General features: G+C 69.1%; 118 protein-coding genes, 5 tRNA genes and 1 pseudogene (1 of these 124 running past the window's edge). 70 read left to right on the plus strand and 54 right to left on the minus strand.

Annotated elements, in window-relative coordinates:
- Positions 1-51: 51 nt before the first annotated feature.
- The 9 genes from ACXJJ3_RS24750 to ACXJJ3_RS24790 all read left to right on the plus strand — a co-directional run bounded on the left by ACXJJ3_RS24750 (position 52) and on the right by ACXJJ3_RS24790 (position 7,748).
- On the plus strand, positions 52-456 hold the full coding sequence (locus ACXJJ3_RS24750) for a glutaredoxin domain-containing protein (protein ID WP_458164226.1): 405 nt from the start codon (positions 52-54) through the stop codon (positions 454-456).
- A 50-nt stretch (positions 457-506) separates the two neighbouring features.
- Positions 507-995 carry a SigE family RNA polymerase sigma factor gene (locus tag ACXJJ3_RS24755; protein ID WP_458164227.1) on the plus strand — a complete coding sequence of 163 codons (489 nt, stop codon included), beginning with the start codon at positions 507-509 and terminating at the stop codon, positions 993-995.
- A complete protein-coding gene (locus ACXJJ3_RS24760; RefSeq protein ID WP_458164228.1) occupies positions 988-1,596 on the plus strand; it encodes a hypothetical protein in 609 nt (202 codons plus the stop codon). The genes ACXJJ3_RS24755 and ACXJJ3_RS24760 overlap by 8 nt, the downstream gene beginning before the upstream one ends.
- Before the next feature lie 15 nt (positions 1,597-1,611).
- A complete protein-coding gene (purB, locus tag ACXJJ3_RS24765; RefSeq protein ID WP_458164229.1) occupies positions 1,612-3,048 on the plus strand; it encodes an adenylosuccinate lyase in 1,437 nt (478 codons plus the stop codon).
- Positions 3,049-3,051: 3 nt separating this feature from the next.
- The gene (locus ACXJJ3_RS24770) at positions 3,052-3,408 is read left to right on the plus strand and encodes a hypothetical protein (RefSeq protein ID WP_458164230.1); all 357 of its coding nucleotides are present in this window, start codon (positions 3,052-3,054) and stop codon (positions 3,406-3,408) included.
- Position 3,409: 1 nt separating this feature from the next.
- Entirely contained in the window at positions 3,410-3,802 is a 393-nt protein-coding gene (locus ACXJJ3_RS24775; RefSeq protein WP_458164231.1) for a hypothetical protein, read from the plus strand.
- A 63-nt stretch (positions 3,803-3,865) separates the two neighbouring features.
- Complete coding sequence (locus tag ACXJJ3_RS24780) at positions 3,866-5,128, plus strand: glycosyltransferase (protein WP_458164232.1); 1,263 nt, start codon at positions 3,866-3,868, stop codon at positions 5,126-5,128.
- Positions 5,129-5,130: 2 nt separating this feature from the next.
- A complete protein-coding gene (locus ACXJJ3_RS24785; protein ID WP_458164233.1) occupies positions 5,131-7,170 on the plus strand; it encodes an ArnT family glycosyltransferase in 2,040 nt (679 codons plus the stop codon).
- Between the two features lie 2 nt (positions 7,171-7,172).
- Entirely contained in the window at positions 7,173-7,748 is a 576-nt protein-coding gene (locus ACXJJ3_RS24790; RefSeq protein ID WP_458164234.1) for a hypothetical protein, read from the plus strand.
- A 23-nt stretch (positions 7,749-7,771) separates the two neighbouring features.
- Here the strand turns inward: ACXJJ3_RS24790 and ACXJJ3_RS24795 are convergent, their stop codons facing one another.
- Entirely contained in the window at positions 7,772-7,984 is a 213-nt protein-coding gene (locus ACXJJ3_RS24795; RefSeq protein ID WP_458164235.1) for a hypothetical protein, read from the minus strand.
- Positions 7,985-8,149: 165 nt separating this feature from the next.
- On the opposite strand from ACXJJ3_RS24795, the gene ACXJJ3_RS24800 reads away from it, so the two are divergent.
- Positions 8,150-8,584 (plus strand): hypothetical protein, encoded by a 435-nt coding sequence (locus ACXJJ3_RS24800; protein WP_458164236.1) that lies wholly within the window; start codon positions 8,150-8,152, stop codon positions 8,582-8,584.
- On the opposite strand, the gene ACXJJ3_RS24805 is transcribed toward ACXJJ3_RS24800, so the two are convergent.
- Positions 8,568-9,140, minus strand: a complete 573-nt coding sequence (locus ACXJJ3_RS24805; protein WP_458164237.1) for a TetR/AcrR family transcriptional regulator — start codon at positions 9,138-9,140, stop codon at positions 8,568-8,570. The two genes, ACXJJ3_RS24800 and ACXJJ3_RS24805, sit on opposite strands and share 17 nt — an antisense overlap.
- 53 nt (positions 9,141-9,193) lie before the next feature.
- Here ACXJJ3_RS24805 and ACXJJ3_RS24810 point away from each other — a divergent pair, with 53 nt between their 5' ends.
- Positions 9,194-10,249, plus strand: a complete 1,056-nt coding sequence (locus tag ACXJJ3_RS24810; protein ID WP_458164238.1) for an FAD-dependent monooxygenase — start codon at positions 9,194-9,196, stop codon at positions 10,247-10,249.
- Positions 10,250-10,385: 136 nt separating this feature from the next.
- Positions 10,386-11,255, plus strand: coding sequence for a phosphoribosylaminoimidazolesuccinocarboxamide synthase (locus tag ACXJJ3_RS24815; protein WP_458164239.1), 870 nt, complete (start codon positions 10,386-10,388; stop codon positions 11,253-11,255).
- 91 nt (positions 11,256-11,346) lie between these two features.
- Here ACXJJ3_RS24815 and ACXJJ3_RS24820 read toward each other — a convergent pair whose 3' ends face one another.
- The 5 genes from ACXJJ3_RS24820 to ACXJJ3_RS24840 form a co-directional block, all read right to left on the minus strand.
- A complete protein-coding gene (locus tag ACXJJ3_RS24820) occupies positions 11,347-11,838 on the minus strand; it encodes a hypothetical protein (protein ID WP_458164240.1) in 492 nt (163 codons plus the stop codon).
- Positions 11,839-11,917: 79 nt separating this feature from the next.
- Complete coding sequence (locus tag ACXJJ3_RS24825) at positions 11,918-12,538, minus strand: CDP-alcohol phosphatidyltransferase family protein (protein ID WP_458164241.1); 621 nt, start codon at positions 12,536-12,538, stop codon at positions 11,918-11,920.
- Positions 12,538-13,863: a hypothetical protein gene (locus tag ACXJJ3_RS24830; RefSeq protein WP_458164242.1), complete on the minus strand. Its 1,326-nt coding sequence runs from the start codon at positions 13,861-13,863 to the stop codon at positions 12,538-12,540. Before ACXJJ3_RS24830 ends, ACXJJ3_RS24825 begins: the two co-directional genes overlap by 1 nt.
- Positions 13,863-14,534, minus strand: a complete 672-nt coding sequence (locus tag ACXJJ3_RS24835; protein ID WP_458164243.1) for an ABC transporter ATP-binding protein — start codon at positions 14,532-14,534, stop codon at positions 13,863-13,865. Before ACXJJ3_RS24835 ends, ACXJJ3_RS24830 begins: the two co-directional genes overlap by 1 nt.
- Positions 14,534-15,052 (minus strand): PadR family transcriptional regulator, encoded by a 519-nt coding sequence (locus tag ACXJJ3_RS24840; protein ID WP_458164244.1) that lies wholly within the window; start codon positions 15,050-15,052, stop codon positions 14,534-14,536. Before ACXJJ3_RS24840 ends, ACXJJ3_RS24835 begins: the two co-directional genes overlap by 1 nt.
- 112 nt (positions 15,053-15,164) lie before the next feature.
- On the opposite strand from ACXJJ3_RS24840, the gene purS reads away from it, so the two are divergent.
- From purS to ACXJJ3_RS24865, 5 genes are all read left to right on the plus strand, one after another.
- A complete protein-coding gene (gene purS, locus ACXJJ3_RS24845; RefSeq protein WP_458164245.1) occupies positions 15,165-15,416 on the plus strand; it encodes a phosphoribosylformylglycinamidine synthase subunit PurS in 252 nt (83 codons plus the stop codon).
- Positions 15,416-16,084 (plus strand): phosphoribosylformylglycinamidine synthase subunit PurQ, encoded by a 669-nt coding sequence (purQ, locus tag ACXJJ3_RS24850; protein ID WP_325038778.1) that lies wholly within the window; start codon positions 15,416-15,418, stop codon positions 16,082-16,084. Before purS ends, purQ begins: the two co-directional genes overlap by 1 nt.
- Positions 16,084-18,144 carry a hypothetical protein gene (locus tag ACXJJ3_RS24855; protein WP_458164246.1) on the plus strand — a complete coding sequence of 687 codons (2,061 nt, stop codon included), beginning with the start codon at positions 16,084-16,086 and terminating at the stop codon, positions 18,142-18,144. Before purQ ends, ACXJJ3_RS24855 begins: the two co-directional genes overlap by 1 nt.
- A gap of 1 nt (position 18,145) precedes the next feature.
- Positions 18,146-20,407 (plus strand): phosphoribosylformylglycinamidine synthase subunit PurL, encoded by a 2,262-nt coding sequence (gene purL, locus ACXJJ3_RS24860; RefSeq protein WP_458164247.1) that lies wholly within the window; start codon positions 18,146-18,148, stop codon positions 20,405-20,407.
- Positions 20,408-20,567: 160 nt separating this feature from the next.
- Entirely contained in the window at positions 20,568-21,062 is a 495-nt protein-coding gene (locus ACXJJ3_RS24865; protein WP_458164248.1) for a DUF1707 SHOCT-like domain-containing protein, read from the plus strand.
- Here ACXJJ3_RS24865 and ACXJJ3_RS24870 read toward each other — a convergent pair.
- Complete coding sequence (locus ACXJJ3_RS24870) at positions 21,051-22,034, minus strand: LacI family DNA-binding transcriptional regulator (protein ID WP_458164249.1); 984 nt, start codon at positions 22,032-22,034, stop codon at positions 21,051-21,053. The two genes, ACXJJ3_RS24865 and ACXJJ3_RS24870, sit on opposite strands and share 12 nt — an antisense overlap.
- A gap of 175 nt (positions 22,035-22,209) precedes the next feature.
- Here ACXJJ3_RS24870 and ACXJJ3_RS24875 point away from each other — a divergent pair, with 175 nt between their 5' ends.
- From ACXJJ3_RS24875 to ACXJJ3_RS24890, 4 genes are read left to right on the plus strand one after another with little or no spacing between them, the layout of a single operon-like run.
- Entirely contained in the window at positions 22,210-24,627 is a 2,418-nt protein-coding gene (locus ACXJJ3_RS24875) for a beta-L-arabinofuranosidase domain-containing protein (protein WP_458164250.1), read from the plus strand.
- Between the two features lie 48 nt (positions 24,628-24,675).
- Positions 24,676-25,644 carry a DprA-like winged helix domain-containing protein gene (locus ACXJJ3_RS24880; RefSeq protein WP_458164251.1) on the plus strand — a complete coding sequence of 323 codons (969 nt, stop codon included), beginning with the start codon at positions 24,676-24,678 and terminating at the stop codon, positions 25,642-25,644.
- Positions 25,645-25,653: 9 nt separating this feature from the next.
- Positions 25,654-26,196 carry a GNAT family N-acetyltransferase gene (locus ACXJJ3_RS24885; RefSeq protein WP_458164252.1) on the plus strand — a complete coding sequence of 181 codons (543 nt, stop codon included), beginning with the start codon at positions 25,654-25,656 and terminating at the stop codon, positions 26,194-26,196.
- A complete protein-coding gene (locus ACXJJ3_RS24890; protein ID WP_458164253.1) occupies positions 26,193-26,843 on the plus strand; it encodes a hypothetical protein in 651 nt (216 codons plus the stop codon). The genes ACXJJ3_RS24885 and ACXJJ3_RS24890 overlap by 4 nt, the downstream gene beginning before the upstream one ends.
- Here the strand turns inward: ACXJJ3_RS24890 and ACXJJ3_RS24895 are convergent.
- The 6 genes and pseudogenes from ACXJJ3_RS24895 to ACXJJ3_RS24920 form a co-directional block, all read right to left on the minus strand.
- Entirely contained in the window at positions 26,822-28,708 is a 1,887-nt protein-coding gene (locus ACXJJ3_RS24895; RefSeq protein ID WP_458171942.1) for an HPr family phosphocarrier protein, read from the minus strand. The genes ACXJJ3_RS24890 and ACXJJ3_RS24895 overlap by 22 nt on opposite strands.
- Positions 28,706-29,116, minus strand: a pseudogene (gene dhaM, locus ACXJJ3_RS24900) (dihydroxyacetone kinase phosphoryl donor subunit DhaM); the annotation flags it as partial. The gene ACXJJ3_RS24895 and the pseudogene dhaM, both read right to left, overlap by 3 nt.
- Positions 29,113-29,733: a dihydroxyacetone kinase subunit DhaL gene (gene dhaL, locus ACXJJ3_RS24905; RefSeq protein ID WP_458164254.1), complete on the minus strand. Its 621-nt coding sequence runs from the start codon at positions 29,731-29,733 to the stop codon at positions 29,113-29,115. The pseudogene dhaM and the gene dhaL, both read right to left, overlap by 4 nt.
- Positions 29,730-30,734, minus strand: a complete 1,005-nt coding sequence (gene dhaK, locus ACXJJ3_RS24910; RefSeq protein ID WP_458164255.1) for a dihydroxyacetone kinase subunit DhaK — start codon at positions 30,732-30,734, stop codon at positions 29,730-29,732. The genes dhaL and dhaK overlap by 4 nt, the downstream gene beginning before the upstream one ends.
- Before the next feature lie 27 nt (positions 30,735-30,761).
- Positions 30,762-31,994, minus strand: coding sequence for an MFS transporter (locus ACXJJ3_RS24915; protein ID WP_458164256.1), 1,233 nt, complete (start codon positions 31,992-31,994; stop codon positions 30,762-30,764).
- Between the two features lie 64 nt (positions 31,995-32,058).
- Complete coding sequence (locus ACXJJ3_RS24920; RefSeq protein ID WP_458164257.1) at positions 32,059-32,619, minus strand: RNA polymerase sigma factor; 561 nt, start codon at positions 32,617-32,619, stop codon at positions 32,059-32,061.
- A 94-nt stretch (positions 32,620-32,713) separates the two neighbouring features.
- Here ACXJJ3_RS24920 and ACXJJ3_RS24925 point away from each other — a divergent pair, with 94 nt between their 5' ends.
- Positions 32,714-34,201: a serine/threonine-protein kinase gene (locus ACXJJ3_RS24925; RefSeq protein WP_458164258.1), complete on the plus strand. Its 1,488-nt coding sequence runs from the start codon at positions 32,714-32,716 to the stop codon at positions 34,199-34,201.
- Between the two features lie 74 nt (positions 34,202-34,275).
- Here the strand turns inward: ACXJJ3_RS24925 and ACXJJ3_RS24930 are convergent, their stop codons facing one another.
- Positions 34,276-35,469, minus strand: a complete 1,194-nt coding sequence (locus tag ACXJJ3_RS24930; RefSeq protein ID WP_458164259.1) for an MFS transporter — start codon at positions 35,467-35,469, stop codon at positions 34,276-34,278.
- Between the two features lie 65 nt (positions 35,470-35,534).
- Between ACXJJ3_RS24930 and ACXJJ3_RS24935 the strand changes: the two genes are divergently transcribed.
- Positions 35,535-36,263: an ArsR/SmtB family transcription factor gene (locus ACXJJ3_RS24935; protein ID WP_458164260.1), complete on the plus strand. Its 729-nt coding sequence runs from the start codon at positions 35,535-35,537 to the stop codon at positions 36,261-36,263.
- A gap of 1 nt (position 36,264) precedes the next feature.
- Here ACXJJ3_RS24935 and ACXJJ3_RS24940 read toward each other — a convergent pair whose 3' ends face one another.
- Positions 36,265-36,978: a hypothetical protein gene (locus ACXJJ3_RS24940; protein WP_458164261.1), complete on the minus strand. Its 714-nt coding sequence runs from the start codon at positions 36,976-36,978 to the stop codon at positions 36,265-36,267.
- 101 nt (positions 36,979-37,079) lie between these two features.
- Entirely contained in the window at positions 37,080-37,799 is a 720-nt protein-coding gene (locus ACXJJ3_RS24945; protein WP_458164262.1) for a hypothetical protein, read from the minus strand.
- Between the two features lie 301 nt (positions 37,800-38,100).
- Here ACXJJ3_RS24945 and ACXJJ3_RS24950 point away from each other — a divergent pair, with 301 nt between their 5' ends.
- From ACXJJ3_RS24950 to ACXJJ3_RS24960, 3 genes are read left to right on the plus strand one after another with little or no spacing between them, the layout of a single operon-like run.
- On the plus strand, positions 38,101-39,387 hold the full coding sequence (locus ACXJJ3_RS24950) for an ABC transporter substrate-binding protein (RefSeq protein WP_458164263.1): 1,287 nt from the start codon (positions 38,101-38,103) through the stop codon (positions 39,385-39,387).
- Complete coding sequence (locus ACXJJ3_RS24955; protein ID WP_458164264.1) at positions 39,384-40,262, plus strand: carbohydrate ABC transporter permease; 879 nt, start codon at positions 39,384-39,386, stop codon at positions 40,260-40,262. Before ACXJJ3_RS24950 ends, ACXJJ3_RS24955 begins: the two co-directional genes overlap by 4 nt.
- Positions 40,259-41,080 (plus strand): carbohydrate ABC transporter permease, encoded by an 822-nt coding sequence (locus ACXJJ3_RS24960; protein WP_458164265.1) that lies wholly within the window; start codon positions 40,259-40,261, stop codon positions 41,078-41,080. Before ACXJJ3_RS24955 ends, ACXJJ3_RS24960 begins: the two co-directional genes overlap by 4 nt.
- Positions 41,081-41,185: 105 nt before the next feature.
- Here the strand turns inward: ACXJJ3_RS24960 and ACXJJ3_RS24965 are convergent, their stop codons facing one another.
- Entirely contained in the window at positions 41,186-42,589 is a 1,404-nt protein-coding gene (locus ACXJJ3_RS24965) for a glycoside hydrolase family 43 protein (protein WP_458164266.1), read from the minus strand.
- Between the two features lie 122 nt (positions 42,590-42,711).
- Here ACXJJ3_RS24965 and ACXJJ3_RS24970 point away from each other — a divergent pair, with 122 nt between their 5' ends.
- From ACXJJ3_RS24970 to ACXJJ3_RS25045, 16 genes are all read left to right on the plus strand, one after another.
- Positions 42,712-42,927, plus strand: a complete 216-nt coding sequence (locus ACXJJ3_RS24970; protein ID WP_458164267.1) for a hypothetical protein — start codon at positions 42,712-42,714, stop codon at positions 42,925-42,927.
- A gap of 58 nt (positions 42,928-42,985) precedes the next feature.
- Positions 42,986-43,633 (plus strand): excalibur calcium-binding domain-containing protein, encoded by a 648-nt coding sequence (locus ACXJJ3_RS24975; protein WP_458164268.1) that lies wholly within the window; start codon positions 42,986-42,988, stop codon positions 43,631-43,633.
- 220 nt (positions 43,634-43,853) lie between these two features.
- Entirely contained in the window at positions 43,854-44,147 is a 294-nt protein-coding gene (locus ACXJJ3_RS24980; RefSeq protein WP_458164269.1) for a hypothetical protein, read from the plus strand.
- 140 nt (positions 44,148-44,287) lie between these two features.
- Entirely contained in the window at positions 44,288-45,622 is a 1,335-nt protein-coding gene (locus tag ACXJJ3_RS24985; protein WP_458164270.1) for an FGGY-family carbohydrate kinase, read from the plus strand.
- On the plus strand, positions 45,619-46,236 hold the full coding sequence (locus ACXJJ3_RS24990) for a histidine phosphatase family protein (protein WP_458164271.1): 618 nt from the start codon (positions 45,619-45,621) through the stop codon (positions 46,234-46,236). Before ACXJJ3_RS24985 ends, ACXJJ3_RS24990 begins: the two co-directional genes overlap by 4 nt.
- A complete protein-coding gene (locus ACXJJ3_RS24995; protein WP_458164272.1) occupies positions 46,233-47,033 on the plus strand; it encodes a DeoR/GlpR family DNA-binding transcription regulator in 801 nt (266 codons plus the stop codon). The genes ACXJJ3_RS24990 and ACXJJ3_RS24995 overlap by 4 nt, the downstream gene beginning before the upstream one ends.
- A 38-nt stretch (positions 47,034-47,071) precedes the next feature.
- A complete protein-coding gene (locus ACXJJ3_RS25000) occupies positions 47,072-48,532 on the plus strand; it encodes an FGGY family carbohydrate kinase (protein ID WP_458164273.1) in 1,461 nt (486 codons plus the stop codon).
- On the plus strand, positions 48,529-49,548 hold the full coding sequence (locus tag ACXJJ3_RS25005) for a 2-hydroxyacid dehydrogenase (protein WP_458164274.1): 1,020 nt from the start codon (positions 48,529-48,531) through the stop codon (positions 49,546-49,548). The genes ACXJJ3_RS25000 and ACXJJ3_RS25005 overlap by 4 nt, the downstream gene beginning before the upstream one ends.
- A 21-nt stretch (positions 49,549-49,569) precedes the next feature.
- Positions 49,570-50,265 carry an MgtC/SapB family protein gene (locus tag ACXJJ3_RS25010; RefSeq protein WP_458164275.1) on the plus strand — a complete coding sequence of 232 codons (696 nt, stop codon included), beginning with the start codon at positions 49,570-49,572 and terminating at the stop codon, positions 50,263-50,265.
- A gap of 75 nt (positions 50,266-50,340) precedes the next feature.
- A complete protein-coding gene (locus tag ACXJJ3_RS25015) occupies positions 50,341-51,168 on the plus strand; it encodes an inositol monophosphatase family protein (RefSeq protein WP_458164276.1) in 828 nt (275 codons plus the stop codon).
- Complete coding sequence (locus ACXJJ3_RS25020) at positions 51,165-52,115, plus strand: carbohydrate ABC transporter permease (protein WP_458164277.1); 951 nt, start codon at positions 51,165-51,167, stop codon at positions 52,113-52,115. The genes ACXJJ3_RS25015 and ACXJJ3_RS25020 overlap by 4 nt, the downstream gene beginning before the upstream one ends.
- Positions 52,112-52,924: a carbohydrate ABC transporter permease gene (locus tag ACXJJ3_RS25025; RefSeq protein ID WP_458164278.1), complete on the plus strand. Its 813-nt coding sequence runs from the start codon at positions 52,112-52,114 to the stop codon at positions 52,922-52,924. Before ACXJJ3_RS25020 ends, ACXJJ3_RS25025 begins: the two co-directional genes overlap by 4 nt.
- A 2-nt stretch (positions 52,925-52,926) precedes the next feature.
- Positions 52,927-54,243, plus strand: a complete 1,317-nt coding sequence (locus ACXJJ3_RS25030; RefSeq protein WP_458164279.1) for an ABC transporter substrate-binding protein — start codon at positions 52,927-52,929, stop codon at positions 54,241-54,243.
- Positions 54,240-54,914: a glycerophosphodiester phosphodiesterase gene (locus ACXJJ3_RS25035; protein WP_458164280.1), complete on the plus strand. Its 675-nt coding sequence runs from the start codon at positions 54,240-54,242 to the stop codon at positions 54,912-54,914. The genes ACXJJ3_RS25030 and ACXJJ3_RS25035 overlap by 4 nt, the downstream gene beginning before the upstream one ends.
- A 64-nt stretch (positions 54,915-54,978) precedes the next feature.
- Complete coding sequence (locus ACXJJ3_RS25040) at positions 54,979-56,169, plus strand: Gfo/Idh/MocA family protein (protein WP_458164281.1); 1,191 nt, start codon at positions 54,979-54,981, stop codon at positions 56,167-56,169.
- A 121-nt stretch (positions 56,170-56,290) separates the two neighbouring features.
- A complete protein-coding gene (locus ACXJJ3_RS25045) occupies positions 56,291-57,865 on the plus strand; it encodes a phosphodiester glycosidase family protein (RefSeq protein WP_458164282.1) in 1,575 nt (524 codons plus the stop codon).
- A 68-nt stretch (positions 57,866-57,933) separates the two neighbouring features.
- On the opposite strand, the gene ACXJJ3_RS25050 is transcribed toward ACXJJ3_RS25045, so the two are convergent.
- Together ACXJJ3_RS25050 and ACXJJ3_RS25055 are read right to left on the minus strand one after the other, a co-directional pair.
- On the minus strand, positions 57,934-58,341 hold the full coding sequence (locus ACXJJ3_RS25050; RefSeq protein ID WP_458164283.1) for a hypothetical protein: 408 nt from the start codon (positions 58,339-58,341) through the stop codon (positions 57,934-57,936).
- Positions 58,338-59,018 carry a GntR family transcriptional regulator gene (locus ACXJJ3_RS25055; RefSeq protein ID WP_458164284.1) on the minus strand — a complete coding sequence of 227 codons (681 nt, stop codon included), beginning with the start codon at positions 59,016-59,018 and terminating at the stop codon, positions 58,338-58,340. Before ACXJJ3_RS25055 ends, ACXJJ3_RS25050 begins: the two co-directional genes overlap by 4 nt.
- A gap of 120 nt (positions 59,019-59,138) precedes the next feature.
- Between ACXJJ3_RS25055 and ACXJJ3_RS25060 the strand changes: the two genes are divergently transcribed.
- The 8 genes from ACXJJ3_RS25060 to ACXJJ3_RS25095 all read left to right on the plus strand — a co-directional run bounded on the left by ACXJJ3_RS25060 (position 59,139) and on the right by ACXJJ3_RS25095 (position 70,830).
- Positions 59,139-61,853, plus strand: a complete 2,715-nt coding sequence (locus ACXJJ3_RS25060) for a UxaA family hydrolase (protein WP_458164285.1) — start codon at positions 59,139-59,141, stop codon at positions 61,851-61,853.
- Between the two features lie 11 nt (positions 61,854-61,864).
- Positions 61,865-62,758, plus strand: coding sequence for a fumarylacetoacetate hydrolase family protein (locus ACXJJ3_RS25065; RefSeq protein ID WP_458164286.1), 894 nt, complete (start codon positions 61,865-61,867; stop codon positions 62,756-62,758).
- A complete protein-coding gene (locus ACXJJ3_RS25070) occupies positions 62,755-64,233 on the plus strand; it encodes an aldehyde dehydrogenase (NADP(+)) (protein WP_458164287.1) in 1,479 nt (492 codons plus the stop codon). Before ACXJJ3_RS25065 ends, ACXJJ3_RS25070 begins: the two co-directional genes overlap by 4 nt.
- Positions 64,230-66,017: an IlvD/Edd family dehydratase gene (locus tag ACXJJ3_RS25075; RefSeq protein ID WP_458164288.1), complete on the plus strand. Its 1,788-nt coding sequence runs from the start codon at positions 64,230-64,232 to the stop codon at positions 66,015-66,017. Before ACXJJ3_RS25070 ends, ACXJJ3_RS25075 begins: the two co-directional genes overlap by 4 nt.
- A gap of 83 nt (positions 66,018-66,100) precedes the next feature.
- Positions 66,101-67,339, plus strand: a complete 1,239-nt coding sequence (locus ACXJJ3_RS25080) for a nickel pincer cofactor-dependent isomerase, group 22 (RefSeq protein WP_458164289.1) — start codon at positions 66,101-66,103, stop codon at positions 67,337-67,339.
- A complete protein-coding gene (locus tag ACXJJ3_RS25085) occupies positions 67,336-68,202 on the plus strand; it encodes a U32 family peptidase (protein ID WP_458164290.1) in 867 nt (288 codons plus the stop codon). Before ACXJJ3_RS25080 ends, ACXJJ3_RS25085 begins: the two co-directional genes overlap by 4 nt.
- Positions 68,192-69,559 carry an FAD-binding oxidoreductase gene (locus ACXJJ3_RS25090; RefSeq protein ID WP_458164291.1) on the plus strand — a complete coding sequence of 456 codons (1,368 nt, stop codon included), beginning with the start codon at positions 68,192-68,194 and terminating at the stop codon, positions 69,557-69,559. Before ACXJJ3_RS25085 ends, ACXJJ3_RS25090 begins: the two co-directional genes overlap by 11 nt.
- The gene (locus tag ACXJJ3_RS25095) at positions 69,559-70,830 is read left to right on the plus strand and encodes an alpha-L-fucosidase (RefSeq protein WP_458164292.1); all 1,272 of its coding nucleotides are present in this window, start codon (positions 69,559-69,561) and stop codon (positions 70,828-70,830) included. Before ACXJJ3_RS25090 ends, ACXJJ3_RS25095 begins: the two co-directional genes overlap by 1 nt.
- 14 nt (positions 70,831-70,844) lie before the next feature.
- Here the strand turns inward: ACXJJ3_RS25095 and ACXJJ3_RS25100 are convergent, their stop codons facing one another.
- The 7 genes from ACXJJ3_RS25100 to ACXJJ3_RS25130 all read right to left on the minus strand — a co-directional run bounded on the left by ACXJJ3_RS25100 (position 70,845) and on the right by ACXJJ3_RS25130 (position 73,398).
- Complete coding sequence (locus ACXJJ3_RS25100; protein WP_458164293.1) at positions 70,845-71,039, minus strand: hypothetical protein; 195 nt, start codon at positions 71,037-71,039, stop codon at positions 70,845-70,847.
- A gap of 58 nt (positions 71,040-71,097) precedes the next feature.
- Positions 71,098-71,188, minus strand: a tRNA-Ser gene (locus ACXJJ3_RS25105).
- Between the two features lie 41 nt (positions 71,189-71,229).
- Positions 71,230-72,420 (minus strand): RtcB family protein, encoded by a 1,191-nt coding sequence (locus tag ACXJJ3_RS25110; protein ID WP_458164294.1) that lies wholly within the window; start codon positions 72,418-72,420, stop codon positions 71,230-71,232.
- Positions 72,421-72,449: 29 nt separating this feature from the next.
- Positions 72,450-72,522, minus strand: a tRNA-Gln gene (locus tag ACXJJ3_RS25115).
- Between the two features lie 33 nt (positions 72,523-72,555).
- Positions 72,556-73,002 carry an HNH endonuclease gene (locus ACXJJ3_RS25120; RefSeq protein ID WP_458164295.1) on the minus strand — a complete coding sequence of 149 codons (447 nt, stop codon included), beginning with the start codon at positions 73,000-73,002 and terminating at the stop codon, positions 72,556-72,558.
- Between the two features lie 154 nt (positions 73,003-73,156).
- Positions 73,157-73,230, minus strand: a tRNA-Arg gene (locus tag ACXJJ3_RS25125).
- Positions 73,231-73,322: 92 nt separating this feature from the next.
- Positions 73,323-73,398 (minus strand) — tRNA-Pro (locus ACXJJ3_RS25130).
- A 626-nt stretch (positions 73,399-74,024) separates the two neighbouring features.
- On the opposite strand from ACXJJ3_RS25130, the gene ACXJJ3_RS25135 reads away from it, so the two are divergent.
- Positions 74,025-74,097, plus strand: a tRNA-Thr gene (locus ACXJJ3_RS25135).
- 88 nt (positions 74,098-74,185) lie between these two features.
- On the opposite strand, the gene ACXJJ3_RS25140 is transcribed toward ACXJJ3_RS25135, so the two are convergent.
- From ACXJJ3_RS25140 to ACXJJ3_RS25185, 10 genes are read right to left on the minus strand one after another with little or no spacing between them, the layout of a single operon-like run.
- Complete coding sequence (locus ACXJJ3_RS25140; protein WP_458164296.1) at positions 74,186-75,454, minus strand: tyrosine-type recombinase/integrase; 1,269 nt, start codon at positions 75,452-75,454, stop codon at positions 74,186-74,188.
- Positions 75,454-75,636 (minus strand): helix-turn-helix domain-containing protein, encoded by a 183-nt coding sequence (locus ACXJJ3_RS25145; protein WP_458164297.1) that lies wholly within the window; start codon positions 75,634-75,636, stop codon positions 75,454-75,456. The genes ACXJJ3_RS25140 and ACXJJ3_RS25145 overlap by 1 nt, the downstream gene beginning before the upstream one ends.
- Before the next feature lie 14 nt (positions 75,637-75,650).
- Positions 75,651-77,303, minus strand: coding sequence for a replication initiator (locus tag ACXJJ3_RS25150; protein WP_458164298.1), 1,653 nt, complete (start codon positions 77,301-77,303; stop codon positions 75,651-75,653).
- On the minus strand, positions 77,300-77,500 hold the full coding sequence (locus ACXJJ3_RS25155) for a hypothetical protein (protein ID WP_458164299.1): 201 nt from the start codon (positions 77,498-77,500) through the stop codon (positions 77,300-77,302). The genes ACXJJ3_RS25150 and ACXJJ3_RS25155 overlap by 4 nt, the downstream gene beginning before the upstream one ends.
- Positions 77,497-77,889, minus strand: coding sequence for a WhiB family transcriptional regulator (locus tag ACXJJ3_RS25160; protein ID WP_458164300.1), 393 nt, complete (start codon positions 77,887-77,889; stop codon positions 77,497-77,499). The genes ACXJJ3_RS25155 and ACXJJ3_RS25160 overlap by 4 nt, the downstream gene beginning before the upstream one ends.
- A complete protein-coding gene (locus ACXJJ3_RS25165; protein WP_458164301.1) occupies positions 77,886-79,325 on the minus strand; it encodes an FtsK/SpoIIIE domain-containing protein in 1,440 nt (479 codons plus the stop codon). The genes ACXJJ3_RS25160 and ACXJJ3_RS25165 overlap by 4 nt, the downstream gene beginning before the upstream one ends.
- 2 nt (positions 79,326-79,327) lie before the next feature.
- Positions 79,328-79,615, minus strand: coding sequence for a hypothetical protein (locus ACXJJ3_RS25170; protein ID WP_458164302.1), 288 nt, complete (start codon positions 79,613-79,615; stop codon positions 79,328-79,330).
- A 6-nt stretch (positions 79,616-79,621) separates the two neighbouring features.
- The gene (locus tag ACXJJ3_RS25175) at positions 79,622-79,894 is read right to left on the minus strand and encodes a hypothetical protein (RefSeq protein ID WP_131335758.1); all 273 of its coding nucleotides are present in this window, start codon (positions 79,892-79,894) and stop codon (positions 79,622-79,624) included.
- On the minus strand, positions 79,894-80,247 hold the full coding sequence (locus tag ACXJJ3_RS25180) for a hypothetical protein (RefSeq protein ID WP_458164303.1): 354 nt from the start codon (positions 80,245-80,247) through the stop codon (positions 79,894-79,896). Before ACXJJ3_RS25180 ends, ACXJJ3_RS25175 begins: the two co-directional genes overlap by 1 nt.
- A 2-nt stretch (positions 80,248-80,249) precedes the next feature.
- Positions 80,250-80,657 (minus strand): plasmid replication, integration and excision activator, encoded by a 408-nt coding sequence (locus ACXJJ3_RS25185; protein WP_458164304.1) that lies wholly within the window; start codon positions 80,655-80,657, stop codon positions 80,250-80,252.
- A gap of 141 nt (positions 80,658-80,798) precedes the next feature.
- Between ACXJJ3_RS25185 and ACXJJ3_RS25190 the strand changes: the two genes are divergently transcribed.
- From ACXJJ3_RS25190 to ACXJJ3_RS25200, 3 genes are all read left to right on the plus strand, one after another.
- On the plus strand, positions 80,799-81,644 hold the full coding sequence (locus tag ACXJJ3_RS25190; protein WP_458164305.1) for a GntR family transcriptional regulator: 846 nt from the start codon (positions 80,799-80,801) through the stop codon (positions 81,642-81,644).
- Positions 81,641-82,327, plus strand: a complete 687-nt coding sequence (locus tag ACXJJ3_RS25195; protein ID WP_458164306.1) for an HAD family hydrolase — start codon at positions 81,641-81,643, stop codon at positions 82,325-82,327. The genes ACXJJ3_RS25190 and ACXJJ3_RS25195 overlap by 4 nt, the downstream gene beginning before the upstream one ends.
- A gap of 1,037 nt (positions 82,328-83,364) precedes the next feature.
- Complete coding sequence (locus ACXJJ3_RS25200; RefSeq protein ID WP_458164307.1) at positions 83,365-84,153, plus strand: phosphotransferase; 789 nt, start codon at positions 83,365-83,367, stop codon at positions 84,151-84,153.
- On the opposite strand, the gene ACXJJ3_RS25205 is transcribed toward ACXJJ3_RS25200, so the two are convergent.
- Both ACXJJ3_RS25205 and ACXJJ3_RS25210 read right to left on the minus strand, forming a co-directional pair.
- Positions 84,150-84,764, minus strand: a complete 615-nt coding sequence (locus ACXJJ3_RS25205) for a hypothetical protein (RefSeq protein WP_458164308.1) — start codon at positions 84,762-84,764, stop codon at positions 84,150-84,152. The two genes, ACXJJ3_RS25200 and ACXJJ3_RS25205, sit on opposite strands and share 4 nt — an antisense overlap.
- Positions 84,765-84,806: 42 nt before the next feature.
- Complete coding sequence (locus ACXJJ3_RS25210; RefSeq protein WP_458164309.1) at positions 84,807-85,373, minus strand: TetR/AcrR family transcriptional regulator; 567 nt, start codon at positions 85,371-85,373, stop codon at positions 84,807-84,809.
- A 95-nt stretch (positions 85,374-85,468) separates the two neighbouring features.
- Between ACXJJ3_RS25210 and ACXJJ3_RS25215 the strand changes: the two genes are divergently transcribed.
- Positions 85,469-86,410, plus strand: a complete 942-nt coding sequence (locus ACXJJ3_RS25215; RefSeq protein ID WP_458164310.1) for an NADP-dependent oxidoreductase — start codon at positions 85,469-85,471, stop codon at positions 86,408-86,410.
- Positions 86,411-86,420: 10 nt separating this feature from the next.
- Here the strand turns inward: ACXJJ3_RS25215 and smpB are convergent, their stop codons facing one another.
- Complete coding sequence (smpB, locus tag ACXJJ3_RS25220; protein WP_458164311.1) at positions 86,421-86,900, minus strand: SsrA-binding protein SmpB; 480 nt, start codon at positions 86,898-86,900, stop codon at positions 86,421-86,423.
- Between the two features lie 75 nt (positions 86,901-86,975).
- Here smpB and ACXJJ3_RS25225 point away from each other — a divergent pair, with 75 nt between their 5' ends.
- Complete coding sequence (locus tag ACXJJ3_RS25225; RefSeq protein WP_458164312.1) at positions 86,976-87,284, plus strand: hypothetical protein; 309 nt, start codon at positions 86,976-86,978, stop codon at positions 87,282-87,284.
- Between the two features lie 247 nt (positions 87,285-87,531).
- On the opposite strand, the gene ACXJJ3_RS25230 is transcribed toward ACXJJ3_RS25225, so the two are convergent.
- A complete protein-coding gene (locus ACXJJ3_RS25230) occupies positions 87,532-87,993 on the minus strand; it encodes an NUDIX domain-containing protein (RefSeq protein WP_458164313.1) in 462 nt (153 codons plus the stop codon).
- A 34-nt stretch (positions 87,994-88,027) separates the two neighbouring features.
- Here ACXJJ3_RS25230 and ACXJJ3_RS25235 point away from each other — a divergent pair, with 34 nt between their 5' ends.
- Positions 88,028-88,573 (plus strand): AAA family ATPase, encoded by a 546-nt coding sequence (locus tag ACXJJ3_RS25235; RefSeq protein ID WP_458164314.1) that lies wholly within the window; start codon positions 88,028-88,030, stop codon positions 88,571-88,573.
- Here the strand turns inward: ACXJJ3_RS25235 and ACXJJ3_RS25240 are convergent.
- From ACXJJ3_RS25240 to ACXJJ3_RS25250, 3 genes are read right to left on the minus strand one after another with little or no spacing between them, the layout of a single operon-like run.
- Complete coding sequence (locus tag ACXJJ3_RS25240) at positions 88,563-89,093, minus strand: GNAT family N-acetyltransferase (RefSeq protein ID WP_458164315.1); 531 nt, start codon at positions 89,091-89,093, stop codon at positions 88,563-88,565. The two genes, ACXJJ3_RS25235 and ACXJJ3_RS25240, sit on opposite strands and share 11 nt — an antisense overlap.
- Complete coding sequence (locus ACXJJ3_RS25245) at positions 89,077-89,625, minus strand: AAA family ATPase (protein ID WP_458164316.1); 549 nt, start codon at positions 89,623-89,625, stop codon at positions 89,077-89,079. Before ACXJJ3_RS25245 ends, ACXJJ3_RS25240 begins: the two co-directional genes overlap by 17 nt.
- A 40-nt stretch (positions 89,626-89,665) precedes the next feature.
- Positions 89,666-90,022 (minus strand): YciI family protein, encoded by a 357-nt coding sequence (locus tag ACXJJ3_RS25250; RefSeq protein ID WP_458164317.1) that lies wholly within the window; start codon positions 90,020-90,022, stop codon positions 89,666-89,668.
- A gap of 132 nt (positions 90,023-90,154) precedes the next feature.
- On the opposite strand from ACXJJ3_RS25250, the gene ACXJJ3_RS25255 reads away from it, so the two are divergent.
- Positions 90,155-90,715: a GNAT family N-acetyltransferase gene (locus ACXJJ3_RS25255; protein WP_458164318.1), complete on the plus strand. Its 561-nt coding sequence runs from the start codon at positions 90,155-90,157 to the stop codon at positions 90,713-90,715.
- 1 nt (position 90,716) lies between these two features.
- Here the strand turns inward: ACXJJ3_RS25255 and ACXJJ3_RS25260 are convergent, their stop codons facing one another.
- The gene (locus ACXJJ3_RS25260) at positions 90,717-91,181 is read right to left on the minus strand and encodes an NUDIX hydrolase (protein ID WP_458164319.1); all 465 of its coding nucleotides are present in this window, start codon (positions 91,179-91,181) and stop codon (positions 90,717-90,719) included.
- 349 nt (positions 91,182-91,530) lie between these two features.
- Here ACXJJ3_RS25260 and ACXJJ3_RS25265 point away from each other — a divergent pair, with 349 nt between their 5' ends.
- Positions 91,531-92,115: a mycothiol transferase gene (locus tag ACXJJ3_RS25265; protein ID WP_458164320.1), complete on the plus strand. Its 585-nt coding sequence runs from the start codon at positions 91,531-91,533 to the stop codon at positions 92,113-92,115.
- Positions 92,116-92,217: 102 nt separating this feature from the next.
- Here ACXJJ3_RS25265 and ACXJJ3_RS25270 read toward each other — a convergent pair whose 3' ends face one another.
- The 3 genes from ACXJJ3_RS25270 to ACXJJ3_RS25280 form a co-directional block, all read right to left on the minus strand.
- Positions 92,218-94,110 (minus strand): heparinase II/III domain-containing protein, encoded by a 1,893-nt coding sequence (locus ACXJJ3_RS25270; RefSeq protein WP_458164321.1) that lies wholly within the window; start codon positions 94,108-94,110, stop codon positions 92,218-92,220.
- 195 nt (positions 94,111-94,305) lie between these two features.
- A complete protein-coding gene (locus ACXJJ3_RS25275) occupies positions 94,306-95,052 on the minus strand; it encodes a hypothetical protein (protein WP_458164322.1) in 747 nt (248 codons plus the stop codon).
- 60 nt (positions 95,053-95,112) lie between these two features.
- Entirely contained in the window at positions 95,113-95,922 is an 810-nt protein-coding gene (locus tag ACXJJ3_RS25280; protein WP_458164323.1) for a hypothetical protein, read from the minus strand.
- 159 nt (positions 95,923-96,081) lie between these two features.
- On the opposite strand from ACXJJ3_RS25280, the gene ACXJJ3_RS25285 reads away from it, so the two are divergent.
- Positions 96,082-96,456, plus strand: a complete 375-nt coding sequence (locus ACXJJ3_RS25285) for a nuclear transport factor 2 family protein (protein ID WP_458164324.1) — start codon at positions 96,082-96,084, stop codon at positions 96,454-96,456.
- 45 nt (positions 96,457-96,501) lie between these two features.
- On the opposite strand, the gene ACXJJ3_RS25290 is transcribed toward ACXJJ3_RS25285, so the two are convergent.
- Positions 96,502-96,876 carry a VOC family protein gene (locus ACXJJ3_RS25290; protein WP_458164325.1) on the minus strand — a complete coding sequence of 125 codons (375 nt, stop codon included), beginning with the start codon at positions 96,874-96,876 and terminating at the stop codon, positions 96,502-96,504.
- Positions 96,877-96,997: 121 nt separating this feature from the next.
- Between ACXJJ3_RS25290 and ACXJJ3_RS25295 the strand changes: the two genes are divergently transcribed.
- Positions 96,998-97,402, plus strand: a complete 405-nt coding sequence (locus ACXJJ3_RS25295; RefSeq protein WP_458164326.1) for a VOC family protein — start codon at positions 96,998-97,000, stop codon at positions 97,400-97,402.
- A gap of 137 nt (positions 97,403-97,539) precedes the next feature.
- Here the strand turns inward: ACXJJ3_RS25295 and ACXJJ3_RS25300 are convergent, their stop codons facing one another.
- The gene (locus ACXJJ3_RS25300; protein ID WP_458164327.1) at positions 97,540-98,025 is read right to left on the minus strand and encodes a carboxymuconolactone decarboxylase family protein; all 486 of its coding nucleotides are present in this window, start codon (positions 98,023-98,025) and stop codon (positions 97,540-97,542) included.
- A gap of 157 nt (positions 98,026-98,182) precedes the next feature.
- Here ACXJJ3_RS25300 and ACXJJ3_RS25305 point away from each other — a divergent pair, with 157 nt between their 5' ends.
- On the plus strand, positions 98,183-99,067 hold the full coding sequence (locus tag ACXJJ3_RS25305) for an RNA polymerase sigma-70 factor (protein WP_458164328.1): 885 nt from the start codon (positions 98,183-98,185) through the stop codon (positions 99,065-99,067).
- On the opposite strand, the gene ACXJJ3_RS25310 is transcribed toward ACXJJ3_RS25305, so the two are convergent.
- Entirely contained in the window at positions 99,064-99,564 is a 501-nt protein-coding gene (locus tag ACXJJ3_RS25310; protein WP_458164329.1) for a hypothetical protein, read from the minus strand. The genes ACXJJ3_RS25305 and ACXJJ3_RS25310 overlap by 4 nt on opposite strands.
- 160 nt (positions 99,565-99,724) lie before the next feature.
- Here ACXJJ3_RS25310 and ACXJJ3_RS25315 point away from each other — a divergent pair, with 160 nt between their 5' ends.
- Positions 99,725-100,102 (plus strand): hypothetical protein, encoded by a 378-nt coding sequence (locus tag ACXJJ3_RS25315; protein WP_458164330.1) that lies wholly within the window; start codon positions 99,725-99,727, stop codon positions 100,100-100,102.
- On the opposite strand, the gene ACXJJ3_RS25320 is transcribed toward ACXJJ3_RS25315, so the two are convergent.
- A complete protein-coding gene (locus ACXJJ3_RS25320) occupies positions 100,091-101,053 on the minus strand; it encodes a 2-hydroxyacid dehydrogenase (RefSeq protein WP_458164331.1) in 963 nt (320 codons plus the stop codon). The two genes, ACXJJ3_RS25315 and ACXJJ3_RS25320, sit on opposite strands and share 12 nt — an antisense overlap.
- Before the next feature lie 151 nt (positions 101,054-101,204).
- On the opposite strand from ACXJJ3_RS25320, the gene ACXJJ3_RS25325 reads away from it, so the two are divergent.
- From ACXJJ3_RS25325 to ACXJJ3_RS25340, 4 genes are read left to right on the plus strand one after another with little or no spacing between them, the layout of a single operon-like run.
- Complete coding sequence (locus tag ACXJJ3_RS25325; RefSeq protein WP_458164332.1) at positions 101,205-102,206, plus strand: magnesium and cobalt transport protein CorA; 1,002 nt, start codon at positions 101,205-101,207, stop codon at positions 102,204-102,206.
- Positions 102,107-102,484 carry a VOC family protein gene (locus ACXJJ3_RS25330; protein WP_458164333.1) on the plus strand — a complete coding sequence of 126 codons (378 nt, stop codon included), beginning with the start codon at positions 102,107-102,109 and terminating at the stop codon, positions 102,482-102,484. The genes ACXJJ3_RS25325 and ACXJJ3_RS25330 overlap by 100 nt, the downstream gene beginning before the upstream one ends.
- A gap of 14 nt (positions 102,485-102,498) precedes the next feature.
- The gene (locus ACXJJ3_RS25335) at positions 102,499-102,927 is read left to right on the plus strand and encodes a nuclear transport factor 2 family protein (RefSeq protein WP_458164334.1); all 429 of its coding nucleotides are present in this window, start codon (positions 102,499-102,501) and stop codon (positions 102,925-102,927) included.
- On the plus strand, positions 102,924-103,472 hold the full coding sequence (locus ACXJJ3_RS25340) for an AAA family ATPase (RefSeq protein WP_458164335.1): 549 nt from the start codon (positions 102,924-102,926) through the stop codon (positions 103,470-103,472). Before ACXJJ3_RS25335 ends, ACXJJ3_RS25340 begins: the two co-directional genes overlap by 4 nt.
- On the opposite strand, the gene ACXJJ3_RS25345 is transcribed toward ACXJJ3_RS25340, so the two are convergent.
- Positions 103,410-104,726: a Gfo/Idh/MocA family protein gene (locus ACXJJ3_RS25345; protein ID WP_458164336.1), complete on the minus strand. Its 1,317-nt coding sequence runs from the start codon at positions 104,724-104,726 to the stop codon at positions 103,410-103,412. The genes ACXJJ3_RS25340 and ACXJJ3_RS25345 overlap by 63 nt on opposite strands.
- Positions 104,727-104,804: 78 nt before the next feature.
- On the opposite strand from ACXJJ3_RS25345, the gene ACXJJ3_RS25350 reads away from it, so the two are divergent.
- A complete protein-coding gene (locus ACXJJ3_RS25350) occupies positions 104,805-105,764 on the plus strand; it encodes a LacI family DNA-binding transcriptional regulator (protein WP_458164337.1) in 960 nt (319 codons plus the stop codon).
- Here ACXJJ3_RS25350 and ACXJJ3_RS25355 read toward each other — a convergent pair.
- On the minus strand, positions 105,761-106,249 hold the full coding sequence (locus tag ACXJJ3_RS25355; RefSeq protein ID WP_325039028.1) for an Lrp/AsnC family transcriptional regulator: 489 nt from the start codon (positions 106,247-106,249) through the stop codon (positions 105,761-105,763). The two genes, ACXJJ3_RS25350 and ACXJJ3_RS25355, sit on opposite strands and share 4 nt — an antisense overlap.
- A 199-nt stretch (positions 106,250-106,448) precedes the next feature.
- Here ACXJJ3_RS25355 and ACXJJ3_RS25360 point away from each other — a divergent pair, with 199 nt between their 5' ends.
- Together ACXJJ3_RS25360 and ACXJJ3_RS25365 are read left to right on the plus strand one after the other, a co-directional pair.
- On the plus strand, positions 106,449-107,540 hold the full coding sequence (locus ACXJJ3_RS25360) for a thiamine pyrophosphate-dependent dehydrogenase E1 component subunit alpha (RefSeq protein WP_458164338.1): 1,092 nt from the start codon (positions 106,449-106,451) through the stop codon (positions 107,538-107,540).
- Position 107,541: 1 nt separating this feature from the next.
- Positions 107,542-108,298, plus strand: the 5' portion of a protein-coding gene (locus ACXJJ3_RS25365) for an alpha-ketoacid dehydrogenase subunit beta (RefSeq protein WP_458164339.1). Its footprint extends 230 nt past the window's final position; the window shows 757 of its 987 coding nt (coding positions 1-757); it begins with the start codon at positions 107,542-107,544; the stop codon falls past the right edge of the window.

Genomic DNA, 108,298 nt, shown 5'->3' on the forward strand with positions numbered 1-108,298 from the left:
TTTCGACCCTCTGATTTGATGGCGGTCGTGTTGCGAAGTTGGACCTCCGCTTTGGCGGTACTGGCTGCCGGGATCGTGCTTGCGGTCGTCACGTTCACGGGTGGATCGGCAGGCGGTGCTGTGACGCAGCTGGTGCTGTTCGCCGCGCTGGCAGCGGTGTTCTCGCCGGTGGTGTTCCCGCGGTCGGTCAGCGCGGCGGAGGCTGCGCGGGCGGGCAAACCGATCGTCTACTGGCGGCCCGGGTGTCAGTTCTGTCTACGGCTGCGGTTCTCGCTGCTCGGTTCGGCGCACCACGCGTCCTGGGTGAACATCTGGGCCGATCCCGACGCGGCTGCGGCGGTACGGGCGGTGGCCGCCGGGAACGAAACTGTTCCGACCGTGGTGGTCGACGGCGAGAGTAGGGTCAATCCGAGTCCGCGGTGGGTCCGGGAGCGGTTGACAGGGCGCTCCGGATGATCCCGGAAATTCGATGGAACCGGATCGGCGGGTCGGGGGTGTAGGTGGGTATGGAGACCGAGGGGCTGCGAGAGTTCTACAGCGCCCACCAGCCGCGGCTGGTGGGCGTCGTCTCGCTGCTGACCGGATCGCGCGCCGAGGCCGAGGACATCGTCCAGGAGGCGTTCGTCCGGTTGGTGCCCCGCTGGGAGAAGGTGTCGCGGTACGACTCTCCGGAGGCCTGGGTGCGGCTGGTCGCGATGCGGCTGGCGGCGAACAGGCACCGCGACGGCAACCGGGTCAGCCAGCTGTTCCACCGGCTGCCCACGGAGCACGTCCCGGACCACGCCGACGGATATTCGGGCGATCTCGAGCAGGCTCTCGCCGGCCTGCCGATGCCGACCCGGCAGGCCGTCGTCCTCCATTACGTCTGCGATCTGAGCGTGGCTCAGGTCGCAGACACGCTCGGGATCGCGGAAGGCACGGTCAAGTCGCGCCTGTCCCGCGCCCGGGACGCCCTGTCCGAATCTTTGCTGTTGAGGAGTGACGACCATGCCTGAGCTGCAGGAAGACCTGCAGGCGCTGGCCGACCGCCGCGCCGCCGAGTCCACCGGGGACTTCGAGTCGGTCCTGGTCGCGGCCCGGACCCGCAAGCGCCGCCGGACCGCCGGCCTGACTGTGATCGGAGCAGCCGCGGTGGTCGCGGCGGTGGCCATCATCCCTACGCTCCGCCCGGCTTCTAGCAACGCTCCGGTGGCCGGGAGCCCGGTGCCGACCAACGCGGTCGTGCCGCCGACGGTCGAGACGCACCCGAACGCGCAGCAGCTGCCGAAGATCGTCGGCCCGCTGGCGATGCGGACGACCGCGCTGGCGGCCGGTGCCCAGTTCGTGGCGGGGCTCCCCGACAAGGTGGCCCGCGGCGCCGCGTTCTCGCTGGCCTCGGTCTCGCAGCCGGACAAGTCGCTGTACACGCTGGTGGCCAAGGTCGGTTCGGCCGCGCCGTACGCGATCCCGATGACCGGTGAGCTGGGCGTCGCGATGCCGACGTACAACGGCACCGGTCCGTTCACGCTGGCCCTGCCGAAGGAACTGCCGGCCGGTTCCTACCAGGTCTGCACGCTGTCGGGTGCCCGGCTCTGCAGTCTGGTGACCGTCAAGTAGTCGCCGTCTGGGAGAATGGGGTTCGTGACCAAACCCCGGATCCCCAACGTTCTCGCCGCACGCTACGCCAGTCTCTCGATGGCGGAGCTGTGGTCGCCGGAGCACAAGATCGTGCTCGAGCGGAAGCTCTGGGTCGCCGTTCTGAAGGCCCAGAGCGCGCTCGGCGTGCCGGTTCCGGACGGCGTGGTCGAGGACTACGAGCGGGTGATCGACCACGTGGACCTGGGGTCGATCGCCGAACGCGAGCGCGTCACGCGGCATGACGTGAAGGCGCGGATCGAGGAGTTCAGCGCGCTCGCCGGGCACGAGCACATCCACAAGGGGATGACCAGCCGTGACCTGACCGAGAACGTGGAGCAGCTGCAGATCCGCGCCGGTCTCGAGCTGGTCCGGGACCGGGCGGTGGCGACCGCCGCCAAGCTCGGGCAGCTGGCCGCCGACAACGCCGCGCTGGTGATGACCGGCCGCTCGCACAACGTCGCCGCGCAGGCGACCACGCTGGGCAAGCGGTTCGCCTCGGCCGCGGACGAGTTGCTGGTCGCGATCGCGCGCCTCGAGGAGCTCATCGAGCGGTACCCGCTGCGCGGCATCAAGGGCCCGGTCGGTACGTCGCAGGACATGCTCGACCTGTTCGGTGGCGACGCCGACAAGCTCGCCACGCTGGAGACCACGATCGCCCAGCACCTCGGGTTCAACAACGCGCTGACCAGTGTCGGGCAGGTGTACCCGCGGTCTCTCGACTACGAGGTCGTCTCCGCCCTGGTGCAGCTGGCCGCCGGGCCGTCGAGCCTGGCGACCACGATCCGGCTGATGGCCGGGCACGAGCTCGTCACCGAGGGGTTCAAGGAGGGCCAGGTCGGGTCCTCGGCGATGCCGCACAAGATGAACACCCGGTCCTGCGAGCGGGTGAACGGCCTGACCGTGATCCTCCGCGGGTACGCGTCGATGGCCGGCGAGCTGGCCGGCAACCAGTGGAACGAGGGCGACGTCTTCTGCTCCGTCGTACGGCGGGTCGCGCTGCCGGACGCGTTCTTCGCGCTCGACGGGCTGTTCGAGACGTTCCTGACCGTGCTCGACGAGTTCGGGGTGTATCCGGCGGTCGTGGCCCGTGAGCTCGAGCGGTACCTGCCGTTCCTGACCACGACCAAGGTGCTGATGGCCGCGGTGAAGAACGGCGTCGGCCGGGAGACCGCGCATGAGGTGATCAAGGAGCACGCGGTCGCCACCGCGCTCGACCTCCGCAAGGGTCTCGCGGCGAACGACCTGTTCCACCGGCTCGGCACCGACGGCCGCCTCGGCCTCACCGAGGAGCAGATCGTCGGCATCGTCGGCGAGCCGCTGTCCTTCACCGGCGCGGCCGTTGCCCAGGTCGGCGCGGTCGTCGCGAAGATCGACGAACTCGCCAAGCGCCACCCGGAGGCGGCCGCCTACACCCCGGGTGACATCCTCTAGTTCGTGTTCGCACCGCTGACCTGGTTCATCGTCGCGCTGTCGCTGGCGGCGATGGTGTACGCCGTTGTGCTGGCCGCGCGGGACAAGCGGATCGACTGGCCGGTGCTCGGCGCGCTCGGGGTCCTCGAGGTGGGGCTGCTGGCCCAACTCGTGGTCGGGATCGTGCAGTTCAGCGGTACCGATCGGCACGTGTCCGGGCCGTTCTTCATCGGGTACCTGATCGGGTCGCTGATCATCCTGCCGATCGGGGCGTTCTGGGCGCTCGCCGAGAGCAGCCGCTGGGGCGCCGGCGTACTGGCGATCGCCTGCCTGGTGATCCCGATCCTCGAGCTCCGGCTGCACGACGTCTGGACGGCCTGAGGTGAGCGATCCGGCAGCCACCAAGCACGGACCCGGGCGGATCCTGATCGCGGTGTACGGCGTCTTCGCGCTGGCCGCGACCGCGCGGGCCGGCGTCCAGATCGCGACCAAGTTCCACGAGGCGCCGATCGCCTACGTGCTGTCGGCCGTTGCCGCGGTCATCTACATCGCGGCGACGTTCGCGCTGGCGAAGGCGACGACGGTGTCCCGCAAGGTCGCGACCGCGGCGATCGCGATCGAGTTGGTCGGCGTCATCGGGGTCGGCATGTTCAGCTACGCCGCACCGGACGACTTCCCGGACGCGACCGTGTGGTCGCACTTCGGCCAGGGCTACGGGTTCGTCCCGCTGGTGCTGCCCGTGCTCGGCCTGCTCTGGCTCCGTCGCACCCGGTAACTGCCAGGAAACTGCCAGCCACACGCAGGGGCTGACTCAGGTTCACCGGACAGCATCGGTGGCATGGAGATTCCAGGTCACCCCAGTGGCTCGCGGTGGAGGTTGTCCGGCGCTTCCGACGCCCAGACAGTCGAGATCGTCGTACCCGTCAAGAACGAGGAGAACGACCTCGGACCGAACATCAGGCGGCTCCGTGAGTTCCTCGACACCGCCTTCCCGTTTCCGGCCGAGGTCTGCATCGCGGACAACGGAAGTACGGACGCGACATATGAGATCGGCATGCTGCTCGCCAGTGAGCTGCCCGGGGTCCGGATCGTCCGGCTCGAGCAGTCCGGGCGCGGCCGCGCACTGAAACAGGTCTGGTCCGCGAGTACCGCCGAGGTGCTCGCGTACATGGACGTCGACCTGTCCACGAACCTGAACGCCCTGCTGCCGCTGGTCGCGCCGCTGCTCGCCGGGCACAGTGATGTTGCCATTGGCACCCGATTGGCGAAGAGCTCCCGGGTGGTCCGGCGGCCGAAGCGGGAGTTCATCTCGCGCTCGTACAACCTGTTGCTGCGGGCAACGCTGAGCGCGCACTTCTCGGACGCCCAGTGCGGGTTCAAGGCGATCCGCGCCGACGTGGCGCGGGAGCTGCTGCCGCTCGTCGAGGACACCAGCTGGTTCTTCGACACCGAGCTGCTGGTGCTCGCCGAGAAGGCCGGGTTGCGGATCCACGAAGTACCGGTGGACTGGATCGACGACCTGGACTCCCGGGTGGCGATCGCGAAGACGGTGGGCGAGGATCTGCGGGGGATCGCCCGGCTGATGCGCAGTCGCGTCGACCTGGAGCCGGTCCGGCAGAAGTACGGCCGGCCGCGGATGCTCGATCCACGGACCGCCTTCGCCGCGCGGCTGCTGCGCTTCTGCGCGATCGGTGTGCTGAGTACGGCGGCGTACGCGCTGATCTACCTCGTGCTCCGCCAAGGCATGCCGGCGCAGGTCGCGAACCTGCTCGCGCTGCTGATCACCGCGATCGGCAACACCACGCTGAACCGGCGGATCACGTTCGGCGTCCGCGGCGGCGAGGGCCGGTGGCGGCACCAGTTCCGCGGCCTGGTCGCCTTCGGGATCGGCTGGAGCCTGACCGCCGCCTCGCTGTGGCTGCTGCACACCGCGGTCACCGCGCCGCACCAAGCGGTGGAGATCACCGTGCTGACCCTGGCGAACCTGGCCGCGACCGTGGTCCGGTTCAGCCTCTTCCAGACGTGGGTGTTCGACGACGACGCGCCTACCTTGCCTGCCTTCGAACCCCCAGCGGTTCTCGACCAGACCCGGAGCCACTGACGATGACCGCAGTCTCCGATCCCGTCGAGGCGACCCGGCCTCGCGCGATCACCACGCAGTACACCCTGAGCCGCGACAAGATCCTGTACGGCGGCCTGCTGGCGCTGACGGCGATCGCGTACCTCTGGGGATTGTCCAAGAACGGGTACGCGAACGAATACTACGCGGCCGCCGTACAGGCCGGATCGAAGAGCTGGAAGGCCTGGTTCTTCGGGTCGTTCGACTCGTCGAGCTTCATCACCGTCGACAAGACCCCCGCCTCGCTGTGGGTGATGGGGCTGTCCGGGCGGATCTTCGGCTTCAACAGCTGGAGCATGCTGGTGCCGCAGGCGCTGATGGGCGTCGCGAGCGTCGGCTTCGTGTACGTGTCCGTACGCCGCTGGTTCTCCGCGAACGCCGGCCTGCTCGCCGGGGCGATCCTCGCGCTGACGCCGGTCGCGGTGCTGATGTTCCGGTTCAACAACCCGGACGCGCTGCTGATCCTGCTGCTCTGCGCCGGCGCCTGGGCGGTGACCCGGGCGATCGACTCGACCAAGTATGCGGCACGCTGGATGATCCTGGCGGGTGCCCTGGTCGGCTTCGGGTTCCTGACCAAGATGCTGCAGGCCTTCCTGATCCTGCCGGCGTTCGGCATCGCGTACCTGGTGGCCGGCAAACCCAAGCTGGGCAAGCGGCTGCTGCATCTGCTGCTCGCGACCGTGTCGCTGGTCGTGAGCGCCGGCTGGTGGGTTGCGATCGTCGAACTGCTGCCGGCGTCCGCGCGGCCGTACATCGGCGGCTCGTCGGACAACAGCATTCTCGAACTGACCCTCGGGTACAACGGTCTCGGCCGGTTGAGCGGCAACGAGACCGGATCCGTCGGCGGCGGTGTCGGCAACCCCGGCTGGGGCGGTGCCACCGGTCTGCAGCGGCTCTTCGGCGGCGAGTTCGGGTCGCAGATCTCCTGGCTGATGCCGGCCGCGCTGCTGTCCACCGTCGTCCTGGTCGTTGCCGCGGGCAAGGCCCCGCGCACGAACCGGACGCGCGCGTTCGCGTTGCTGTGGGGCGGCTGGCTGGTCGTGACCGGGCTGGTGTTCAGCTACATGCAGGGCATCATCCACCCGTACTACATGATCGCGCTGGCGCCCGCGTTCGCGGCCGTCATCGGTGGGGCGATGTCGCTGCTGTGGCGGCGTCGCGACGAATGGTTGCCGCGGGCAACTCTTGCCGGTGGTGCGCTGCTGACGGCCGGGTGGAGCTTCCACCTGCTGGATGCCACTCCGACCTGGCAGCCGTGGCTGCGCTGGGTGGTGCTGATCACCGGTGTCCTCGCGGCCGGTCTGGTGATGCTGCTGCCGGAGCTGAAGCTGCACCGGACGGCGGCCCGGCGGGCCGGTCTGGCCGCGGCCGCGGTGCTGACGATCAGCGCGCTGGCCGGGCCGACGGCGTACTCGATCGACACGATCAGTTCGGCGCACTCCGGCGCGATCCCCACCGCCGGGCCGGCCGGCTTCGGTGGGATGGGCGGCGGCCGCGGCGGCTTCCCGGGCGGGCGGATGGGTACGCCGCCCACCGGTACGACGCAGCCGGGGACCGGTACGACGCAGCCGGGTGCGGGTACGACGCAGCCCGGGGCCGGTACTACTGCGCGGCGTGGTGGTGGCGGGATGGGCGGGTTCCTCGGCGGTGACGGCACCAGCGGGGTCTCGAGCGAGTTGGTGACGCTGCTGCAGCAGGGGTCGAAGGGGTACACCTGGACGGCCGCGGCGGTGACCGCGATGGGTGCCGCGCCGATGCAGATCGCCTCGGGCGAGCCGATCATGGCGATCGGCGGCTTCAACGGTACCGACCCGGCGCCGACGCTGGACCAGTTCAAGCAGCTGGTTGCCCAGGGCAAGATCCACTACTTCATCGGTGGTGGTGGCGGGTTCGGCGGCGGGTTCGGTGGGCGCGGTGGGGACTCGAACTCGAGTGACATCTCCACCTGGGTCAGCCAGAACTTCACGTCGCAGACCGTTGGCGGCACCACCGTGTACGACCTTTCGAGTGGAACAGGAGCATGAATATGAAGCAGTCCCCAGAAGCGCAATTCCAAGCCGCCAGAACAGCTGCGGACCAGCAGACGGGTCAGCACGCCGGTACGGCGCAGCCGGGTGCGGCGGCGCCACAGCCGGGTGGTGCGCCTGAGGCGGGCCGGGAGCAGGCGGCGGCCGGTGCGCAGCATGCCGGTGGGGTGGGGGCCGGGGCTCAGTCGGGAGCGGGGCAGCAGGCGGGGGCGGGGCAGTACGTCGGGGTGGTGCCTGGTGGGGGTGAGACGGCCGGCCGGAAGCGGCCTGGCAACTTGGTGTTGGCCGGGGCTGGGTCGATTCTTGCGGTGCTGGCGTTCTTGGGTGGGATGGCTGTCGGGCATTCGTGGGATGGGAGCAGTAATCAGCAGGGCCAGTTCGGTGGGCCCGGTGGGCGTGGCGGATTCCCGGGGAACGGCCAGGGCTTCGGCCAGGGCAACGGCGCCGGCAACGGGACCGGCAACGGGACCGGCAACGGCACCGGGCAAGGGAACGGAACCGGGCAGGGCTTTGGGCCGGGCAACGGGACCGGGAACGGGACCGGGAACGGGAGTGGGCAGACGCAGACTAGTTAGGGGTGAGTAGGCAGGCTGGTTCGTCAGCAGGTGGAGTGGGGCGGCTGGGCTGTGAGCCGGGCCTTGGTCCACGTGATGAGGTCGGGGACCAGCGGGGAGTCGGGTTGCACCAGGCCGACGTGGTCGCGGCCGGGGTACGTGCGGTAGTCCACGGCGTACCCGGCCGCACACCGTGCTCCGACGTACTCCGCCTGCGCGGCCGGAACCACCAACGTGTCTGCCGCACCCTGTGCCACCAGCAGCGGCGCCTTGATCGGACCGGAAGGGACATTGGCGGCAAGGCGCCGACCCAACGCGCCTTGGTTCGGGTCGCGATGCCAGATCGGCGGGCGTGGATGCGCCGCGCAGGTCTGGACGGGTGTCAAGAACGCAGGAGGGTTCACCGGCCCGCCGGGTGGGGTATGGATCGGTTCGTGGAATGGTCGAACGTCACCTGGTTCCTGACCGCGCTCGGGGCGGTCGTCGTACTGATCACGCGCGTCCGGCTCGGTGGGACCGTTGTCGACGGCACCGGTCACGGCGCCGGGCGGCACGGGTACTCGGTCATCCTGCTGCGGCTGCACACGATAGTCGGCGTGGTCACGCTGATCGGCTGGGTAGTTGCCCTGGTCATCGGTCGACGGGAGATCGCGCTGGTGATGCTGGCCGGCTGGTGGGCTCTGACCGTCGTCGGACTGTTGCTGTTGGCCCGTTGGTTGCCGAGCGGCGGGAAGCACTCGGAGGACACGCAGAGTGATTCCTGGGGTTCCGGCGCGGGACTGTCCGTGCTCGGGCACGTCGGCATGCTGCTCGGCGTCTGCTACTTCACGTTCGTCGCCGTCACGGACCGTCTCTGAGTCCGGCGATCAGCGCCGTCACGGACCGTCGTACGGCGGCCTCGAACGCCTCCGGGGACAGCGTCGCGCCGGTCCCGGCGACCCGGTCGTACATGAGCCCGTCGAGCATCGCGGCGACCGGCCACGCCGCTCCCTCCGGATCGGGTACGCCGAGCCCGGCCAGCAACTGCGCCAGCATCGACCGCAACTGCCGCCCGCCCTCGTCGATGGCCGCCCGTAGTTCGGGCTGACGGCTCGCCTCCAGGGACAGCTCGTACCGCGCGACCAGGTCGTCCGGCCGGTTCTGCGCGAGCCCGGCTGTCATCGCGACCATCAGGTCGACCGGGTCCGCGCCGGGCGGCGGCATCCCGGTGACGTCCCGCGCGAGCATCCGCCGTACGCAGGCGGTGAGCAGCGCGTTCCGGGTGCGCAGGTAGTACGACGTGGAGCCCGGCGGCAGGCCGGCCTCGGTGTCGACGGCCCGGTGGGTGAGCCCGCGCAGTCCGCGGGTGGCGACCAGGTGGATCGCGGCGTCGGCGATCGCGTCCTGCCGGTCCGCCCCCCGTGGCACTGTCACGCCGGACAGTCTCGCACTTCCCAGCCGGACTCTACAGATGTAGAGTCGAAGCCATGGGGACAGCGATCGTGGTCGGAGCGGGTATCGGAGGGGTCACCGCTGCCGTCGCGCTGCAACGGTGCGGGTGGCAGGTCACGGTGCTCGAGCGGGCGCCCGAACTGGGCGAGGTCGGCGCCGGGATCTCGGTCTGGCCGTCGGCGGTCGCCGTGCTCGAGGAGCTCGGGGTGAAGGGCGTCGAGAAGGCGTCGGTGCCGTCCAAGCCGGCCGGGATGCGCAAGCCCGACGGCCGCTGGGTGGTGAGCGCGGCGGAGCTCGGCGTGGAGATCCCGGTGATGATCCACCGGGCGCAGCTGCACGACCTGATCACGGCCGAGTTCGGCCCGGCGGTCACGGTCCGGACCGGGTACGACGTACGCACGGTCGGGCAGGACGCGGACGGGGTCACGGTCAACGACGAGTTGCGGGCGGAGCTGCTCGTCGCCGCGGACGGAATCCGCAGCGTGGTGCGCGGCGCGTTGTACCCGCAGTACGCCGGACCGCGGTACTCCGGGTTCACGGCGTACCGGGGGATCGCGGACGTCGAGCTCGACGACGGCGGCGGGGAAACCTGGGGCCGTGGGCAACTGTTCGGGTTCGCGCGGCTGATCGACGGGCGGTTCTACTGGTACGGGACCGCGAACCAGCCGGCCGGTACGACGAGCGAGCCGACCGTGTTCGAGAGCTGGCACGACCCGATCCCGCGGCTGATCGCGGGCAGTCCGAAGATCCTGCAGAACGACATCCACGACCTGACGTTGCCGCTGGTGCCGTTCGCGAACGGCCGGGTCGCTCTGCTCGGCGACGCGGCGCACGCGATGACGCCGAACCTCGGCCGCGGCGCATGCTCCGCGATCGAGGACGCCGGCGCGCTCGGCCGGCACCTCCGCGACGGCGACCTGCCCGCAGCGCTGACGGCGTACGACGCCGAACGCCGCCCCGCCACCACCAAGCTGGTGAAACGCTCCCGCTCCCTGGGCCGATTCGCCCAGACCGAGAACCCGATCGCCTGCACGCTCCGCGAAGGCCTCTTCACCGTGGGCGGGAAGCTCCTCGCGCTGCGGCGGCGCTAGGTGCGGACTTCCCCCACTCACCAACCCGCCGGGACGGCGGGCGGGTGCGCGCAGCCGCGGTCCGCGGCGCGGGCCGCACCGCGGTTGGTGAGTGCTGCGCGTCCGCGCCTCCGCGCGAGGTGGAACAATCGCGTGCGTGACCACTCCTCCGCAGGCTCCTGAGATTCCTGGCGCGAAGCATCTCCACTCGGGCAAGGTCCGTGATCTGTACGAGCTGGAGTCCGGCGACCTGTTGATGGTGGCCAGCGACCGGATGAGTGCGTTCGACTGGATCCTGGAGACGCCGATCCCGGACAAGGGCAAGGTGCTCACCGCGATGAGCCTGTGGTGGTTCGAGCAGCTCGACGTGCCGAACCACATCATCTCGACGGACGTACCGGAGGAGGTCGCCGGGCGGGCCGTGGTGTGCGAGAAGCTCGACATGTTCCCGGTGGAGTGCGTGGCCCGTGGGTACCTGAGCGGCTCCGGCCTGCTCGACTACAACGCGACCGGCGCGGTCTGCGGGATCCCGCTGCCGGACGGCCTGGTCGAGGGCTCCCGCCTGGAGACCCCGATCTTCACCCCCGCCACCAAGGCCGAGCTGGGCGAGCACGACGAGAACGTCTCGTACGACGCCATCGTCAAGACCGTCGGCGCGGAGACGGCCGCGGCGCTGCGGAGTACCACGCTGGACGTCTACACGACGGCCCGCGCGATGGCCGAGGAACGCGGGATCATCCTGGCCGACACGAAGTTCGAGTTCGGCGCCCGCGCCGACGGGACGATCGTGCTGGCCGACGAGGTGCTGACGCCGGACTCGAGCCGGTTCTGGCCGGCCGACCAGTGGGCGCCGGGCAAGCAGCAGCCGTCGTACGACAAGCAGATCGTCCGGGACTGGCTGCAGTTCGAGTCGGGCTGGGACCGGAAGTCCGGGGAGGCGCCGCCGCGACTGTCCGACGAGGTCGTCGAGCGGACCCGGTCGGCGTACATCGACGCCTACGAGCAGCTGACCGGGCGGAAGTTCTAGTGTGTCCCGTAAGCGATGTGACTTGACGCTATCGGCGCCCAGGCACGCACCTGGACACCGCTATCGTTCAAGCCACATCGCTTACGGGACACTAGAACATACTCACGCCGACCGCGAGCAGGACGAAGCGGGCGCCGCGTCCGAGCAGCACGGAGGCGGCGAAGAACACCGTGCGCATCCGCGAGGCGCCGCCGATCAGCGCCACGCCGTACAGCGGCGGGATGCCGACGAAGGCGCTCAGCAGCGTGACCGGTACGCCCCAGCGGCTGTCGCTCATCGCGTCCAGCAACCGCTTGCTGAGGTCGCGGTTCCACTGCACGAACCGGCCCCACCGGGTGTCCAGGTTGACCGGTTTGGGCTCCTTCTTGGTCTTCCGGGCGGCGTAACCGGGCCGGTGCCGCACGGCCAGGAACATCGCCACCTTGCCGATCGTCTGGCCGATCGACACACCGACCGCGGCGACCACCGGGTTCAGCGCGTGGGTGGCGCCGAGCGCGAGGACGTACGCCTCCGCGTTCAGGAACGGCACGACCGCGGACCCGATGCCGAAGCCCACTGCCAGTACCAGTTGCCAAACCCACATAACTCCGAGGCTAAGCGCCATTTCGGCCGATGCCACGGAACCTGGGCCTACTTCGGGGAGGGGCCAGGGTTACTACCCATCACTGCCCCTCCGCTGGTACGGCGGCCCGGCGACCGCACAGGATCATGATCAAGCGGTACGACGAGACCACTTTCACCACCAACGCCGCGACCGCGATCGTGTACGGCAGCCACTGCGCGCCGGTCTGGCCGGCCACGATCAGCGAGATCACCACGGCCCCGGTGTTCATCGCCTTCGCGGGCTTGGACCAGTTCCACAGGAAGATCGGCCGGTCGACCTTGTAGAAGTAGTTCGGGCTGAGCATCCACGGCCAGAGCAGGAACGAGAACGTGAGCATCGTGTCCAGTACGCCGAACTGCACCAGGTAGATCGCCAGCGGCCCGATGGTCGCCGGGTACGTCGCCATGAACGCGGCCGCGAGCAGGAACGAGCACGCCCGGTCGCAGACGATGTCGAACACCGCCCCGGACAGCGACTCCTCGTTCCGGCGGCGGGCGACCCAGCCGTCGAGGCTGTCGCCGAACCAGTACGAGAAGTACCCGATCACCAGCCAGACGAGGTTGCCGGTCTGGAACGCGTAGGTGGCGACCGCCATCGCGAGCACGGTCCTGACCAGCGTGATCCGGTTCGGTACGCCGAGCAGCAGCGCCGGACGGACTGCCAGGGGGATTGTGGTCATCAGGCCGCCCTCAGGTTCTCGGGATCGAGTGCGTCCCGGAGTTGGTTGCGAAGCAGGAAACCGGCGACCGTGCCGCCGAGTTGGCCGAACAGCCAGCCGGTGACGGCCAGCACCACCGCCAGGACCACCAGGACCGGGTCGAACACACCGACCGTGGCCCCGGGCATCCGGAGGGCGCCGATGAGCGTGCCGAGGAGCAGGCCGACCGCCAGCGCCGGGGCCGCAACAGCGGTCAACTGACGGCGGACGACCGCGCGCAGGAACTGCAGGTCGACACCCAACGCGGTCAGGCTGGCGAACTGCCGGCGCTGGTCGACCAACTGGTCCGCGACGCCGACGAACAGCGCTGCCATCGCGGTCAGGACCACGAGCAGCAGCCCGACGATCGCGAGCCCGAGCCCGGTCGCGTAGAACGTCCCGCTGCCGGCCAACTCGTACGCCTTGCTGACCACGCTCTCGATCCCGCTGGCCATGGTGCCGATCAGGAAGCCGCAGCAGCCGAGCAGGACGGACATCCTGGAGGACGCCCGGCCGTCGGTGAGCAGCCGGACGCCGGCGAGGAGGTCGGCCGGGTCGCCCGAGCGTCGCATCCGCCGGCCGAGCCAGCCGACCCACACGGTCGACGTGCCGAGAAGGAACAGCGCCGCACCGGCTAGCAGGACCGTGGTCGCGATGAACCCGAGGTAGGGCACGGTGAACAGCCCGAGCACGAGCAGGACAGGCCCAGTAATGAGGGCCGTCCGGCGTTGGGTGACGGGCTGTGGCTCGTACGCCGCGCCGTCTCGGTGCAGCAGGCTGCCGATGACAGCACCGGCGGCCGTGGTCATCGCGATGACCGGGAGCCACAGGACCGCGTCCAGCACCTCAGCACCGGGCAGGACTCGCGCCATCCGAGGTAGGGCTCCGAACACGAGGCTGAGCAGCAGGTAGGTCGGTCCTGCCAGCAGTCCGCCGGCCAGGCCCGCCATTGCCGCGTCGGCCACCGTGAGCTGGCGTAGCTGCTTCCTGGACGCTCCGGCGAACCGGAGCGCGGACAGTCGCCGTTCACGCGCCGCCGTACCCAGCCGCAACGCCTGGACCGACAGGCCACCGACCAGGACGGCCAGGATGATCAGGATCGCTATCAGCCCCGAGCGGAGCCCGGGCTCGGCGATGTAGTTGCTGTAGAGCCCTTCACTCAGCGGGGCCTTGCCCAGCCGGGTGATACGCAGCGCACCGAGCAGGATGGCCCCACTGAGGGCCAGGGCCGCCGTAGCGAGCTGGACCCGGCCACGGTCGGCAGGTGTCCGTGGACGAGCCAGCTGGACCAGCGTCTCGAGAGTCATCAGAGCGCGACCTCGTGCTGGATCAGCCCGTCCCGCAGCCGGATCTCACGGTCGGCCGACGCAGCCACGAGGTTGTCGTGCGTCACCATCAGCAACGCGGCCCCGCGGTACCGGGCGGCCTTCAGCAGTACGTCGAGGAGCTCCTGGCCGGCACGGCTGTCCAAACTGCCCGTCGGCTCGTCCGCGAGTACGACGGAAGGCCCCGTGATCAGCGCACGCGCTACCGCGGCACGCTGCGTCTGGCCGCCCGACAGCTCGGCCGGTACGGCGTCTGCGTCGTCCGCGATGCCGACTTGCTCCAGCCAGTTCATCGCTGACACATGTGCTTCCCCGCGTTCATGCCCCCCCAGTAATAGTGGCAGCGCCACGTTGTCGATGAGCGGCAGGTCCGGCACGAGTTGCCCGAACTGCAGCACAATGCCGATTTTCGTACGCCGGAGGGCCGCACGCTCCGCTTCGGGCAGCTCGGCCAGGTCCTGACCGTCCACCTGGACCGCTCCGACGTCCGGCGTGAGGATGCCCGCCGCGCAGTGCAGCAGCGTGGACTTCCCGCAGCCGCTCGCGCCGGTCACCGCCACGACCTCCCCGGGCGCGAGCTGCAGGGTGACGCCACGGAGGGCGGCGTTGCGGCGGTACGAGTACTCGACCTTGTCCAGTTCCAGCGCGTTCATCAGGCAGTCCCCCTCTGCTCGGCGATGCGGTCCAGCGCGCTGTCCAGCCAGCGCAGGTCGGCGTCCAGGTGGGCCACGGTGTACTCACGGACCAGCGGCGAGGTCGGGTCGTCGTCGGCCGGCGTCTCCCGCAGCTCCCGGATCCGGCGCAGGTGGCTGGCACGCTGACGGGCCAGGAACCCGGCCACGTCGCCGCCGGTACGGATCGCGGCCACGAGCTTGCGCAGTACCTCGTCCGCGCTGCCCCAGGCCGGCGGGACCGGGTCGTTCAGCCAGTCCGTGAGGTGGTCGCGGCCCTTCGCGGTGAGCGCATAGACGGTCCGGTCCGGCCCGCCGCCCGAGGTCTTGTCGACGATCTCGACCAGCCCGTCCCGCTCCAGCCGGCCGAGTGTCGTGTACACCTGCCCGAACGCGAGCGGGCGGCTGTCCGGAAACCAGGCGTCGTGTCCGCGCTTCACGTCGTACCCGTGGGCCGGCCCCCCGGACAGCAGCCCGAGGACGAGCTCGGCTGTGGCCATGCTGAGGACTATACACCGCGTGTATGTACTGAGTGAGTAGTCCGGATGCGGGAGTTCTCCGCCGCGGTCGGTAGGATTCAGCCGTCACCCCGCAACGAATCTGGAGTAGTCAGTGGCTCGCGTTGTCGTCGACGTCATGCTCAAGCCCGAGATCCTCGACCCGCAGGGCAAGGCGGTGCACGGCGCGTTCGGCCGGCTCGGCTTCGACGGCGTGGCCGATGTCCGGCAGGGAAAGCGCTTCGAGATCACCCTGGACGGTGAGGCGACCGAGGAGCGCGTCGCCGAGATCCGGAAGGCCGCGGACACCCTGCTGGCCAACCCGGTGATCGAGGACTACACGCTGCACGTAGAGGGCGACGCCTGATGAAGATCGGGGTCGTGACCTTCCCCGGGTCGCTGGACGACGCCGACGCCCGGCGGGCCGCGGCGGTGGCCGGCGCCGAGGCAGTCGCGCTCTGGCACGGCGACGCGGACCTGCACGGCGTGGACGCGGTCGTCCTGCCCGGCGGATTCTCGTACGGCGACTACCTGCGCGCCGGTGCCATCTCCCGGTTCGCGCCGGTGATGGAGACGATCATCGCGAAGGCCGGCCAGGGGATGCCGGTGCTCGGTATCTGCAACGGCTTCCAGGTGCTGTGCGAGTCGCACCTGCTGCCCGGCGCGCTGATCAAGAACCACCACCGCAAGTTCGTCTGCAAGGACCAGCCGCTGCGGATCGAGAACAACCGCACCGCGTGGACCAGCGACTACGACGCGAACCACGAGATCACGATCGTGCTGAAGAACCAGGACGGTTCGTACGTCGCGGACGAGGCGACGCTGGACCGGCTCGAGGGCGAGGGGCGCGTGGTGGCGCGGTACCTCGGCAACCCGAACGGTTCCTACCGCGACATCGCGGGTGTCACCAACGAGCGCGGCAACGTGGTCGGCCTGATGCCGCACCCGGAGCACGCCGTCGAAACACTCACCGGCCCGACCACGGACGGCCTGGGCTTCTTCACCTCGGTGCTGAAGGCCGTCGTCGCCGGCTGATGGGCTGGTCGGGGGCGCGACGGGTACTCCTCCGCGCCGCGGCGCTCGCTGTCGCAGTCGTGGCCGGAACGGCGGCAGCCCCGGCAACGGCCGCGCCCGCGAGTTTGCTGGCGAAGGTCGTGGTGATCGGGGTTCCGGGGCTGACCTGGAACGACGTGAAGGCCTCGCCGGAGCTGAGCAGCCTCGTGGACCAGGCGCATGTGGGCTCGATCTCGGTGAAGACCGCCGGCCCGCACACGTGTCCGATCGACGGCTGGCTGACGATCAGCGCGGGCACGCGGGCCTGGGGGAACGTGCCGGACCAGCAGTGCGGTGAGCTGCCCGCGGTGACCAACGGCGCGGTCGACGGGTGGCGGACGTACGTCGACCGCCAGGCCGAGCACCATACCGGCGCCCCGATCGGCCGGCTCGGGCAGACCGGATACCCGATCTGCGGCTTCGGACCGGGCGCCGCGATCGCGCTCGCCAAGACCGACGGCACCGTCGCCAACTGGCAGCCCACCTTCGATGCGACCCGGCTGGCGAGCAACGACTGCGGCGACGCGATCGTCGACGCCGGCGCGATGCCGCTGCGCGAAGGACGTCCCGAGGCACGGGCGAAGGTCGCGGACCTGGTCGCGCAGGCGCGGGCCGCCGGCGGCTGGGTCCTGCTGGTCGGCGTGAGCCAGGAGATCCTGAACGCGCACAAGCAGACCCTGGTCGCGATGCAACTGCCGCCCGACAACGGCCCCCGCTGGCTGACGAGCGACAGCACCCGCCGCCCCGGCCTGATCCAGCTGACCGACATCACCGCGACCATCCTCAAGGGCCGCACCCCGGCGACTGTGGACCCGGCCGGCGAGGAGACCGCGGGTCCGTTGGACGGCAGCGAGATCCACTTCACCGGTGACCTGCACACGAACACCGCCGACGTGATCGCCGACCGCCTCGGCGCCAACCAGCGGTACGAACAGCCCCGACCGGTCCTGTTCTACGTAGCCCTGACGATCGTCGGCGCCGAAGTACTCGCTCTGATCTGGTTCCTGCTCCGTCGGTCGCCCGCGTCGCGTCGGGCGGCGATCTTCACGCTCCTGGTGCAGGGCGGCTTCTACATCGCGGTCTTCCTGGCACAGGCCACCGTCTGGTGGCGCTGGCCGTCAGCAGGCTTCTCTTTGTACGCCGTGACGATAGGTATCAGTGTCCTGTCCGCGGTCCTGGCGCAGGTGTTCCTCAAGAAGTACGCGTACTTCGGCCTGGCGGTCGCGACGTACCTGCTGTTGCTCGTGGACGGCGTACTGGGGACCCCAATGCAGCTGGGGAGCATGTACGCCGACGGTCCTGTGATCGGCGGGCGGTTCTACGGCTTCGGGAACTCGACCTTCGCAGCGTTGGGGGTCGGCGCACTCGTCACGGCGGGCTGGGCCGCGCAGAAGCTGCTCGACAAGAGCAAGGTGCAGGCCGCGGTCGCCGTACTGGCCATCGGCGGCGCCGCGATCATCGTGGACGGTAAACCGGGCTGGGGCACCGACTTCGGCGGCATCCTCGCGCTCACACCGGCCGTCCTGCTGATGGCCTGGCTGACGTGGCGCGGCAGCATCTCGCTGCGCGCACTGATCGGTGTCTGCGTGGCCGGCGTACTGGCCGTGACAGCCGTCGCCTACCTCGACTATCTGCGGCCTGAGGACCAGCGGACGCACTTCGGGACGTTCTTCGCCCGGCTGCTCGCCGGGGACGTCGACGATGTGTTCATCCGCAAGCTCAAGATGGCCGTGATGTTCTTCAACGGCCCGTCCGGCTGGGCGATGCTGATCGCGGTACTGCTCTGCGTGCTCGCGACAGTGTTCCCGGACCGCGTTCCCTCGCAGGCGTACCGCGACTTCTACCACAGCAGCCCGATGGTCCGCCCGACCCTGCTGGCGCTGTCGGTCTGCGGCATCGTCGGCATGTTGCTCAACGACGCGGGCGTCGCCCTGCCCGCGATCATGGCCGGCTTCGCCGTCCCGATCCTGGTGGCCCACCTCCTGGCTTCCCACCAGCCAGCTACCGTTTCACCTGTGTCCCACCTAGTGCAGGAGTCCTGAGTTGTCGACCGACACCGTTAGCAACGCCAACAGCACGCCGGACGTCGAGCAGCCGTGGGCTGAGCTCGGGCTGAAGCCGGACGAGTACCAGCGGATCCGGGACATCCTCGGACGCCGCCCCACCAGCTGCGAGCTGGCGATGTACTCGGTGATGTGGAGCGAGCACTGCTCGTACAAGTCGTCGAAGGTGCACCTGCGCAAGTTCGGCGAGATCCCGCAGGAGACGCCGGCCGGGAAGATGCTGGCCGGCATCGGCGAGAACGCGGGCGTCATCGACATCGGCGAGGGGTACGCCGTCACGTTCAAGGTCGAGTCGCACAACCACCCGTCGTACGTCGAGCCGTACCAGGGCGCGGCGACCGGGGTCGGCGGCATCGTCCGCGACATCATCGCGATGGGCGCCCGTCCGGTCGCGGTGATGGACCCGCTGCGCTTCGGCCCGCTGGACGCCCCGGACACCAAGCGGGTGCTGCCCGGCATCGTGTCCGGCGTCGGCGGCTACGGGAACAGCCTGGGCCTGCCGAACATCGGCGGCGAGGTCGTCTTCGACCCGACGTACGTCGGCAATCCGCTGGTGAACGCGCTCTGCGTCGGCGTGATGCGGCACGAGGACCTGCACCTCGCGAACGCCACCGGCGTCGGCAACCAGATGATCCTGTACGGCGCGAAGACCGGCGGCGACGGCATCGGCGGCGTCTCGGTGCTGGCCTCGGAGACCTTCGCCGAGGGCGGCCCGACCAAGCGGCCGGCGGTCCAGGTCGGCGACCCGTTCATGGAGAAGCTGCTGATCGAGTGCACCCTCGAACTGTTCGCCGCGAACGTGGTCGAGGGGATCCAGGACCTCGGCGGTGCCGGCCTGTCCTGCGCGACCTCGGAGCTGGCGAGCGCGGGCGACGGTGGCATGCGGATCTCGCTGGACAAGGTGCCGCTGCGGGACGCGTCGCTGGCGCCGGAAGAGATCCTGATGAGCGAGTCGCAGGAACGGATGATGGCCTGTGTCACGCCCGAGAATGTCGAGGCGTTCCTGAAGATCTGCGCCAAGTGGGACGTGCAGGCCGACGTGATCGGTGAGGTCACCGGGACCGGACGGCTCGAGATCGACTGGCACGGTGAGCGCGTGGTCGACGTACCGCCGCGGACCGTCGCGCACGAGGGCCCGGTCTACGACCGCCCGTACGTCCGGCCGGACTGGCAGGACGCGCTGCAGGCCGACGGCGCCGAGAAGTTGCCGCGGGCAAGCAGCGGCGCGGAGCTGCGGGACACCCTGCTGCGGCTGGTCGCCTCGCCGAACCTGTGCGACAAGTCCTGGGTCACCGACCAGTACGACCGGTACGTGCTCGGCAACTCGGTGCTCGCGCAGCCCGAGGACAGCGGCATGATCCGGGTCGACGAGACCAGCGGCCTCGGTGTCGCGGTCTCCACCGACTGCAACGGGCGGTTCGCCAAGCTCGACCCGTACACCGGCGCGAAGCTGGCGCTGGCCGAGTCCTACCGCAACGTCGCCACCACCGGCGCCCGTCCGGCCGCGGTGACCGACTGCCTGAACTTCGGCTCGCCGGAGGACGCGGGCGTGATGTGGCAGTTCACCGAGGCCATTCGCGGTTTGGTCGACGGCTGCATCGAGCTGGGCATCCCGGTCACCGGCGGCAACGTCTCGTTCTACAACCAGACCGGTGACACCCCGATCCTGCCGACGCCGGTCGTCGGTGTGCTCGGCGTGATCGACGACGTCACCCGGCGGACGCCGATCGGGTTCACGGCCGAGATGGAGGGCCACCAGCTGTACCTGCTGGGGACCACCGAGGACGAGCTGTCCGGGTCCGAGTGGGCGCACGTCGTCCACGGGCACCTCGGCGGACGGCCGCCGGCGGTGGACCTGGAGGCGGAGAAGCAGCTCGCCGACATCCTGATCAACGCGTCCCGCGACGGCCTGATCGACGCGGCCCACGACGTCAGCGACGGCGGTGTCGCGCAGACGCTGGTCGAGTCGGCGCTGCGCGGCGGCGTCGGCGCCCGGGTGTGGGCGCCGGACGGGCTGGACCCGTTCCTGTTCCTGTTCGCGGAGTCGGCCGGCCGGGCGGTCGTCGCCGTACCGCGGACCGAGGAGGTGCGGTTCACCGACATGTGCACCGCGCGCCGCTTCCCGCACGCGAAGGTCGGCGTGATCACCGGCGACACCCTGGACGTCCAGGACCAGTTCGAGGTCCCGCTGACCGAGCTCCGCGAGGCCTGGACCAGCACCCTGCCGGCCGCCCTCAACTGACCCGACCCCACCGCCTCTGGTGGGTTCACCCACCTCGTGCTGGGTTTGCGCCCAGTATCCCGTGGGCGAACCCTGCCTCTGGTGGGTGGACCCACCGGAGGCAGGGGACGGGGGTTTGGTGGTCTGGCACACTCTGAGGGACGAGTGTGAGGTGAGGCGGATGGCTGAGCGGCGACCGGTGAAACCGGCCGACCTGATCGGGTACGCGACGGCGGCCGGGCAGGAGGCGCGGGAGGTCGCGGCGCGGCGCCGGATGGTGAACATCCGTCTCACCGACGAGGACCGGCGCGCGTGCAGCGACGACCTGGCCGAGCAGTTCGCGATCGGCCGGCTGGACGAGGGCGAACTGCACCGGCGGGTCGATCTGCTGAACGAAGCCGTCACGCACGGGGACCTGATCCCGGTATTCGCCGGCCTGCCGACGCCGTCGCTGTACAAGCCCGCGCCGCGGCAGGCGGGGAAGTGGCGGTGGGCGGCGTTCATCGGCGCGGTGTGGATGGCGTTGCCGTTCGCGCTCGCGGGCCTGCTGTTCCTGGTGTTCGGGCGTGAGGTCGCGGCGGCGATCTTCGGGCTGCCCGCGCTCGCCTGGGTGTTCTTCGCGTACCGCTGGGCGTCCCGGCCACAGCGCGACCAGCGCAAACAGTCAGGTCCCTAGCGTCGACTCGCGGGTGATCAGCCGGGCCGGGAGCGTCAGTACGCCGCGGTGCGGCTTGCCGGACAACGCCTTCAGCAGCAGGGTCGCCGCGCGTCGGCCGAGGTCCTCGAGCCGCGGGTCGACGGTCGTCAGCGGCGGGCGGCTGGCCTCCGTCATCACCGACCAGTTGTCGTAGCCGGTGACCGCGATCTCCTCCGGGACCGAGCGGCCCAGCTCGCGGAGCCGGTCGCAGACGCCGCGGGCGATCTGGTCGCTGCCGCAGCTGATCGCGTCCGGGTTCTGCCGCAGTACGACGTCGGTTGCCTGGCGCCCCCATCGCTCGCTCCACTCGCCGTACAGCGGCTCGCCGCAGAGGGCGTCGCCGGCCGTGCTGACGACCGCCTCGGCGCGTTCGGTGGCGGAGCGGTGGTTCGACGGGCCGGTGATGTGCGCGATCCGCTGCCGGCCGAGGTCCTGCAGGTGCTCGATCGCGGCGGCCGCGCCGGCCGCGTCGTCGACGATCACCGACGCGTCCGACGGGTCGGTGGAGGCGGCCAGCGCGTAGACGACCGGGATCGGTACGTCGATCGGCGGCCGGGGCTCGGTCCGGCGGCCGGTGACAACGAAACCGTCGACGCCGCGGGCAACCATCGAGCGCAGGTACGTCAGCTCGCGGAGCGGGTCGTCGCGGGTGTCGCACAGCACGGTGGCCAGCTCGCCGGCGCTGAGCACGTCCTCGACGCCGCGCATGATCGGGATGCTGAACCGGCCGGTGCTGTCGGTGGTCACCAGCGCGACCGTGAACGTCCGGCCGGAGGAGAGCGCGCGGCCGCGGGCGTCCGGCGTGAACCCGAGCTGCTCGGCGGCCCGGCGGACCCGCTCCCGGGTCGCATCGCTCAGCTGGCCGGTGTTGTTGAGCGCCTTCGACGCGGTCCCCGCGGACACGCCGGCGAGCGCCGCGACATCGGCCATTCGCACCGCAGGGGCTCTCATGCACGTTTCCTCTCGGTCGTCCTCCGAAGACTAGCAGGGCCGCGTCCGGGACCTTACTGACCTGGGCTTTGCTGTTGACCGAGGCGATTCTGAGTCCTACGTTGTCAACGACGGAAAACGTGTGCGGTCTTTCCGTCGGTGTGATGTCCGCCCCCGTCACCCGAAAGGCACACCCATGTCCGAACCCACTCCCGAAGGACTGCCCCGACGTGACTTCCTTGGTGTCTCTCTGGCCGCGGCGGTGCTCGTGACGAGTTCCGCGACCGCTGCCCCTCCGTCCGGACCGCCCGCGAGCCGGGGCGGGCATTACGTCCCGCAACGCGCTCCGCTGCGACCTGTCCCGTTCCAGAAGCTCCCGCCCGGTGCCATCGAGCCTCGCGGCTGGCTCGCGCAACAGCTCGACCTGCAGGTCAAGGGGCTGTGCGGCCGGTACGACGAGATCTCGGACTTCCTCGTCTACGACACCAACGGCTGGGTCGACCCCGCGTTGGGCGCGTGGGAGGAGTTGCCGTACTGGCTGCGCGGATTCGGCGACCTCGGCTACGTCACGGGCGACACCGGCGTACTGACCAGGACCCAACGGTGGATGGACGGCATTCTCGCCACGCAGACGGCGGACGGGTGGTTCGGACCTGAACGGTTGCGGACGTCGCTGGAGGACGGGCCGGACTTCTGGCCGGGCATGCCGTTGCTGGCGGCGTTCCGATCCTGGTACGAGTACTCCGGGGACGAGCGGGTCATTCCGTTCATGAAGAAGTATCTGCGGTTCCAGAACACCCAGCCGCCGGAGGTGTTCAACCGGTCCTGGGGTGCGTTCCGCTGGGGCGACAACATCGACAGCGCGTACTGGCTGTACAACCGCACCGGTGAGTCGTGGCTGCTCGACCTGGTGACCAAGATGCACAACGGGTCGGCGGACTACGTCAACGGCATCCCCACCTGGCACAACGTCAACCTGGCGCAGGGTTTCCGCGAGCCGTTGCAGTACTGGCTGCTGTCCGGAGACGCCCAGCACCGGGAGGCGACGTACCGGAACTATGCGACGGTAATGGGGCTGTACGGGCAGTTCCCGGGTGGTGGGTACGCCGGCGACGAGAACTCGCGTCCTGGGTTCGGGGACCCGCGGCAGGGGTTCGAGACGTGCGGGATCGTCGAGCTGATGCACAGCTGCGAGATGCTCACGCGGTTCACGGGCGATGTTGCGTGGACGGACAGGTGCGAGGAGCTCGCGTTCAACTCGTTGACGGCGTCGTACGACCCGCAGCAGCAGGTCATGCACTACATCACCTGTGCGAACAGCGTGCAGCTGGACGACCAGCCGAAGCACGGGCAGTTCCAGAACGCGTTCCCGATGGGGTCGTACAAGTACGGCGTGCATCAGTACCGGTGCTGCCCGCACAACTACGGCATGGGCTGGCCGTACTACGTGCAGGAGCTGTGGCTGGCGACGACCGACAACGGTCTGGCGGCGTCCATGTACGCCGCCAGCAAGGTGACTGCGACCGTTGGCAACGGGGAGACCGTTTCGGTGGTGCAGGACACGGAGTACCCGTTCTCGGACACCATCACGTTTACAGTCGAGTCAAAGCGGTCGGTGCGATTCCCCTTGTATTTAAGGCGCCCTGGCTGGGCGCATGGTGCGTCGGTGAAGGTCAACGGCGAGCCTGTGCGTACGGCTGGCGACTGGATGAAGGTAGAGCGCACCTGGCATCCGGGAGACCGCGTAGAGCTGACCCTGCCGATGCGTACCACCACCCGGGTCTGGAACGACAACCACGACTCGGTGTCCGTCGACCGCGGCCCGCTGACGTACTCCCTGCAGATCGACGAGCGGTACGAACGCATCGGCGGCACGGAGGAGTGGCCGGAGCTGTCGGTGTACCCGGAGTCCCCGTGGAACTACGGGCTCGTCGCGGGCGCGTCCTTTGACGTCGTACGACGGGACGGCGGCGACAACCCGTTCACACAGGACGGCGTACCGCTCGCACTCACCACTCAGGCGCGACGGATCCCACAGTGGGAAACGGACACCGAGAACGTCGTAGGCCTGCTCCAACAGAGCCCTGCACAGTCGGACCAGCCCGTGGAGACGGTGACCCTCATCCCGATGGGCGCTGCGCGACTACGCATCACGTCGTTCCCACAGGTGTCCACGGCCGGCCAGGAGTGGACGTACCGCACCAGGATCACCGCCTCCCACGTCAACGACGGCGACTCCCTCGAAGCCCCCGACTCCGGCCGTACGCCGGAATCCTCCGCAGACACGTCGATTCCACGCTTCACGTGGTGGGACCGCCGCGGCACGACCGAGTGGATCGAGTACGACCTCCGCTCGCCCCGGGACCTCGCGAGCGTCGCGACCTACTGGTACGACGACACCGGCTCCGGCCAGTGCCGCGTACCGCAGTCCTGGCGAGTCCTGTGGCGCGACGGCGACACCTGGCGCCCAGTCGACAACACTACGCCGTACGGCGTCACACCTGACCAACTGAACAACACATCCTTCACCCCGGTCCACGCCCAACACGTCCGCGTGGAGGCCGTACTACGCCCGACGTACTCGGGAGGATTGCTGCTTTTGACATTCGACTGACCACTTGGTTCTGCGAGAATGCTCTCGGGGTGAGCCGAGGGGGAACCAGTGGCGATCGACGCGATGCTGGAGCATGTCGTGCTGGCGCAGCTGCGACATGCTCCACTCACGCGCGCCGAGTTGGTACGCCGTACCAGCGCGACCGACTACACGGTGCAGGCCGCTCTGGACGAGCTGGTCCAGGAGGGCGCCGTCGCGCGGCTGCCGCAGCGGGGCATGCCGGCCGAGTACGAGCTGACCGCCGCCGGTGCCATCCGTCTGAAGCTGGTCGCGGAGATGCTGGACTCTCCCTCCAAGGCCCTCGGCAGGGCGCTCGGCGGCATGCTCGCCGGCGCCATCAGCGAGAGCGTGCGCGATAGCTCCCAGGTGCGGATGACTCCCGAGGAGTTGGAGCGTGCGGTCCTGCAGACGCTGGGCCACGGGCGAAAGAGCCGCGACGAGCTGGTACGCCGGACCGGTGCGGCGCCGCACGAGGTGCAAAGCATCCTGGACCACCTGCTCCGCAGGGCCGTGATCGTCCAACGCCCACAGGACATCGGACCCGTCGAGTACGAGCTGGTCGGCGCCCGTCCCAAGCGCCGCCCGCCCAAGAATCTCCGGAACCGGGGTATCCCGCTGACCAGCGAGGACCGGCAGCGGTGCGCCGTGGCCCTGACGGACCTGTACATGGCCGGCACCATCGATCAGGCGGAGCTGTCCCGACGCATCGACCTGTTCGTCAGCACGGCACGGACCCGCAGCGACCTGAAGGCGGTCTTCGACGGGCTGCCGATGCCCGACCTGGACGGGCCTGGGCCCAGTGCGTCTCCGGCTCCCGAGGTGTCGCTGGTGGCGCGGCCGCCGGCGGCTGAGCGGGAGTTGGTGGTCAGGTTCGTGAAGGAGCTCGCGGTCGGGGTGGTGTTCGCCGGCGTGCTGATCGTGGTGCACGCTCCGCTGCTGATGGCGGGGTTCATCGGGCTCGTCGTGGGCTGGCGTATGTTCCTGGTGTACCAGAAGTGGGTCAAGGACCACAGATAGTCTGTGGGCGTGGAGCCTGTGTTGCGGTTGGCTGGGGTGGGGGACGGTCCTGCGGTGGCTGCGTTGGCGCGGGCTGCGGTTGAGGCGCAGTTTCCGGCGTACTACGACGCACAGCAGACGGCCAGTGCGGCTGAGCACATCACCACGCTGGACACTGCTCTGATCGACGACGGCACCTACTACGTGCTGGAGGCGGCCGGCGAGGTCATCGCGTGCGGTGGGTGGAGCCGGCGGAACAAGCTCTTCAACGCGAGTACGGCGGGAGCTGATACCCGGCTGCTCGATCCGGCGACCGAACCGGCCAGGATCCGGGCGATGTTCGTCCGGGCGGACTGGACGCGGCGTGGGCTCGGACGGGCGATTCTTACCGCCTGTACGGACGCCGCGCGCGCCGAAGGGTTCACCCGGCTCGCCCTGATGGCGACGCTGCCCGGCGTACCGCTCTACAAGGCCTATGGCTTCACCGAGGTGGAAGACGCACAGTTGCCGATGCCGGACGGGACCATGCTCCCGGGCGTCGCGATGGAACGACCGATCGAGGAGAAGGTATGACCGCAGGTACTACTGTCACCGCACCGGACGGCACCGAGGTCGTGCTCGGTGAGATCGGCACCCGCGTGCTGCTGAAGAACTCACGGGTCCGCGTCTGGGAGGTCGAGCTGCAGCCCGGTGCGGCGCAGGGCTGGCACCTGCACCACAACCCGTACGTCGTGCTCTGCCTGTCGACGTCGCCGTGCCACATGGACTGGCTGGACGGCAGCCCCGCCCGCCACCTGAGCGAGACCGTCGGCGGTTCGGTCTACCGGCCCGTGTCGCCGGTCCACATGCTGACGAACGACGGGGACGCGCTGTACCTCAACCGCCTCATCGAGGTCCTGGACCTGGGCGAGGAGGCGTCGGGCGAGCCGTACTCCGCGGCTGACACAGCCGATGCGGGTTTCGAGCAGGACGGCGAGGTCCCGACGAAGGTCGTGGTCGACGAGGACGACGTACGCGTCCAGCACGTGACTCCCGAGGCGGGGGAGTCCTACACCTGGCACACCGGCGCTTACCCGGCGCTGGTCGTCGACCTGGACCTGTCGAGCCCAGACGTGACCTATCTGGAGCCGGGAGAGTCCTACACGCTGCCCGCGAAGCCGGAGCGGACGTCCGGCTTCAACCTGGTCGAGCTGCGCTACTACAGCAAGCCACGCACCTGACCCGCGTCCCGAGCGGCCAGCACTGCGGCAGTGTCGACCTGGCTCAGGTCGGCCTGTCGTAGCCGGGCCTTCACCAGCGGCACCTGCGGGCCGACAGCGCTCAACTCGTGCACTCCCAGGGCAGCCAGCAGTACGGCGGCCTGCGGGTCGCTGGCGAGGTCACCGCACACCGCCACGCGTACGCCCGCCGTCCGGACCACGTGGTCGATCAACTGCAGTACGGCCGGGTCGAGACCGTCCGCGAGCGGTGCAACGGCGGCGTTCGTACGGTCGGCAGCGGTCGTGTACTGCGTGAGGTCGTTGGTGCCGATGCTGACGAAGTCGAGGTCCTTGGCGAGCGTGGCGACCCGGAGCGCGGCGGCCGGGACCTCGACCATGATGCCGACCTCGAGACCGTCCCGCGGGCCGAGCTCGTGCAGCGCCCAGTCGACCTCGTCCGCGGTCGTGACCATCGGGAACATCACGTGGACCGGCGTTTCGGCCGCCGTCCGCCGGATCGCTTCGAGCTGATCGCGGAGCAGTTCCGGGCGTCGCCGGAAGACGCGCAGACCGCGTTCGCCGAGGAACGGGTTCGGCTCGTGCTCCTGCGGGAGGAACGGGAGCGGTTTGTCGCCGCCGATGTCCCAGGTGCGGATCGTGATCGGCTTGTTCCCGAGCGCCCGCGCGATCGCCCGGAACGCGTCGACCTGCTCGTCGACGGTCGGCGCCGTCCGGCGGTCCCCGAACAACACCTCGGTCCGCACCAGCCCGGACCCGTCCGCGCCGTGTACCTCGACCGCATCCTGGACGGCGCCGACGTTCACGAGGACGTCGATGGTCCGCCCGTCCTGCGTGGTCGCCGGCGCGGCGGCCTCCGCGACGGCCCGCTCCCGCTCGCCCAGCCGGTCGGCGATCGTGGCCCGTACCGCGGCCTCGTCGGGGGAGGTGTCGAACGTCCCGGTCCGGGCGTCGAACGCGATCAGTGTCCCGGGTCGTACGTCGATGTCGCCGATCCCGGCGATCAACGGGATCCCTCGCGATCGGGCCACGATCACGCCGTGCCCGGTCGTCCCGGCCGCCCGTACCGCGACGCCCGCGATCCGCGAGACGTCCAGGGTGGCCGACGTACCGGCGTCCAGTTCCGGCACCACCACGATCCCCGACGACGGGGGAGCGTCAGGCTGATCGGTCAGCTGCCGAAGCACGCGGTCGCGGACGGCGCGGACGTCCTGCGCGCGCTCCTGCTGGTACGGGTCGTCGAGGGACTCGAAGGTCGTTGCCAACGCGTCGTACGTCTGCTTCCAGGCGTCCGGCGCCGACGTACCGGCCGCGATCGTCGCGCGGATCTCGTCCAGCAGTGTGCGATCGTTCAGCAGCGCGAGGTGGGCCTCGAAGATCCCGCCGTGCTCGCCGCCGGCGAGGCCCCGGAGCTCGCCCGCCACCACCCGAACAGCCTCGTCCAGCCGCTCGGACTCGTTGTCGCCGGCAACATAACTGCTCAGATCGACTGCCCCACCGGCAAGAATCGCCGGACCGATCGCGACATCCAGCCCCGACCCGCCGGCCAGCGGCGGCGCCACCACATCGCCGAAGTTGTCAGTGGCAAGCGCTTCGACAGCAGCCAGCGCCTCGGCAGCCTGCGCGCCGCTGGCCCCGACTCGCAAGCGATGCCCCTGCTGCGCATTCAACGTCGCGACCATGCTCAGACTGCCCGCATCCACGGGCCCTTTCCCGGTGTCCAGATCGGTCAGCGTGACGACAGCGTCAAAACCGTTGACCAGACCAACCAACCGAGCCGCCGGCCGGGCGTGCAGTCCATGCTCGTTCCCGACCACGACGTCGACAGTCTGATCACCGGCAACCACCGGCGCGGCCTCGACAGCCACATCTCCCAGATGATCCTGCTTCCCGGCCAGCCCGCGCGCCGCCTCCGCGGCCACCGCGTCGAGCGAGGCACCGGTCGACGCCGTCACCACGGCAGCGACCAGTCCCTCCACCAACGGCGCACTCGTCAACCGCACCCGCTCCGCGACCTCGGGATCGACGAACTCCAACGCCATCTCGGCGCTCAGCACCGCCGACCCCAGATCCAGCAGCACGAGTACGCCGTCCGGGCTGTCCGCCGTGCCGAGCGCCTCCGCGACCGCCGCCGCGTCGGTCCCGAACGTGGTCGCATCCAGCCCCGCGGCCACCGCGATCACCGGCCGCTTGTCCTCGGCAACCATCTCCGCGGCCAGCCCGACCGCGGCGTCGGCCAGCGCGCGGCTGTGCGACACCACCACGATCCCGATCATGACAGCGTTCGGGCCGCGGACTCCAAGATCAGCGTCGTACTGGTGGCCCCCGGATCCTGATGCCCGGCGCTGCGTTCACCGAGGTAGCTGGCCCGCCCCTTGCGCGCGACCAGCGGCACGGTCGCGTCCCGCCCCTTCGCGGCCGCCTCCGCGGCGGCCGTCAACGCCGTACGGACGTCCGCCCCACCGGCTACCGCATCGTCGTACGCCGTCAACGCCGGCGCCCACGCGTCGTACATCGTCTTGTCCCCGAGCTCCGCCTTCCCCCGGGCGAGCACCCCCTCGACCCCCGCGTGCAGCCCCTTCCCGATCGCCTCCGGCGTCAGGTCGGCCCCCGCGAGCGCGGTCCCGAACCGCAGGAAGAACGTCCCGTACAACGGCCCACTGGCCCCGCCGACCTTGCTGACCAGCGTCATCCCGGCCTTCTTCAGCAACTCGTCGACCGACCCGAACGACATACCGTCCAGCACCTCGACGACCGCCTGGAACCCACGATCCATGTTGGCCCCGTGGTCGGCATCCCCGATCGCCGAATCCAGCTCGGTCAGGTACGCCGCGTTCTCGTGCAGCACCCGCGCGACGTCCCGCATCCAGTTGACGAAGTTCTCGACGCTCATGCACCCCACCGTAGGCCGGGGGTGTTCACCGGGGCGTCCCAGAGACGTACCAGTTCGTCGTCCACCTTGAGGAGGGTGACCGAGCAGCCGGCCATCTCGAGGGAGGTGATGTAGTTGCCGACCAGGGAGCGGGCGACGGTGATGCCGGCGCGGTCGAGGAGCTGGGCGACTTCGTTGTACATCACGTACAGCTCGATCAGCGGCGTACCGCCCATGCCGTTGACGAACGCGATCACCGAATCGCCTTGGGCGTAAGGGAGATCGGACACCACCGGGTCGACGAGCAGCTCGGCGACCTCGCGGGCGGGGGCCAGGGGGAGGCGTTGGCGGCCGGGCTCGCCGTGGATGCCGATGCCGACCTCCATCTCGTTCTCGGCGAGGTCGAACGTGGGCTTGCCGGCGGCCGGGACCGTGCAGGACGTGAGCGCCATACCCATGCTGCGGCCGTTGTCGTTGACCCGTTTCGCGAGGTCGGCGACCTCCTGCAGCGGGCGGCCCTCCTCGGCGGCGGCGCCGACGATCTTCTCCAGCAGGACGGTGACGCCGACGCCGCGGCGGCCCGCGGTGTACAGGCTGTCCTGGACGGCGACGTCGTCGTTCGTCACCACCGACAGCACCTCGGTCCCGGCGTCGGCCGCGGCGAGCTCGGCGGCCATCTCGAAGTTCATCACGTCGCCGGTGTAGTTCTTCACGATGTGCAGTACGCCGGCACCGGCGTCGACGACCTTCGTCGCGGCCATCATCTGGTCCGGTACCGGGGACGTGAACACCTCGCCCGCGCAGGCCGCGTCCAGCATCCCGAGCCCGACGAACCCGCCGTGCATCGGCTCGTGCCCCGACCCGCCGCCGGAGATCAGCCCGACCTTGCCGGGACGCGGCGCGTCCTTGCGGTACACGATCCGGTTCTCCAGGTCCACCCGGAGCCGGTCCGGATGCGCCGCCGCCATTCCGCGCAGCGCCTCACTCACAACATCTGCGGGGTCGTTGATGAGCTTCTTCATGAACCCATCTGAGCACAGGTACGCCGCCTACGGGAGGGCCTCCACCTCCGAAAGCAGCGGGATCGACCGGATCGGGCGGCTCATCGTGAGCAGTACCGCACCGACCGCGAGCAGTGCCCCGAAGAGCAGCAGGGCGGTTCGCGCGCCCAGTGTCCCGAGCAAAACGCCGCCGAGGAACGGCGCCAGCGGAGCCGCGGTGTTCGCCATGAACATGAACGCGCTCTGCGCCCGGCCCTGCAGCTGGTTCGGCGTGATCAGCATCTGGTAGCCGAACAGGCCGGAATTCAGCGCCGGCAGCAGGAACACGGCGAGCGCCGGCAGCGCGATCAGTACGGCGGGACGGATACTCGCGGCCGTCGCCGCGAACGTCACGGTCACCACCCAGGCGCCGACGATCGTGATCTTCCCGGCGCTGTACTTCGCCAGCAGCCGCGGCGCCGCGAACGCACCGGCCAGGCCGCCGACGCCCATCGCGGTCTCCAGCAACCCGATCACGGACGGCCGTACGCCGCGTTGCTGCATGCTCAGGATCAGCACCAGGATCGCGCCGTTCGCGGCGAAGTTGAGCAGCGTCGCGGTGACCGCGATCGTCCGGAGATCCCGCTGCCGGAACAGCCAGGCCAGTCCGGTCCGGATCGCCTTCAGGATCGGCTCGTGCGTCTCGCCCTCGGGCTTCGCGGCGGACAACGGGTGCCGGATCGTCGTCAGCATGATCGCCATCACCAGGTACGAGATCGCGTCCGCGGCGACCGGGATCGCCCGGCCGATCGAGAACAGCAGGCCGCCGAGCGGTGCTCCGGCCAGCCCAGCGACATTCTGCCGGCCGTGCGAGGCGGCAAGCGCCGTACTGATGTCCTCCGGGGCGACGATCTCGCGGAGCGCGGCGCTCTCGGCCGGCATGAACAGCGCATATCCGGCGCCGTTGACCAGCCCGACCAGCAGCAGGTGCGGCAGCGTCAGGTGGCCGAGCCAGCTCGCGACCGCGACCGAGCCGAACAGGAAGGATCCGAGGAAGCTGTAGCCGATCAGGATCCGCCGCCGACTCCACCGGTCGGCGAGGGCTCCGCCCGGCAGCGCCACCAGGACCGTGCCGAGCGAGGCCGCCGTACCGACCAGACCGGCCTGCACGGGGGAGCCGGTGATGGCCAGGCCGAGGAGCGTGAACACGAACGAGCTCATCGCAGAGCCCAGCGAGCTGACCGTCTGTCCGGTCAGCAACTTCAGGTAATCACCGTTGTGCAGCAACCCCCGGGCGGACATAACCGCGAGAGTATGCCTGCGGCAGGCTCACACATCAGCCCCGATGCATTGCAACTTGATGCAATCAGTCCTTGGGGCGGAGCAGTGGGCGGACGACCTCGCGGGCGTCGTGGATGCGGGACTTGACGGTGCCGAGCGGGGCGCCGACCTCGGCGGCGATCTCCTCGTACGACAGCCCGTACACGTCCCGCAGTACCAGCGGGGTGACCATCTGCGGACGGTCCCGCTCAAGGGTCTCGAGGGCTTCCAGGAGGTCCAGGCGGGTGCCGGCGATGACGCTCGTGGTGCGCGGGTCCGGCTTCTCCATCTGCTCCGGGTTGTGGGCGGCCTGGGCGGCGCGCTTGAGCTTGCGGTACGTCGAGCGGGCGGAGTTGGCCGCGACCGAGTGCACCCAGGTGGAGAAGCTGCTGCGACCGGAGTACGTGTTGATCTTGGTCGCGATGTTCAGCAGCGCCTCCTGGGCCGCGTCCTCCGCGTCGGCGGAGTACGGCAGGACGCTCCGGCAGATCCGCAGGACGCGCGGATGCACCTGCCGGAGCAGGTCGTCCATCGCGTTCTTGTCGCCCGCCTGGGCCCGCTCCGCGAGGGTCGCAAGGTCGTCCGTCGGGCTGGTGCTCTCGCTCATCTGCGCCTTTGCTCTCCATGGGCCCCGGTCAGGGACACTCCAATGACCCATAATGCCTTGTATGGGGGTCCCAACCAGACTCGGTCGGTACGTCGTGCGCCGACGCCTGGGTTCAGGCGGTTTCGCCACGGTCTGGCTCGCGCACGACGAGCAGCTCGACGCCGAGGTGGCGATCAAGGTGCTGGCCGACAACTGGGGCCACGACGACTCGGTCCGGCACCGGTTCCTCGAGGAGGGCCGGTTCCTGCGCCGGGTCGAGTCCGAGCACGTCGTCCAGGTGCACGACGTCGGTGAGCTGGAGGACGGGCGCCCGTTCCTGGTGCTCACGTACGCCGACCGCGGCACGCTGGCGGACCGCCTGAAGCAGAAGCCGCTGCCGCTCCCGGAGGCGGTCGACGTGGTCGTCCAGGTCGGCCGTGGCCTGCAGGCGCTGCACCGGCGCGGGCTGCTGCACCGGGACGTGAAGCCGGCCAACGTGCTGTTCCGCAGTACCGACGACGACGGCGAGCGGGCCGTGCTGTCCGACCTCGGCCTGGGCAAGTCGCTCGACGAGGTGTCGCGGATCACCATGCCCGGCGGGACCCCGTCGTACGTCGCTCCCGAGCAGGCGTTGGGGGAGCGGCTGGACCAGCGCGCCGACCAGTACTCGCTGGGAGCCGTCGCGTACGCCGCGCTCACCGGTCGGTCCCCGCACCAGGTGGACGGGCTGGGCGCCGCCAGCCGGGTGCAGGTGGCACCGCCGCCGAGTTCGCTCGGGTTCGAGCTGCCGGAGCAGGTCGACGCCGCGATCGTGCGGGCGCTGGACCCGGACCGCGAGAAACGCTGGCCGGACGTGCAGACGTTCACCAAGCAGCTCGTCGGCGCGCTCGACGAGGACACCCGCGACTTCCCGCTCGCCGAGCGCGAGAGCGTCCAACTGGCCGACGAACCCGAGGACGACGCGGACAAGACCGCCCTGAGCGACGAGAACCAGCCGACGGTCGTGAAGACCGTCGAGCCGTCAGAGGTCGTGGAGGACACGGAGCCGCCGGCTGAGGCGGCAGCCGTCGTACCTCCGCAGAAGAAGCGCCGACGGGGGCGTTGGGTGATTGCGGCGCTACTCGCGCTCGTGATCGGCGGTGGAGTGGGGTACGGCGGTCAGTGGTACCTGGCCGGCCGCAAGGTGATCACGGTCGCGAAGGACGGGTTCCAGGTGAACCTGCCGCGCGCCTGGGCGCAGTCCATGGCCTCGTCGCAGTGGACCGTGCCAGGTGGTACCACCAGTGCGCCGGCGTTCCGGGTCAGCGAGGACGCGAACTGGTCAGGCGAGACGCCGGGCGTCTTCATCGGCGTGTCCAGCACCAAACTGGCGCTGCCGGACAGCAAGCAGTGCCAGAACGTCGGGTCGCCGCTGCCGCACACGGTCGGTGGACAGTCGGTCACGGACCGGGTTTCCGGCGGCTGCTTCGGTGCGGATATCGTGCTGCTCCAGCGGGTCGTCGATCACGGGGACGGCGGCTCGCTACTCGTTCAGGTGGTCGTACCCGGGTCGAACCAGGTGCGCGCCACCGAGATCGCTGACACGGTGCAGTACACCCCCTAGGACGTCCCCATGCGTTTCCCGACCGAACGGCTCCGGCCTTCGCCGGCGCTGATCCAGTGCGTACGCCGCAGGTTCTACCGGATCCGCTCCACCATCTTCCGCACCATCTGGCCCGTCGACTGAGGTCCCTGCACGGTCAGCCAGGTGATGCCCAGGGCAACAGCCCACAGTCCGCCGCCGAGCCACGCGAGTACATGCAGCCCGTTGACGAACACGGGTGTGTGGCCGACGACAGCGCCGTACACGCCGATGCCCAAGGCGCCCACGGCCTGGCGGCTGGTGTTGTTGACCCCGCTGGCAAAGCCCGCGCGGTCTGCGGGCAGCGCGGCGATCGCTGCGTGCACCACGGCTGCTGTCAGGAAGCCCATACCGATGCCTAAGCCGAGCTGCACGGGTACGACGGCCGCATAGCCGCTGTGGTTGTTCACCGTGAGCAGGCAGAGCGATCCGGCGACACCTAACGCCAGTCCTATGGTCATCGGGAGCCGTGGGCCGTAGCGGGCGGTGATGCGGCCGGAAATCGGTCCTAGTACTGCTAGTGGGAGAAAGAGCGGGATGAGCTCCAGTCCGGCGCGGAACGCCTGCTGGGACAGGTGTTCCTGCAGGTAGAGCGTCAGTACGAGCACCGTGCCGAGGCCGACGAAGTTCATCAGCCCGGCGATCACGTTGGCGCCGATGAAGTCCTTGCCGATCCGCAGCCTGGCGTTGGGCCGGGTCTGGTGGGGCTGCCGGTGAGGTATTAGTCGCCAGGCCAACGGAAGGCCTGCCGCGACGATCGGCAGGTTGATCAGGAACACGGCCCGCCAGCCCAGCACAGCCACCAGGGCACCGCCGAGCAACGGACCGGACGGCAGCGCGAGAGCGCCGGCACCTGACCAGATACCGACAGCGCGCGCTCTTGCGGCGCTGTCGACGTACAGGTCGGTAATGACGGCAAGCGTTCCTGGGAGCAGCAGGGCGGCGCCTATGCCCTGTATGGCTCGTGCAGCGACGAGTAGCTCGATGTTGGGCGCCAGGCCGCACGCGAGCGAGGCCCCGCCGAAGACAGCGAGCCCGGACAGTACGACGCGTCTGTGGCCGACACGGTCTCCCAACGCGCCGCAAGGAAGCAGCAGGCCCGCCAAGGCGATCATGTACGCCGCTACAACCCACTGCTGACCAGCCAGGCTCGTCACGAGATCGACCCGGATCGTCGGCAGCGCCACGTTGACGACCGTCACGTCGAGCTGGATCAGGAAGATGCCGACGCACAGCAGTGCAAGGAGCATGCTTCCCAAGTTCCCATCTCAATACTTCGGGATCCGTCGAAGTGTGTTGGTGTCAGCATGGGGTTATGGGCGGAGACGCGGACGTAGCACGCGTGGCAGCGCTGATCGCTGAGCCGGCCAGGGCGAAGGTCTTAATGGCACTGGCCGACGGCAGAGCACTCCATGCCTCGCTCCTGGCCTCCGAGGCGGGCGTTTCACCGCAAACGGTCAGCGCACACCTCCGCAAGCTGCTGGACGGCGGCCTGGTCACCGTGGAACGTTCAGGCCGCCACAGGTACTACGGACTCGCCGGACCTGACGTAGCCGCAGCAGTAGAAGCTCTGGCCCGCCTGGCCAAACCCCAGCCGATCACCTCGCTCCGCCAGAGCACCCGCGCCGCGGCCCTCCGCGAAGCCCGCACCTGCTACGACCACCTGGCCGGACGCCTCGGCGTAGCCCTCCTGGAAGGCCTGGTACGCCGTGGCGCCCTGATCCGCACCGACGGCGGCCAAGGCACCGAACGCCGCCCCACCGACCCCCTGGCGCAACAACTCCCCGACGGCCCGTACGCCCTGGGCCCCAACGCCGTAGAGGTCTTCGCCGAGCTAGGAGTTGACCTGACCACCCAGCCGACCCGCCGCCCGCTGCTGAGGTTCTGCGTCGACTGGAGCGAACAACGCCACCACCTGGCCGGCCAACTGGGCGCCGCGACCACCAACGCCCTCCTGACCCGCCACTGGCTCCACCGCCGCCCCCACCAACGCGCCGTCGACCTGTCAGAAGACGGCCGTCGCGGGCTCGCGCAGGTGCTGTGACTCAGAGCGGGCTGTCGTGCCGCTCGACGCTCTTCGTGGCGTGCTCGAGGACGTCCTGCAGGGCCTTCTTGTCCTGCGGGAGCCCGGTCGAACTCATCTCCACCGCACAGTTCCCGCTGTCGTCGGCGACCCACCGGACGATCACGTACCGCAGCACGCCCTCCGGCGACTGGTCCGGCGGCGGCACGTACGTGTAGGAGATCGTGGCGTAGTCGGAGTCGACCTCCTGCGAGATCAGGTTCAGCATCTGGTCCGGCGAGAGCCGCTTCAGTTCGGCGATCCGCGCCTGCATCGACGCCGCCGGCGGCCGCTTGATCGTGAACCCACCCTCGACCCGGATCCACCGCTTCCCCGTCGGATCGGTGAACCGCCCCGTCTTCGGCGGATACGGCTGCGTCAGCCCCCACCCGTCCGGCACGCGGAGCGTGATCCGCGACTTCACCACGCTCTTCACGTAGAACGTCTGACTCCGGTAACTCAGGTCTCCCGCATCCAGCGCCGGCGAGTCGTCGTACGTCACCTTCCGCGGCGGAGCCGGAGTCGTCGGCGGTGGCGACGTACTCACCGAACTCATCGGCAACGGCGCCGCCGTCCCCGCCAAACTGGGCTCCGCGGTGAGGAACAGCCCGGCCCCATACCCCCCGGCGCCGCCGGCCCCGGCAAGACCCAGCAACCCGGCGCCGAGCATTGCCCGCCTGGTGACAGTCCTCGCCATGCCCCCACCTCCCCAGATCTCCCTAACAGAAGACACCTGAGCCCGCTCTCAGGTTGCACCGGGCAGGTAACGATTCCGTGAAAGCCCGGCGCCGGTCCGTGTCAGTCGCTCTCGCTGACCGAGGCGGAGGCCTTCTGGAGGATTTCCTTCAGCGCGGGAGCGTCCTCGGGGATGCCGGTGATGCTCATCGAGATGTTGGCGAGTTCGCCGTTCGTCGCGACGAACCGGACGATGACGTACCGCAGGGTGTTGCCGGGGATGAAGGTGTAGATCAGCGTGCCGACTGCGCGGCTGCGGCCGTCGTCGCCGGTGATCACGTCGTTGCTCTGGTCGACGATCTGGACGTTGTTCTCCGGCGCCTGGCTCTTCCGCAGGTCGATGATCAGCTGGGCGATCGCGTCCTTCGGCGTCTGCGTGGCCGGCTCGACCGCCTGGACGCGCACGGCACGTTGCCGGAGCTTGTCCAGGAACTTGACCTCGTCGTCGTGGTCCGGGTCCCTCGTCAGCGCCCAGCCCTGCGGGATGTCGACCGACAGTTGGACCGGCTGCGTGTTCTTCGGGTGCACGGTGAACGTGCGGTTGCTGTAGGTGAGCCCTGGCTGCAGCGGGTCCAGGTTGCTCGGGACCGGGGTCTTCACCGGGAGGGGCGGCTCGGTCGGAGTGGGAGTCGGTGTGGGGGACGGGGAGACGGCGCCCAGCGGTCCGGCGGTGCCAGAGGCGGTGGGGTCGGGGGTGTCCCAGCGGTCGCCGGCGTAGTAGCCGGCGCCTGCGCCGAGGGCCAGGGCCAGCAGGAGCAGGCCGGCCAGGAGGACTCGTCTCACGCGTGCACCGGTCCACGGGCGGGCGTCACGGACTCGCCGGGCCGCGGTACGACGCGCGTCGTACCGGCCGGATGCGGGAAGGCGGTCGCGGGCACGGGGTCCATCTTCTCAGGCGACCGAGGCACCGGCCCAAAAGCCCGGCGGCCCGCCCGGAGTCGTTTTCACACCGGTATCGACTGAATCCTTTCAACGAGGTCTTGACACCCTCCCGGGCCGTACGTAGCGTCCCGCGTGACAAAAGTAACACGATCCTGCGGTTACTTCACATCCTTGGCCGGTATCTCGGCGCTCAGGAGGAACCATGGCACTCGAGAGGTCTGTCAGCCGGAGGCGGATCCTGCAGCTGGCCGGCGGTACGGCCGTCGCTACCGCGCTCGGCAGCACGCTGGCGGCGTGTGGCGGGAGCGGTGGTACGTCGTCCGGCGGCACGCTCAAGGTGATCGGTGTCGGCGACCAGGAGCCGGGCCTGCGCAAGGTGCTCGACTCGTACAAGTCCGCGCATTCGGGCTTCGACTTCAACCTCTCGTTCGCGCCGGCCGACCAGGTGCAGACCGCGCTCCGGACCCAGCTCGGCGGCGGCAACGCGCCCGACGTCCACGTGGTCTATCCGGGCAGCGGCAGCGCGATGTCGATGGTGCAGCTCAGCAAGGCCGGGCTGCTCGCGGACCTCAGCAGCCAGTCCTGGACGCAGAAGGTGCCGGACGGGTTCAAGGGCGCGTTCCAGAACGACGGCAAGACGTACATCTTCTCGCCCGGCTCCAGCATGCTCGGCGCGATCTACAACAAGAAGGCGTTCGCGACCGCGGGCGTCGAGCCGCCGACCACCTGGTCCGAGCTGCTCGCGGTCTGCGAGAAGCTGAAGCAGAAGGGCATCGTTCCGATCGCCCTCGGCGCGCAGACCCCGTGGATCACCCAGCTGATCCCGTACGCGCTGGTGCCCGGCACGGTCTACGCGAAGACGCCGGACTTCGACGACAAGATGAGCGCCGGCCAGGCGTCGTTCGCCGACTCCGGCTGGGTCGACGCGATGAACAAGTACCTCGAACTGCAGAAGAAGGGGTACTTCAACGACAACCCGAACGGTACGACGTACGAGCAGGCCACCTCGATGGTCGGCACCGGCAAGGCCGCGATGGCCGTCCAGGTCTCCGCCGTACTGTCGGCCTTCCGGGCCGCGACGCCGACACCGGACGACCTGTCGATGTTCCCGTTCCCGTCGACGGATGTTGCCGCCGACAACTGGATCCCGGCCGGCGTGGTCGTCGGCGTCGCCGTCAGCGCGAAGAGCAAGAAGGCCGACCAGGCGAAGAGTTTCCTCGAGTACTGCGGCCAGCAGGAGAACCTGAACGCCTGGGCCGAAGCCGTCTCCTGCGTCCCGCTGTACGGCGACGCGAAGGTCGACCCCGCCCTCACGTCGTTCCTCCCCCTCCTGAAGGCCAACAAGGCCGTCCCCTTCATGGACCAACGCTGGCCGAACGCCGAAGTACAACCCACCCACTTCGCCGTCGTCCAACAACTCCTCGGCGGCAAAACCACCGTCCAGGACGCCCTGAAAAAGATGGACGACGCGTACAAGAAGGGCGCATGAGAGGACGGCTTGCTCCGCCGTGGTGGTTTGCGGTGCCGGCGGTGCTGGTTTATGCGCTGGTTGTGTTGTATCCGAGCATTGCCGGGGCGGGGTCGGCGTTCACTGACTGGTCCGGGGTTGGGAATGCTAAGGCGTTTGTTGGGCTGGCCAACTTCAAGCAGTTGGTACAGGACGATCAGGCGCTCGGGGCCTTGCGGAACACGTTGTTGCTGACGGTTGCGATCGTCGTGGTGCAGAACGGGATCGGGCTGCTGCTCGCGCTCGGTGTGCACACGCGGATTCGCAGCCGGATGGCCCTGCGGTTGGTGTTCTTCGCGCCGGTTGTGGTGAGTCCGGTGATGGTGTCGTTCCTGTGGAAGTTCGTCTACAACCCGGCGCCGGACGCGGGGCTGAACGCCGCGCTCGGGGCGGTTGGGCTCGGTGGGTTGCGGCAGGACTGGCTCGGGAATCCTTCGCTGGCGCTCTGGTCGGTCGCGTTCACGGTGATCTGGCAGTGCGCCGGGTACTCGATGGTGATCTTCCTCGCGGGACTCGAGGGCGTGCCGGCCGAGTTGCACGAGTCCGCGATGGTTGACGGGGCGGGGACGGTCGCGCGGTTCCGGCACATCACCTGGCCGCTGCTCGCGCCGGCCGTGACGATCAACGTGATGTTGTCGACGGTCGGTGGGCTGACGCTGTTCACGCAGATCATCGCGATGACGAACGGCGGACCGGGGTACGCGACCGACACGTTGTCGACGGTGTTGTACAAGCAGGCCTTCGTGTACGGGAAGTTCGGCTACAGCACCGCGGTCGCGCTGGTCCTGGCGATCTTCGTCGCGGCGGTCACGTTCCTGCAGATCGGGTATCTGAGGTCGAGGGAGACGACGGCATGAAGTACCGCCCCCGCACGTTCCTGCTCGAGGTCGTGATGATCGTGGTCGCGATCGCGTTCCTGTTCCCGGTATACGTGCTGGTGACGCTCGCGTTCAAGGACCCGCAGCAGATCGCGAACAAGCCGCTCGGGTTGCCCTCGCCGCCGAGCGTCGGCAGTTTCGGCGAAGCCTGGCGGGAGGCCGGGCTCGGGTCGGCGTTGCTGAACAGCACGCTGATCACGGTCGCGAGCGTCGTCCTGCTGATCGCCGCCGGTTCGCTCGCGGCGTACTTCCTGGCGCGTACGGCGACCCGCTTGAGCTACGGGCTCTACATCCTGTTCCTGGTCGGGATCATCCTGCCCTTCCAGCTCGGGATGATCCCGCTCTACAAGCTGGTCGACGACCTCGGCCTGCTCGGGACGTACCAGGGGATGATCCTGTTCTACACCGGGATCCAGTTGCCGTTCACGGTCTTCCTCTATACCGGCTTCATCCGCTCGCTGCCGGCCGACTACACGAACGCAGCGCTGATCGACGGAGCGTCACACCTGCAGGCGTTCATGCACGTGATCTTCCCGCTGCTGCGCCCGATCACCGGCACCGTCCTGATCCTGAACGCGGTCCAGATCTGGAACGACTTCTTCACCCCGCTGCTGTACCTCGGCGGCTCCGGCCACGAGACGGTCCCGGTCCGGGTATTTGCCTTCGTCAACCAATACACCTCGAACTACGGCCTGGTCGCGGCAGGCCTGATCCTGGCCGCGCTGCCGATCCTGCTGCTGTTCCTGTTCCTGCAGCGGTACGTCATCCGCGGCTTCGCGTCGGGCCTCAAAGGCTGATGTAACGCGGACCCTCCCAGGCCCGATAGACGAGCAGGTGCGCCGTGGCGTCGATGGAGCACACTGGGAGGGTTCCGTCGACGCCGTACGGCGCACCTTGTGCTGTCAGTACACTTCGATGCGGTCCAGGCTGATGACCGCGCTGGTGGAGGCCGGGTTCTTGTCGCCGGTGACGCGGACGCGGACCGTGTGCGGGCCGGACGGGAGTGTCGGGCTGATGTACATCAGCTGCTCGCCGACGCGGATCGAGCTGTAGTAGTCGACGCGTTGCTCCGGGCCGCCGTCGACCGAGATCGCGGCGATGCCGTTGCCGGTGTCGGCGACGCTCAGCAGCGCGACGCGGGTGCCGGTGAAGCTGATCGTGGCGGTCGCGTTCGGCTCCCCGCTCCAGTGGTCGTTGCCCCAGAAGCACTGGTTGCCGCAACCGGACCCGGAGCTCCAGTTACCGGTGTACGCGACCGCGGCGTCGGTGTCGTTGATCCAGTAGTTCGCCGAGCCGGGGTCGCCGGACGGCAGGTTCTGGGTTGCGCCGGCGGCCAGTGGGCGGCCGAGGTTCGGCGTACCGTCCGCGTTCCAGGTGATCTTCTGGATCCGGGTGGTGCGGAATGAATACGTATACACACTGGTGTTCTTGCCGTGGTACGCGATCCAGTCCTCGCTGCCGTCGGGCGACTTGAAGAACGAGTGGTGCCCGGGACCCCAGACGCCGGTGTCGTCGTTGCGGGAGAAGATCGGGCCGGCGTGCTGCACCCAGTTCGACGCGACCATCGGGTCGGCGCCGTTCGCGATGCTCTTCATCCACAGCTGGTAGTCCGGCTTGCCGGTGTCGCACGTCGAGTACGTCAGGAACGTCCGGGTCGCGCCGTACAAGGGCGTCGGGCCCTCGCGGACCTCGCTGCAGCCGCCGTCGGCCGGGATCGCGACCCGGTCGCCGGTCGACGTCCACGGGTTGCTCATCCGGACGATGTACAGCTGCGCCGGCCCGCCCTGACCGCGGCCCGGGCCGGTCCAGACGAAGTACTGCTGGCCGTTGATCGTGAACGGTTCGCCGTCGATCGCGTACTCGCCGAAGTCGGCGATCTTCGCCTTGAAGCTGTACGGCCCGAGCGGGTCGTCGCCGGCCGACTCCAGTACGTACATCCGATGGTTGGCGTCCACGCCGTCCGAGGCCGTGTAGTAGATGTACCAGCGGCCGCCGACGTGCCGGAACGCCGGCGCCCACATCTGCGTGTTCCGGCTGGTGTCGGTGTCCCGCCAGACGACCTGCTCGGGCTGGACGAGCAGCGTCGCGGCGCTGGTGGACGACCAGATCCCGATCCGGTCGCCGCGGGTGGTCGCGACGTAGTACTTGCCGTTGTAGAACATCATCGACGGATCCGCCGACGGGTTCACCGGATTCCGGAACGTCTGCGACGTCACTGCTTTCTCCTGGATCTCGGCGGCCGGTGCGGTCGGCGCGACGACACCGAGCAGTAGTAGGGCGGCTGCGGCTACGCGGAGCAGTCTCATGGGGCGTGCACCTCTCGAAACCTGGGGGCGGACCGGTCTCGCTCTCGGTTGTACCGGCTGCTTCCAACGTTGTAAACCCTTTGCACAGGAACCGCAGCCCCGGAGCCGGCGTCGTACCGCACATGAAGCTCAAGGTGCGGGTCGTGCACTACCGGCACGACTGCTGGTACGCCGACATCGACGACGCCGAGGACCGGCAGCCGGACGACCCGTTCTGGTACGCCGACTGCCGCACGCAGGCCGAGGCCATTACGCTCGCCTGCTCCCAGCTCGCCGCCCTCGACGCGGCCGGCGCCGCACCGTGCCGCCTGAGCGAAACCCCTGCGCGAGTCGCGTAGCCGCTGTAACGCAGAGCCACGGTCACTGGATGTAACCCCCGAGGGGGGAACTCACACCATGGCAACTTTCAACTCGCCACCGGACTGGCCGGCACCGCCGACACCCGACTGGCAACCACCACCCGGCTGGAAGCCGGATCCTTCGTGGCCGCCCGCACCGGCCGGCTGGGCGTTCTGGCTGAACGCGCAGGGGGCACGAGCGCGCGGTCCACGCGGACGGTACGGCGCAGAACCGCCAACGAAACTGATCGCCGGATGGGGCGCCGGGGCGGCCGCGTTCATCGTCGTCCTGGCGGCGATCGGGGGGAACGGCGACGCCCCGGCGACGGGCGCCGCACCGACGGTCACAGCGGCTGGTCCAACCGTCACCGCGTCCGGGCCGACGGTCACCGAAGCGGGGCCGACCGTCACGGAAACCGTTCCGGGGCCGACGGCAACGGTCACGCAGGTCCCGGTGCCGCCACAGACCGTGACGGTGGCACCGCCGACCACCCGCACGACCCGCACCACGGTGCCTGTACCGTTTGCGCAAACGACGCGGACCACCTCTGCGCCCAAGACGACGAGTGCGCCGAAGACGAGCAGCGTCTACTACAAGAACTGCGCCGCCGTCCGCGCGGCGGGTAAGGCGCCGTTGTACCGCGGGCAGCCTGGTTACGCAGCGCATCTGGACCGTGACGGAGACGGTGTGGCCTGCGAGTCGTAGCCAACGGCAACAATGCTGTGGATAACCGCCACAAGTTGTGGATATGTGGGGTCATTGCTGTGCACAACTGCCCACAACCTGTGGATAGCCGGTGCTGATGCACGTGCAGTCCGGCAGGTGAGAGAACGGTTGCCGGAGGGTTGTTTCGGTGGTGGAATCGGGCCGTGCACCGGGTGAAACTTTACGAAGATTTGTCCGTGACATCCGGTGCGTCGGGTCGTTGATCCGTCAGGTACGGATCGACGACAGCGGATCGCTGTTCACCGGAAGGGACCCGCTCGTGCACAAGTTCAACTCGCCGCCTGACTGGCCCGAGCCGCCGAGCGAGGGCTGGCGTCCTCCGGTCGGCTGGCAGCCGGATCCGGCCTGGCCCGCGGCCCCGAAGGGCTGGCGGTTCTGGCTGAACCGCAACGGCCGTCACAGCAGCGGCCCGATCGGTGCGTACGGCGCCGTCGACGCCGGCCGCGTCGAGCTCGCCACCGTCGACCCCGGTCTGCTCCTCATGCATTCCTGATCGCCACCAGACTTCGGCTCCCGTCCGCCTCGGCGTCCGGGAGCCGACTTGTGTCCGCCTTCGGCCAGGGGCTGGCGTACTCTTATCGCGATCTGGTGTTATGTTACCAGCGCAGATAACACTCACCCTGGAGGCGGTACGTGGGCTGGATCGGGCTCGACCTCGGCACGCAAAGTGTGCGGGCCGTGCTCGCCGACGCCAAGGGCGACGTACTGTCCCAGGCGTCGCGACCGCTCACGAGTCACCGCGACGGCGTCCGGCACGAGCAGGATCCGCACGAGTGGCTGACCGCCGTCGACGCGGTGCTCGCCGAGGTCGGCACCCGCGACGTCGACGGTATCGCCATCTGCTCCACGTCCGGCACCTTCCTCCTCACCGACCGCTCCGGCCGCCCCGTCACCCCGGCCCTGATGTACGACGACGCCCGCGCGGCCGCCCGTCGCGAGCAGATCGTCGACGCGGACCCGGACCGCTGGGCGACGAGCATGCAGCCGACCTGGGCGCTGCCGAAGATCCTCGACCTGGAGCTGACAGACCGTCGCGTCGCCCACAGCGCCGACTTCGTCGCGGCCCATCTCGTCGGCTACCCGGTCGCGACCGACACCAGCCACGCGCTCAAGACCGGCTACGACCTGGTCGCCGAATCCTGGCCGGCGGCCGCGTTCGGCAAGCTCGGCCTGCCACTCGAAGCCTTCCCCGAGGTCGTCCGTCCCGGCATCGAACTCGGCCGCACGCCCGATGGCATCCCGGTCTTCGCCGGCATGACCGACGGCTGCGCCGCCCAGATCGCCGCCGGCGCCCTCGCTCCCGGAGCCTGGAACTCGGTCCTCGGTACGACGCTGGTCCTCAAGGGCGTCAGCGCCGACCTGATCGCGGACCCGACCGGCGCGGTCTACAGCCACCGGCATCCCGACGGCGGCTGGCTCCCGGGCGGCGCGTCCAGCTCGGGCGCCGGCGTACTCACCGAGCTCCTGCCCGGCGCCGACCTCGACGCTCTGGATCACGCGGCGTACCCGGTCGCGGCGGTCACCTATCCGCTGACGAAGACGGGGGAGCGGTTCCCGTTCGTCGCGCCGCAGGCCGAGCGGTTTACCCTCGGCGCGACGCCCGACGAGCTGCATACGTATGCAGCCGTGCTGCAAGGTGTCGCGTTCGTCGAGCGGCTCGCGTTCGAGCACCTGCAGGCGCTCGGTGCCGACCCGGTCCGGTCGGTGTCGCTGACCGGCGGCGGCACCCGGAGCGGGTACTGGAACCAGCTGCGCGCCGACGTCCTCGGCGTACCGGTGGAACTTCCGGCGGTCCCGGATCCGGCGTACGGGATGGCCGTACTGGCGGCGTCCGGTGGGCACGACCTGGCCGGGACCGCGCGCCGGATGGTCCGCGTCGACCGGGTACTCGAGCCGCGCGGGGAACGACTCGACGACCTGTACGGCGACTTCGTCGCGGAGCTCGACCGCCGGGGGTACCGGGGATGAGGACGACGATCGTGCTGGCCCGCCACGGCCGGACCGAATGGCACCACGGCAACCGGTACACCGGTTCCACGGATCTGCCGATCGACGAGGTCGGCGGCCGGCAGGCGCAGCTGTTGAAGGACTGGGCGCTCGACTACGCACCGGACGCGCTGTGGTGTTCGCCGATGCTCCGGGCGCGCCAGACCATCACGCCGCTCGCGGAAGCACTGCAGCTGGAGCCGACTCTCGACGCCCGGCTGCGGGAGGTCGACTTCGGCAGCGCCGAGGGGAAGATGCTCGGCGAGTTGCCGCCCGCGGTCGGCAAGGCGTTCGAGCTCGACCCGGTGCGGGACCACTTCCCGGGCGGCGAGGATCCGGTCGCGGCCGCCGACCGGGTGCGTGAGGTCTTCGACGAGATCGGACGCCGGCACGCCGGGCAGAAGGTCTTCGCGGTCGCGCACAACACGCTGATCCGGCTGCTCGTCTGCAGGGTGCTGGGCCTGCGGCTGAACGACTACCGCAGACTGCTACCTGCGCTCGGTCCCGCGGCGCTGGTGCGTTTCCGGTGGCAGGACGGCACAGTGGGTCTCGAGGCGTACAACGTTCCTCCTCTACGTTTGGAGACCCAGGCATGACATCGGATGTCGACGGCGACACCGCCGAACTGAGCCGTCCCGCGCGCCGGCAGGCCGAGATCGCGGCGTACGTCGTGAAGCACGGCTCGGTGTCGGCGAACGACCTGGTCGAGGCGTTCGGCGTGAGCGTGATGACCGTGCACCGCGACCTCGACGAGCTCGAGCGGCAGGGTGTGGTCCGCAAGTACCGCGGCGGGGTCAGCGCGCAGCCGACGAGTGTCTTCGAGAGCAACGTCGCGTACCGGCTGAACACCGCGCACGCCGAGAAGCTCGCGATCGCCCGGCACGCCCGGACGATGATCGAGCCGGGGATGTCGGTGATGCTCGACGACTCGACCAGCGCGCTGGCGTTGGTCGACCTGTTCGAGGACATCACACCGTTGACCGTGGCAACGAACTTCCTGCCGGCCATCACCAAGCTCGCGCAGCTGCGCGACATCACGCTGCTGGCGCTCGGCGGGATCTACTCCGCGACCCACGACTCGTTCGGCGGGATGCCGTGCGCGGAGGCGGTCGAGGCGCTGAACACCGACCTGCTGTTCTGCTCGGTCTCCGCGGTGTCGCCGACGCACGCCTTCCACCAGGAGGAGGAGATCGTGCTGGTGAAGCGGGCGATGCTGCGCTCGGCGAAGACCAAGGTCCTGATGGTCGACCACGGCAAGCTGCAGCGCACCGCCCTGCACCGGCTCGCCCCGCTGGCCGACTTCGACATCGTCGTCGTCGACGAGAAGGCCCCGAAGGACCTGATCGAGGCACTGCGCGACCACGGCGCGACCGTGGAGGTCGCCGAACTATGAACGCTCCACGTCAGGTGGAGCGTTAAGGAGGGGACTGCATGGACGTCGGCGTCGACGTAGGTACCACAGTCACCAAGGCCGTCGCGTTCGACGCCGCCGGCCGCCCGCTGGCCGAGGCTTCGCGACCGACCAGGCTCTTGCACCGCAGTACCGGGCGCTTCGAACACGAGACGTCCGAGATTGTTGCCTCGGTCAACGAGGTGGTCCGGGAGCTCGCGGCGACGGTGGGCAACCGCCCCGACGTACTGGCGATCACGGCTCAGGGCGACGGTCTGTGGCTGGTGGACGACGACGGTACGCCGGTGCGTCCGGCGATCTCGTGGCTGGACGCGCGGAGCAGCCCGATCCTCGAGCGATGGACCGCGGACGGGGTTTCGGAACACGTGTTCCGACGTTCCGGAAACCGGATGTTCCCGGGGGCTTCCGGGCCGTTGCTCGCGGCGGTGCTGGCCGAGGAGCCGGAGATTGTCGAGGCGGCGGGGACGGCGGCGTACTGCAAGGACGTGGTGATGCAGGCGTTGACCGGCGTCCGGGCGACCGATGTTTCGGATGCGTCGGCGCCGTTCCTCGATCCCCGGACGGGGGAATACGACGAGGAGGCGCTACAGGCCACCGGGTTGGCGGGGGTACGGCGGTTGCTGGCCCCGGTCGAGGCCGCCGGGCCGGTCGGGGAGTTGCGGGACGATGCGACGGGGATGGCTCGGGGGACTCGGGTTTCCGCGGGGCCTTACGACCTGCCGGCGGCGGCTGCCGGCGCGGGGGTGACGGAGCCGGGCGACGCATTGCTGACCGTGGGTACGACGTTGGCCTGTCAGGTCGTCACGCGTGACCTGCCCGTGGACGGTGAGCCGGCCGGCCTGTTCCTCGGGACCTGGACGCCCGGGGTCTGGTTGCGCGCGATGCCGGCGATGGTCGGTACGGCGGCGCTCGACCGGGTGCTCGCACTCGTTGGCGCGACCACCGATCAACTCCCGCAACTGCTCGCGGACAGCACGCCCGGAGCCGCCGGCGTGACGGTGCTCCCGTACCTGTCGGAGGCCGGCGAGCGGGCCCCGTTCGTCGACACCCGCGCCCGCGGCTCGATCGACGGCGTCTCGCTCTCGACCACCACGGCCGACCTGGTCCGTGCCACCTGCGAGGGCATCGCGTACGCCGCCCGACACTGCCTCGAAGCGGCCGGCTGGACCGGTCGCGTCACCGTGTGCGGCGGTGGCGCCCGGAGCAGCGAGTGGACGCAGATCCTCGCCGACGTACTGAACGCACCGCTGCACACCGCCGAGGCGGAGCAGGTCGCGGCGCGCGGCGCGGTGATCTGTGCACGGCGCGCGGTGGACCCCGCCAGCGCCGGCCCGGAATGGATCGCCGACACCCGCCAGGTCGACCCCGACCCGTCCCGCGCCGCGTTCTACGCCGACGGCTACGCCCACTACCTCCGCCGGATCGAGGCGGCCCGCCCGCGCTGGTCCGACCCAGCACCGCTCTTCACAGGAGATCGATGAGAACCGTCAAGACGCTGCTCGCCGGAGACCACTTTGTTCGCAACGCGTTGCTCGCCGACGCGTTGCAGGCGATTCCGGACGTCGCGTTCGACTTCCGGGAGGTCACACTGCCCTGGCCGCTGACGCCGTACGGGCGGGTGGCCGAGGTGGACGAGGCCAGTGACGCGGAGGATCAGCTGATCCCGGCGCTCGACGGCGTCGAGCTCGCGGTCACGCAGATGGGCCCGTTCACCGAGCGCGTGCTCGACGCCGCGCCGGACCTGCGGTACCTGGTCGTCTGCCGCGGCGGGCCGGTGAACGTGAACCTCGCGGCGGCGGCCCGGCGCGGGATCGCGGTCGCCTCGACGCCCGGGCGGAACGCGGTCGCGGCCGCCGAGCACGCCGTCGCGTTGATGATGGGGGCTCTGCGCAACCTCCCGCGCCTGCAGCGGACCCTTGAGCAGGGCGAGTGGCGCTCCGATCTCTACGCCTACGACGAATGCGGCAGCGAACTCGACGGCTCGACCGTGGGCCTGATCGGGTACGGCGCGATCGGGCAACGAGTCGCCCGCGTGATGCTTGCCTTCGGCGCCGATGTGCTGGTCTCGGATCCGTACGTCGAGCAGCCGCCGGACGGCATCGAACTCGTCGGGCTCGACGAGCTGCTGCGCCGCTCCGACGTTGTCAGCCTGCATGCGCGCCTGACCGAGCAGACCCGCGGCCTGATCGGCGCGGAGCAGCTCGCCGTGATGCGGCGCGGCGGCGTACTCGTGAACACCGCGCGCGGCGGCCTGCTCGACTACGACGCGACCGTCGACGCACTGGAATCAGGACAGCTCGGTGCCGCGGCGTTCGACGTGTTCCCGGCCGAACCGTTGCCCGAGGGCTCCCGGTTGCTGACCGCGCCGAACGTCGTGATGACGCCGCACCTGGCCGGGGCGACCCGGCAGACAGCACACCGCGCCGGCTCGATCGCCGCCGCGGCCGTCGCCGCCTTCCTCGAAGGAAAGGACCCGGTTGGACTGGTCCGCGCGTAACGCGGGCACAGGGTACGAATCATGAAACTCGCAACATCCAGTACTTGGACCGAACTGCTCCTGCTGCTGATCGCGTTCGTGCTGTCGATGGTGATCGGTATCGAGCGCCAGGTACGGCAGAAGAGCGCCGGGATGCGCACCCACACGCTCGTCGGGACCGGCGCCGCGCTGTTCACGTTGGTGTCCGGCTTCGGGTTCAGCGCCGTGCTCGGCACCGAGGTGAACCTCGACCCGTCCCGGATCGCGGCGCAGATCGTCTCCGGCGTCGGGTTCCTCGGCGCGGGCGTGATCTTCATGCGCCGGGACGTCGTGCGCGGGCTGACCACGGCGGCGACGATCTGGATGACGGCCGCGATCGGGATGGCGTGCGGCGCCGGCATGCCGATCCTCGCGGTCGCGGCGACCGTGCTGCACCTGGTCGCGGTCGGCCCGTTCGCGCGGCTCGGGCGGTTGCTGCCGTCGCCGGATCGGCGGCGGATCGTGACGGTGCGGTACGAGGACGGGTCCGGCGTACTGCGGTCGATCCTGGCCACCGCGACGGCGATGGGGTTCGAGGCGTCGGTGCTCGGGACCGAAGTACACCGCGACGGTGGGCGGCCGCAGGTGCGGGCGTCGATGCGGTTCTCCGGGCGGATCCCGCTGCAGGATCTCGTGGTCGCGTTGAACGATGTGGACGGCGTGACCGGCGTACGGCTGCGGAACGATGACGATGATTGATCACGATGTGATTTCCCTGTGAAAATCACAGGATTTCTCTATACCTAACCATCGTTCGGTGATAATTTCACCGGCATGTCCACTGGCTCGCATCCCGTTGACCTCCGTGACCTGGCCGCTCGGCTGGCGGTCGCGGCCGGGGAGGAACTGCTCGCCCGGCAGCGCGACCTGTCGATCGACGCGGCCGGTGTGGAGACCAAGAGTTCCGCGAGTGACCCGGTCAGTGCGGCCGACCGCGCGGCCGAGAAGCTGATCGTCGACGGCATCACGGCGGCTCGTCCGGGTGACGGTCTGCTTGGTGAGGAAGGTGCGTCGCGGGCGTCGACGAGTGGGCTCACCTGGGTGATCGATCCGCTCGACGGGACGGTCAACTATCTGTACGGGCGCGCCGACTGGAGCATCTCGATCGCCGTCGAGGACGCCGACGGCGCGATCGCCGGGGCCGTACACCACGCCCGCACCGGCACCACCTGGTCCGCGACCCGCGCAGGCGGCGCCTACCGGACCGACCCGGCCGACGTGGTTCGCCGGGAGGCGGCGCCGCTCCCGCGGCGCCTTGGTCCGTCGCGGGAGGTGCGGTTGGAGAATGCGTTGGTGAGTACGGGGTTCTCGTACCTTCCCGAGCGCCGCGCCGCGCAAGCCGCCGTACTGCAAGACGTCCTACCCGCCGTCCGCGACATCCGCCGCGGTGGATCGGCCGCCCTCGACCTCTGCTCGGTCGCCGACGGTACGGCGGATGCGTACTACGAGCACGTCATCCAGCCCTGGGACGTCGCCGCCGGCGCGCTGATCGCCCGTGAGGCCGGCGCCACCGTCGTCCGGGCTTTCCCCCAAGGCATCCTGGTCGCCGCGCCGTCGGTGGCCGAACCGTTGCTGGAACTACTCACCAGGAGGTCGGTGTGACGGTAGTGGACCTGCCGGCCCGCGCTCATCCGGACGAACAGACAGTTGCTAACGGCAATGACCAGCTGAAGCGCCGCCGTCGCCGCGAGTACGGGCTGTTCGCGTTGCTGGTGGCACCTAACCTGCTGGTGATCGCGGTGTTCGCGTACTGGCCGATCGTCTACAACGCGTTCCTCAGCCTGACCGACTGGAACATGATCGCGGCCCGCCCGAAGTTCGTCGGACTGGTGAACTACGGCCGGACGCTGACCGATCCCGCGTTCCACAAGACGCTCTGGGTGACGCTGCTGTTCACCGGCCTGATCGTGGCCGGCAGTCTGGTGATCGGGCTCGCGCTCGCGTTCCTGTTCAACCTGCCGCTGAAGGGCCGCGGCGCGGTCCGGACGATCGCGTTCGCGCCGCACATCCTGTCCGGCGCGGCGGTCGCGACGATCTGGGCGTTCATCTTCGACCCGGGGTACGGCCTGATGCGCGCGCTGATCGAACCGCTCGGCGCCGAGCCGCCGGACTGGCTGAACAGCTCGGACTGGGCACTGCCCGGCCTGGTCATCGTGTACCTGTGGAAGAACGTCGGGTTCGCCGCGCTGATCTACCTGGCCGGTCTGCAGGGCCTGCCGAAGGAGCTCGACGAGGCGGCCGCGATCGACGGCGCGTCCACCTGGACCAGGTTCCGTTCGATCAAGCTCCCGTTGCTTGCCCCGATCACCTTCTTCCTGCTGATCACCACGGTGATCGGCACGTTCCAGGCGTTCGACGTGATCGCCGTACTGACCGGCGGTGGCCCTGGTGACGCCACCACCACGCTCAGCTGGTCGATCTACAACGAAGGTTTCCAGGCGTTCAACGCGGGCCGCGCGGCGACGCTGTCGATCATCATGTTCGTCATCCTGCTGCTGGTCACCGCCGTGCAGGCCCGGGTGATGGAGAGGCGGGTGCACTACCGATGAAGACACGCGCGATCCAGTACGTCGTACTGGTCGGTGTGGCGGCCGTGTTCGTCGGACCGCTGTACTGGTTGCTGTCGACGGCGTTCAAGGACCCGGCCCAGATCTACCAGTGGCCGCCCGCGTGGTGGCCGCACCTGACCTGGGAGAACTTCAGCCTGGCGTGGAAGGCCGCGCCGTTCGACCGGTTCTTCCTGAACTCCACGATCATCACGGTCGTCGGTACGGCGTTGAAGGTGGTGAACGCCGTACTGACCGCGTACGCCTTCGCCTACCTGCGCTTCCCGGGCAAGAAGTACCTGTTCTTCGCGGTGCTCGGCGCGATGATGGTGCCCGGCCACGTGACGCTGCTGCCGAACTACCTGACGGTCGCGTCGCTCGGCTGGATCAACACGTACGCCGGGCTGATCATCCCCGGCATCGGGTCCGCGTTCGCGACGTTCCTGATGCGCCAGCACTTCCTCACGCTGCCGACCGAGGTGACGGACGCGGCCGCGGTCGACGGCGCGGGACACCTGCGCACGCTGTGGCGCGTCGTACTGCCGATGTCGCAGCCGATGCTGATCACGGTCGTGGTGATCACCGCGGTCGAGGAGTGGAACAACTTCGTCTGGCCGTTGATCGTCACCAACACGGCGTCGATGCGGACGCTGCCGGTCGGGCTGCTGATCCTGAAGGACGAGGAGGGCCTGGCGGCCTGGGGCACGATCATGGCCGGCACCCTGCTGGTGCTCGCGCCGATGCTGCTGATCTTCCTGATCGCCCAGCGCTACATCGTCGGCGGGATCACCGCGGGAGCTCTGAAGGGATGAGCATGAGGCGCAGGATGTTCTTGGGGCTCGCGGCCGGTACGACGCTCGCGGGCTGCGGGTACCGTTCGGTGGACGCGATCTACTCGCAGCCGGCCGGCAAGGTCCCGGCGCAGTACGCGAACCGGACCCGGGTGGTGTTCTGGTCGCCGTACGGCGGCGCGAACGGCAAGGCGGTCGACAAGCTCGTTGCCAAGTTCAACGACTCGCAGGACGACGTGTTCGTCGAGGTGCAGTTCCAGGGCAGCTACGACGACGTCGCGCAGAAGGTCGCGGCCGCGCTGGTCGCGAAGCAGGCGCCGGACATCGCCGTGCTGTCGGACGTCACCTGGGAACGGTTCTTCCTGAACGACGCGCTCGAACCGCTGAACGGGTACTTCGACGACGGGTTCGGCCCGGGCGTCTACCAGGAGAAGCTGTTCGGCGAGTACGTCGTTAAGGGGAAGAGCTGGGCGGTGCCGTTTGCCCGCAGTACGCCGATCCTGTATTACAACCGGGACGCGTTCGCGAAGGCCGGGCTGCCGGACCGGGCGCCGCGGACCTGGAGCGAGCTGCGCTCCTGGGTGCCGTCGCTGGCCAAGGTGCAGTCCGGCGGGCGGTCGCTGCGGACGATCGCGTTCGCGAAGATCGACGGCGACTGGCAGTTCCAGGGGAACGTGTGGCAGTTCGGCGGCGCCTACTCTCGCGGGCTCGATGTGACGATCGACCAGGCCGGTGCGGTCGCGGCCGGTGAGTGGCAGCGGTCGATGGTGCACGACCTCGGCGCGGCGTACATGGCGAGCAGCCCGAGTACGGACTTCGCGAACGGGCTGGTCGGGGTGATCCAGGAATCGACCGGGGCGATGAAGACCATCAGCGGCAAGGCGAAGTTCAAGGTCGGCGCCGGGTTCATCCCGTCCGAGGTGGCGTCCGGGCTGGCCACCGGCGGCGGCGGGATCGGGATGCTGCGGAACATCACCGACGAGCGCAAGCAGGCGGCCGCGACGTTCCTGCGGTTCCTCGCCCGGCCGGAGAACTCGGCGTGGTGGACGACGCAGACCGGGTACCTGCCGGTGGTGAACAAGGCGCGCGAGGATCCTGAACTGAAGAAGCTGATCGACGAGCAGCCGAACTACGGGGTGGCGATCGCGCAGCTGCAGAACGCGCGGCAGCAGGACGCGATCCGGCTGTACGGGCGGAACGCGAACGTGCAGATCTACACCGGGCTGCAGCAGATCTACGCGGACAACGCGAAACCGCAGCAGGTGTTCGGCTCGGTCGCGAAGCGGCTGAACGCGATCGGCGACGAGGTCGCCCGACTGTACGAGGAGAAGGTGCTGTGATCATCACCGGCCACCGGGGCGCGCTCGGGACCGAACCGGAGAACACGCTGCGATCGTTCCGCCGGGCGATCGCGGACGGCTGCGACGAGATCGAACTCGACCTGCGGGTGAGCGCCGACGGGGAGCTCGTGATCATGCACGACGCCACCGTGGACCGGACGACCTCCGGGTCCGGGGAGGTCGCCGCACTGACGCTCGCCGAGCTGCGTGCGGTCGACGCCGGTGGAGGCGAGCGGATCCCGACCTGGGCGGAGGCGGTCGCCGCCGTCGACGTGCGGATCCAGGCGGAGGTGAAGGCCGAGGCCGCCGTACCGCTGCTCGCCGAGTCCCTGAAGGCGGACCCGGCGCTGGCCGCTCGGACCATCGTCACGTCGTTCCATTCCGAGATCCTGGTCGCGGTCTGCGAGCTGTTCCCGGAGGTGGAGACCGGCCACATCTTCGGCCGTACGCCGCCCGTGGCCGAGGTCATCACCCGGACCCGAGCCGCCGGCGCCAGTTGGTCCATGTGCGGCATCGCCGACCTCACCGCGGCCGGCGTCGCCGAACTGAAGGCCGCCGGTCTGAAGGTCACCGCCTGGCCGGTCCCCGACGCCGCGACGCTGGCCACCGCCACAACTCTCGGTGTCGACGGCATCACCACCGACAACCCCCACCTCCTCCACGTGTCCTGAGTCACACAAATCAACGTGCGAATTTGTTCTTCCGTGGAACATAAATGTGTGATTGCCTTGTCGCATGGGAATCAGCATCGGTGTGGTCGGAGCGGGCCAGTTCGCCCCCTCGTTCCTGCGGTTGTGGTCGGCGCATCCGGACGTGTCCGAGGTGCGGCTGACCGACGTCATCCCCGAGCGGGCGGCGGAGATGGCCGCCAAACAGGGCATTACGACGACGCACGCGTCGTTCGAGGAGATGCTCGACTCGGACCTCGACGCGGTCGCGATCTTCACGCAGCGCTGGCTGCACGGGGAGATGGCGATCAAGGCGCTCGAGGCCGGCAAGCACGTGTACTCCACGGTCCCGATGGCGATCGAGGCCGACCAGATCGCCCGGATCATCGAGCTGGTGAAGGAGACCGGGCTCACCTACATGATGGGTGAGACCAGCTTCTACTACCCGTCGTCGGTGTACTGCCGGCAGAAGCTCGCCGACGGCGCGTTCGGCCGGGTGTTCTACTCCGAGGGCGACTACGTCCACGACATGGACCTCGGGTTCTACGCGGCGTACCAGTACTCGGGCGGCGAGGACTGGAAGAAGACCGCGTCGTTCCCGCCGCTGCTCTACCCGACGCATGCCGTCGGCAACGTTCTGTCGGTGACCGGTCAGCACGCCACCCACGTGTCGGCGATCGGCGTCCAGGACGACCGGGGCGACGGCGTCTTCGACAAGGACGTCAGCCAGTTCAACAACGACTTCTCGAACGCGACCGCGCTGTTCAAGCTCGCCGACGGCGGCATCATGCGGACCAACGAGATGCGCCGCGTCGGGTACCCGTCGCACATCCGCGAGTCGCGGCTGCGCGTGTTCGGTACCGAGGGCAGCTTCGAGCAGCTCGCCACCACGACGCTGTGGCAGAACAAGGAAGGCGTCGAGGACGTCTCCCGGCTGATGGAGACCAGGCCGACCGGTGACGACGCCGACCTGGCGAACGTCGACCCGGCGCTGCGGGACGCGTTCCGCAGCGGTCTGTCGCCGGTTCACGACCGCTCCCGGCTGCCGAAGGAGTTCGACGGCCTGCACAACGGCCACGAGGGCTCGCACCACTACCTCGCCGACGACTTCGTCCGCGCGGTCGCCGACAAGACCCTGCCGCCGATCAACGCCTGGGTCTCGGCCCGCTACACCCTGCCCGGCATCTTCGCGCACCAGTCCGCTCTGCAGGGCGGCGTACAGCTGGAGATCCCGGACCACGGCGACGCTCCTGCGTGATCGTACGAACGGGTAGTGGCCGGTTCGCCGGCCACTACCCGTTGTTCGGTACAGCAGATGTTCAGGTCCGGGACGCTCGGATCGGGTTGCGGCGTACCCGGGGTGAACGTAGGAAACTCCTATGACCCTGCGACGCCTGGGCCTGCCCGCCCTCTGCCTCTCCCTGACCCTCGGTGGCACTACCGCGATCGCCACCCCGCCGGCCGCGCATCTTCCGCTCGGCCCGGCGAACCTGACCGAGACCCGTGACATCCGCACGCTGCAGCCCGGTGTCACGCTGACGACCATCGTCCGCGGCCACGCCGACAGCAGCGCCGGCTGGACGGTCGAGATCGCGATCCCGTCGTCCTCGCCCGACCCGGACGCGCCCGCCGCAGCGCTCTCCGACCAGGCCGGTGCCGACAAGGCCGCCGCCAAGCTCCGCGCGGCCGGTCTCGACCCGCGGGTCGAGGACGTGCCGACGCCGCAGCTCGCCGACGCCGGCGGGAACAGCCTCGGGTACCGCGTCCGCGTCGGCTTGTTCGGGACCAAGCCCGAGGCCGACGCCCTGCGGGCCAAGGTGATCGCCGCAGGCCTGAACGGCTCCAGCCTCTACACCGGCTGGGACGGCGAGCCTGACGACATCGCCGGCTCGACCGGTCCGTGGCACGTCCAGGTCCTGACGATCGACCCGAAGACGTTCCGCGGCACGCTCGACGCGACGTACGGCCCCGACATCGAGCAGCGCGAGACCACCAGCGCGCTCGCGACCCTGACCGGCGCGACCGCGGCCGTCAACGCGGGCTTCTTCGTGCTCGACCCGAAGTCCGGCGCCCCCGGCGACCCGGCCGGCGTCGGCGTGTACGACGGCCGCCTGCTCAGCGAACCCACCAACGGCCGCCCCGCCCTCGTCCTCGACCCCCGCGGTACGTCGGTCGCCCGCTTCACCTGGCGCGGCTCCGTCGGCAAACTCCCGCTCGACGGCCTGAACCGCGTCCCCGGCCTGATCCGCAACTGCGGCGGTACGGCGGACGACCTGCCGACGTCGAAGCCGCTCCACGACACGACGTGCACCGATCCGGACGAGCTGATCGCCTTCGACCCGGCGTACGGCGCCTCCACTCCGACCGGCCCCGGTGCTGAGGCCGTCCTGGACCGCCGCGGCATCGTCACCGAGCTCCGATCCACCCGCGGCGGCCCGATCCCCGCGAACGGCCGCACCGTCCAGGCCACCGGCAACCTCGTCGCCCCACTCCTCGCCACGGCTCAGGTCGGCAAGCCACTGGCCGTCCGCTCGACGCTCCTCGACGAGAACGGTCACCCCGTACCGCTGACCCGCCGTACGACGATCGTCAACGGCGGCCCGGAACTGGTCCACAACGGCCGAATCCACGTCACCGCTGCCGCCGACGGCATGGTCCAGTCGACCCCAAGCTTCTACTACGGCTGGGTCCACAAACGAAACCCCCGCACCATCGCCGGCGTCGACGACAAGGGCCGCACCGTCCTCATCACCGCCGACGGCCGCAACGTCAACAGCCTCGGCCTCTCCATCTCCGAGGCCGCCGCGGTAGCCAAGTCCTTCCACCTCACCCAAGCCCTCAACCTCGACGGCGGCGGCTCGACCACCATGGTCGCCAACGGCACCGTCCTCAACACCCCCTCCGACGCCACCGGCGAACGCCCCGTCGGCGACGCCCTCGTGGTGACGAGGTAGGTCTCCGAACAGCTGCTGGGGTCGGACGACACGCAATTGCTTGTCGTCCGACCCCGGGAGGTGGGCCCTCACCCATGGACCGCGATCCGGTCCAGCTCGGCCCACGGGAGGATCCGGACGGGGACCGTACGGCGGCCATCGAGTTCGGCTCGGAGCAGGCGGTGCACTCCGTCGAGGATCGTGATGCGGTCGTCCGGGCGACGGACGACGTCCAGCGGATGGCGGAGGTCTGCGGCGAGCGTGCGTTCGTACTGCGCCTGGTAGGTGACCGGGTCCGCGGCGACCTGGTGGGGCGTGACCTGGAAGGGCCTGTCGTACGCCCAGAACGGAAGGTCCAAGTGGTGGGCGAGGTCCGCGACAGGTAGGTGCGCTGTCGGCAGGTCGAGGGCGTGGAGGCGGTCGAGGTCCCAGTGGAAGTCGAGGATGTACGCGGTGAGCGCCGGCGGGATGGGGAGTGGGAACGGGCGGCGGGTCACTCGTAGATTCTGCGGAGCCGGAGTGTCATCGAGTTCTCGATGTGTTGTGTCATCGCGGTCTCGGCGCGGGCCGGGTCGCCGGACGAGATCGCCTCGACGAGCATGCGGTGTTCGGTGAGTACTTCGGGGCCGATGTCGCGGTTGTAGTGCAGGCGGAAGATGTGCAGGTGGCAGTGCGTCCGCTCGAACGCCGACCGCACCTGCTCGCTCCCGGACAGCGACGCGATCAGCGAGTGGAACCGGTTGTCGTGCACGGTCAGCGACTTGTACCCGGCGTAGTCGATCGACGTCGGCTCGACCGCGGTCGCCAGCTCGGACCGCAGCAGCGACCGGCCCTCGTCGGTGATCAGTTCGGCCGCCCGCCGCGCCGCCCACGGCTCGAGCAGCAGCCGGAACCGGTACAGGTCGTCGAACTCGTCGAGCGACAGCAGCGGCGTCGCGCGGTACCCCTTGAGCGGCTCCTTCACCGCCAGCCCCTCCGACTCCAGCCGGGCGAGCGCCTCTCGGACCGGCGTCGACGACACCTGGAACTCGCGGGCCAGTCCGTCGATCGAGATCCGCGCCCCGGGCCGGATGACGTGGTCCATCAGCATCGTCTTGATGGCCTCGTACACGTCGTCGGCGAGCATCTGCCGCCGGAGCAGCCGCCGGTCCACCGGCGCCACTGGCTCGGTCATCAGGTGTCTCCGGATCTGGTCGCGGTCTTGACCCCACCGGTCAGGTTTCGGCAGGGTAACACTGGTAATCATGCATCATGCACGATTTTGGTCCGGCCTAGCTATGGGGAGTCACGAACGATGGTGAGGTTCGAACAGATCGGCGTGCTGCCTGAGCCCGGCGACAACGTCGCGATCGCGTCCCGGCGGCTGGACGCCGGCACGGAGGTCGAGCTCGACGGTACGGCGGTCACGCTGCCGCACACCGTGCTCGAGGGGCACCGCTTCGTGGTCGCCCCGGTCGCGGCCGGTGCCGCGCTGACCTCGTGGAACACCGCGTTCGCGCGCGCGTCCCGCGACCTCGTCCCGGGCGACTATGTCTGTACGCCGACCAGCCTGGCCGCGGTCACCGCCCGTGGGGTCGAAGGCCTGCCCGCGGAGCCGTCCGCGACCAACGAGCCGCTCGACCCGTACGAGCTGGACGAGGGCGCGCTCAACTTCGGCGCCCAGGTGACGAGCCACGAGCAGCCCGGTACGTTCCTCGGCTACCCGCGCGAGCAGGGCCCGGCCGGCACCCGGAACCACGTCGTACTGCTGGCCACGAGTTCCCGGAGCAGCGGATTCGTCACCGAGCTCGCGCGGCGCTTCGACGGCGCGGCCGCGGGCGACGGGGTCGTACCGGTCGCGCACACCGAGGGCGGCGAGGACGAAGTACCGAACAACCTGCACTTCCTGTTGGCGACGCTCGGCGGCTTCGCGCTGAACCCGAACGTCGGCGCGGTGCTGATCGTCGACACCGAGGGCGACGTCGTCTCCGGCGAGGCGATCAAGAACTTCCTGGCCGAGAACGGCTACCCGTCGATCAAGGTGCCGCACGCGTACTTCACCCGGAGCGCCGGCTTCGAGCACGACCTGACCGCGGCGGGCGCGCTGCTCGAGCCGTGGCTGCCGGTCGTCGACGCCCAGCCGCGCGTCGAGGTGCCGCTCGCGGACCTGAAGATCGCCCTCCAGTGCGGCGGAAGTGACGCGTTTTCCGGAATTTCCGCCAACCCGCTCGCCGGTCAGGTCAGCGCGGAGATCATCCGCCACGGCGGTACGGCGGTCCTCGCGGAGACCGACGAGCTGATCGGCGCCGAGCCGTACGTGCTGAAGAACGTCCGCGACCTGGCCACGGCGAAACGCTTCCTCACCACGATCAAGTCGTTCAAGGAGCGTGTCGGCTGGCACGGGCACACCGCCGAGGGCAACCCGTCCGGCGGCAACGTGTACCGCGGGCTGTACAACATCGTGCTGAAGTCGATCGGTGCCGCGCGCAAGCTTCCGCGCGAGGTCCGGTTGGACCACGTGATCGACTACGGCGAGCCGCTGCCCGACGATGGGTACATCTTCATGGACAGCCCTGGCAACGACCTGGAGTCGGTGGCCGGCCAGATCGGCAGCGGCTGCAACCTGATCTTCTTCACCACCGGAAACGGGTCGATCACGAACTTTCCGTTCGTTCCGACGCTCAAGTTCGTCACCACCAGCGCGCGGTACGAGCGGTTGCGCGCCGAGATGGACGTCGACGCCGGCAAGTATCTGACCGGTACGTCGATGGCCGACCTGACCGCGGAGACCTTCGACCTGGTCGTCCGGGTGGCGTCGGGGGAGAAGAGCGCGGGCGAGCGCGCCGGGCACAGCCAGGTGTCGATCTGGCGGAACTGGAAACAGACCGGTCCGCGCGAGGGCATCTCGATCACCACCGACGGCCGGATGGCGCGCAAGCTCACCGACCTGCCGGCCGAGGACCGCGACGCCCCGCTCGACGGGCTGCCGCACCCCGGTCTGACCTCTGGAAATCACACGCTTTCCGAATTTCTGAAAGTCGACGGCCGGCTCGTTCCCGAAGCGGTCGGGCTGATCCTGCCGACCAGCCTGTGCTCCGGCCAGATCGCGCTGCGGATCGCGGCCCAGGCGGAGCTGGAGAAGTGGGCGGGCGATGCGGTGACCCGGATGGTGGCACTCCCGCACACCGAGGGCTGCGGCAGCAGCGGCGGTGCGTCCGAGGAGACGTTCGCGCGGATCATGCTCGGGTACCTGCTGCACCCGAACACGCGGATGGCGCTGCTGCTGGAACACGGTTGCGAGAAGACGCACAACGACTACTTCCGCTCGCGGATCGTCGAGGCAGGCGCGGATCCGGCGCGGTTCGGCTGGGCGAGCATCCAGGGCGACGGCGGCCTCGACGCGGCCGGCGGCCGGGTCAAGGACTGGTTCAGCAGCTTCGACCTGCAGGCTCCGGTAGAGCAGCAAGGTGACCTCGGCGCGCTGACGATCGGCCTGGAGGCGCGCGGCCCGTTCTCCGCGGACACCGCCGAGGCGCTGGCGCTGATCGGCCGCGAGATCGTCGGCTCCGGCGGTTCCGTCGTACTGTCGTCGCGTGGTGCACTGCTCGCCGACACCGTTTTCCGGACCGCGGCGTTCGGATCGGCGGACGCGGTCGGGCCGACCGTCGCGCACGGGCAGCGGCTCGCGGCGCCGGGGTGGCACGTGATGCGGATGCCCGGGACGGACTGGATGGAGACCGCGACCGGGTTCGGCGCGACCGGCGTCCAGCAGATCCTCGCGCATGTTGCCGGCGGCACCTTGTCGGCGCAGCGGTTCGTGCCGGTGGTCGAGTTCAGCAACGACCCGGAGACGGTCGCGGCGTACGGCGACGACCTCGACGCGGTCGCCACCGGAAACGCGGCCGAGCAGGCGCGGATCGGGCTGGACACGATCGCCGCGGTCGCCGGCCGCCGGCTCGTCCCCAAGGCGGTTGCCTCCGGCAACATAGGTTTTCAGATCACCCGCGGTTTGCTCGGTACGTCGATGTGAGAGGCATATCCATGCACTTGGTCCGTTATCTGTCCCCGATCGACGGCCGCCCCGTCCCCGGTGTGCGCACCGGCGACACCGTCGCTCCGCTCGAGGGGGTGAACTCCTTCGCCGAACTGCTCGGGCTGCCGCTGGCCGAGCTGCAGGCCGCGGTCGCCAAGGTCGGCGCGCCGCTGCCCGCCGACGGGCTGAAGTTCCTGCCGCCGCTCGACGGGCGCGGCGAGGTGTGGTGCGCGGGCGTGACGTACGAGCGGTCCCGCGGCGCGCGGATGGAGGAGAGCAGCGAGCAGTCGGTGTACGACAAGGTGTACACCGCCGACCGGCCGGAACTGTTTCAGAAAGCGCCGGCCTGGCGGGTCGTCGTCGACGGCGAGCCGGTCGGGATCCGCTCCGACTCCGGGCACGACGTACCCGAGCCGGAGCTCGCGGTCGTTGCCAACAGCCACGGTGAGATCGTTGGCTTCACTATCTGCAACGACATGAGCTCGCGGTCGATCGAGGGCGTGAACCCGCTGTACGTCCCGCAGGCGAAGCTGTTCGCCGGCGGGTGCGCGCTGGCGTCCGGGATCCGGCCGGTGTGGGAGGTCGCGGACCCGAAGGCGCTCGCGATCAACCTGGTGATCCGGCGCGGGGACGCCGAGGTGTTCAGCGGTACGACGTCCACCGCGAAGCTCGTCCGCGAGCTGAAGGACCTGATCGACGCGCTGTTCCTGCCGAACGACTTCCCGGACGGGGTGATCCTCGCGACCGGCACCGGCATCGTCCCCGAACTCGACTTCGCCCTCGCCGAAGGCGACGTCATCACGATCACGATCGACGAACTCGGCACCCTCACCAACCCCGTCACCACCGGCAAGGAACCCTTCGCCCACCTCGCCACCGACAACCTGGAAGGACTCCGATGACCCCGGGCCCTGACCACATCCAAACCACCGGTGACACGTCTCCTGCCGAGCTGGAGCAGGCGCTGGCCGCCGCGGTTGCTGCTGCGCCCGCCTTCGGAGCAGCCGAGCCCGCCGTACGCGCCGGGTGGATCCGTGCGGTCGCCGACGCGCTGGACGCCGCCTCCGGCGAGCTGGTGCCGATCGCGATGCGGGAGAGTTCGCTCCCCGAGGCCCGCCTGACCGGCGAGGTCGCCCGCAGTACCGGCCAGCTGCGGATGTTCGCGGATGCGCTGGAAGAGGGCTCGCTGCTGGAAGTGACCATCGACACCTTGGACCCGCAGGCCAAGCCGGTCCCGCGCCCCGACCTGCGCCGCGTCCTCGTGCCGCTCGGCCCCGTGCTGGTGTTTGCCGCCAGCAACTTCCCGTTCGCGTTCAGCGTCTGCGGCGGCGACACCGCCTCCGCGCTGGCGGCCGGCTGCCCGGTGATCGTCAAGGCCCACCCCGGCCACCCGGAGCTCTCCGTCCGCACCGCCGCCGTGATGATCGACGCTCTCAAGGAGGCCGGCGCCCCGGACGGCACGTTCGGCCTGATCTCCGGGTTCGACATCGGCGTCACCGCGCTGAAGGATCCGCGGATCACCGCGGCCGGCTTCACGGGTTCGGTCCCGGCCGGCAAGGCGCTGCACGAGATCGCGGTCACCCGCCCGGAGCCGATCCCGTTCTACGGCGAACTCGGCAGCCTCAACCCGGTCTTCGTCACCCAGGCGGCCGTCGATGCCCGCGGCAACGACATCGCCGGCGGGTACGTCGGCTCGTTCACGCTCGGCGTCGGCCAGTTCTGCACCAAGCCCGGCCTGCTGTTCCTCCCAGCCGGCCACGGCCTGCAGGATCAACTGATCGAAGCTGTCGGCGGCGTAGCCCAGGCCCCGATGCTGAACGACCGCATCAAGGACGGCTTCAGCTCCGGCCTCGACCGCCTGGAGAAGGTGGACGGCGTACGGGTCTGGGCATCCGGCGGCGCAACCCTGCTTCAGACAACGGTTTCCGAACTGCTTTCCCGCCGTGACGAGATCCTCGAGGAGTGCTTCGGCCCGGTCTCGATCGTTGTCGAGTACAACGACCACGACGAACTCGTCCAAGCCCTCGAAGCCTTCGACGGCAACCTGACCGCGACCCTGCACGCCGAGGACTCGGACGCCGACCTGGCCCGCGAACTCCTCCCGAAGCTGACCGCCCGGGCCGGCCGCGTGCTCTGGAACGGCTGGCCCACCGGCGTCGCCGTCTCCTGGGCGCAGCACCACGGCGGCCCGTTCCCGTCGACGGTCGGCTCGATCCACACCAGCGTCGGCGTCACCGCGGCACGCCGGTTCCAGCGTCCGGTCGCGTACCAGGACACCCCGGACGCGGTGCTCCCCGACGTACTCAAGGACTCCAACCCGGCCGGGATCACCCGTCGGGTGAACGGAACCGTGACCACAGACGAGGTGACGCGATGACTGACGAGCCCACTGTCGACGAGCCGGACCAGCCGATCGGCCGGCGGAGCTTCGACCACTGGTTCGGGGAGAAGGGCCGCAACGGGTTCATCCACCGGTCGTGGATGAAGTCGCAGGGCTTCACCGAGGAGGTCTTCGACGGCCGCCCGGTGATCGGGATCTGCAACACCTGGTCCGAGCTCACCCCGTGCAACGCGCACCTGCGGCGGCTCGCCGAGTCGGTCAAGCGCGGCGTCTGGCAGGCCGGCGGTTTCCCGGTCGAGTTCCCGGTGATGTCGCTCGGCGAGACGCTGCTGCGGCCGACCGCGATGCTGTTCCGGAACCTGCTCAGCATGGACGTCGAGGAGTCGCTGCGCGGCAACCCGATCGACGGCGTCGTACTGCTGACCGGCTGCGACAAGACCACGCCCGGCTCGATCATGGGCGCCGCGAGCGTCGACCTGCCGACGATCGTCGTCACTGGCGGTCCTATGTTGAACGGTAAATTCCGCGGCTGCGACATCGGTTCCGGTACGGCGGTGTGGCGGTTCACGCAGGACCTGAACGCCGGCCGGATGTCGGCCGACGACTTCGCCGCGGCCGAGGCCGGGCAGTCCCGCAGCAACGGGCACTGCATGACGATGGGCACGGCGTCCACGATGGCGTGCATGGCGGAGGCGCTAGGTCTGCAGCTGACCGGGTCCGCGGCGATCCCGGCGGTGGACTCGCGCCGGTACGTCGTCGCGCAGAAGTCCGGGCAGCGGATCGTCGAGATGGTCAAGGAAGACCTGAAGATCAGCGACATCCTCACCCGGGACGCGTTCGCGAACGCGGTCCGCGCGAACGCGGCGATCGGCGGCTCGACGAACTTCGTCATCCACCTGCTCGCGATCGCCGGCCGGGTCGGCGTCGACGTGACGCTGGACGACATCGACCAGTGGGCGCGCGGCGTCCCGTGGCTGGTCGACCTGCAGCCGTCCGGGAAGTACCTGATGGAGGACTTCTACTACGCCGGCGGGCTGCCCGCCGTCCTGAAGGAGATCCTGCCGCTGCTCAAGACCGAGGCGATCACGGTCACCGGCCGCACTCTCGGCGAGAACGTCGCGAACGCGGAACGGATCGAGGCGACGTACCCCGGCGCGGAGCCGGGCAGCCAGACGTACGCCGTGATCCGGCCGGTCGGCGATCCGCTCGGCAGTGGCGCCGGGACCGCCGTACTGAAGGGGAATCTCGCGCCGGACGGGGCGGTCATCAAGCAGTCGGCGGCGTCCGAGCGGCTGTCGCGGCACCGGGGCAAGGCGCTGGTGTTCAGCAGCATCGAGGAGTACGACAAAGCCGTCGAGGACCCGGACCTGGACGTCGACGAGGACACCGTGCTGGTCCTGCAGAACGCCGGGCCGCGCGGATACCCGGGGATGCCGGAGGTCGGCAACATGACGATCCCGCGGAAACTCGCGGAAATCGGTGTCGACGACATGGTCCGGATCTCGGACGCCCGGATGAGCGGTACGGCGTACGGCACCGTCGTCCTGCACGTGACCCCCGAAGCAGCCGTCGGCGGTCCGCTCGCCCTCGTCCGCACCGGCGACTGGATCGAACTCGACGTCCCCGCCCGCCGCCTGCACCTGGACGTCTCCGACGAGGAACTGGCCAAGCGCCGCGCCGACTGGCAACCCCCCACCCCACCGTCCGACCGCGGCTGGGCCCGCCTCTACGTAGACCACGTAACCCAAGCCAACCAAGGCTGCGACCTGGACTTCCTGGTAGGCCGCACCGGCTCCGCCGTCGGCCGCCAGAGCCACTGATGCCAACCTCTTCATCCCCGACGAGCTCGTGGGGGCCGTTCGACGCCATCCGGGGTCTGCGGCCCAGCGGAACCCTTCCTCAGGTGACTCCGATCCGGCAGGTGCTGACAGACCTGCCGGTGTCGGTTGATCCGTACGGTGATGCTCGGGCGGCGCTCGCGGCGCTGCGGGTTGCCCCGGGTGCGCGGATCGCGGTGACGGCCGGCAGCCGGGGGATTCGGGATCTCGTGCCGGTGGTGAAGGCCGCCGTGGACTGGTTGCGGGACGCGGGAGCCGAACCGTTCGTCACCCCCGCGATGGGATCCCACGGTGGCGCCACCGCCGGCGGGCAACGGGAGATGCTGGCCGGCCTCGGCATCAGCCCGGAGTCCGTCGGTTGTCCCATCGAAGCGACGATGGAGACCGTTGTCGTCGGCACCCTCCCGGACGGTACCGAGGTCCACCACGACGCGATCGCCGCGAAGGCCGACGGCGTACTCCTGGTCAACCGCGTCAAACCGCACACCGACTTCCGCGGCCCGATCGAGAGCGGGATCGCGAAGATCCTCGCGATCGGTCTCGGCAACCACCGTGGCGCCGCCTCCCTGCACGCCGGCGGCATCCCGTCCCTCGGCGGCAACATCGAAGCCGCCGCCCGGATGATCGTTGCGCAAGGCAAAATCCTGGGTGGTCTCGCGATCCTGGAGAACGCCGAGGACCGCACCGCCGCGGTCGAGTTCCTCGGCGCATCAGGCATCGCGGAAAACGCGGAAAACGCTTTACTGCAAAGAGCATCGGCGCTTCTCGGCCGCCTCCCGTTCGACCAGCTCGACGTCCTGGTGGTGGACGAGCTCGGCAAGGACAAGTCCGGCGCCGGCATGGACACGAACGTGATCGGCCGCTGCTGGGTGCACGGTATCCCCGAGTTCGAGTCCCCGAACATCGCCGCGATCAGCGTGCATTCGCTGTCCCCGGCCTCCCACGGGAACGCGTCCGGCCTCGGTCTGGCCGACGTGATCCCGGCACGTCTACTCGAGCAGATCGACCTCCAGGCGAGCTACGTGAACGCGCTCACCTCCGGCGCCGGCGGTGCCCGCCGGTCCCGGCTGCCGATGGTGATGGAGGACGACGAGGCCGCCGTACTGGCGGCCGTGACAATGTGCGGACGGCGGCACTGGTCCGAGCTCCGGCTGGCCCGGATCAAGGACACGCTGTCGCCGCACGAGCTGATGGTGACACCGGCCCTGCTGACCGAGGCGGCCGAACGATTCGACCTGGAGATCACCGGTACCGCGCGCGACCTGGCGCCGGCCGGCCGACTCGGACCCTGGAGCGACAGATGAACCTTCGTGAAGCCCGTGCCCTGCTCGCCGACCGCGGTTTCCGGCCTGGGGAAACGTCGACGAAAACGTTTTCCGACGGTTCCCCGTACAAGGTCGAGATCCCGTCCTGCGAGGGCCCGCGGGTGATGACCGCGGTCCTGGAGGAGGCGAAGGACCGCGGCGTCCGGGTCGACCGGGTGTCGCAGGGCAGCGGTGTGATGATGCTGACCGACGGCGAGATCGAGGAGATGCTGTCGCTCGGCGCGTCCGAGGGTGTCGAGGTGTGCCTGTTCCTCGGCCCACGCGGCTCCTGGGACATCGGCGGCCAGGCGAAGGTCTCGGCCGCGGTCGGGGGCGTTGCCCGTGGCAACGAGCAGGTGGCGGCCTCGTTGTGCGACGCGTTCCGCGCGGTCGAGCTCGGCGTCCGCAGCCTGCTGGTCGGCGACCTCGGCGTACTGGAGATCATCGGTCAGCTGAAGCTCGAGGGTGAACTGCCGGCCGATCTGGTGCTGAAGACGTCGGTTCTGATGCCGTTGCCCAACGCACCGACCGCCCAGCTGTACGAACGCCTCGGCGCGACCAGCCTGAACGTGTCGACCGACCTGCCGGTGCCGGTACTCGCGGAGATCCGGTCGGTGACGACGGTACCGATCGACATGTACATCGAGGTCCCCGACGACCAGGGCGGACACGTCCGGTTCTACGACGTACCGGAGATCGTCCGGGTGGCGGCGCCGGTGTACCTCAAGATGGGGCTGCGGAACGCCCCGAACATCTACCCGGTCGGCGCGCACCTCGCCGGTACGGCGGAGGCCCTCGGGCGGGAGCGGGTCCGCCGGGCCGAGCTGATCCTGCGGCTGCTCGCCGAGCAAGATGAGGGATGAGTTCCTGGACCGGCTCCGGTCGGTCCTCGGTGACGTCGTCGACGACCCGGACATCCTGGACAGCCATCGCAACGACCACGCGACCTTCTGTACGGCGGGCGTGCCGCGGGCGTTGGTCCGTCCAACGAACACGGCCGAAGTGCAGGAGGTACTGCGGCTCGCGTCCGAGTTCCGCGTACCCGTGGTCACACAGGGCGCCCGGACCGGCCTGTCCGGCGCGGCGAACGCGGTCGACGGCTGCCTGCTGCTCTCGACCGCGCGGCTGAACCGCATCCTCGAGATCTCCGTCGAGGACCAGGTCGCCGTCGTACAACCGGGTGTCGTGAACGCCGAGCTGTCCCGCGCCGTCCTCGCGCGGGGCCTGTTCTACCCACCGGACCCGTCCTCGTGGGAGATGTCGACGATCGGCGGGAACATCGCCACGAACGCGGGCGGCCTGTGCTGCGTGAAGTACGGCGTCACCTCGGACTTCATCCGCGGCCTGGAGGTCGTCCTGGCCTCCGGCGAGGTAGTCCGCACCGGCCGGCGCTCCGCGAAGGGCGTCGCCGGCTACGACCTGACGCGCTTGATCGTCGGCTCCGAGGGCACACTCGGCGTCGTCACCGAGGCCACGCTCGCACTCCGACCCGCCCCCGAGGCCGCCCTCACTGCCGCCGCGACCTTCCGCACCATCGAGGACGGCATCGCGGCCGCAGCTGCCGTGATGGGCGCCGGCCTGCGACCGTCACTGCTGGAGTTCCTGGATCAACCAACCCTGCGAGCCATCCAGGACTATCGCGACATGGGCCTGCCCGCGGAGGCTGGTTCGATGCTCCTCGCGCAGTCCGACCGCGGCGACCGCGCGGCGCAGGACGTGGCGCGGATCGCGGAGATCTGCGCGACCCACGGTGCCGTCGACGTCGCCGAGGCCTCGGACTCCGAGGAGTCGGCCATGCTGCTGGAGGCGCGCAGACTCGTCAACCCGGCGCTGGAACGGATCGGAGTCACGTTGATCGACGACGTTTCCGTACCGCGTTCCCAGCTCGTCACGCTGCTCCGCGGCATCGCCGGCATCGGCACGGAGTACGACGTACACATCTTCTGCCCCGGGCACGTCGGTGACGGGAACATGCATCCGACGGTGGTGTTCGACCGGAACGACGCGGCCGCCGAGGCACGGGCGGTGCAGGCGTTCGAGGCCGTGATGGAGCTGGGACTGCGGCTCGGCGGGACGATCACCGGCGAGCACGGGATCGGTACGCTGAAGGCCCGCTGGCTGGAGACGGAGCTCGGGCCGGTCGGGCTCGAGCTGCACCGGCGGATCAAGGCGGCGTTCGACCCGCTGAACCTGCTCAACCCTGGAAAGGTGCTGCTGTGATGGATCCTTCGGCCGTCCGCCCGTCGTCGCGGCAGCTCGCCTGGCAGCGGCAGGAGCTGACTGCCTTCGTGCACTTCGGCCCGAACACCTTCACCGATCTCGAGTGGGGGACCGGGCTGGACGATCCGGCCGCGTTCAACCCGACGGCGCTGGACTGTTCGCAGTGGGTGTCGACGCTGGTCGCGGCGGGGTTCAAGAGCGTGATCCTGACGGCCAAGCACCACGACGGGTTCTGCCTGTGGCCGAGCAAGTTCCTCGACCATTCGGTTGCCGCGTCGTACGGGCGTGACGTGGTCGGGGAGCTGTCCGCCGCGTGCCAGGCCGCGGGCCTTGGGTTCGGCGTGTACCTGTCGCCGGCGGACCTTTACCAGGAGAAGGCGCCCGGCGGGTACTACGGCAACGGCAGCCCGGCGGTGCCGTCGCGGATCGGCGAGTTCGAGTACGTCGTCGACGACTACAACCGGTACTACCTGAACCAGCTGCACGAGTTGCTGACGTCGTACGGGCCGATCGCCGAGGTGTGGCTGGACGGGGCGAATCCGACCAGCAGCGCGCAGAGCTACGCGTTCGACGACTGGTTCGACCTGATCCGGCGGCTCGCTCCGGACGCGACGATCGCGGTCGGTGGGCCGGACGTGCGGTGGGTCGGCAACGAGGACGGGTTCGCGCGCGAGACGGAGTGGAGCGTCGTACCGTTCGGCGACGGCCGGATGGTGGCAGAACAGACCGCGCCGGACGTTGCCGGTCCGGAGCTGATCGCCCAGGCGGGCGAGCTGCGCTGGTACCCGGCCGAGGTCGACGTGTCGATCCGCCCGGGGTGGTTCTACCACGCTGCGGAGGACGGCGCGGTCAAGCAGGTCCCGGAACTCCTGGACATCTATCGCAAGTCGGTCGGGCGCAACGCCGTACTCCTCCTCAACATCCCACCCGACCGCCGCGGGCTGTTCGCCGAGCCGGACGTCGAGGCGTTGCTGGCCTTCGGTGAGGCGGTGCGGGCGTACTACGCCGCCGATCTGGTGCTACCGGCAACCATCAACGTTCTCGACCTCCGCGAGGACATCGAACACGGCCAGCAGATCGAGTCCTTCGCCGTCGACGCGCTCGTCGACGGTTCGTGGCAGGAGATCGCCACCGGCACCACGATCGGCCACCGCCGCCTGCTCCCGCTGCCCGAACCCGTCGACGCGGACGACGTACGCCTGCGAATCCTCGTCACCCGCGCCGACGCCGACGTACACCTCAGCACCCACTACGACCCGACGATCGGCTAGCGGCTACCCGTACATCACTCCTGCACGGACACGACCCGCGTCCAGTCGGAGCACTCGGCCTCGCACCACACATGATCCCCACGGTGCGCGATCCGATCCCGCTGCACATGCCCACACGCCAGCAGTACCCGCCGCATCGAGTGCCCCTGCGCGACCGGAGCACCGGTCCTGCCACCAGGCACCCGCTTCCTGTTCCTGAGGTCGGCCACGGCCGGTCCTCCTCTCTTGTCCGATTGGCAGGGTGGCTGGTCCTTCCCAGCCACCCAGCGGTGAGAGCGAGATTCGAACTCGCGAGCCGGGACGACACCCGGCCGACGGTTTAGCAAACCGCTGCCCCTACCAACAGGCGGACCTCACCCGAGGTTCCTGCCGTGTCCCCTGTGCACGGCAGGAACCTGTTCAGCCCTTGACGCAGATGACCTGCTTGAGGTGGGCTACTACCTCGACCAGGTCGGACTGGGCCGCGATGACCGAGTCGATGTCCTTGTAGGCGGCGGGGATCTCGTCGATCACGCCGGCGTCCTTGCGGGACTCGACGCCTTCGGTCTGGGAGATCAGGTCCGCGACGGTGAAGCGGCGCTTGGCCTCGTTGCGGCTCATTCGCCGGCCTGCCCCGTGTGAGGCCGAGTAGAACGAGCGCTCCGAGCCGAGCCCGCGCACGACGTACGACCCGGTCCCCATCGACCCCGGGATCAGCCCGAGGTCACCGCGTCCGGCCCGGATCGCGCCCTTGCGGGTGACGAGCAGGTCGAGGCCGTCGAACTGCTCCTCGGCCACGTAGTTGTGGTGGCACGAGATCGGCTGCTCGAACCGTACGTCGACCTCGAACGACTCCCGCACCGCCTGCATCACGAGCGCGAGCATCACCGCGCGGTTCCGGGCGGCGTACTCCTGCGCCCACGTGAGGTCCCGGCGGTACGCGTCCATCTCCGGCGTACCGGACAGGAACACCGCCAGATCACGGTCCGGGAGGTCCGCGTTGTGCGGCAGCTCCCGGGCGATCCGCATGTGCCGCTCCGCCAGCTCCTTGCCGATGTTGCGGCTGCCGGAGTGCAGCATCAGCCAGACGCGGTCCTCGTCGTCGAGGCACACCTCGATGAAGTGGTTGCCGCCGCCCAGCGAACCCATCTGCAGCTTCGCCTTCCGCTCGCGGTCCTGCACACCGTCGTGCAGGCTCGTGAACACGCCCCACAGCTTGTCCCACGGGCGCGGGTCCAGCCCGAGCCGACGGACGCCGACCGGGTCCTCGTGCGCCCGGAACCCGACCGGTACGGCGGCCTCGATCCGGGACCGGATCGCCGACAGGTCGTCCGGCAGATCCGCCGCCGTCAGCGACGTCAGTACGCCTTCCATCCCGCACCCGATGTCGACGCCGACCGCGGCCGGCGACACGGCCTGGTACATCGCGATCACGGACCCGACCGTCGCACCCTTACCCAGATGTACGTCGGGCATCACGCGGACCCCGTGCACCCACGGCAGCGCGGCGATGTTCCGCAGCTGCTGCAGCGCCTTCGCGTCCACGTCGTACTCCTGCGCCCACATCAGCGTGGAGCTCTTGGCCCCACTCAGCTCCACCGGAAGCTCCACGATTCCCCTCCTCGTTCGATGACATGCAGCTGCCAGGGCAGGGCTCGAACCTGCGGGGCCTCGGGTCAGAACCGAGGGTGGGTCACCGTCGCCCACCTGGCATCGCGCTCGTCGGCGACACCGGGTGGTGTCGCGTCAGAGCGCTATCTCGGCACGGGAAGGGATCCACGGCTGCCACAACAGCGGCATGCCGGCCTCTTCCGGGGTGCGCGAGCCCTTCTTCTCGTTACAGGTCGCGTGCGCGGCGACGGCGTTCAGCCACTCACCGCGCCCACCTCTGGACCGCGGTACGACGTGGTCCATCGTCGTCGCGCCGAGCCGGCCGCAGTACGCGCAGGTGTACTTGTCTCGCTTCAGGACGCCGGCCCGCGTGTACTGCAGGCGGCCGCCGGCGTACCGCCACTTCATCACGACGTACCGCACGAGCCGCAGGACGCGGGGAAGGGGGAACGGTCCGATGCTGGCGCCGTCGTGGGCCTCCTCGACGACGGCGACCTCGCGGACGAGCATCCGGATGGCGTGCGGGATCGACACGACGTGCAACTGCTCGTACGAGGCGTTCAGGACGATCACACCGCTCATGTGGTTCCTCCTCCCTTCCAGTGTGCCCGACCGGCGGTCAGCAGGTCGGCGATGTCGGTGTCGGGTCAACAGATGTTCACTCAGGGTGTCCGGCGGGGCTCGAATCCGCTCCCTCCGGGGCCACAGTGCCTCGCCTGTTTTGTTTGGGACACAGCACGCCCGGCAGGACTCGAACCTGCACTCCCCTGCTTCGTAGGCAGGTGCTCTCTCCAGTTGAGCCACGGGCGTCCGGTGCCCTGTGCCGGATGTACTGCGGATTTCCGTCACAGGGCACGCTTCGTGGCGCCCGCTCGGCCGGTAGCTGACGTACTGCGGGCGCCTGGTCCAGCTGGGAGGACTCGAACCTCCGATCTCCTCAACCCAAATGAGGCGGCCTGGCCACTGGCCTACAGCTGGTAATTGCGACAAATGTCCAGTTGTCAATTGTTCGTGCCGGTATCCGTGAATACCGGAAAGCACCGATGGAGGGAATCGAACCCTCATGACGCGGGTTTGGAATCCGGTCCGCAACCACTGCACACCGGCGATGGCCCGAGCTTTCGGGCTTCGGGCAAAAGAAAAGAGCCGCCTGCTGCCGGTACCCGGCTCAGACGGCTCCTGGAGTCTCCCCAGTCGGAGATCACCCAGGCGGACCGCCCACACGCGGGGTCAGCTGGTAGTAGTAGTTGGCCTCATCGCCCACGGACCGCAGGCACGCCGACAAAGCCATGCGGCCGGGCCGCCAGGCTTCACTCAGGATGCGCTTTCCGTACACGATCTCTCCTTGGGGTCTTGGTCTTGCGGGAATTAGTCTCGCCCAACTCCACTGTCGAAGTCAACGCATTTCCCGGACAATTTGTTCCACTACCTATTCCACCCCACTACGACGCACATAACCCGCCCTCTCGTTCCCCGTCGGTGCCCCCCTGCCCGACCGGTCCGCGAGTGATCCCGAGCACACCCCGCACCCCGCCGTACCGCCACCCCCGGATCCGATTCGGAATCCTCCCCCTCCTCCCGCTACACTCTTGCCTCGGTACCACGCCGCCTTAGCTCAGTCGGCAGAGCGTCTCACTCGTAATGAGAAGGTCGTCGGTTCGATTCCGACAGGCGGCTCAACAAGAAACCCCAGGTCAGCGCGCACATGACCTGGGGTTTCGTCTTGCTCGGCACCCTCACGGGACCGGACTTGCTAACGCTCTTGCTAACACGGCACCAGCGCGGATGCCTCCGGGCCCTCGTCTTCGTCGTCATCGTCAACGGGGTCCGGCTGGTCGGCAGCCGTCGCGAAGATGTCGGCTACACCGGCTGCATGCCGCCGGATGACGTGCGCGTAGATCCGCAGCGTGATGGCCGGGTCGGCGTGCCCAAGCCGTTCCGCGACGACGTGAACCGGGACCCCAGCGACTAGGAGCATCGTCGCGTGGACGTGTCGCAGGTCGTGCAGACGGGCGTGCGGCAGCGGCTTGTCCGGCCCCTTGTCCGGGTCGTCGGGGTCCGGGTGGTTGTACGACCGGATGACCTTGCCCATGAGCTGCGTGACTGTGTCCGGGTAGATCGGAACGCCGAGGCCGGTCGTGAAGAGGTGGCCGGTGTTCACCCACGCATCACCGAGTGCAGCCTGATCCTCCATCTGTGCACGACGATGTGCCTTGAGCACGTCGACCGTTCCGGGGTCGAGGCTGACGGTCCGCTCGGTTCCACCCTTGGTCGTGCCCTCCACACGCTCCCCGTCCACGATGCCGACCGATCCTCGGATGCGTATCGCGGGAGCCTTCCAGTCGACGTCAGACCATCGGAGGTTGAGCAGTTCGCCCCGTCGAGCGCCTGTGTACGCCGCAAGGCGGTAGAACGCGCCTAGCCGATGCCCGCCGACCAGGTCGAGGAACAGCCGTAGCTCGCCAGCAGTCCAGACCTCACCCAGCCGTCGAGCCTCACGACGGGGTCGCTTCGCACGTTCAGCAGGGTTGCTCGGCAGGATCTGTTCGAACCGGACAGCGTCGTTGAATGCCTTGCGTAGTACGGCGTGCACCTTGTCGACGGTTGCCCGAGCTAGCGGCTTCCCGTCGACACGACCCGAGTCCAGGAGATCCAGGTACATCGCGGTCAGGGTGGTCGGTCTGACAGCCTGCAGACGCATCCGCCCGATGCGGGGTTCTACGTATTGCCGAACGAGCCAGCGGTATCCGGAGAGCGTGCGCGGCTTCGTCTCCAGTGCATGCGCATCGAGCCAATCCCGCAGATACTGCGAGACCGTGATTGCCGAACGGTCGACGTACTCACCGCGTCGAGCTGCTCGGCGTGCTTCGTCGCGTGCGGCCTTGGCATCGTCTTCAGTCGCGAACCCGCCGACCCACTTGGGCTTGCTGCGTCCCGTGTCGGGGTCGATGACGCGGATGACGTACGACCAGGTGTTGCCGCGCTTCATCACGCCGTCGTTCAGCTTGCCGGTCGTGCCCTTGCCTTTGGCCATCACGCAGCCTCCCCAAGCCCGGCGACGAACTGCCGCAGGTCAGCCGCCTTGATGAGGCGTGAACTGTCGATCTTCACGGAGCGGAGGCTGCCGGACTGGATGAGCTGGTACACCTTCGCCCGACTCAACCCGAGCGCGGAAGCGACTTCCGGGACGCGGTACAGCAGCTTGGTTTCCTGCATGGTCTCTCCCCAGATCAGGCCGCAGTTTCAGCGGCGTCGTTGGTGTTGTCGATTGCCGAATGGGTGTCGGCGGGTGGTGCATTGGCGGCGCGTTGCTTGGCTTGCTCGTACTCGGTTCGCCAGCGGATGCGCTCGTTGATGCCACGTGTGAGTACGCCGTGCCATGTCGGTAGGTCGTCGTCGTTAGCGCGGTCGACCGGCGACCAGATAAACCGGGGCGAGCCGTCCTCGAGCGGGGTTGTAGCGGCGTACCGGTCCGTGTCGGGCATGTCGACTCCGGCAGCGGCGAGGGTCTGCCGGACGACTTCGGCGCGGTCGGCGCGGTGGTCCGCGAGGGTCTTCCCGGTCCACTGACGGGACACGAGCACGCGGCGGCCACCCAACCCCAGGTGGTGCCGATCGTGGGCCTTGGAGGGGCACCAGCCGGGGCGCATCCCCGGTTCTGCGTCCTTGGGCTGGATGCCGAACCGCAGCCAGTTCGAGCACGACGGGGAGCAGGGCAGGCAGCGGACCTCGCGGTGCAGCCGGTCCAGGTGCATCGCCTGCGCGGTGGTGATCTCGTCGTCGTCGCCGTAGGTGTCCGCGATGGACTTGGACAGGTACTTGGTCAGGTACCCGATCGCCTTGCCGACCTTGTCGTCCGCGTCCGCGATGATGCCCTGGTAGTCGATCTGGGTCCCGAGCTTGACCACGTGGGCCGGGGTCGCGGCGGGGTCGTTGTCGATCGCGTCGAGCGCCTGTTCCCAGGTCGGCAGCGGTGTCCGGGTGTGAGGGTCGATGTAGGCGCTGGCCCAGTCGTCCCAGGTCGGGAGGTCGTCGCCGGTGTAGACGGGTTCGGTGCACTGGGGCCACCACAGTTGGTGGTAGGTGGCGGCAGCCACGTCCTTGACGACCTGGCGCGGAATGACGCCCCGGACAGCGGCGTGCAGGTGCGGCGCGAGGCGGCGCTGTGCCTCGACGGTTGCGAAGTACTGGACTTTGTACCCGGCGCAGCGGCGGAGGTTCTGCCAGAACCGGTCAACGACCTTCGGGAAGTGCAGAGCTTCCATCGCGGCCCGGTGGTAGTCGTACGTCGACGGGTCAACCGGCGTACCGAGCACCGGTGCAGCTTCGTCGTGCTTGGCGCCGCACGGGCACCGGCCACCATCACCGGGACGGGTGTGGATGCGGCCATACGACGGCAGCGTCAGCGTGAGGAACATCGAGGGCCGGTAGGTGCGTCCGTTCGGAGCGGTGAACGTCGAACCGATCGTGCGGTTGTCCATCGGCACTTTGGGCAGGTCCGGGGCATCCTGGCGGCGGCGAGTCGACCGGACCCGACGTGCCGTTTCGTCAACGTCTACGGGGGTTTCGGGGTCGTCCTCGCCGTCGCCGGTCAATTCCGCGGGAAGGGCATCGGGCGTGCCGTCGGTGTCGTCGTCGGTACCGGGGATCTCGTCGTCTCGGTGCCAGCCCTCGCGGCACTGCTGCATCCGGAGCTTGCGCGCACGCTCAGCGCACGGCGGGCACTGGCGTTCCTGGGTCGAGCCGCACGGGATCGGTACGACGAGCTGTTCACCGGTCGCGGTGTCGGTCATCCGGGACAGCACGGGGCGGACGCAGACGCCGTTGCGGACGGCCAGGTCGTGCAGTACGTCGGGTGCGACTTGACCCAGGGTCGAGATCATTCGGGACCATCTCCTTCGCGCGGCTGTTCTCGTTCACCGGCCCACGGAATCCGCGCCGTGAGGTAGACGCGGACCCCGCGCGAGCCCTTGTTCGGGTAGAGGCGGCTGGAGCCGGTGAGGTCGAACACCACGCCAAGGACCTTCACCATGACCTCGATCTCCTCGGGGTCGCCCATGACGCGGAGCTTGACCGTCATGCCGCCTGCCTCCACAGGTATTCCGGCAGCAGCGTTGCCCCATCGAGCGCGTCGACCACCGGGGCACCGTCGACCAGGTCGCGGACCAGGACGTTGCGTTGCAGTTCTGTCGTGCCGCCCCAGACGCCGTACTCCTGGCCGGTGGACAGGGCGTAGGCGAGGCAGAAGCGGCGGACGGGGCAGAACCCGCACCGATCCAGTGCCGTCGTCTTGCCGGTGGTGTCGGTGTCCTCGGGGAACCAGGTGTCGTCTCCGGTCGACCGGCAGGCGCCCATCGCTTGCCAGCCGGGTACGACGTGCGCGGCCAGCTCGGCGCGCAGGTTCTCGGTCAGCTCGGGAGCCCCGTCGAAGACGAGTTCCAGTTGCCCAGGGATTTGCTGCCGGTTCATGCTGCCGCTCCCGTCTCGTCGGTGCCGTCCAGCTCGTCCACGTCCACGAGGTCGGCGGGCGTGTCGACAGGGCGGAGGTGGTGACCGGTCCGGTAGTCACGCGCCATGGCCTTGATCTCGTCGTCGGTGACGTACGCGGCGCGGACCCGGATCGGGACCGGCGAGTGCTCGACCTTGATGAACCCGACACCCGGCAGCGACAGCGGGATGTTGTCCGCTTCGGCGCCGAGGTCGCGCTGTCCCTCGCCGAGGACCATGTCGACCTGCGAGGACGAGCCCAGCCGCAACGCGATGCGGTCGGGGAAGATGTCGCGCCAGGTGACGATGTCCTTCGTGGGCTCGACCACGGTTGCCAGCACGGCGTACCCCGGACCGCGTCCCTTGGACAGCAGGCGACCCAGCGCAGTCTCTACCCGGCCCATCTGACGGCGTCCGTCCGGACCCGGCAACAGCGTGGTCAACTGCATCAGCTCGTCCACGATCACCAGCACCAGCGGGGTTTGCTGCGACGGAGTGAACTTGCGTGCCCTGCCCCGCAGGTACTTCGCCCGGTCGTCCATGTCGTCGGCGGCCTGTTCCAACAGCGCCACCATGTCTTCGTAGTCGTCGGCCTCGTACCGGGCGAACAGGTCCCGACCGAAGTCGAGTTCCATCCCGCCTTTCGGGTCGATCGCGTGCACCACGACCAGGCCGGCGCGGATGAACGGTGCCAATGCCCGCAGGACCGACCAGATGACCGAGCCCTTGCCCGATCCGGTTCCCCCGGACACGAGGATGTGGGTCCCGCGCACCCGCAGCCGCCACGGCGAACCGTCCTCGGCGTACCCGATCACCAGCCCGTCGAGATTCTCGATCCGAAGGCTGTCGGGGATCGGCACGGCGGGAATCAGCTTCTTGAGCGGGTCGCGCTTGTACAGGTCCAGCCACACCCGGCCCGGAGTCGCTTCCCGCGTGGTCGCACGACGGGCACGGGTCGCGTGCTGGAGCTTGTCGACACAGTCGGCAACGTCCTTCGGGGTGATGCCGTCCGGCAGGTCCAGCAGCAGCGAATCCGTCGACGCGTTGGACTGGACCTTGAGGATCCGGGGCCGCACGATCCACTCCCGAACCTCGGTCATGATCGACAGCCCGAACCGGCCCATCCACCACCACCAACGCGGCGCGTACACGAACCAGCGACGCCACCACGCCTTCACCCGCCAGGCCACCAGCCGCCGGAACGACTCCGGACGGCGCCACCGCCACACGCCCAGCAGCAGCCCCAGCAGCAGCCCGGTCACGATGACCCAGACCCAGCCGTGCGACCGGCCCCACCAGGCCACCAACCCCGCGAACAGGATGGGCAGCATGACGCCGGGGTAGCGCAGCACCGAGGCCACCATCCGCACTGCCGGGACTCCCCCGGCAGCCTTCTTGCCCTGCTTGATCTTGCCCATGGCTACTTGCGCCCCCTCTCGTGCTTGGCGAACCGTCGTTCGACGGCCAGCAGGTTTCGCCAGGTCTGTTCCAGCGCGGTCATCGCGCCGGTTGCTCCGACGTTCGCGTCCGGGTCCGGCACGTTCTCCAGGACCCGCGTGGTCTTCTGCAACTGCGAACGGGCGTCGTCCAGCTCGTTCATCACCGCCCGCAGCTTCGCCATCGCCTCCAGGTCGTTGCCGACCCCGAGCGCCCGCGCCCACTGATCCAGGAACCGGCGCTTACCCGCCAGCGATCCAGTGATCGCCATGACTCATCAGCCCCTCTCGTGCACTGCGAACCCGCGCAGCGCCTCACCGACCACCAGCACCGCCAGATCGATCCGACCCAACGCGAGCGCCAGCGACCGCCGGACCTCGTCGTTAGGTGCCTTCGACAACGACCGAGCGACTTTCCGAACCCGGTCCTGACCGTCCAGCAGACGACCCATCAGCTTGTGCAGCTCCGCCGATGCCTCGTCGTCGTTGCGGGCGCCGAGCGCATCGGCCCAGCCGTCCAGATCACGCCGGGTCGCGAACAGCGCCGTCATCACGCCACCGTCCGGTACGGCACCGGCTCATCGACCAGGTGCTCCAAGCATTCGTCGTGGTCGTGCTCGTTCCACTCGATCGACCCGAACACATCCGCGTACGCGCACGGGTCCCCGTTCGGCAACAGACCCAGCGCCTGAGCGAGATCCTGACGCGCCAGATCCAGCGCATCGACCAGGTCCTCCAAGACCAGCAGGTCATGGACGAACACGTTCACGTCCGCGCCGTCACCGCCGACCTTCAACACGACCCACGGACGCCGACCGCTCTCGTTGTACAGCGTGTACGCCACGCCCGTCTCCGGCTCGATGTGCGCGTTCACCGTCATCAACGCGACCGCCCCGCCCGCCATGATCAGGCCGCCTTCGGAGCCTGAGCGGACTTCGGCGCACGAACCGCCATCGCCCGGAACGACCACGCCAGACGCGGACGGTTCCCGTTCTCCGCGATGTACGGCGTAGCCGTCATGCCCTCGAACTCCACCGGCGTGAACGGCATCCCCTGCGGCTGCGGCGGCAACACCGGCTGCTGCTTCGCCAGGATCTTCACCGAAATCTGCCGGTCGGCCTTCCGCGCGTCCCGGTCACCGTCCATCACGTCGACCGACCACACGTTCAGGCCGGACTCTTCATCGATCGCGTACACCGGACGGTCCTTCGTCGACCGCTCGAAGTCCCGCACCTGCGTGACCTCCGACACCGCGAACACGCCGTACGGGAAGACCTCACCGAACTCGATCTTGATCTTGCGCGGCATACCCATGAGTGCTGCTCCTTCTGAGTAGGGTGCCTAGGCTGACTAGCCAGGCTGGAATATGACCAAGGTAACCAGCCTGGCTAGCCAGGTCAAGTATTTGGACAAGGAAATTCCTAGGCTGCCTAGCCAGGTACTACGCTTGGTGTCATGGAGCTAGACCCGAACGACCCACGTCCGCCGTACCGGCAGGTCGCTACCGCCCTGCGCGCCGGGATCCTGACGCAGAAGTTCACCGCGGGGGAGAAGCTGCCGTCACAGCAGGAGCTCGCGACTCAGTACGGCGTCGCCCGGATGACGATTCAGCAGGCGTTGAAGGTGCTGCGCGACGAGGGGCTGATCGTGTCGCGGGTCGGCAGTGGGGTCTACGTCCGCGACCGAGCGGACCAGGCGGTCGGCCTCCGTCCGCACATCGAGCAGGCGTTCGAGCGGTCCCGAGTGACCATCGACTTCGCTGGTCTGACCGGGGAGACGCTGCTCGGTGCCCTTGAGGAGCCGATCGAGCGTGTCCGGCGCGGGCGCCTCACGCCGGAGTCCATCACAGTGCGCCTGCTGCTGCCTGATCTGTCCCAGCCGCTCGCGGTTCCATCGCGTGCTGGTTCCAAGCCAGGTGACGACCCCGCCGTCCGTGGCCGAGTAGCCGAGATCGCCCACCGCTCAGCCGGGGCCATCGCTGAATCGGTCCGCGAACTGGGCGAGCTTGGACTTGTGCAGAAGACCGAGGTAGAGACCCGAGTCATCCCGCTGTCGATGATGTTCAAGATGTACCTCATCAACGACGAGGAGCTGTTCTTCGGCTTCTACCCGGTAGTAGAGCGCGAGGTGAAGATCGGCAGCAAGGACGTGCCCATCTTCGATGCCGTCGGCAAGGACACGGTCTTGTTCCATCACTCGGTGAGCGATGGCGACCGGGCGACCGGTGCGCAGTACGTCGAGCAGGCACGCCGTTGGTTTGACAGTCTCTGGGGCACACTCGGTCGGACCTACGAGCCGTGACCGCCGAGGCGCTTGCCGCCATCCTCCGCCAGCACCCCGCCGTCCTGCTCGACTTCGACGGTCCGGTGTGCTCCGTGTTCGCCGGGTACCCCGCCGCGCAGATCACTGACGAGCTGCGGGCGGTTGCTCTCGATCAGCTCACCGAGCTGCCTTCGGAGCTGGCCCGTCTGTCCAGCCCACACGAGTTTCTGTCGGCGTCCGCGAAGGTCTCGCCCGACCTTGCCCGTCGCATCGAGGTTGCCCTACAGGCCGCCGAGGTCCGAGCCGTCGAGACCGCTACGCCGACCCCCGGTGCGGACGAGTTCCTGACCGCGTGCCACGACGCCGGTCGACCGCTGGTGATCGTCAGCAACAACACCGGCGCATCGGTCACTGCGTACCTCGATCGAAGCGGCCTCGCCGGTCTTGTCCGCCACGTCGAGGCGAGGGACCCATCGGACCCGGCCCTGATGAAGCCCAGCCCCTACCTGATCCAACGAGCTGCGGAAGTCCTCGGGGTCTCGCCAGCAGCCTGCACGCTGATCGGCGATCAGACCACCGATGTACAGGCCGCACGTGTGATCGGCGCCGCGAGCATCGGCTACGCGAACAAGCCCGGCAAAGGTGCCGACCTTACCGCCGCCGGAGCGGATGCCGTCATTGCCCAGATCTCCGAGCTGACCGAGGCAGTCCGGGCCAGCTAGCCCTGCCGAATTTGGCTCTTATGGATCAAGGCGCGCCTTCGGCGCGCGGCGCGGGCGTGCGCGTGCGGCTGCCGCCGTTCACCGCCCGCGCCGCACGCTTCGGGCATCTTTCCTTTGAACAACCCCCAGGGGCTCCGCCCCCGGACCCCCGACCTCACTCCGGGATGCCACCGGGCCGCCTTCCCGCCACTCGGTGAGGCGGAGCCGACCATGCCTGATCCCGGTTGTCCAGACTCGCAAGCTCGACCCAAGGGCAACTGGACAACCGGGATCAGGCATGGTCCCTGACGGTCACCGAGCGACGGGAAGCCACCCCTTCAACCAGCAGCGTTGTACTACCTCAAGCGAAGACCCTGGTCACGATGTGCGTTCGCTTCGTACGCTGAGTCATGAGCAAACTGGGGGCGGTAGGAAGGTTGCTCGCCGTGGGGGCATTCTCGGCGAGCTGTGGCATCGGTGGGGCATACGTCGCGGCGACTCACCTGGACCAGTTTCGTGGGCCACAGGGCGCAGCGGGGCAGACGGGGCCAGCCGGTCCGGTGGGGCCGCAAGGCAAGCCAGGTGCACCGGGTCAATCTGCGACTAGCCCGAGCCTGGACGGGATGTGGTTCGTGGCGAGGACGTGCGGATGGGATGCCAAGAATCGCGGCCAGGTCGTGACCGGTGTCCAGGTCTCGACCGGCTACGGGGGGAGCGTGACGACCAACCTGCAGTTCCTCCAGCTATGTGAACCGAACTAGCTGCGCCGGGGAGATTTGCTAACGCGGCTGCTAACAAGCGCGTGGATCGATGTGGACGCCAATGGACGAAAGGCCCGATTCGGTACGGTCAGCACGGTGGGGGAGAGGGTGCCGTGGACCCCGTTCGCTCCACTCGTAATGAGAAGGTCGTCGGTTCGATTCCGACAGGCGGCTCCACTCCGTCCACGGAGAAACCCCAGGTCAGGGCAATAGGTGACCTGGGGTTCTGCATGTCGGGGGCTGCCTCATGGTGTGGATCTGCTGGCTGGGGACCGATGGGATGGCAGAGTCGGCGGCGTGACTCAGGAAGAGGGAACCACTGCTCGTGACCGGGCGGCCGACACCAACGCTGAGTTTCGGCCTGTGAGCATTGCTGATGGGGTCGTCACTCGTCCTGCGTCGGCGCATACTTCGACCGTGCATGCGTTCCTCAGGCATCTGCGTGCCCAGGGGCTGGAGGACGTGGTTCCGGAGCCGTTGTCGAACGACGGGAAGACGGAGACGCTGCGTCTGATCGAAGGTGACGCCGGTGGCGCTGCTTGGCGGCATCAGCACGATGTCGGGGGACTGGAATCGGCAGCGAGGTTGCTTCGGCGGATTCACGATGCCTCCCGCACCTGGTTGCCGCCGGCCGACGCGGTGTTCGCCGGCCCGGCTCGGCCTGGCCAGGTCTTCTGTCATGGCGATCCGGGGCCGTGGAACTTCGTGTGGAGAGACGGTCGGGCTCAGGGGTTGTTCGACTGGGACTACCTCCATCCTGGCGACCCCGTTGACGACGTCGCCTACGCCCTGTTCTGGTTCGCGCCAACGCGGGCGGACAAGCACTGCCTGGACTGGCACCACTTCCCAACCGTCCCGGACCGTCTCGAACGCATCCGACACTTCTTGGCCGCCTACGGCCCAACGCCACCCTTCGACGTGGTTGACGCCATCATCAGGCGCGGACAAGCCACCATCGACCTCGAGCTAGCCCTGGCCGCCCAAGGAATCGAGCCTCAACGCACCTGGGTCGCCGACGGCGTAGCCGAGGAGGAGGCGGCCGAACTGCAGTGGGTGGCAGACAACCGGGCCGCTCTGACGCCCTAGCCCATCCCAGACGCAGATTGAAGTTGGGCAGTGCGTTGGTCGGTGATCCACTGTTCCAAGTCGTTCACTGATTGGGTTAGCGGTCGATCGGTGGTGTCGAGTCGGTGGGTGTGCCAACGAGGGTCGTCCTTGGTCCAACCCGTCCAGCGGTCCCAGGTCATGTGCGGCCAGCCGTTGTTGATGATCACCTCCGGTTGGTGGCGAGGGTCTTCTGCATGTTTGCGGTGCCAGGTGCTCCAGCCGATGAACGCGTCGACGGTCTCCGGTGACCACCTGCCGCCGTCGCGAGAGGTGAGGCGGTGGCGTCGCTCGGTGTCCGAGACGTCCACCAGGCAGACGGCGATGCCGTCGAGTAGTGGTGCGGAGGGGGAAGCCAAGATCTCGCCGAGTGGGGACTGCCCGGTCAGGAGGAGGTCCAGGCCGCGGCTTTGGTACTCCAAGGCTCGACCGATCCACAGTTCCGTCGTCCGCTGTCGCCACTTCGTGTCGGCGTCCTCGGGTACGCCGATCTCGTCGTGGTCATGGACGACCAGGCCGTCCAGGCTGGTGCCCAAGGCGCGGGCCAGCGTCGTCTTGCCCGAACAGCTCGATCCGGTCAGCGAGAGCAGCACCCCACCAACCTTGGCAGCCTCCGCCGTCCCGGGCGATTGATTTCAGGGCCGGAGGCCGGCCATCAGTAGGTCGAGGAGGCGGGCGGACATTGCTTTGTGGGTGGGGGAGCCGGTCACGGTGAAGATGCCGATGAGGGCGGCGGCGATGTCTTCGGCGGGGACGTCGGGGCGGAGGTCGCCGGTGCTGCGGCCGGCTTCGAGGAGGGTTTCGATGGCCGTGAGTAGTTCGGTGCGGGTGTGGTCGTGGGCGATCTCGCCCGCCTCGATCATCGCGAGCAAGGTGTCGAGCATGCCGTTCTTGGTGGCGACCCAGTCGCCGAACAGGTCCATCCAGCGGCGGAGCGCGGTGGGTGGGTCGAAGGCGGCGAGCAGCTCGCCGGCGCCGGTGGTGAGGCGGGAGACCTGGTCCTGGTAGATCGCGTCGACCAGCGACTCGCGGGTCGGGAAGTGCCGGTACAGCGTTGCGATGCCGACCCCGGCTTCGTTGGCGATGGCGCGCATCGACGGTTCGGTTTCGGCGGTCGCGAACAGGTTGGTCGCCACGGCCAGCAACTGGCGGCGGTTGCGGGTCGCGTCCGCTCGCGGTCTGCGGTTCTCAGCGGCAGACAAAACGGATCACGCTCCACTTAGGCTAGAGTGGGTCACGAAACGAAGCGTAGTCCGTTTAGGCTGACGCGCAGTCGCAACCAGGGGACAGGTGCCGCATGCAGGAGAACACAGGCAGGGCAGTCCAGTACGTCGAGTCGTTCGGCGGACCGGAAGCCTTGAGCGTCCGCGACGTACCGGTGCCGCAGGCGGGGTCCGGCCAGGTCCGGGTACGGGTCGGCGCCGCCGGACTGAACCCGATGGACTGGTTCATGACCTCCGACGCGGAGACGGCCGCGCGGTTCGGGTTGAGCCTGCCGTGCGGATTCGGCACCGACTACGCCGGCGTCGTGGACCAGGTGGGCGCCGGCGTGCGCGAGTTCCGGGTCGGGGACCGGGTGTACGGCGGTGCGATGTCGCGCGCCGCCGCCGACTACGTCGTCGTGGACGTGACGGGGACGATCGCGGCGGGCGGCGAGGCGCACCGTACGCCCGACGGCATCGACGACCGTACCGCTGCCACCCTCGCGATCGCGGGCCGTACGGCGGCCGCCGCGCTCGCCGTGGTCAACCTGGGGCCTGACGACACCGTGCTGATCGGAGGTGCGGGCGGCGGGGTCGGCGTATTCGCGGTGCAGCTCGCGCGTCTCGCCGGCGCGCGCGTCATCGGGACGGGTTCGGCCACGTCGGCCGACGCGCTGCGCGCCCTCGGGGCCGAGCCGGTGGCGTACGGCGATGGTCTGGTCGACCGGGTCCGCGCGCTGGCTCCGGACGGCGTCACCGCGGCCATGGACCTGCACGGTACGGACACGGTGCACGCGGCCCGCGAACTCGGCGTACCCGACGCGCACATCACCACCATCGCCGCCCAGGTCGACGGGATCACGCCGGCGAACGGCGCCAACGCGACCTCGGCCGCCATCGAGGAGATCGCGAACCTGGTCGCGGCGGGACGGCTCCGGGTACCGATCGCGGCGACCTTCCCGGTCGAGCAGATCCGCGCCGCGGTCGAGCTCCAGGCGGCGCGGCACGTGCAGGGGAAGGTCGTCATCGACCTCTAGGCGCCGCGGGTCAGTCCTTGCGGCCCTTGAGGCGGCGGTGGAGGGCTCGCTGCGCTTCGCGGGTGGCTTCGCGTTCGGCGAGGGTCTGGCGTTTGTCCCAGTTCTTCTTGCCGCGACCGAGGGCGATCTCGACCTTCGCGTTGCCGTCCTTGAAGTACAGCGTGATCGGGATGATCGTCAGGCCGGACTCGTGGACCTTGCGTTCGATCTTGTCGATCTGGGCGCGGTGCAGCAGCAGCTTCCGCTTGCGCCGCGAGCCGCCTTCGAACCAGCGCGACTGGGAGTACTGCGGGATGTGCACGCCGTGCAGCCAGATCTCCCGCTCCTCCACCATCGCGAACCCACCGACCAGCGATGCTCGTCCCGCCCGAAGCGCCTTCACCTCGGGGCCCTGCAGCACGATCCCGGCCTCCCAGGACTCGCCCAGCTGATACTCGTGCGCAGCCTTCCGGTTGCGGGCGATCACGGGGTTGGCGTCGGGTTTCTTCACACCCCGATTCTGCCCTGAAGTGGACACCGGCCCCAGGCCAGGCAACACTTCCTGACGCGGGAGGGGGGTGAGCAGGTGCGAGTTGCGCTTGCACTGTTGCTGGTGGTCGCGCTGACCGGGTGTACGTCGGTCAATCCGGCGTCGGAGTCGGCGCGCACACCGACGACTGAGCCGACGTTCGACGCGACGTCGGAGTGGACGCCTGAGCCGACGGTCGAGGTGGCGCCGCGGCGGTTCCGGATCGTGCCTGATGACTACCACGTGCCGTCTGCCGGTACTGCGGAGGACGGCCGGAAGTTGTTCCTCAGCGAGGAGCTGTTCTCGGGCGGCGCCCGGGCTGTACCTCTGGAACCCCGACGGCACCTTCGACGAGGTGAAGGTTGAGGAGGTACGCCGTACTCCGGGCGTACCACCGGGCCAGGCGGCCTCCGCCGGCGCGGACGCGCTGATCAAGTCCCGCCTCGCCGAACTCGGTAACTACAAGCTCGAACCGATCGACGTCGAGCCGTTCTCCATGACGCTCGACGGCACCACCTTCGGCTGGATCCTCGACCAGTACGAAGACCAATACTCGATCCACGTCGAACCAGGCGACTTCATCGCGTACTACGCCCCCGTGGGACGGCCTCGGCTACGACACCTGACCGTTTTCGAGGTACACCGTTCGGCCCTGGAGGCCGGCGGTGACGCGGGCGTGCTGGTCGGGTTCGAGGAGTTGGGCCGCCTCCTCGAGCGTGACGAAGCGGAACGCGACGGCCTCGGCCCGTTGGAGCACGATCCGGTCGACGTCGTCCGGCGTCAGGACCCCGCCGTCGAACAGGAATGCGACGACCTCGGTGAACTCCCCGGACCGGGCGGCCCAGTCCACGGCGAGCAACGCGCCGGGCTCGATCGACAGCCCGATCTCCTCCTGTACTTCGCGTCGGGCACCGGCGCGGGGTGACTCGTCGCGCTCGACCGCTCCGCCGGGGAGGTCCCAGGACGGCTTGTACGGCGGGTCGAGGATCAGGATGCGTCCCGCAGGGTCGGTGAGGAGGCAGTCGGCGGCCAGGCGTTTGGTGGGGAGGGTGGTGGTGAAATGATCGGGGCTCATCGGTACAGCCAAGCATCGACGGGCGGAGGACGGGATGTTCCTGTTGCAGATGTCGGGTGTTCCGGGGGCGGGGAAGTCGACGGTGGCTGCGCATGTGGTCGAGAAGTTCGGCGCGGTCGCGGTGGACTACGACGTGATCAAGTCGGCCGTTCTGGACGCGGACTTCGAGCTGGGCCCGAGCACGAGGGCGGCGTACGAGGTGATGTACGCGATGGCGCGGCACCTGCTGGTGCAGGGGCGGGATGTGGTGATGGACAGCCCGTGTTTCTGGCCGCGGATCGTCGACGAGGGGATGGCGATCGCCGCGGAGAACAACGCGACCTACCGGTACGTCGAGTGCCGCATCGACGACCTGCAGCGGCTCGACGAGCGACTCCGGCAGCGGCCGCGGCAACGGACCAACCGACCGAGCCTGAACCAGCCGCCCGCGGATGCCGGTACCGAGCCCGAGGACGGTGAGGCCTTGTTCCGCGAGTGGATGGACAAGTCGCACCGCCCGGCGAGCGGCTACCTCCAGCTGGACATGGAGCGACCGCTCACCGACGTATTCGTTGAGGTCGACAACTACCTCACGCACTAGTCCAGAGTGCGAGCCACTGTTCGGCGCCCCAGGCTTCGTAGCGTTCCACTTCGGTAAAGCCGAGTTTGGTTGCCAAGTGCATCGATGCGGCGTTGGCGGTCTGGGTGATCAGGACCACCGGCGTGCCCGGTCGTGCAGCCGCGAACCAGGCGAGGGCGGCGGCGCAGGCCTCGGTGGCATACCCGTTGCCCCACGACGACGGCAGGAACAGATACCCCAGCTCGACCTCGGCCAGCTCGGGCCGTACTTCGTCCGGGTCGCATTGGTCGAGCGTGACGGTACCGATCATCGAGCCGTCGAGCTCGACGACGAACAGTCCGGCGCGGCGGCCAGGTACCTCGGGGAGGTTCTCCTCGAGTAGATCCCGTGGTTGCGCGCCGCCGACGTACCTGCCGACCTCCGGTGACGCGAGTAGCTCGATGAGTGCGGGACGGTCGCGGGCCTCGGGCTCGCGCAGTACCAGTCGCTCGGTCTTGATCGGGCCGGGCGGCCACGCGACGGACTCAAGCTCGGTCTTCATGACCTGCCACCTTAGCCATCCACAGCTGGACGACCTCGTCGGCGACGGCGTCGCTCGTACGGTCCGCCGTACTGACCACGTGGTCGCTGATGTCGTCGGCGGCCAGCTGTGCCGACAGCTCGGCCGCTCGCCGTACGAGGTGGTCGACACCGTCGCCGGTCTCCCGTCCGCGGTGCCGGATGCGCTGGGCGAGATCCTTGTCCGAGGCATCCAACCGGCAGAGCACGACCGGTCCGCCGGTCGCTTCCTCGAGCAGGCGGCGTTCGGTTGGGTTCTCGACGACGCCCGCGACGACGAGGCAGCGGTGGCCGGCGCCGCGGTAGTTCGACCAGATGACGGCCAGGTTGGTTGCCTTCAGCCTCGATTGGTGCGGGTCGTCGGCGGGCGGCGGCCAGGCGGCGCCGAGCAGGTCCAGGTCGGCGAACGCGGGCGCCAGTTCGAGGTCGATGCAGCGGTCGAAGACCCGCCAGCCGACGGTCGTCTTGCCGACGCCGGGCGGCCCGGACAGTACGAGAGCAGGTGGCGTACGCACCCGGTGATCATCCCGTCCCGCCCGGCCGACGGCAATGCGATCAGTCGTCCAGTTCCGGGTCGTCCATGAACATTCGGACGTCCTGCGGGCAGCGGCAGGCGACGGCGATCTTCCCGGCCCAGGCCAAGGCTTCCTCGCGGGTCCGGACCGAGACGATCATGACGCCGCCGATCAGCTCCTTGCTCTCCGGGTACGGGCCGTCCATCACGAGGCCGTCCGTACCGACCACGGCGTGCCCCACACCCTCGGAGTAGTTGAACCCGCCGGTGAACCGCAGTACGCCGGCCTCCTGCGCCTCCCGGACCACGGCGTGCGCGGCCTTGCCGACGTCGCCGATGTCCTCCTCGGGGATGTGGTCCATCGCGCCGTTTTCGAACGAGATCAGGTACCGCGACATCTCATCACTCCTTGTCCTCGGCGACCTGCACCGGTCGCCGCTCATCCCTGCAACGAACGCCCTCCCCAGGATCCGACAGCTCGTCGCGAGATCCCCGTTCATTCTGTCCGTACGGCGTGGTTGACTACGCGAATGGACCTGGTTACTCGTGTAGCCGATCAGAAACGATGGGACGACCTGGTCGAACTGTTCGGCCCGAGCGGCGGGACCCGCGGCTGCTGGTGCATGGCCCGCCGGCTGCCCTCCGCGGTCGTCGCGGCGAACGGCAACGCCGAGAACCGCGCCGCGCTCGAGACGTTCGTCCGCGCGGGCGTCCAGGTCGGGCTGATCGGGTACGTCGACGACCGCCCGGCGGTCTGGTGCGCCGTCGCGCCGCGGACCGAGTACTCCGCGATCGTGCGCTCCCGGGCGCTGCCGATCGACGACCCCGACGACCCGTCGATCTGGGCCGTCAACTGCCTGTTCGTGAAGAACGGCTACCGCGGAAAGGGCCTCACCGCTCCGATGATCGAGGCCGCCGTCGACTACGCCCGTACGACCGGCGCGCGGATCCTCGAGGCCTACCCGGTCAAGTCGATGCCCGGCGACCCGGGCCGCGGCGTCCTCAGTACGTTCCTCGCCGCCGGCTTCGCGCCGTACGCCGAGTCCCGTACGACCGCCAAGCGCAACGTCGTCGTCCGCCGCGCGCTCTGAATCACCAGGTCCACTCGCCGGCGTCGAGCGTGAACGGCCAGTCGCGGCCGCGCTCGCCGTGGGTGAGGAAGTGAACCGCTGGTACGGCGAGCGGTGGGTACGGCAGGTCGCCGAGCAGCCGTACCGCGTCCGCTGGGGTGAACCAGCGTGCGTCCATCACCGATCCGTCCGGGTCGTCGATCGCGAAGGCGGGGTCGGCCACGTCCGCGACGTAGTTGAACGACCGCGAGGTGACGGAGCCGTCCGCCTGCGTCTGGGTCGTCCAGGCGAGTTCGAGGTCGCCCTCGGACACGTGTAGACCCGACTCCTCCCGCAACTCCCGCACCGCCCCGGCGGCCGGAGTCTCGCCGGCCTCGACGCCTCCACTCGGCAGGTTCCAGTACGGCGCGTCCCACGCGTCGTACTGCTCCCGCACCAGCGCAACCAGCCCGTCGTACCGCGCGATGACCCCTGCGTAGAGCTGCATCCGGGAACCCTACAAGTGCGCGAGCACCTCTGAGTGGGGCCACGTGTCGGTCAGGACCTTGGTGAGGAGCGGGTCGGGGGACGCGGTGATGTACGGCGTGTGCCCGGGGTCGCGGACTGGCGACCGCGGGGGTGGGGAAGAGGCCCCACGGCGTGACCTCGTTGGCGAGCACGCCCTCCAGGCGGAGGTCGACGTACTCCGGTTCCCACCAGACGCCGTACGTCACCTGGAAACCGCCGTCGAGCAGAACCGGGAGGCGAGGGCGCGGCCGCAGGTTGGGCAATCGGGCATGGGATGAGTATGGCGTTCCGGAAGGGGAGTGTCCGGAATGCGGGTTAGCGTGCGGGGCATGAGTGAGAGTGAGTGGGTTTCTCCCTGGTGGGAGCCGCCGTTGGCGGGGGACGAGGCCGGGCATCTCGTGGGGGCGTTGGACCGGTTGCGGACCACGTTCCGGTTCAAGGTCGACGGGCTCGGCGCGGACGGGCTGAATACCCGGATCGGGGTCTCGCCGATCACGCTCGGCGGACTGCTGAAGCATCTGGCGGCCAACGAGGACTACCTGTTCGACGTGAAGTTCCGCGGCAAGCCGATGGGTGGGCCGTGGCTGGAGAACGGCTGGCGGGACGACAACGACTGGGAGTTCAACTCCGCCGTCGACAACACGCCGTCCGAGCTGTACGCGTTGTGGGACGGCGCCGTCGAACGCTCCCGGGCGACGCTGGCCGCGGCGATCGCGGACGGCGGGCTCGATCAGCCGGCCGACATCGCCTGGCCGAACGGGCAGCACGCGAGCCTGCGGCGGCTCGTCTGCGACCTGATCGAGGAGTACGGGCGCCACACCGGCCACGCCGACCTGATCCGCGAGGCCGTCGACGGTCGCGTCGGCGAGGACCCGCCCCGCGACTGGAAGCCCGTCGGCGCGAAGACCGCGTGAAGCGCGGACCGCCAGCACTACACAACGGCCGCTCTCCGCGCTCCTTCACGCTCAGCCGAGGCTCGCGGAGGGGAGTTGTGTAGTGCTGGCGGTCCGGCTGACCTACTTCACGCGTTGTAGGGTCCCGTCCGGTGCGACGCCGACGATCGTGGTCCGTCCGTCGACGGTCAGGTTGAGCAGCATTCGGTCGCCCTGCCAGGACGTCGTGTACGAGACCTTCGCGTTGCTGCGGGTCGGCGCGATCACCGACAGCACGGTCGCGTTCTTCCCGGACCGGTTGAACTTCACCACCGGCGCCGGCAGCCGCTTGTCGATCGTCCGGTAATGCCAGCCCTGGATGGGGTCCTGCTCGCCGCTCGTCAGCTCGATCGCCGTCGTCTCCTGCCGGTACGGGACCTGCAGCAACGTCGTCTTCACCCGATCACCCGGCCGCGCCGCCACCACCCGGTCGTTGCCGCTGACAATCACCTTCTGATCCGCCGGCAGATGCCACAACGCCGAGTACTCCTGCGCAGCGTCCGACGTCCCACGATCCAGCACCACCATCAGATCGGGATCCTTCAGCACCAGCACGTCCCGAGTCCGGTCCACCCCCGCACCAGGCGAGTCGTGCAGCTCGTAGAACTCCGACGTCGGCTTCAGCGACGACCGGACGAGCTTGGTCTCCGGATGCCCGGTCGCCGACTTCACGGTCAACTCGTTGTGCGCGAACTGGCTCCTCGCCCAGAACCGCCAGTCGTCCACCTTGTACCCGGCGTGCCCGCCGTCGATCAGGATGTCCCGCCCGTGCGACGTGTACGTGATCGACGTGTGGTCGTTGTGCCCGTGCAGCTTCTGCGACGGCCCGAACCGGATGCTGTACGTCGACTCCTGCGTGAACGCCCGCGTCTCGCCCCACCCGGTCCGCCCGAAGATGTACCCGGCGTCGAAGATCCCGATCCGCTGCGTCGGGCGGATCCCGCGCGCGCCGAGCGTCCCAGCGTACTCGAGCACCGTGCCCTGCACCGGGACCGTCCGGACGACCTCGGAATCGCCGAGCTGCGGGAGATTCCCGAGCGAGTTCGTTGCCAGTGCGAGCCATTTCGCGAGCTCGCGCCGACGCGCCATGATCGTCGTACCGGGGTCTACGCCGCACTTGCGGAGTACGTCGATCGCGCGTCCCCACAGGGCGTAGTTGAACTGGGCGTACCCGGTCGACTGTTCGTTGGTCGACCCCTGGGTGTCGATCGAGGTCTTGATCGCGCTGGTCAGCCGGTCGGCGGCGATCTTCTTCAGGTCGCTCCGCATCAGCGTGCAGCCGATCCCGAACAGCGCCATGCTCTCGTCGGTGCCGTGGTTCCAGTCGCCGCTGTAGTTCTTCCGCAGGAACCACGCGTGGTCGAGCAGCGCCTTGTCGAGCCAGGCGTACGTCAGCGGCAACTGCCCGACGTGCAGCCCCGACAGTACGGCCTGGCGCAGGCAGATCAGCACGTTCGTACGGTGCATCGTGGACTCGTACGCGCCGACGTCGGACTTCCACGAGTACGGGTTGTCGTTGACCCAGTCGCGGGCGATCGTGCTGACCCGTCGCAGCGCGGCCTTGTCGCCGCGCCCGCCGGCCGCGATCCCTTGGCCGAGCCAACGAAGCGAGTGCAGCCACATGTACCAGCTCGGGTTCTTCGACGGGTTCAGCCGCCAGTTGATGTTGCCGTGGCCGTCGCCGACCTTCGTCGGGGGCGTCGTACCCCAGGTGAAGGTGTCCTTGTACAGGTTGGCGAGCGGGTTCGCCCGGTCGATCCCGCTGTACGCCGGACACGTGTAGATGTTCTGCTGCACCGGTGCCGTCGGCGGCGGGGCCGGCGGTTCGGGGGTCTGGCTCACGGTCGGATCCGGCGCCGCCTCCGGCTCGGTCCCGCCCCAGGGCGTGACCAGGACCACAGCCAGTACCGCGGCGCTCGCGAGCAGCGCGATCGTGAGCCGCAGGGTCGTTCTGGTACGCAGATGTCTCGCGGGCATCGTGTCCCCCTCGTCCGGGCATGCCGGTTCTGGCCTATACCTGAATTCGGGCAAAGCGGTGCCGAATGCAGTACCGGGTGTCGTGTGCGTCTGACCCGGTTCCCCCCGAGGTCAGATCGGTGCTTCTGCCTGATAGACGTGTCCAGCAGCCGAGAAAGTTGCGCCCTTTCGGTACAGGGTGCCCGTTGGGGCAGCTCAACCGTGCCGGATCGCCTGCAGAATCAGGGTGTTCCGCGCATCCTGCCCGGCCGGCACGGTGGTGTGCCGCCCGTCGCGGAGGTCGGTGTGCAGCCGCTCGGGGTGCGCCGCCAGGAACTCGGCCCAGTGCACGACCCGCAGGTTCAGGTGCTGCAGCTGGGCCTGCTCTAGCTGCAGGTTGATCCACTCGCTGTTGCGCTGATCGGCGATCTGGACCGCGGCCGGCTTGTCGGTGCGCGCCACCTGGACGTCGACCCAATACACGGTCCGCTTCGGCCCGGCGATCCGCAGCGCGCGCTCGACCTGCGCGCCGAACGCCGACGGGTCGAAGATGTCGTTGGACCCGACCGCCATCACGATCCGCCGCGGCAACCCGTATGCCTTCACCCACGCGGCCATCTCGTCGACGGCCGCCGACGTCGGCTGCCCGGCCCAGCTGTACTGCGCGAACGACGTACCCAACTGCTGCTGGAGGAGTTTGCCGAGAGCGGCGCCGTCCTGCACCGCGATGCTGTCGCCGAACAGCACGATGCCGTCGGACGCCACCACGTGCCGGACCTCCGCGCCGCTCGCGATCACCCGGTCGTTCTTCTGGTACGAACCGAGCGCACCGGATCCGTAACTGCCGGTGTCGACAACCGGCTTCGCGTGCGCGGCCGGGGTCTCGAAGTGCAGCAGCGCCAGCAGGGCGGCCGTCAGGACGATGATGATGGCGGCCGAGACCGACCAGCGTTTGATGATCATGCAACAACTCCCGCAGAGAACGTCGTGCCCGTTACACGCGTAGACCCGGCGGGAGGTTGGCTAGTGGCTCGCGATGGCCTCGGCGATCAGTTCGTTGCGGGCGGAGCTGCCGGTCGGTTCGCTGGTGTGGACGCCGTCGCGCAGGTACTGCGCGGGGCCGTTCTGGTTGAGGAACTCCGACCACTCGACGATCCTCAGGTTCGAGTGCAGCAACGCCGCCTGGTCCAGCTGCTGGTTGATCCAGGCGCTGTTCGACAGGTCGGCGTCCCGCACGGAGGCCGGCTGCTTCGTGCGGTTCACGTACACGTTCACCCAGTACACCGTCCGGTTCGGCCCGGCGATCCGCATCGCGCGCTCGACCTGCGCGGCGAACGCGGGCGGGTCGAAGATGTCGTTGGTACCGACCGCCATCACGATCCGCTGCGGCAGGCCGTAGCTGCGCGACCAGTCCTCCAGCGCGTCGACCGCCGCGGACGTCGGCTGCCCGGACCAGTCGTGCGCCGCGATCGAGTCGCCGCCGCGGTTCGCCAGCAGCCGCTCCAGCGCGGAGCTGTCCTGGACGGCGATGCTGTCGCCGAACATGAAGATGCCGTCGAACGCGAGCACGTCGCGGATCTGGTCCTCCGAGGAGATCCGGTGGATCAGCCCCTGCCACGGGCCGAGCGTTCCCGATCCGTACGGCCCCGGCCCCTGTGTCGGCACGCTGTACGACGTCCCGCCGACGAGCGCGTCCGGGCCCTTCGTCCGCGGTTCGAGGACGACGAAGACCGCACCGAGTCCCGCGATCACCAGCAGCGTGACGACGATCGAGAGCAGCGATCCGAAGAACGCCCGTACCCCCGAAACCTCGGTCGTCACACCCTGCCGCACGCGTCCCACCCTTCGATCTTTCCGCATACTGACATGACGCGGCGACCCCCTGATCCGCTGCATGACTGCCTACCCCCTCTATGTCGGAAGCGAACCCCCCCGGTTCCCTTCCTGCCCCCAGCATCCCTGACGGCCCAAGTCCTGGGTAGGTTTTCGGTCATGCCGGAATCAGCCGATCTGCCCGCCCTGGAACGTACCCGCCTCGGCCACCTGGTCGCCGGCCGGATCCCGGAAGCTGCCGCGCTGCACACCGACGACTTCACGATCGTCACCCCGAGCGGCAACGTCTGGACGAAGGCGGAGTACCTCGGCGGGATCGAGTCCGGCGAGATCAACTACGCCCGGTTCGAGCCGATCAGCGACATCGACGTACTCGCCGACGGGGCCGTCGCGGTACTCCGGTACCGCTCCGCGATCGAGATCGGCGTCAACGGCCGCGAACCCGGTCCGCTCAACGCCTGGCACGTCGACTGCTACCGCCACACCGAGGCGGGCTGGCAGGTGCACTGGTCCCAGGCAACGGAGATCCGGTGACCTGCCCGTCCGTACTTCGATCGCTACGCTGAGCAGCCGGTCGGGTCAGCCCGCGACCTCCGCCTGGCTCCGCTCGACGCAGAACTCGTTGCCTTCGGGGTCCTTCATCGTCACCCAGCCGCGGCCGTCCGGACGCCGGTGGTCCTCGTGGATCGTGCCGCCGAGCCCGGTGATCCGCTCGACCTCCGCGTCCCGCGTGCGCTCGGTCGGACCCCAGTCGAGGTGCACGCGATTCTTGACGGTCTTACCCTCCGGTACGGCGATGAACAGCAGCCCGGGCACCGGATCCGGCGCGTCCACCAGCACCTCGTCGTCGCCCGGTACGTCGCCCTCCCCGAGCGACCAGCCGGTCACGGTACTCCAGAACTGCGCCAGCTCGTAGGGGTTCGCCGCATCGATCGTGATGTGTCGCAATTTCATGCGCAGACCTTAACCAGTTGGCCGTCCACGGGGTCTCGCGGACCGTCGGCGGCCGGGGCTACTGTGCGAGACATGGGCGCCGGACCAGAGGGCCCGGCCAGTTTGGGGGAAGGACGATCCGATGGCATCCCGGCTCAATCCGTACATCCAGTTCCAGAACCAGGCGCGTGCCGCGATGGAGTTCTACCAGGGCGTCTTCGGCGGCGACGTGTCGTCGAACACCTTCAAGGAGTTCGGCTCCGGCCACGGCCCGGAGGACGACGACCTGCTGATGCACAGCCAGCTCGAAACCCCGAGCGGCTTCACGCTGATGGCGGCCGACACCCCGCAGGGGATGCCGTACAACCCGGGCGAGAACATCTCGATCAGCCTCAGCGGCGACGGCGACGAGCTCCGCGGCTACTACACGAAGCTCTCCGACGGCGGCAAGGTCACCGTACCGCTGGAGAAGCAGATGTGGGGCGACGAGTTCGGCATGGTCACCGACAAGTTCGGCATCAACTGGATGGTCAACATCGCCGGCTGACAACCAGCCTTCCCGGGGAAACCCACTGTCCCCGGGAAGGCGTACCCCGACCAGCTGCAGATCACCGGCCTCGGGATCGAGCCGGCGGATATCCAGGCCTGGGAGTACGCCTGGCAGTCCGGGCGGATCTGGGAGCTCTAGCTGTTGACGACGGTTGCCATCAGGCCGGGTTCGTACGAGCCGCCCAGCTGGTTGAGGGTGACCGCGAGCCGGTTGGTGGCGTTGATCATCGCGATCAGCGTCACCAGCGCGATCAGCTGGTCCTCGTCGTAGTACTTCGCGGCCCGCGCCCACGTCTCGTCGGACACGCCCTTGGACGCGTCCGCGAGCCGGGTCGCCTCCTCGGTGAGGGCCAGCGCGGCCTGCTCATCCTCGGTGAAGACCGTCGAGTGCCGCCAGCCCGCGACCAGGTTCAGCCGGGTCGCGGTCTCGCCCTCGGCGGCGGCCTCCTTCGCGTGCATGTCGATGCAGTTCCCGCAGCCGTTGATCTGGCTCGCGCGCAGCATCACCAGGTTCTGGATCGCGTGCGGCAGCATGGGCTGTACCAGTGTGTGTACCGCGAACATCCGTTTCGCCAGCTTGGCGCCGAACGGGTTCTGCATCAGGTCGATCCGGGTTTCCATCGTCGTCGTCCTCTTCCGTGGGATCTACTGGACGAACACGAGATGCCGCGCGGCCGGTTCCTGTGACGTGACGAGCGCCATACCAGCCGGTTTGTCACAGGAACGGCGCGGCCGGCATCTGGTGGATGACCTACGCGCCTACGCAGGGAGTCGTCGAATGACCGGGACCGACCGAGCCACCGAGGTCTTCGTTGCCCATCGCAACCTCCTGTTCACGGTCGCGTACGAGCTGCTCGGCTCGGCCGCGGACGCCGAGGACGTACTGCAGGAGACCTGGCTGCGCTGGGTCGGCGTCGACCTGGACGTCGTCCAGGACCAGCGCGCGTACCTCGTCCGGATCGCCAGCCGGCAGGCGCTCCAGCGGCTCCGCACCCTCGGCCGCCGCCGCGAGTCGTACGTCGGGCCGTGGCTGCCGGAACCGCTCCTGACCGCGCCGGACGTCGCCGACGACGTCGAACTCGCCGACAGCGTCTCGATGGCGATGCTGCTCGTCCTGGAAACCCTGAAACCCACCGAACGCGCCGTCTTCGTGCTCCGCGAGGTCTTCGGCCTCGAGTACGACGAGATCGCCCAGGCCGTCGACAAGAAGCCCGACGCGGTCCGCCAGATCGCGCACCGCGCCCGCTCGCACGTCGCCGCCCGCCGCCCGCGCGGTCCCGTTTCCGCCGACGAAACCCGCGAGGCCCTCGAAGCCTTCCAGCGCGCCGTCAACACCGGCGACATCCAGGGCCTCGTCGACATCCTCGCCCCCGACGTGGTCTTCCTCGGCGACGGCGGCGGCGTCGTCCAGGCCCTCCCGCGCCCGGTGGTCGGCGCCGAGAAGGTCGCCCGCCTGCTGGCCCTGGCCGTCGACAACCTCACCGAAGCCACCTTCGAGCTCACCCAGATCAACGGCCGCCCCGCCCTGCTGCTCCGCTTCACCGACGAGATCGACACCGTCACGGTCCTGCACGTGGAGAACGGCAAGATCGCCGGCCTGTACGCCGTCCGCAACCCCGCCAAGCTGTCACACCTCTCGGAGGAGGTAACGCTACGTCGCTAGGCTCGGGCTGGTTCGACGGTGAGTTCCAGCGGCTTCGACAGCAGATGCCCACCGCCGTCAGCCTGCAACGACACCACCAGCCCCCACCGCCCCGGCGGAACGGCATAACCAAGCCCAGGCACCAAAGACGCAGTACCAATCAACGCAGGCACCGCCACGTCCTGCTTGCCGAAGTGCCCGGAGCGAATCGTCAACGGGGCCAGGGCATCTACGACAAGCCCGGCGGCCTCGGCCGGCTCGCCGTGCAACTGGCGGGCGGCCTCACCGACGGACAACTCCTTCGCCGGGTACGTGAGCGCACCAACGCGTAGGTCGACGAGATCGCCGTACTTCTCCTTCAGCTCACCCGCGATGTCGGTCGCCCAGGCAGCGAGATCAATCCGGCACCGCCTCCCACGCCGGCGCTCGCTCAAGGGATCGGACCACATCATGAGCGCCCCCGGCGCCTCCTCCCGGCACCGCAGCAGGTCAATCCGCAAACTCTCCCGACCAGCCATCCCCACACCACCAGCACTCGACGCGAGCAACTACTCCATGGCGCCTCGCGCCCGCACCGACGACCGGATGATCACGGCAGCTGACGATTGGCCGGGCGGATCGTCAACGGTGCGTAGAAATCACCTGACGTGCTGACGTTCAGCGGTTGATGATGGGCGGATGGTTGAACGACATACGCGTGCGGTGCCCGGTGGGCGGGCGGTCTACTTGACGGAGCGGTTGTGGGAGTTGGCGGCCGGGCTCACGGCTGAGGCTGTGCCGATCGCGAGTATCCGGGAGTTCGACGAGGACTGCTGGTTCGGTGGGCGGGAGGTGACGTGCCGGATGGTGGCTCGGCATGCGGGGCTGATTCAGAAGGCGGACCTTCGGTATCCGGTGATCCTGTCGTCGGACGGGCGGTTGATGGACGGCGGGCACCGGATCGCGAAGGCGTGGTTGAGTGGCGCGACGACGGTCGATGCCGTGCGCTTCGTCGTGGATCCTGAGCCGGACTACATCCAATGGGACGAGCCGGCGGAGTCCGAGCTACCCCACTAAGTGGGCCGACTCGGGGACAGGCGTGAGGGGCGTGCCTTTGGTCAGGTAGTGGGTCAGGTTTTCGACGACCAGGTTGGCCATGGCGGCTCGGGTGGGCTGGGTGGCGGACCCGACGTGCGGGAGCAGAACCGCGTTGGGCAGGGTCAGGAGGTCGGGGTGGACCTTCGGCTCGTGTTCGAAGACATCGAGGCCGGCGGCCTGGATCGTGTTGGTACGGAGGGCGTCGACCAGCGCCTGCTCGTCGACGACCGTGCCGCGGGCGACGTTGATCAGGATGCCGTCGGGGCCCAGCGCCTTGAGAACTTCGGCGTCGACGAGGTGGCGGGTGCTGGTGCCGCCGGGGATGACGATCATCAGCGTGTCGACGTCGGTGGCCATGTCGACGAGGGACGGGTAGTACTTGTAGTCGACGGGCTTCGGGTTGCGGTTGTGGTACGCGACCGAGATGCCGAACGGCTGGACGCGGTCGGCGATCGCCTGGCCGATCCGGCCGAGGCCGAGAATGCCCATCCGGCGGCCGTGCATGGTTGCGCGGGTCAACGGGTACGGCGCGCCGCTCGCCCACCGGCCGTCGCGCAGGTACCGCTCGGCTTGGCCGAGCTCGCGGACCGTCATCAGCAGCAGGCCGAGCGCGGTGTCGGCGACCTCGTCGTCCAGGACGCCGGGCGTGTTCGTGACGATGACGCCGCGCTCGGCGGCAGCCGTCGCGTCGATGCGGTCGTACCCGACGCCGAAGCTGGCCACCAGCCGGACCGCGGGCAGCCGGTCGAGCCACGGGCCGTCGATCCGCCCACCGCCGGTGGCGACGGCAACGATCTCGTCCCGGCGGGCCGCGAGGACGGCGTCGGGGTCTGACTCCTCCCACAGCCGGATCAGCTCGCAGTGACCGTCCAACCCGGCGGCAACGGTGTCGTTCATCGGTCCTGGCATCAGCACGACTGGAAGTTCCATGCCTTCATCCTCGGTGACGCGCCGCACCCGCACCAGGAACTCGACCGGCACTTCTCAGGAACTGGACCGGAACCGAAGTTCACCCCCGCTTTCCCGCCCGGACCTGTTGCGGTGGCCGATCGAACGACGACGATCAGGAGAGGAGGCCATCATGATCATCGACTGCGCTTACTACCGGGACGGACGCCGCCAGCACGTCGAGGCGATGTCGGTCGCCGACGCCGCCGCGAGTTGCCGGGCCGGCGGATTCGTCTGGCTGGGCATGTTCGAGCCCACCGTCGAGGAACTCACCGACGTCCGCGAGAACTTCGGCCTGCACGAGCTGGCCGTCGAGGACGCGCAGACGTTCCACCTCCGGCCCAAGGTGGAGCCGTACGAGGGCGACATCCGGCTGGTCATCCTGCGCACCGCGCGGTACGACGACACCCGTGAGGAGGTCGACTTCGGCGAGGTCAGCGTGTTCGTCGGGCCGTCGTTCGTGATCACCGTCCGGCAGGGTGTCGCCAGCGATCTGCACGGCGCCCGGATCCGCCTCGAGCAGCGCCCCGAGCTGCTGGAATGCGGCACGAGTTCCGTGCTCTGGGCGATCCTCGACCAGGTCGTCGACGGGTACGGTCCCGTGGTCGCGGAGCTGGAGCGCGACATCGAGGAGGTCGAGCGGACCGTGTTCGCCGGCTCGGTCGCGCCGACGGAGCGGATCTACTTCCTGCGCCGCGAGGTCACCGACTTCTACCGCGCCGTCCACCCGCTGCTCGCCGTCCTCGCGACCCTCGAGCGGGACGCCCGCGACACCGCGCTGCTGCCGTACTTCCGCGACGTCCACGACCACCTCGTGCTGGTGAACGAGGAGGTCGCCGCGCAACGCGACCTGCTCGCGACGGTGCTGGAGGCGAACATGGCGGTGATCGGCGTCGAGCAGACCAAGGTCAGCGTCCGGCAGAACGCGACGATCGAGCAGCTCACGATCCTCGCCACGGTGTTCCTGCCGCTGACCTTCGTGACCGGGTTCTTCGGCCAGAACTTCGCCTGGCTGACCGATCGGATCGGCGCCGCGTGGGACTTCTTCGTCCTGGGCCTCGGCGGCCTGATCGTGCCCTGCATCGCCCTACTGATCTGGTTCTGGAGACAACGCGCAGCCAGAGACGCCGCCTAGGCGGTCATCATCTGCGGTACGGCGGCACGGCTATCACCCTGTTCACCGACGAGCACGGCCACGACCGCCCAGCGTGTAAGGGCGACACCGTTGGGCATGGCTTGTACTTCGCGTTCGACACCCAGGCCGAGGTCGACGCCGTCTACGCGAGGGCAACGGCCGCCGGTGCCGAGCCCGTGTGGACGCCGGAGCTGTCCGAGTGGGGCAACTACCGCTGCCGCGGCGCCGACCCCGAGGGCTACGAATGGACCTTCGGAACTCACCGGCCAGGGCAGTAGTACAGTCCGAACACGTGACGCCGAGCGACAGCCGTGAGCTGGAGAACCTCATCCTGCGGTACGCCGAGCTGGTGGACGACGGGAACTTCGCCGCAGTGGCAGAGCTCCTGGCGGACGCGACGTACCAGGGGAGCGGCGCACCGTTGCAAGGGCGGGCTGAGATCGAGCGGTGGTTCCGGGACACGCTCATCGTCTATCCGGACGGTACGCCGCGGACGCAGCACGTCACGACGAACATCGCCATCGAGGCTGCCGGCAACGACGCAGCAGAGGCTCGCTCGTACGTCACGGTTCTGCAGGCATTGCCCGGCGACGTGCCGCGGATCATCGCGGCCGGGCGCTACCGCGACCGTTTCGAGCGCCGTGACGGTGGCTGGCGCTGGACGGAGCGTGCGGTCAAGATCCGTCTGGTCGGCGACGTCAGCAAGCACCTGCGGTCGTGAAGCCGCGGCTGATCGTCCTTCGGGGCAATTCCGGGTCGGGGAAGAGTTCTGTCGTCGAGGCGATCCGTGCGCACCATGGGCACGGCATCGCCTACATAGAGCAGGACTACGTCCGCCGTACCGTCTTCCAGGAGCTGGCTGAGCCGGACGGCGCCAACATCGAGCTGATCGGCCAGATGGCGCGCTATGCCCTCGCCAGTGGCTTCCACGCAGTCGTAGAAGGCATCCTGCCGACCGAGAGGTACGCCAGGATGCTGCAGCAGTTGCACCGTGACCACGGTGGGCACTTCTACTACCTGGATGTCCCGTTCGAGGAGACCGTGCGCCGGCATGCGACCCGTGACAAGGCGACCGCGTTCACGGCCGACGACATGGCCGCCTGGTACCGGTCGAAGGATCTGCTGGACGAGCCGCGCGAGACCGTCATCGACGAGACGAGCTCGCTCGCGTCGACGGTCCAGCAGATCCTCGACGAGACCGGGTTAGGCGGTCCAGCCGCCAAGCTGCAGGTCGGCGACCACAACGGGCTGACCGGTAGCGAGTGACTGGTTCGCGGCGATCCCCACCGCGACCGCCTTGACGCCGTCGTGGACGTCGGCCGCCCGCCCCAGCGGATCGTTGCTCGCGCCAACGAACAGGTCGTCGTACAGCAGCTTGTCGCCGCCGCCGTGGCCGCCCTCTCCGCGCGGGATCTCGACCTCGACCGCGGTCGCCCAGTGCTTCTGCAGGACGAGCCGCTCGCCGTTGGCCCGGACGTCGCCCGCGATCACCCGGTCGGACGGGTAGCTCGGGTCGATCTGGTCGTCGACGACCGCGGCCCGCTCCACCACCTCGAGCTCGGCGCGGCCGAGGGTGCCGTTGACCGACACCCGGTACCCCTCCCACGGCGAGTGCGCGTTCAGTGAGTAGCTCAGCCGGGCGCCGTTCGCGTACTCCGCGATCACCGACATGTTGTCCTCGATCGTGATGCCGGGCGCGAACACGTCCTGGTCGCGCAGGTACCCGTCGTACTTCTCGGCCTCGTAGTACAGCTGCCGGTTGGTGTCGTCGGTGCGCAGGTCGAGCAGCCACGGGTCGTTGGCCGAGCCATCGATCGTGCCGCGCGCCGGGCGCTCGCCGAGGCCGCGGGCGGCGGCGTTGTCGGAGCCGTAGAACGACAGCCCGCCGGACGCGAACACCCGGGTCGGCTGCGAGGCGATCCACCAGTTCACCAGGTCGAAGTGGTGCGACGCCTTGTGGATCAGCAGGCCGCCGGAGTTCTTCTTCTCGCGGTGCCAGCGGCGGAAGTAGTCGGCGCCGTGCCGGGTGTCCAGCACCCACTGGAACTCGACGCTGGTCACCTGCCCGATCTCGCCGTCCTGGATCACCTGGCGGAGCGCGCTGTTCCGCGGCGAGTAGCGGTAGTTGAACGTGACGACGACGGACTTGCCGGACTCGTTCATCGCGTCGACGATCTGCCGGGTGCCGTCGGCGTCGATGGTCAGCGGCTTCTCGACGATCACGTCCGCGCCGGCCCGCAGCAGCCGCGACACCACCGCGGCGTGCGTGTAGTCGGGGCTGGTCACGACCACCCGGTCGACGGACTGCTCCTTGACCATCCGCTCCAGGTCCTCGGCGCCGTACTGCGGGAGCTCCGGGCCGCCCAGCTCGGTCAGCTTGGTCTGGTGGAAGGCGAGACGCCCGGGGTTGGAGTCGAGCAGGGCGACGAGCTCGGCCTCCTCGGGGTGCTCCTGGAGGATGGCGCGGATGTACGACTGCGCTCGGGATCCGGTTCCGGCGACTGCGTAGCGTCTGGGCACGGCGGCTCCTTCTACTCGTGTAGATCGACAACGCTAGCAATCGCTTTCCAACCCGGTCAACCGTCGTACCATCACTGCATGTCGAAGGAGCCGGTGACCCGGAACGACGTCGCGCAGCACGCCGGCGTCAGTACAGCCGTGGTCAGCTACGTCGTGAACGACGGCCCGCGCAAGGTCGCGCCCGAGACCCGGAACCGGGTGCTGGCGGCGATCCGCGAGCTCGGGTATCGCCCGAACGCGACCGCCCGGGCGCTCCGGCTCGGCACCACGCGGACGTTCGGGCTGATCACGCCGGACGGCGGCAACCCGCTGTTCGCGGAGCTGGCGAAGGCGATCGACCGGGAGGCCGCGGCCCGCGGGTACGTCGTACTGCAGACCAGCGCCGACGGCGACCCGGAGACCGAGAACGCCAAGATCGCCGAACTGCTCGCCCGCCAGGTCAGCGGCCTGGTCCTGGTCGCGCCGACCGACGACCCGAACCTGCAGGACATCGAGGTCCCGGTGATCGCGATCAACCGGCGGCTGCCGACGGTCAGCTCGGTGCGGCCGGCGTACCGCGAGGGCGCCCGGCTCGGGGTCGAGCACCTGATCTCGCACGGGCATCGGCGGATCGGCCTGGTGATCGGCGGCGCCGGCCATCCCGAACGCGAGCTCGGCTGGCGGGACGCGCTGGCGCTCGCGGCGCTGCCGGAAGGCCCGGTCGTCCGCGCCCCGTTCTCCCGCGAAGGCGGTCTCTGGGCCGGGCGGGTCATGCTCCGCCACGAGCCGACCGCGATCTTCGCCAGCTCCGACCTGCAGGCGATCGGCGTACTGCGCGCCCTGCACGAGGAGGGCCTGGACGTGCCCGGGGACGTCGCGGTCGTGGCCTTCGACGGTACGCCGGAGACGGAGTACAGCTGGCCGCCGCTGACGGTCGTACGGCAGCCGGTGGAAGCGCTCGCCCGGGAGGCGGTCCGGCGGCTGATCGAGGGCGAGGGCGCGGCCGAGGCGCTGACCGTCCCGACCGAGCTGGTCCGGCGCAGGTCCTGCGGCTGCTAGAGCGTTCCGACATCCTCGAAGATCAGCGCGGTCCGGGTCGCGAGGACCTCGGGGATCGCCTGCAGCTTCTCCAGGACCAGGCGCCGCAGACCCTCGTTGTCGGCCGCGCGGACCAGCAGGATCGCGTCGAAGTCGCCGCCGACCAGCGCCATGTGCTTGATCTCCGGGATCGCCTGGAGCTGCTTGCGGAGCGTCCGCCACGAGCTCTGCCGGAGACTCAGCGTGACGTACGCCGAGGTCGCGAGGCCGAGCCGCAGCGGGTCGACGGTGACCGTGAAGCCGGTGATCACGCCGGTGTTCGTGAGCCGCTCGACCCGCGCGTACGCGTTCGCGCGGGAGATGTGCACCGCGTCGGCGAGCGCCCGGATCGACAGCCGTCCGTCGCGGCCGAGCGCCTCGATGATCTGCCGGTCGACCTCGTCGAGCGCCGGGGCGACGACAATCTGTCCAGGACCGGCCCGGTGGACCATCACCTCGTCGGACATTCTGAGCGACCAATCTGCGCAGTGGAACCAATCGTCTCGCGATTCTCCCAGCTATGGATCCACTTGACCAGGAGGTACGACGATGTGGCTACCGTCCGTCTCCTGCGCTGGAGGGTCTCGTGAGCGAGCGAAGCGAGTTCACCGTCGAATACTGTCCACATCGCGCCTCATCGGCGCCCGGAGCGAAGCGAGGACGTCGATGAGCTTCGTCTCGGAGCAGCAGCTGCTCCCCTCCGCGGAACCCGTCTGTCTGATCGACCAGAACGGCGTACCGCACGAGAACCCGTCGTACGAGCTGCCGTCGAAGGACCGGCTCGTCGACGGCTACGCACAGTTGATCAAGGCCCGCCGCTTCAACGAGCAGGCGAGCACGCTGGTCCGCCAGGGACGGCTGGCGGTCTACCCGTCGTCGTACGGGCAGGAGGCCTGCCAGATCGCGGCCACGATGGTGCTCCGCGAGGGCGACTGGCTGTTCCCGACGTACCGCGACTCGGCCGCGATCATGAGCCGGGGCGTCGACCCGATCGAGACGCTGACGCTGCTCCGCGGCGACTGGCACTCGGGGTACGACCCGTACGAGCACAAGGTCGCGCCGCAGTCGACGCCGCTCGCGACGCAGCTCCCGCACGCGGTCGGGGTCGCGCACGCGGCCCGGCTGAAGGGCGAGGACACGGTCGTGATTGCGCTCGTCGGCGACGGCGGGACCAGCGAGGGCGACTTCCACGAGGCGCTGAACTTCGCCGCGGTGTTCCGGGCGCCGGTGGTGTTCTTCGTGCAGAACAACGAGTACGCGATCTCGGTTCCGCTGGCCAAGCAGAGCGCGGCGCCGTCCCTTGCACACAAGGGCATCGGGTACGGCGTACCGGGTGAACGGGCCGACGGCAACGATCTTGCCGGGCTGCTCGCGGTGCTCGGGAAAGCCGTTGAGAAAGCGCGTTCCGGCGAGGGACCGCAGCTGATCGAGGCGCACACGTACCGGGTGCAGGCGCACACGAACGCCGACGACGCGACCCGGTACCGCGAGGACGCCGAGGTCGCTCCCTGGCTGCAGCGCGACCCGATCGACCGGCTGACGACGTACCTGTCGGCGAACGGCGGGCTGGACGACGACGTCCGGCAGCGGGCGGAGGAAAACGCTGTACGAATTTCCGAACAGCTGCGTTCCGGGCTGATGCCGGAGCCCGAGGTGGAGCCGGCCGAGATGTTCGCCTACCTGTACGCCGAGCAGACGCAGCAACTGCGTGAGCAGGCCGCGTTCCTGCGCGACGAGCTGGCCCGAGAGGAGGCCTGAGATGGCGCACACGAAGATCTCGATGGCGCAGGCCCTCAACCAGGCGCTCCGCGACGCGATGGCTGCCGACGACACCGTGGTGATGTTCGGTGAGGACGTCGGCGCGCTCGGCGGCGTGTTCCGGATCACCGACGGGCTGACCGCGGAGTTCGGCGAGCAGCGCTGCTTCGACACCCCGCTGGCCGAGGCCGGCATCGTCGGGATGGCGGTCGGGATGGCGATGAACGGGATGCGCCCGGTGGTCGAGATGCAGTTCGACGCGTTCGGGTACCCGGCGTTCGAGCAGGTCGTCTCGCATGTCGCCAAGATGCGGAACCGGACCCGCGGCAAGGTGACGCTGCCGATGGTGATCCGGATCCCGTACGGCGGCGGGATCGGCGGCGTCGAGCACCACAGCGACTCGTCGGAGAGCTACTTCGCGCACACCCCGGGGCTGACCGTGGTGACACCGGCCACCGCCGCGGACGCGTACTCCTTGTTGCGCAAGGCAATCGAGTTCCCGGATCCGGTGGTGTTCATGGAGCCGAAGAAGCTCTACTGGGCGAAGGAGGAGGTCGACCTCGACGAGGCGCAGCCGGGGATCGGCCGGGCCGTCGTACGGCGGGAGGGCGCGGACGCGACGCTGATCGCGTACGGGCCCGCGGTACCGGTCGCGTTGGAGGCGGCCGAGGTGGCTGCCACCGAAGGGCGGCAGCTGGCGGTGGTGGATCTGCGGTCGGTGGTGCCGTTCGACGAGGAGACGGTCTGCGCGGCGGTCC

Source organism: Kribbella sp. WER1, from assembly GCF_054189145.1.

Excerpts from the sequence above, each read along its gene's own strand:
- ACXJJ3_RS24755 (WP_458164227.1), top strand. The coding sequence starts at position 507 with ATGGAGACCGAGGGGCTGCGAGAGTTCTACAGCGCCCACCAGCCGCGG.
- ACXJJ3_RS24760 (WP_458164228.1), top strand. The coding sequence starts at position 988 with ATGCCTGAGCTGCAGGAAGACCTGCAGGCGCTGGCCGACCGCCGCGCC.
- purB (WP_458164229.1), top strand. The coding sequence starts at position 1,612 with ATGGGGTTCGTGACCAAACCCCGGATCCCCAACGTTCTCGCCGCACGC.
- ACXJJ3_RS24780 (WP_458164232.1), top strand. The coding sequence starts at position 3,866 with ATGGAGATTCCAGGTCACCCCAGTGGCTCGCGGTGGAGGTTGTCCGGC.
- ACXJJ3_RS24785 (WP_458164233.1), top strand. The coding sequence starts at position 5,131 with ATGACCGCAGTCTCCGATCCCGTCGAGGCGACCCGGCCTCGCGCGATC.
- ACXJJ3_RS24790 (WP_458164234.1), top strand. The coding sequence starts at position 7,173 with ATGAAGCAGTCCCCAGAAGCGCAATTCCAAGCCGCCAGAACAGCTGCG.
- ACXJJ3_RS24800 (WP_458164236.1), top strand. The coding sequence starts at position 8,150 with ATGGATCGGTTCGTGGAATGGTCGAACGTCACCTGGTTCCTGACCGCG.
- ACXJJ3_RS24810 (WP_458164238.1), top strand. The coding sequence starts at position 9,194 with ATGGGGACAGCGATCGTGGTCGGAGCGGGTATCGGAGGGGTCACCGCT.
- ACXJJ3_RS24820 (WP_458164240.1), bottom strand. The coding sequence starts at position 11,838 with ATGTGGGTTTGGCAACTGGTACTGGCAGTGGGCTTCGGCATCGGGTCC.
- ACXJJ3_RS24825 (WP_458164241.1), bottom strand. The coding sequence starts at position 12,538 with ATGACCACAATCCCCCTGGCAGTCCGTCCGGCGCTGCTGCTCGGCGTA.
- ACXJJ3_RS24830 (WP_458164242.1), bottom strand. The coding sequence starts at position 13,863 with ATGACTCTCGAGACGCTGGTCCAGCTGGCTCGTCCACGGACACCTGCC.
- ACXJJ3_RS24835 (WP_458164243.1), bottom strand. The coding sequence starts at position 14,534 with ATGAACGCGCTGGAACTGGACAAGGTCGAGTACTCGTACCGCCGCAAC.
- ACXJJ3_RS24840 (WP_458164244.1), bottom strand. The coding sequence starts at position 15,052 with ATGGCCACAGCCGAGCTCGTCCTCGGGCTGCTGTCCGGGGGGCCGGCC.
- purQ (WP_325038778.1), top strand. The coding sequence starts at position 15,416 with ATGAAGATCGGGGTCGTGACCTTCCCCGGGTCGCTGGACGACGCCGAC.
- ACXJJ3_RS24855 (WP_458164246.1), top strand. The coding sequence starts at position 16,084 with ATGGGCTGGTCGGGGGCGCGACGGGTACTCCTCCGCGCCGCGGCGCTC.
- ACXJJ3_RS24865 (WP_458164248.1), top strand. The coding sequence starts at position 20,568 with ATGGCTGAGCGGCGACCGGTGAAACCGGCCGACCTGATCGGGTACGCG.
- ACXJJ3_RS24870 (WP_458164249.1), bottom strand. The coding sequence starts at position 22,034 with ATGAGAGCCCCTGCGGTGCGAATGGCCGATGTCGCGGCGCTCGCCGGC.
- ACXJJ3_RS24875 (WP_458164250.1), top strand. The coding sequence starts at position 22,210 with ATGTCCGAACCCACTCCCGAAGGACTGCCCCGACGTGACTTCCTTGGT.
- ACXJJ3_RS24890 (WP_458164253.1), top strand. The coding sequence starts at position 26,193 with ATGACCGCAGGTACTACTGTCACCGCACCGGACGGCACCGAGGTCGTG.
- dhaL (WP_458164254.1), bottom strand. The coding sequence starts at position 29,733 with ATGAGCGTCGAGAACTTCGTCAACTGGATGCGGGACGTCGCGCGGGTG.
- dhaK (WP_458164255.1), bottom strand. The coding sequence starts at position 30,734 with ATGAAGAAGCTCATCAACGACCCCGCAGATGTTGTGAGTGAGGCGCTG.
- ACXJJ3_RS24915 (WP_458164256.1), bottom strand. The coding sequence starts at position 31,994 with ATGTCCGCCCGGGGGTTGCTGCACAACGGTGATTACCTGAAGTTGCTG.
- ACXJJ3_RS24920 (WP_458164257.1), bottom strand. The coding sequence starts at position 32,619 with ATGAGCGAGAGCACCAGCCCGACGGACGACCTTGCGACCCTCGCGGAG.
- ACXJJ3_RS24930 (WP_458164259.1), bottom strand. The coding sequence starts at position 35,469 with ATGCTCCTTGCACTGCTGTGCGTCGGCATCTTCCTGATCCAGCTCGAC.
- ACXJJ3_RS24935 (WP_458164260.1), top strand. The coding sequence starts at position 35,535 with ATGGGCGGAGACGCGGACGTAGCACGCGTGGCAGCGCTGATCGCTGAG.
- ACXJJ3_RS24940 (WP_458164261.1), bottom strand. The coding sequence starts at position 36,978 with ATGGCGAGGACTGTCACCAGGCGGGCAATGCTCGGCGCCGGGTTGCTG.
- ACXJJ3_RS24950 (WP_458164263.1), top strand. The coding sequence starts at position 38,101 with ATGGCACTCGAGAGGTCTGTCAGCCGGAGGCGGATCCTGCAGCTGGCC.
- ACXJJ3_RS24955 (WP_458164264.1), top strand. The coding sequence starts at position 39,384 with ATGAGAGGACGGCTTGCTCCGCCGTGGTGGTTTGCGGTGCCGGCGGTG.
- ACXJJ3_RS24960 (WP_458164265.1), top strand. The coding sequence starts at position 40,259 with ATGAAGTACCGCCCCCGCACGTTCCTGCTCGAGGTCGTGATGATCGTG.
- ACXJJ3_RS24965 (WP_458164266.1), bottom strand. The coding sequence starts at position 42,589 with ATGAGACTGCTCCGCGTAGCCGCAGCCGCCCTACTACTGCTCGGTGTC.
- ACXJJ3_RS24970 (WP_458164267.1), top strand. The coding sequence starts at position 42,712 with ATGAAGCTCAAGGTGCGGGTCGTGCACTACCGGCACGACTGCTGGTAC.
- ACXJJ3_RS24975 (WP_458164268.1), top strand. The coding sequence starts at position 42,986 with ATGGCAACTTTCAACTCGCCACCGGACTGGCCGGCACCGCCGACACCC.
- ACXJJ3_RS24990 (WP_458164271.1), top strand. The coding sequence starts at position 45,619 with ATGAGGACGACGATCGTGCTGGCCCGCCACGGCCGGACCGAATGGCAC.
- ACXJJ3_RS24995 (WP_458164272.1), top strand. The coding sequence starts at position 46,233 with ATGACATCGGATGTCGACGGCGACACCGCCGAACTGAGCCGTCCCGCG.
- ACXJJ3_RS25000 (WP_458164273.1), top strand. The coding sequence starts at position 47,072 with ATGGACGTCGGCGTCGACGTAGGTACCACAGTCACCAAGGCCGTCGCG.
- ACXJJ3_RS25005 (WP_458164274.1), top strand. The coding sequence starts at position 48,529 with ATGAGAACCGTCAAGACGCTGCTCGCCGGAGACCACTTTGTTCGCAAC.
- ACXJJ3_RS25010 (WP_458164275.1), top strand. The coding sequence starts at position 49,570 with ATGAAACTCGCAACATCCAGTACTTGGACCGAACTGCTCCTGCTGCTG.
- ACXJJ3_RS25015 (WP_458164276.1), top strand. The coding sequence starts at position 50,341 with ATGTCCACTGGCTCGCATCCCGTTGACCTCCGTGACCTGGCCGCTCGG.
- ACXJJ3_RS25025 (WP_458164278.1), top strand. The coding sequence starts at position 52,112 with ATGAAGACACGCGCGATCCAGTACGTCGTACTGGTCGGTGTGGCGGCC.
- ACXJJ3_RS25030 (WP_458164279.1), top strand. The coding sequence starts at position 52,927 with ATGAGGCGCAGGATGTTCTTGGGGCTCGCGGCCGGTACGACGCTCGCG.
- ACXJJ3_RS25040 (WP_458164281.1), top strand. The coding sequence starts at position 54,979 with ATGGGAATCAGCATCGGTGTGGTCGGAGCGGGCCAGTTCGCCCCCTCG.
- ACXJJ3_RS25045 (WP_458164282.1), top strand. The coding sequence starts at position 56,291 with ATGACCCTGCGACGCCTGGGCCTGCCCGCCCTCTGCCTCTCCCTGACC.
- ACXJJ3_RS25055 (WP_458164284.1), bottom strand. The coding sequence starts at position 59,018 with ATGACCGAGCCAGTGGCGCCGGTGGACCGGCGGCTGCTCCGGCGGCAG.
- ACXJJ3_RS25060 (WP_458164285.1), top strand. The coding sequence starts at position 59,139 with ATGGTGAGGTTCGAACAGATCGGCGTGCTGCCTGAGCCCGGCGACAAC.
- ACXJJ3_RS25065 (WP_458164286.1), top strand. The coding sequence starts at position 61,865 with ATGCACTTGGTCCGTTATCTGTCCCCGATCGACGGCCGCCCCGTCCCC.
- ACXJJ3_RS25070 (WP_458164287.1), top strand. The coding sequence starts at position 62,755 with ATGACCCCGGGCCCTGACCACATCCAAACCACCGGTGACACGTCTCCT.
- ACXJJ3_RS25075 (WP_458164288.1), top strand. The coding sequence starts at position 64,230 with ATGACTGACGAGCCCACTGTCGACGAGCCGGACCAGCCGATCGGCCGG.
- ACXJJ3_RS25085 (WP_458164290.1), top strand. The coding sequence starts at position 67,336 with ATGAACCTTCGTGAAGCCCGTGCCCTGCTCGCCGACCGCGGTTTCCGG.
- ACXJJ3_RS25090 (WP_458164291.1), top strand. The coding sequence starts at position 68,192 with ATGAGGGATGAGTTCCTGGACCGGCTCCGGTCGGTCCTCGGTGACGTC.
- ACXJJ3_RS25095 (WP_458164292.1), top strand. The coding sequence starts at position 69,559 with ATGGATCCTTCGGCCGTCCGCCCGTCGTCGCGGCAGCTCGCCTGGCAG.
- ACXJJ3_RS25120 (WP_458164295.1), bottom strand. The coding sequence starts at position 73,002 with ATGAGCGGTGTGATCGTCCTGAACGCCTCGTACGAGCAGTTGCACGTC.
- ACXJJ3_RS25140 (WP_458164296.1), bottom strand. The coding sequence starts at position 75,454 with ATGGCCAAAGGCAAGGGCACGACCGGCAAGCTGAACGACGGCGTGATG.
- ACXJJ3_RS25145 (WP_458164297.1), bottom strand. The coding sequence starts at position 75,636 with ATGCAGGAAACCAAGCTGCTGTACCGCGTCCCGGAAGTCGCTTCCGCG.
- ACXJJ3_RS25150 (WP_458164298.1), bottom strand. The coding sequence starts at position 77,303 with ATGATCTCGACCCTGGGTCAAGTCGCACCCGACGTACTGCACGACCTG.
- ACXJJ3_RS25155 (WP_458164299.1), bottom strand. The coding sequence starts at position 77,500 with ATGACGGTCAAGCTCCGCGTCATGGGCGACCCCGAGGAGATCGAGGTC.
- ACXJJ3_RS25160 (WP_458164300.1), bottom strand. The coding sequence starts at position 77,889 with ATGAACCGGCAGCAAATCCCTGGGCAACTGGAACTCGTCTTCGACGGG.
- ACXJJ3_RS25165 (WP_458164301.1), bottom strand. The coding sequence starts at position 79,325 with ATGGGCAAGATCAAGCAGGGCAAGAAGGCTGCCGGGGGAGTCCCGGCA.
- ACXJJ3_RS25170 (WP_458164302.1), bottom strand. The coding sequence starts at position 79,615 with ATGGCGATCACTGGATCGCTGGCGGGTAAGCGCCGGTTCCTGGATCAG.
- ACXJJ3_RS25175 (WP_131335758.1), bottom strand. The coding sequence starts at position 79,894 with ATGACGGCGCTGTTCGCGACCCGGCGTGATCTGGACGGCTGGGCCGAT.
- ACXJJ3_RS25180 (WP_458164303.1), bottom strand. The coding sequence starts at position 80,247 with ATGGCGGGCGGGGCGGTCGCGTTGATGACGGTGAACGCGCACATCGAG.
- ACXJJ3_RS25185 (WP_458164304.1), bottom strand. The coding sequence starts at position 80,657 with ATGGGTATGCCGCGCAAGATCAAGATCGAGTTCGGTGAGGTCTTCCCG.
- ACXJJ3_RS25190 (WP_458164305.1), top strand. The coding sequence starts at position 80,799 with ATGGAGCTAGACCCGAACGACCCACGTCCGCCGTACCGGCAGGTCGCT.
- ACXJJ3_RS25215 (WP_458164310.1), top strand. The coding sequence starts at position 85,469 with ATGCAGGAGAACACAGGCAGGGCAGTCCAGTACGTCGAGTCGTTCGGC.
- ACXJJ3_RS25230 (WP_458164313.1), bottom strand. The coding sequence starts at position 87,993 with ATGAGCCCCGATCATTTCACCACCACCCTCCCCACCAAACGCCTGGCC.
- ACXJJ3_RS25235 (WP_458164314.1), top strand. The coding sequence starts at position 88,028 with ATGTTCCTGTTGCAGATGTCGGGTGTTCCGGGGGCGGGGAAGTCGACG.
- ACXJJ3_RS25240 (WP_458164315.1), bottom strand. The coding sequence starts at position 89,093 with ATGAAGACCGAGCTTGAGTCCGTCGCGTGGCCGCCCGGCCCGATCAAG.
- ACXJJ3_RS25250 (WP_458164317.1), bottom strand. The coding sequence starts at position 90,022 with ATGTCGCGGTACCTGATCTCGTTCGAAAACGGCGCGATGGACCACATC.
- ACXJJ3_RS25255 (WP_458164318.1), top strand. The coding sequence starts at position 90,155 with ATGGACCTGGTTACTCGTGTAGCCGATCAGAAACGATGGGACGACCTG.
- ACXJJ3_RS25260 (WP_458164319.1), bottom strand. The coding sequence starts at position 91,181 with ATGCAGCTCTACGCAGGGGTCATCGCGCGGTACGACGGGCTGGTTGCG.
- ACXJJ3_RS25265 (WP_458164320.1), top strand. The coding sequence starts at position 91,531 with ATGAGTGAGAGTGAGTGGGTTTCTCCCTGGTGGGAGCCGCCGTTGGCG.
- ACXJJ3_RS25270 (WP_458164321.1), bottom strand. The coding sequence starts at position 94,110 with ATGCCCGCGAGACATCTGCGTACCAGAACGACCCTGCGGCTCACGATC.
- ACXJJ3_RS25275 (WP_458164322.1), bottom strand. The coding sequence starts at position 95,052 with ATGATCATCAAACGCTGGTCGGTCTCGGCCGCCATCATCATCGTCCTG.
- ACXJJ3_RS25285 (WP_458164324.1), top strand. The coding sequence starts at position 96,082 with ATGCCGGAATCAGCCGATCTGCCCGCCCTGGAACGTACCCGCCTCGGC.
- ACXJJ3_RS25290 (WP_458164325.1), bottom strand. The coding sequence starts at position 96,876 with ATGAAATTGCGACACATCACGATCGATGCGGCGAACCCCTACGAGCTG.
- ACXJJ3_RS25295 (WP_458164326.1), top strand. The coding sequence starts at position 96,998 with ATGGCATCCCGGCTCAATCCGTACATCCAGTTCCAGAACCAGGCGCGT.
- ACXJJ3_RS25300 (WP_458164327.1), bottom strand. The coding sequence starts at position 98,025 with ATGGAAACCCGGATCGACCTGATGCAGAACCCGTTCGGCGCCAAGCTG.
- ACXJJ3_RS25305 (WP_458164328.1), top strand. The coding sequence starts at position 98,183 with ATGACCGGGACCGACCGAGCCACCGAGGTCTTCGTTGCCCATCGCAAC.
- ACXJJ3_RS25310 (WP_458164329.1), bottom strand. The coding sequence starts at position 99,564 with ATGGCTGGTCGGGAGAGTTTGCGGATTGACCTGCTGCGGTGCCGGGAG.
- ACXJJ3_RS25315 (WP_458164330.1), top strand. The coding sequence starts at position 99,725 with ATGGTTGAACGACATACGCGTGCGGTGCCCGGTGGGCGGGCGGTCTAC.
- ACXJJ3_RS25320 (WP_458164331.1), bottom strand. The coding sequence starts at position 101,053 with ATGGAACTTCCAGTCGTGCTGATGCCAGGACCGATGAACGACACCGTT.
- ACXJJ3_RS25325 (WP_458164332.1), top strand. The coding sequence starts at position 101,205 with ATGATCATCGACTGCGCTTACTACCGGGACGGACGCCGCCAGCACGTC.
- ACXJJ3_RS25350 (WP_458164337.1), top strand. The coding sequence starts at position 104,805 with ATGTCGAAGGAGCCGGTGACCCGGAACGACGTCGCGCAGCACGCCGGC.
- ACXJJ3_RS25355 (WP_325039028.1), bottom strand. The coding sequence starts at position 106,249 with ATGTCCGACGAGGTGATGGTCCACCGGGCCGGTCCTGGACAGATTGTC.
- ACXJJ3_RS25360 (WP_458164338.1), top strand. The coding sequence starts at position 106,449 with ATGAGCTTCGTCTCGGAGCAGCAGCTGCTCCCCTCCGCGGAACCCGTC.